This window comes from Paraburkholderia tropica (genome assembly GCF_014171495.1).
Classification (GTDB): Bacteria; Pseudomonadota; Gammaproteobacteria; order Burkholderiales; family Burkholderiaceae; genus Paraburkholderia; species Paraburkholderia tropica.
Map to the genome: position 1 here is coordinate 1,033,231 of NZ_CP049136.1, position 114,269 is coordinate 1,147,499.

Annotated in this window: 104 protein-coding genes and 5 pseudogenes (2 of these 109 only partly in view); 66 read left to right on the forward strand and 43 right to left on the reverse strand. The window is 64.0% G+C overall.

The genetic code is table 11. The annotated features are described in order from the left end of the window. The 12 genes from G5S35_RS28120 to G5S35_RS28175 form a co-directional block, all read left to right on the forward strand. On the forward strand, positions 1-362 hold the 3' portion of the coding sequence (locus G5S35_RS28120; RefSeq protein WP_074986886.1) for a carboxymuconolactone decarboxylase family protein. It extends 169 nt beyond the left edge of the window; 362 of the gene's 531 nt are visible here — the last part of the coding sequence; its start codon lies off the left edge, out of view; its stop codon occupies positions 360-362. Positions 363-459: 97 nt separating this feature from the next. Continuing rightward, on the forward strand, positions 460-1,431 hold the full coding sequence (locus G5S35_RS28125; protein WP_065058880.1) for a LysR substrate-binding domain-containing protein: 972 nt from the start codon (positions 460-462) through the stop codon (positions 1,429-1,431). A gap of 863 nt (positions 1,432-2,294) precedes the next feature. Further along, a complete protein-coding gene (locus tag G5S35_RS28130) occupies positions 2,295-3,266 on the forward strand; it encodes an ABC transporter substrate-binding protein (RefSeq protein WP_065058852.1) in 972 nt (323 codons plus the stop codon). Between the two features lie 71 nt (positions 3,267-3,337). Further along, complete coding sequence (locus tag G5S35_RS28135) at positions 3,338-4,363, forward strand: amidohydrolase family protein (RefSeq protein WP_074986271.1); 1,026 nt, start codon at positions 3,338-3,340, stop codon at positions 4,361-4,363. A 43-nt stretch (positions 4,364-4,406) separates the two neighbouring features. Further along, complete coding sequence (locus tag G5S35_RS28140; RefSeq protein ID WP_065060445.1) at positions 4,407-5,252, forward strand: amidohydrolase family protein; 846 nt, start codon at positions 4,407-4,409, stop codon at positions 5,250-5,252. A 120-nt stretch (positions 5,253-5,372) separates the two neighbouring features. After that, the gene (locus tag G5S35_RS28145; RefSeq protein ID WP_065060446.1) at positions 5,373-6,230 is read left to right on the forward strand and encodes an HpcH/HpaI aldolase family protein; all 858 of its coding nucleotides are present in this window, start codon (positions 5,373-5,375) and stop codon (positions 6,228-6,230) included. Beyond that, positions 6,230-7,780 carry an acetolactate synthase large subunit gene (locus tag G5S35_RS28150; RefSeq protein WP_065060447.1) on the forward strand — a complete coding sequence of 517 codons (1,551 nt, stop codon included), beginning with the start codon at positions 6,230-6,232 and terminating at the stop codon, positions 7,778-7,780. The genes G5S35_RS28145 and G5S35_RS28150 overlap by 1 nt, the downstream gene beginning before the upstream one ends. 45 nt (positions 7,781-7,825) lie before the next feature. After that, the gene (locus tag G5S35_RS28155; protein WP_065060448.1) at positions 7,826-8,719 is read left to right on the forward strand and encodes a type 2 periplasmic-binding domain-containing protein; all 894 of its coding nucleotides are present in this window, start codon (positions 7,826-7,828) and stop codon (positions 8,717-8,719) included. A 129-nt stretch (positions 8,720-8,848) separates the two neighbouring features. Beyond that, a complete protein-coding gene (locus G5S35_RS28160; RefSeq protein ID WP_183040036.1) occupies positions 8,849-10,081 on the forward strand; it encodes an MFS transporter in 1,233 nt (410 codons plus the stop codon). A 103-nt stretch (positions 10,082-10,184) separates the two neighbouring features. Then, positions 10,185-11,435 carry an MFS transporter gene (locus tag G5S35_RS28165; RefSeq protein ID WP_080180373.1) on the forward strand — a complete coding sequence of 417 codons (1,251 nt, stop codon included), beginning with the start codon at positions 10,185-10,187 and terminating at the stop codon, positions 11,433-11,435. A gap of 474 nt (positions 11,436-11,909) precedes the next feature. After that, the gene (locus tag G5S35_RS28170; protein WP_183039553.1) at positions 11,910-13,499 is read left to right on the forward strand and encodes an aldehyde dehydrogenase (NADP(+)); all 1,590 of its coding nucleotides are present in this window, start codon (positions 11,910-11,912) and stop codon (positions 13,497-13,499) included. A gap of 201 nt (positions 13,500-13,700) precedes the next feature. Beyond that, positions 13,701-13,964: a DUF4148 domain-containing protein gene (locus G5S35_RS28175; RefSeq protein ID WP_074986052.1), complete on the forward strand. Its 264-nt coding sequence runs from the start codon at positions 13,701-13,703 to the stop codon at positions 13,962-13,964. Between the two features lie 52 nt (positions 13,965-14,016). Here G5S35_RS28175 and G5S35_RS28180 read toward each other — a convergent pair whose 3' ends face one another. The 9 genes from G5S35_RS28180 to G5S35_RS28220 form a co-directional block, all read right to left on the reverse strand. Further along, complete coding sequence (locus G5S35_RS28180) at positions 14,017-15,042, reverse strand: porin (protein WP_074986053.1); 1,026 nt, start codon at positions 15,040-15,042, stop codon at positions 14,017-14,019. Between the two features lie 196 nt (positions 15,043-15,238). After that, entirely contained in the window at positions 15,239-16,363 is a 1,125-nt protein-coding gene (locus G5S35_RS28185) for a lactonase family protein (protein ID WP_237181542.1), read from the reverse strand. A gap of 263 nt (positions 16,364-16,626) precedes the next feature. Beyond that, the gene (locus tag G5S35_RS28190) at positions 16,627-17,547 is read right to left on the reverse strand and encodes a helix-turn-helix domain-containing protein (RefSeq protein WP_065060454.1); all 921 of its coding nucleotides are present in this window, start codon (positions 17,545-17,547) and stop codon (positions 16,627-16,629) included. Between the two features lie 222 nt (positions 17,548-17,769). After that, a complete protein-coding gene (locus tag G5S35_RS28195) occupies positions 17,770-18,795 on the reverse strand; it encodes a porin (protein ID WP_074986054.1) in 1,026 nt (341 codons plus the stop codon). 166 nt (positions 18,796-18,961) lie between these two features. After that, positions 18,962-19,819 (reverse strand): HpcH/HpaI aldolase family protein, encoded by an 858-nt coding sequence (locus G5S35_RS28200; RefSeq protein WP_074986055.1) that lies wholly within the window; start codon positions 19,817-19,819, stop codon positions 18,962-18,964. 30 nt (positions 19,820-19,849) lie between these two features. Continuing rightward, positions 19,850-20,836, reverse strand: a complete 987-nt coding sequence (locus G5S35_RS28205; protein ID WP_183039554.1) for a DODA-type extradiol aromatic ring-opening family dioxygenase — start codon at positions 20,834-20,836, stop codon at positions 19,850-19,852. Between the two features lie 98 nt (positions 20,837-20,934). After that, on the reverse strand, positions 20,935-22,215 hold the full coding sequence (locus G5S35_RS28210; RefSeq protein ID WP_183039555.1) for an MFS transporter: 1,281 nt from the start codon (positions 22,213-22,215) through the stop codon (positions 20,935-20,937). A gap of 112 nt (positions 22,216-22,327) precedes the next feature. Continuing rightward, positions 22,328-23,200, reverse strand: a complete 873-nt coding sequence (locus G5S35_RS28215; RefSeq protein WP_074986056.1) for an amidohydrolase family protein — start codon at positions 23,198-23,200, stop codon at positions 22,328-22,330. 65 nt (positions 23,201-23,265) lie between these two features. Beyond that, on the reverse strand, positions 23,266-24,249 hold the full coding sequence (locus tag G5S35_RS28220; protein WP_183039556.1) for a PhnD/SsuA/transferrin family substrate-binding protein: 984 nt from the start codon (positions 24,247-24,249) through the stop codon (positions 23,266-23,268). Between the two features lie 275 nt (positions 24,250-24,524). Here G5S35_RS28220 and G5S35_RS28225 point away from each other — a divergent pair, with 275 nt between their 5' ends. After that, entirely contained in the window at positions 24,525-25,448 is a 924-nt protein-coding gene (locus G5S35_RS28225; RefSeq protein WP_065060461.1) for a LysR family transcriptional regulator, read from the forward strand. A gap of 16 nt (positions 25,449-25,464) precedes the next feature. On the opposite strand, the gene G5S35_RS28230 is transcribed toward G5S35_RS28225, so the two are convergent. Beyond that, entirely contained in the window at positions 25,465-26,883 is a 1,419-nt protein-coding gene (locus tag G5S35_RS28230) for an aldehyde dehydrogenase family protein (RefSeq protein ID WP_183039557.1), read from the reverse strand. Positions 26,884-26,982: 99 nt separating this feature from the next. On the opposite strand from G5S35_RS28230, the gene G5S35_RS28235 reads away from it, so the two are divergent. Then, positions 26,983-27,933, forward strand: a complete 951-nt coding sequence (locus G5S35_RS28235; protein ID WP_065060463.1) for a LysR family transcriptional regulator — start codon at positions 26,983-26,985, stop codon at positions 27,931-27,933. Positions 27,934-27,939: 6 nt separating this feature from the next. Here the strand turns inward: G5S35_RS28235 and G5S35_RS28240 are convergent, their stop codons facing one another. Both G5S35_RS28240 and G5S35_RS28245 read right to left on the reverse strand, forming a co-directional pair. Next, positions 27,940-29,247: an MFS transporter gene (locus G5S35_RS28240; RefSeq protein ID WP_183039558.1), complete on the reverse strand. Its 1,308-nt coding sequence runs from the start codon at positions 29,245-29,247 to the stop codon at positions 27,940-27,942. Then, a complete protein-coding gene (locus G5S35_RS28245) occupies positions 29,244-30,434 on the reverse strand; it encodes a M20 aminoacylase family protein (RefSeq protein WP_183039559.1) in 1,191 nt (396 codons plus the stop codon). The genes G5S35_RS28240 and G5S35_RS28245 overlap by 4 nt, the downstream gene beginning before the upstream one ends. A 236-nt stretch (positions 30,435-30,670) precedes the next feature. On the opposite strand from G5S35_RS28245, the gene G5S35_RS28250 reads away from it, so the two are divergent. Beyond that, positions 30,671-31,636: a LysR family transcriptional regulator gene (locus G5S35_RS28250; RefSeq protein ID WP_183039560.1), complete on the forward strand. Its 966-nt coding sequence runs from the start codon at positions 30,671-30,673 to the stop codon at positions 31,634-31,636. Positions 31,637-31,904: 268 nt separating this feature from the next. Here G5S35_RS28250 and G5S35_RS28255 read toward each other — a convergent pair whose 3' ends face one another. From G5S35_RS28255 to G5S35_RS28270, 4 genes are all read right to left on the reverse strand, one after another. Beyond that, positions 31,905-32,504, reverse strand: coding sequence for an outer membrane lipoprotein (locus G5S35_RS28255; protein ID WP_082991950.1), 600 nt, complete (start codon positions 32,502-32,504; stop codon positions 31,905-31,907). A 167-nt stretch (positions 32,505-32,671) separates the two neighbouring features. Next, a complete protein-coding gene (gene fusA / locus G5S35_RS28260; RefSeq protein WP_183039561.1) occupies positions 32,672-34,723 on the reverse strand; it encodes an elongation factor G in 2,052 nt (683 codons plus the stop codon). Positions 34,724-34,936: 213 nt separating this feature from the next. Further along, entirely contained in the window at positions 34,937-35,710 is a 774-nt protein-coding gene (locus G5S35_RS28265; RefSeq protein WP_183039562.1) for a slipin family protein, read from the reverse strand. After that, a complete protein-coding gene (locus G5S35_RS28270) occupies positions 35,707-37,284 on the reverse strand; it encodes an NfeD family protein (RefSeq protein ID WP_420874538.1) in 1,578 nt (525 codons plus the stop codon). The genes G5S35_RS28265 and G5S35_RS28270 overlap by 4 nt, the downstream gene beginning before the upstream one ends. Before the next feature lie 356 nt (positions 37,285-37,640). On the opposite strand from G5S35_RS28270, the gene G5S35_RS28275 reads away from it, so the two are divergent. Beyond that, on the forward strand, positions 37,641-38,165 hold the full coding sequence (locus G5S35_RS28275) for an SRPBCC family protein (protein ID WP_197520333.1): 525 nt from the start codon (positions 37,641-37,643) through the stop codon (positions 38,163-38,165). 80 nt (positions 38,166-38,245) lie between these two features. Further along, entirely contained in the window at positions 38,246-39,367 is a 1,122-nt protein-coding gene (locus G5S35_RS28280; RefSeq protein ID WP_183039564.1) for an NADH:flavin oxidoreductase/NADH oxidase, read from the forward strand. 40 nt (positions 39,368-39,407) lie between these two features. Here the strand turns inward: G5S35_RS28280 and G5S35_RS28285 are convergent, their stop codons facing one another. Then, positions 39,408-40,412 (reverse strand): zinc-binding dehydrogenase, encoded by a 1,005-nt coding sequence (locus G5S35_RS28285; protein ID WP_183039565.1) that lies wholly within the window; start codon positions 40,410-40,412, stop codon positions 39,408-39,410. Then, entirely contained in the window at positions 40,409-40,933 is a 525-nt protein-coding gene (locus tag G5S35_RS28290; RefSeq protein WP_065060470.1) for a lactoylglutathione lyase family protein, read from the reverse strand. The genes G5S35_RS28285 and G5S35_RS28290 overlap by 4 nt, the downstream gene beginning before the upstream one ends. A 105-nt stretch (positions 40,934-41,038) precedes the next feature. On the opposite strand from G5S35_RS28290, the gene G5S35_RS28295 reads away from it, so the two are divergent. Next, a complete protein-coding gene (locus tag G5S35_RS28295) occupies positions 41,039-41,920 on the forward strand; it encodes a LysR family transcriptional regulator (protein ID WP_065060471.1) in 882 nt (293 codons plus the stop codon). Positions 41,921-41,945: 25 nt separating this feature from the next. On the opposite strand, the gene G5S35_RS28300 is transcribed toward G5S35_RS28295, so the two are convergent. Further along, positions 41,946-43,178 carry an acyl-CoA dehydrogenase family protein gene (locus G5S35_RS28300; protein ID WP_237181545.1) on the reverse strand — a complete coding sequence of 411 codons (1,233 nt, stop codon included), beginning with the start codon at positions 43,176-43,178 and terminating at the stop codon, positions 41,946-41,948. Between the two features lie 14 nt (positions 43,179-43,192). Here G5S35_RS28300 and G5S35_RS28305 point away from each other — a divergent pair, with 14 nt between their 5' ends. From G5S35_RS28305 to G5S35_RS28315, 3 genes are all read left to right on the forward strand, one after another. Continuing rightward, positions 43,193-43,414 (forward strand): hypothetical protein, encoded by a 222-nt coding sequence (locus G5S35_RS28305; protein ID WP_082991935.1) that lies wholly within the window; start codon positions 43,193-43,195, stop codon positions 43,412-43,414. A gap of 33 nt (positions 43,415-43,447) precedes the next feature. Further along, positions 43,448-44,701 (forward strand): acyl-CoA dehydrogenase family protein, encoded by a 1,254-nt coding sequence (locus G5S35_RS28310; protein ID WP_080180377.1) that lies wholly within the window; start codon positions 43,448-43,450, stop codon positions 44,699-44,701. A 134-nt stretch (positions 44,702-44,835) separates the two neighbouring features. Continuing rightward, positions 44,836-45,765: a TauD/TfdA dioxygenase family protein gene (locus G5S35_RS28315; protein WP_065060473.1), complete on the forward strand. Its 930-nt coding sequence runs from the start codon at positions 44,836-44,838 to the stop codon at positions 45,763-45,765. A 27-nt stretch (positions 45,766-45,792) separates the two neighbouring features. Here G5S35_RS28315 and G5S35_RS28320 read toward each other — a convergent pair whose 3' ends face one another. Continuing rightward, a complete protein-coding gene (locus tag G5S35_RS28320; protein WP_074986067.1) occupies positions 45,793-46,617 on the reverse strand; it encodes an AraC family transcriptional regulator in 825 nt (274 codons plus the stop codon). Positions 46,618-46,775: 158 nt separating this feature from the next. Here G5S35_RS28320 and G5S35_RS28325 point away from each other — a divergent pair, with 158 nt between their 5' ends. Then, positions 46,776-47,735, forward strand: a complete 960-nt coding sequence (locus G5S35_RS28325; RefSeq protein ID WP_183039567.1) for a quinone oxidoreductase family protein — start codon at positions 46,776-46,778, stop codon at positions 47,733-47,735. Between the two features lie 9 nt (positions 47,736-47,744). Here G5S35_RS28325 and G5S35_RS28330 read toward each other — a convergent pair whose 3' ends face one another. Both G5S35_RS28330 and G5S35_RS28335 read right to left on the reverse strand, forming a co-directional pair. Beyond that, positions 47,745-48,764 (reverse strand): sulfate ABC transporter substrate-binding protein, encoded by a 1,020-nt coding sequence (locus tag G5S35_RS28330; protein ID WP_183039568.1) that lies wholly within the window; start codon positions 48,762-48,764, stop codon positions 47,745-47,747. A gap of 178 nt (positions 48,765-48,942) precedes the next feature. Then, a complete protein-coding gene (locus G5S35_RS28335; RefSeq protein ID WP_183039569.1) occupies positions 48,943-49,782 on the reverse strand; it encodes a phosphate/phosphite/phosphonate ABC transporter substrate-binding protein in 840 nt (279 codons plus the stop codon). A gap of 137 nt (positions 49,783-49,919) precedes the next feature. On the opposite strand from G5S35_RS28335, the gene G5S35_RS28340 reads away from it, so the two are divergent. The 16 genes from G5S35_RS28340 to G5S35_RS28415 all read left to right on the forward strand — a co-directional run bounded on the left by G5S35_RS28340 (position 49,920) and on the right by G5S35_RS28415 (position 67,817). Beyond that, positions 49,920-50,732, forward strand: coding sequence for an ABC transporter substrate-binding protein (locus G5S35_RS28340; RefSeq protein WP_110328691.1), 813 nt, complete (start codon positions 49,920-49,922; stop codon positions 50,730-50,732). Beyond that, the gene (locus G5S35_RS28345) at positions 50,732-51,484 is read left to right on the forward strand and encodes an amino acid ABC transporter permease (protein ID WP_183039570.1); all 753 of its coding nucleotides are present in this window, start codon (positions 50,732-50,734) and stop codon (positions 51,482-51,484) included. The genes G5S35_RS28340 and G5S35_RS28345 overlap by 1 nt, the downstream gene beginning before the upstream one ends. 2 nt (positions 51,485-51,486) lie before the next feature. After that, entirely contained in the window at positions 51,487-52,203 is a 717-nt protein-coding gene (locus G5S35_RS28350; protein WP_420874549.1) for an amino acid ABC transporter permease, read from the forward strand. 96 nt (positions 52,204-52,299) lie between these two features. Then, entirely contained in the window at positions 52,300-52,752 is a 453-nt protein-coding gene (locus tag G5S35_RS28355; protein WP_080180378.1) for a phosphate-starvation-inducible protein PsiE, read from the forward strand. Positions 52,753-53,167: 415 nt separating this feature from the next. Further along, positions 53,168-54,163 (forward strand): succinylglutamate desuccinylase/aspartoacylase family protein, encoded by a 996-nt coding sequence (locus G5S35_RS28360; protein WP_065060480.1) that lies wholly within the window; start codon positions 53,168-53,170, stop codon positions 54,161-54,163. Positions 54,164-54,377: 214 nt separating this feature from the next. Beyond that, positions 54,378-54,929 (forward strand): GNAT family N-acetyltransferase, encoded by a 552-nt coding sequence (locus G5S35_RS28365; RefSeq protein ID WP_183039572.1) that lies wholly within the window; start codon positions 54,378-54,380, stop codon positions 54,927-54,929. 34 nt (positions 54,930-54,963) lie between these two features. Further along, complete coding sequence (locus G5S35_RS28370) at positions 54,964-55,905, forward strand: ABC transporter substrate-binding protein (protein WP_080180391.1); 942 nt, start codon at positions 54,964-54,966, stop codon at positions 55,903-55,905. A gap of 613 nt (positions 55,906-56,518) precedes the next feature. Next, positions 56,519-58,960, forward strand: coding sequence for a TonB-dependent receptor plug domain-containing protein (locus G5S35_RS28375; protein WP_074986083.1), 2,442 nt, complete (start codon positions 56,519-56,521; stop codon positions 58,958-58,960). A gap of 165 nt (positions 58,961-59,125) precedes the next feature. Then, entirely contained in the window at positions 59,126-60,127 is a 1,002-nt protein-coding gene (locus tag G5S35_RS28380; RefSeq protein ID WP_074986084.1) for an LLM class flavin-dependent oxidoreductase, read from the forward strand. 66 nt (positions 60,128-60,193) lie between these two features. Then, positions 60,194-61,513, forward strand: coding sequence for an LLM class flavin-dependent oxidoreductase (locus G5S35_RS28385; protein ID WP_065060599.1), 1,320 nt, complete (start codon positions 60,194-60,196; stop codon positions 61,511-61,513). A 31-nt stretch (positions 61,514-61,544) separates the two neighbouring features. Beyond that, positions 61,545-63,347, forward strand: a complete 1,803-nt coding sequence (locus tag G5S35_RS40055) for an amino acid ABC transporter permease/ATP-binding protein (protein WP_183039573.1) — start codon at positions 61,545-61,547, stop codon at positions 63,345-63,347. Next, positions 63,347-64,324, forward strand: coding sequence for an ABC transporter substrate-binding protein (locus tag G5S35_RS28395; protein WP_373681695.1), 978 nt, complete (start codon positions 63,347-63,349; stop codon positions 64,322-64,324). Before G5S35_RS40055 ends, G5S35_RS28395 begins: the two co-directional genes overlap by 1 nt. 31 nt (positions 64,325-64,355) lie before the next feature. Beyond that, a complete protein-coding gene (locus G5S35_RS28400) occupies positions 64,356-65,435 on the forward strand; it encodes an LLM class flavin-dependent oxidoreductase (RefSeq protein ID WP_183039574.1) in 1,080 nt (359 codons plus the stop codon). Between the two features lie 125 nt (positions 65,436-65,560). After that, a complete protein-coding gene (locus tag G5S35_RS28405; RefSeq protein ID WP_065060485.1) occupies positions 65,561-65,905 on the forward strand; it encodes a DUF3088 domain-containing protein in 345 nt (114 codons plus the stop codon). Positions 65,906-65,949: 44 nt separating this feature from the next. Continuing rightward, positions 65,950-67,209 carry an acetylornithine deacetylase gene (gene argE, locus G5S35_RS28410; RefSeq protein WP_074986278.1) on the forward strand — a complete coding sequence of 420 codons (1,260 nt, stop codon included), beginning with the start codon at positions 65,950-65,952 and terminating at the stop codon, positions 67,207-67,209. 53 nt (positions 67,210-67,262) lie between these two features. Then, positions 67,263-67,817 carry a GNAT family N-acetyltransferase gene (locus G5S35_RS28415; protein WP_183039575.1) on the forward strand — a complete coding sequence of 185 codons (555 nt, stop codon included), beginning with the start codon at positions 67,263-67,265 and terminating at the stop codon, positions 67,815-67,817. A gap of 97 nt (positions 67,818-67,914) precedes the next feature. Here G5S35_RS28415 and G5S35_RS40060 read toward each other — a convergent pair whose 3' ends face one another. Further along, the gene (locus tag G5S35_RS40060; RefSeq protein WP_183039576.1) at positions 67,915-68,187 is read right to left on the reverse strand and encodes a cytochrome b; all 273 of its coding nucleotides are present in this window, start codon (positions 68,185-68,187) and stop codon (positions 67,915-67,917) included. Next, a complete protein-coding gene (locus G5S35_RS40065; RefSeq protein WP_183039577.1) occupies positions 68,175-68,489 on the reverse strand; it encodes a cytochrome b in 315 nt (104 codons plus the stop codon). Before G5S35_RS40065 ends, G5S35_RS40060 begins: the two co-directional genes overlap by 13 nt. A gap of 463 nt (positions 68,490-68,952) precedes the next feature. Between G5S35_RS40065 and G5S35_RS28430 the strand changes: the two genes are divergently transcribed. From G5S35_RS28430 to G5S35_RS40340, 6 genes and pseudogenes are all read left to right on the forward strand, one after another. Next, positions 68,953-69,420 carry a rhodanese-like domain-containing protein gene (locus G5S35_RS28430; RefSeq protein ID WP_065060488.1) on the forward strand — a complete coding sequence of 156 codons (468 nt, stop codon included), beginning with the start codon at positions 68,953-68,955 and terminating at the stop codon, positions 69,418-69,420. Between the two features lie 48 nt (positions 69,421-69,468). After that, positions 69,469-70,407 carry a serine O-acetyltransferase EpsC gene (gene epsC / locus G5S35_RS28435; protein WP_065060489.1) on the forward strand — a complete coding sequence of 313 codons (939 nt, stop codon included), beginning with the start codon at positions 69,469-69,471 and terminating at the stop codon, positions 70,405-70,407. Beyond that, complete coding sequence (locus tag G5S35_RS28440; RefSeq protein WP_065060490.1) at positions 70,404-70,667, forward strand: helix-turn-helix domain-containing protein; 264 nt, start codon at positions 70,404-70,406, stop codon at positions 70,665-70,667. The genes epsC and G5S35_RS28440 overlap by 4 nt, the downstream gene beginning before the upstream one ends. 165 nt (positions 70,668-70,832) lie before the next feature. Continuing rightward, positions 70,833-71,765, forward strand: a complete 933-nt coding sequence (locus G5S35_RS28445; RefSeq protein ID WP_065060491.1) for a family 2A encapsulin nanocompartment shell protein — start codon at positions 70,833-70,835, stop codon at positions 71,763-71,765. After that, a complete protein-coding gene (locus G5S35_RS28450) occupies positions 71,740-73,785 on the forward strand; it encodes a family 2A encapsulin nanocompartment cargo protein cysteine desulfurase (protein WP_183039578.1) in 2,046 nt (681 codons plus the stop codon). Before G5S35_RS28445 ends, G5S35_RS28450 begins: the two co-directional genes overlap by 26 nt. A gap of 401 nt (positions 73,786-74,186) precedes the next feature. Further along, a pseudogene (locus G5S35_RS40340) lies at positions 74,187-74,401 on the forward strand (IS30 family transposase); the annotation flags it as partial. 86 nt (positions 74,402-74,487) lie between these two features. On the opposite strand, the gene G5S35_RS28455 reads toward G5S35_RS40340, so the two are convergent. From G5S35_RS28455 to aptA, 3 genes are read right to left on the reverse strand one after another with little or no spacing between them, the layout of a single operon-like run. Beyond that, positions 74,488-75,258, reverse strand: a complete 771-nt coding sequence (locus G5S35_RS28455; protein ID WP_183039579.1) for an SDR family NAD(P)-dependent oxidoreductase — start codon at positions 75,256-75,258, stop codon at positions 74,488-74,490. A gap of 47 nt (positions 75,259-75,305) precedes the next feature. After that, a complete protein-coding gene (locus G5S35_RS28460) occupies positions 75,306-76,037 on the reverse strand; it encodes a sulfite exporter TauE/SafE family protein (RefSeq protein WP_065060507.1) in 732 nt (243 codons plus the stop codon). Continuing rightward, positions 76,034-77,380 carry an omega-aminotransferase AptA gene (gene aptA, locus G5S35_RS28465; protein ID WP_074986135.1) on the reverse strand — a complete coding sequence of 449 codons (1,347 nt, stop codon included), beginning with the start codon at positions 77,378-77,380 and terminating at the stop codon, positions 76,034-76,036. Before aptA ends, G5S35_RS28460 begins: the two co-directional genes overlap by 4 nt. Before the next feature lie 97 nt (positions 77,381-77,477). On the opposite strand from aptA, the gene pdxR reads away from it, so the two are divergent. From pdxR to G5S35_RS28485, 4 genes and pseudogenes are all read left to right on the forward strand, one after another. After that, complete coding sequence (pdxR, locus tag G5S35_RS28470) at positions 77,478-78,992, forward strand: MocR-like pyridoxine biosynthesis transcription factor PdxR (RefSeq protein ID WP_237181548.1); 1,515 nt, start codon at positions 77,478-77,480, stop codon at positions 78,990-78,992. A gap of 262 nt (positions 78,993-79,254) precedes the next feature. Continuing rightward, a pseudogene (gene tauA / locus G5S35_RS28475) lies at positions 79,255-80,316 on the forward strand (taurine ABC transporter substrate-binding protein). A gap of 26 nt (positions 80,317-80,342) precedes the next feature. After that, a pseudogene (locus tag G5S35_RS28480) lies at positions 80,343-81,126 on the forward strand (taurine ABC transporter ATP-binding protein). Next, positions 81,126-82,004: an ABC transporter permease subunit gene (locus G5S35_RS28485; protein WP_183039580.1), complete on the forward strand. Its 879-nt coding sequence runs from the start codon at positions 81,126-81,128 to the stop codon at positions 82,002-82,004. Before G5S35_RS28480 ends, G5S35_RS28485 begins: the two are co-directional and overlap by 1 nt. Positions 82,005-82,030: 26 nt before the next feature. On the opposite strand, the pseudogene G5S35_RS28490 reads toward G5S35_RS28485, so the two are convergent. From G5S35_RS28490 to speB, 5 genes and pseudogenes are all read right to left on the reverse strand, one after another. Next, positions 82,031-82,851, reverse strand: a pseudogene (locus G5S35_RS28490) (amino acid ABC transporter ATP-binding protein). After that, positions 82,848-83,501: an amino acid ABC transporter permease gene (locus tag G5S35_RS28495; RefSeq protein WP_183039581.1), complete on the reverse strand. Its 654-nt coding sequence runs from the start codon at positions 83,499-83,501 to the stop codon at positions 82,848-82,850. Before G5S35_RS28495 ends, G5S35_RS28490 begins: the two are co-directional and overlap by 4 nt. Before the next feature lie 20 nt (positions 83,502-83,521). After that, positions 83,522-84,184 carry an amino acid ABC transporter permease gene (locus G5S35_RS28500; protein ID WP_183039582.1) on the reverse strand — a complete coding sequence of 221 codons (663 nt, stop codon included), beginning with the start codon at positions 84,182-84,184 and terminating at the stop codon, positions 83,522-83,524. Between the two features lie 19 nt (positions 84,185-84,203). Then, positions 84,204-85,067: a transporter substrate-binding domain-containing protein gene (locus G5S35_RS28505; RefSeq protein WP_110328680.1), complete on the reverse strand. Its 864-nt coding sequence runs from the start codon at positions 85,065-85,067 to the stop codon at positions 84,204-84,206. An 80-nt stretch (positions 85,068-85,147) separates the two neighbouring features. Beyond that, the gene (gene speB / locus G5S35_RS28510; RefSeq protein ID WP_065060517.1) at positions 85,148-86,146 is read right to left on the reverse strand and encodes an agmatinase; all 999 of its coding nucleotides are present in this window, start codon (positions 86,144-86,146) and stop codon (positions 85,148-85,150) included. 222 nt (positions 86,147-86,368) lie between these two features. Here speB and G5S35_RS28515 point away from each other — a divergent pair, with 222 nt between their 5' ends. Together G5S35_RS28515 and G5S35_RS28520 are read left to right on the forward strand one after the other, a co-directional pair. Continuing rightward, positions 86,369-87,274, forward strand: coding sequence for a LysR family transcriptional regulator (locus G5S35_RS28515; protein ID WP_065060518.1), 906 nt, complete (start codon positions 86,369-86,371; stop codon positions 87,272-87,274). 501 nt (positions 87,275-87,775) lie between these two features. After that, complete coding sequence (locus G5S35_RS28520; protein ID WP_183039583.1) at positions 87,776-89,041, forward strand: sensor domain-containing diguanylate cyclase; 1,266 nt, start codon at positions 87,776-87,778, stop codon at positions 89,039-89,041. Between the two features lie 74 nt (positions 89,042-89,115). Here G5S35_RS28520 and G5S35_RS28525 read toward each other — a convergent pair whose 3' ends face one another. The 6 genes from G5S35_RS28525 to G5S35_RS28550 all read right to left on the reverse strand — a co-directional run bounded on the left by G5S35_RS28525 (position 89,116) and on the right by G5S35_RS28550 (position 95,222). Further along, positions 89,116-90,276, reverse strand: a complete 1,161-nt coding sequence (locus G5S35_RS28525) for a porin (protein WP_231957571.1) — start codon at positions 90,274-90,276, stop codon at positions 89,116-89,118. Positions 90,277-90,852: 576 nt separating this feature from the next. Then, on the reverse strand, positions 90,853-92,007 hold the full coding sequence (locus G5S35_RS28530; protein WP_183039584.1) for an NAD(P)/FAD-dependent oxidoreductase: 1,155 nt from the start codon (positions 92,005-92,007) through the stop codon (positions 90,853-90,855). Next, positions 92,007-92,213, reverse strand: a complete 207-nt coding sequence (locus tag G5S35_RS28535) for a ferredoxin (protein WP_074986150.1) — start codon at positions 92,211-92,213, stop codon at positions 92,007-92,009. The genes G5S35_RS28530 and G5S35_RS28535 overlap by 1 nt, the downstream gene beginning before the upstream one ends. Continuing rightward, on the reverse strand, positions 92,210-93,340 hold the full coding sequence (locus G5S35_RS28540) for a cytochrome P450 (protein ID WP_237181550.1): 1,131 nt from the start codon (positions 93,338-93,340) through the stop codon (positions 92,210-92,212). The genes G5S35_RS28535 and G5S35_RS28540 overlap by 4 nt, the downstream gene beginning before the upstream one ends. A gap of 136 nt (positions 93,341-93,476) precedes the next feature. Continuing rightward, on the reverse strand, positions 93,477-94,100 hold the full coding sequence (locus G5S35_RS28545) for a TetR/AcrR family transcriptional regulator (protein WP_074986153.1): 624 nt from the start codon (positions 94,098-94,100) through the stop codon (positions 93,477-93,479). A gap of 480 nt (positions 94,101-94,580) precedes the next feature. Further along, positions 94,581-95,222 carry a response regulator gene (locus tag G5S35_RS28550; RefSeq protein ID WP_183039586.1) on the reverse strand — a complete coding sequence of 214 codons (642 nt, stop codon included), beginning with the start codon at positions 95,220-95,222 and terminating at the stop codon, positions 94,581-94,583. A gap of 216 nt (positions 95,223-95,438) precedes the next feature. Between G5S35_RS28550 and G5S35_RS28555 the strand changes: the two genes are divergently transcribed. Further along, the gene (locus tag G5S35_RS28555) at positions 95,439-95,759 is read left to right on the forward strand and encodes a hypothetical protein (protein WP_074986157.1); all 321 of its coding nucleotides are present in this window, start codon (positions 95,439-95,441) and stop codon (positions 95,757-95,759) included. A gap of 243 nt (positions 95,760-96,002) precedes the next feature. Here the strand turns inward: G5S35_RS28555 and G5S35_RS28560 are convergent, their stop codons facing one another. Further along, the gene (locus tag G5S35_RS28560) at positions 96,003-96,542 is read right to left on the reverse strand and encodes a cytochrome b (RefSeq protein ID WP_183039587.1); all 540 of its coding nucleotides are present in this window, start codon (positions 96,540-96,542) and stop codon (positions 96,003-96,005) included. 284 nt (positions 96,543-96,826) lie between these two features. On the opposite strand from G5S35_RS28560, the gene G5S35_RS28565 reads away from it, so the two are divergent. The 6 genes and pseudogenes from G5S35_RS28565 (at position 96,827) to ppsA (ending at position 105,379) form a co-directional block, all read left to right on the forward strand. After that, entirely contained in the window at positions 96,827-99,118 is a 2,292-nt protein-coding gene (locus G5S35_RS28565) for a heavy metal translocating P-type ATPase (RefSeq protein ID WP_183039588.1), read from the forward strand. A gap of 248 nt (positions 99,119-99,366) precedes the next feature. After that, on the forward strand, positions 99,367-99,825 hold the full coding sequence (locus G5S35_RS28570; protein WP_156773757.1) for a peptidase associated/transthyretin-like domain-containing protein: 459 nt from the start codon (positions 99,367-99,369) through the stop codon (positions 99,823-99,825). A 52-nt stretch (positions 99,826-99,877) separates the two neighbouring features. Continuing rightward, a complete protein-coding gene (locus G5S35_RS28575; protein ID WP_183039589.1) occupies positions 99,878-100,777 on the forward strand; it encodes a universal stress protein in 900 nt (299 codons plus the stop codon). 315 nt (positions 100,778-101,092) lie between these two features. Then, positions 101,093-102,036: pseudogene (locus tag G5S35_RS28580) on the forward strand (1-phosphofructokinase family hexose kinase). 440 nt (positions 102,037-102,476) lie between these two features. Continuing rightward, a complete protein-coding gene (locus G5S35_RS28585) occupies positions 102,477-102,926 on the forward strand; it encodes a universal stress protein (RefSeq protein WP_110328671.1) in 450 nt (149 codons plus the stop codon). Next, complete coding sequence (gene ppsA, locus G5S35_RS28590) at positions 102,875-105,379, forward strand: phosphoenolpyruvate synthase (protein ID WP_183039590.1); 2,505 nt, start codon at positions 102,875-102,877, stop codon at positions 105,377-105,379. The genes G5S35_RS28585 and ppsA overlap by 52 nt, the downstream gene beginning before the upstream one ends. A gap of 124 nt (positions 105,380-105,503) precedes the next feature. On the opposite strand, the gene G5S35_RS28595 is transcribed toward ppsA, so the two are convergent. Further along, positions 105,504-105,734 carry a ChaB family protein gene (locus tag G5S35_RS28595; protein WP_234774610.1) on the reverse strand — a complete coding sequence of 77 codons (231 nt, stop codon included), beginning with the start codon at positions 105,732-105,734 and terminating at the stop codon, positions 105,504-105,506. Between the two features lie 246 nt (positions 105,735-105,980). On the opposite strand from G5S35_RS28595, the gene G5S35_RS28600 reads away from it, so the two are divergent. Continuing rightward, positions 105,981-106,478, forward strand: a complete 498-nt coding sequence (locus G5S35_RS28600) for a hypothetical protein (RefSeq protein ID WP_110328669.1) — start codon at positions 105,981-105,983, stop codon at positions 106,476-106,478. Between the two features lie 42 nt (positions 106,479-106,520). Continuing rightward, positions 106,521-108,461 (forward strand): ATP-dependent zinc metalloprotease FtsH, encoded by a 1,941-nt coding sequence (ftsH, locus tag G5S35_RS28605; RefSeq protein WP_183039591.1) that lies wholly within the window; start codon positions 106,521-106,523, stop codon positions 108,459-108,461. A gap of 32 nt (positions 108,462-108,493) precedes the next feature. On the opposite strand, the gene G5S35_RS28610 is transcribed toward ftsH, so the two are convergent. Beyond that, positions 108,494-108,721, reverse strand: coding sequence for a sigma factor-like helix-turn-helix DNA-binding protein (locus G5S35_RS28610; protein WP_074986177.1), 228 nt, complete (start codon positions 108,719-108,721; stop codon positions 108,494-108,496). On the opposite strand from G5S35_RS28610, the gene G5S35_RS40070 reads away from it, so the two are divergent. The 5 genes from G5S35_RS40070 (at position 108,720) to G5S35_RS28630 (ending at position 111,354) form a co-directional block, all read left to right on the forward strand. Then, entirely contained in the window at positions 108,720-108,854 is a 135-nt protein-coding gene (locus tag G5S35_RS40070; protein WP_272904514.1) for a hypothetical protein, read from the forward strand. The genes G5S35_RS28610 and G5S35_RS40070 overlap by 2 nt on opposite strands. Positions 108,855-109,425: 571 nt before the next feature. Further along, positions 109,426-109,911 (forward strand): hypothetical protein, encoded by a 486-nt coding sequence (locus tag G5S35_RS28615; RefSeq protein WP_183039592.1) that lies wholly within the window; start codon positions 109,426-109,428, stop codon positions 109,909-109,911. Between the two features lie 217 nt (positions 109,912-110,128). After that, positions 110,129-110,341 carry a hypothetical protein gene (locus G5S35_RS28620; protein ID WP_176081564.1) on the forward strand — a complete coding sequence of 71 codons (213 nt, stop codon included), beginning with the start codon at positions 110,129-110,131 and terminating at the stop codon, positions 110,339-110,341. Next, the gene (locus G5S35_RS28625) at positions 110,338-110,796 is read left to right on the forward strand and encodes a CBS domain-containing protein (protein ID WP_065060537.1); all 459 of its coding nucleotides are present in this window, start codon (positions 110,338-110,340) and stop codon (positions 110,794-110,796) included. The genes G5S35_RS28620 and G5S35_RS28625 overlap by 4 nt, the downstream gene beginning before the upstream one ends. A gap of 33 nt (positions 110,797-110,829) precedes the next feature. Beyond that, complete coding sequence (locus G5S35_RS28630; protein WP_176081565.1) at positions 110,830-111,354, forward strand: flavodoxin family protein; 525 nt, start codon at positions 110,830-110,832, stop codon at positions 111,352-111,354. Positions 111,355-111,651: 297 nt separating this feature from the next. Here the strand turns inward: G5S35_RS28630 and G5S35_RS28635 are convergent, their stop codons facing one another. Next, positions 111,652-112,950, reverse strand: coding sequence for a polyhydroxyalkanoate depolymerase (locus G5S35_RS28635; protein ID WP_065060538.1), 1,299 nt, complete (start codon positions 112,948-112,950; stop codon positions 111,652-111,654). A 267-nt stretch (positions 112,951-113,217) separates the two neighbouring features. Next, positions 113,218-113,592: a hypothetical protein gene (locus tag G5S35_RS28640; RefSeq protein WP_183039593.1), complete on the reverse strand. Its 375-nt coding sequence runs from the start codon at positions 113,590-113,592 to the stop codon at positions 113,218-113,220. Here G5S35_RS28640 and G5S35_RS28645 point away from each other — a divergent pair. Next, positions 113,557-114,210: a dienelactone hydrolase family protein gene (locus tag G5S35_RS28645; RefSeq protein WP_110328711.1), complete on the forward strand. Its 654-nt coding sequence runs from the start codon at positions 113,557-113,559 to the stop codon at positions 114,208-114,210. The genes G5S35_RS28640 and G5S35_RS28645 overlap by 36 nt on opposite strands. A gap of 47 nt (positions 114,211-114,257) precedes the next feature. Beyond that, positions 114,258-114,269: the 5' end (the start) of a BCAM0308 family protein gene (locus G5S35_RS28650; RefSeq protein WP_110328663.1), read on the forward strand. The gene runs 504 nt beyond the window's last position; 12 of the gene's 516 nt are visible here — the first part of the coding sequence; the start codon lies at positions 114,258-114,260; the stop codon falls past the right edge of the window.

Below are 114,269 nucleotides of genomic sequence, written 5' to 3' on the forward strand. Positions count from 1 at the left end.
ACCGCTCGCCGGTGTTGAGCGAAGCGGAAAGCGAAGTGGCCATTCTCGCGACGGCGGTCTTCTGGAATTCGCCTTATGTGATTGCGAATCATCGGCGGCATGCGTTGAAATCGGGCGTGCCGGAAGCGGTGGTCAATGCGATCGTGGAGAAACGCCGTCCGAAAGTCGGCGAAGACCGCTTTGGACTCGTCTGCGACGCGGTGAGTGACATTCTTGCAGGCGCACAGATCGACGACGCGCGTTTTGCGCGCTACGACTCAGTGCTGGGCCGTGCCGTAATCGCAGAGCTGCTGGTGACGGTGGGCTATTTCACGTCGATTTCTCTGGGCATGACGCTGCACGCGCTCGAACCCAAGGAATGATTGATACGAAGGCCTGTGCAGCGGCGTGCAGAGATGACTGCGCCGCTGCCTGTGCATATTGCCCGCAAGCGATGGTGAAACCGCGGAGGACCGCTACGTGTCCGCACTCGACTGGTACCTGCAGATCAACCTGAAGGCGCGGCATCTGCGCCTGCTGGTGACGATCGACACTTACCGCAATCTGACTCAGGTGGCTGACGTTACGCACGTGACGGTGCCGGCTGTGTCGAAGTCTCTGGCCGAACTCGAACGCGGCATAGGATTGACGCTCTTCTCGCGCACGGCGCAAGGGCTCGTGCCGACGCAATATGGCGATTGCCTGATTCGCCACGCGCGCGAAATGCTGACGATTCTGCATCAGGCGCGCGATGAATTGAAGGCGCTGAGTTCGGGAACCGAAGGGAAGATTCATATCGGCATGTTGCCGGCTTCGGCCTCGGTGTTATTGCCGCAGGCGCTCATTTTGTTGAAGCAGCGTTCGCCTGGCACGAATGTGATGGTGACGGAGGGCACGACGGCGTCGCTGCTGCCCGAGCTTTGGCAGGGACGGCTCGATCTGGTGGTGGGGCGTTTGCCGCCGCCCGATACGCTTGGCAGTTTCGAAGAGAAGGAACTGATCGAGGAGCCGGTTACGTTGATGACCGGGCGGCATCATCCGCTTGCACGGCGCAAGACGGTGACGTGGGCCGATTTGCGGCCGTTTCCGTGGATATTGCCGCCGCTTGGGTCGATATTGCGGGATCCTTTGGAGCGGGCGCTCGAAGCGCATGATGTGCCGTTGACCAATAACTACATCGAGACGCTTTCAGTGCATGTGGCGCGGGCGCATTTGCAGATTTCCGACTTTATCGCGGTGATGGCCGGGACGCCGGCTGGGGATTCGGCGCAGCCTTTGCATACGTTGCCGTTGAGTTTGCCCAGGTTGTTGCGGCCCGCCGGGGTGTTGTGGAATCGGAATCGGGGGCTTACGCCTAGTGCGATGTTGATGGTGGATTGTTTGGGGGAGGTGGCTGAGAGGCTTAAGGGGGAGGGAATTCGGGTGCTTGCCAAGGCGCATGTGGGTGCCTGATTTTTTTGGTTTTTGGGTGGGTTTTTGGTTGGTCTTTTGGTTGGTCTTTTGGTTGGTTGTTGAATCCTGTTTTCGTGGCGGTCTGCACGCGTTGCCCCTGTGCGGGGCGGCACCTACTTTTCTTTGCAGCGGCAAAGAAAAGTAGGCAAAAGAAAGCCGCTCAAACCGCCAGTGTGACGCCGTTCACCCCGCACCTTCGCAGGTAGTGGTTCCGGAGCATCCGGCACCTCGCACCACTCAACTCAGTGACAAAGCCGTCATTCATCCGGAGGCGCTTCGCGCCCCGTCGGGCATAGAGCAAACCGAAGGTTTGCGAGTGCCCCGCGAAACTCCTTAGAACCTGTGGTTTCCCTCGTATACCCGGCCGTTGCGCGCTTGCGCGCAACGGGATGTGAGAGAGCCTTGTCACTTCGTGTGAGGGCGCGGGGTGACGGATGCTCCTGCACCACTCCGAGGGAGGGCGAGTGAAACACGGCGAAGCATTCGCGGTGTGAGCGGCTTTCTTTTGCCTACTTTTCTTTGCCGCTGCAAAGAAAAGTAGGTGCCGCCCCGCACAGGGGCAACGCGAGCATACCGCCACGAAAACAGGATTCAACGCAAAGCGCAAAAACCCCACCAAGAGCCAGCCCCAAAAAAGCGCCCTATAACCAAACCCTCAACCCACCCAAAAAAACCCAAAAAAGCCCCCCCAAAAACACCAGCCCAGCTGGGCCTTTACCAAACAGTTAACCCCCCCGCAGGTTAATTCAATAGACGTAACCGCCGCATAGCAAGATGATTCCACCAACGCAGGATCGCGCAAAAAGGGCAAGCGAACCAAACCAGCACGCGCAGCCCGACACCTAACTCCAACGGAGACTCAATTGACCAAGAAAGTCCACCTGACGCTCGCCATCGCCGACCACCCGCACACGGCTGCAATCCGCGACGGCTCGATCCCCATCGAAGGCGTCGACGCTGAGTTCATCACCGTCCAGCCGCAGATCGGCGCTTTCCGCCGCATGGTCCGCGACGTGGAATTCGATGTCTGCGAACTGGCACCCACCACCTACATCATCGCGCGCGCCTATGGCGCTCCCTTCGTCGCGCTGCCGATCTTCGTGGTGCGCCGCTTCCATCACGAGGGCCTGCTGGTGCGCCCTGACGCGGGCATCAAGACGCCGAAGGATCTCGAAGGCAAGAAGGTCGGCGTGCGCGCCTACTCGGTGACGACGGGCGTGTGGACGCGCCAGGTGCTGATCGACGAATTCGGCCTCGACACCTCGAAGGTCACCTGGGTCGTCGACGACGAAGAACACGTCACGCAACTGAAGCTGCCCTCGAACGTCATCCACACGCCGGCCGGCACCTCGCTCGCCGAGATGATGGCCAAGGGCGAACTCGTCGCAGGCTTCCACGGCAACGCAGGCATCGGCCGCACCGGCGACCCGACGGGCGGCTGGAAGGAAGTCGAAGCCGATTACCCGGATCTGCTGCCGAACGCCACCGAACTCGAAGCCGAATACTACGCACGCACGGGCGTCTATCCGATGCACGGCACGATCGTCGTGAAGGATTCGGTGCTCGCCGAACATCCGTGGGTCGCCAAGTCGATCTACGACGCTTTCGACAAGGCGAAGAAGGACTGGCTCGCGAAGCTCGACGCGGGTGAACTGAACGACAAGAAGAACAAGAAGTATCTGGAACTGCGCAAGATTGTCGGTCACGACCCGCTGCCGTACGGCATCGAGGAAAACCGCAAGACCATCGAGGCGCTCGAAGCCACGGCGTTCAAGCAGGGCCTCACGCCGCGCCGCATGGCCATGGACGAGCTGTTCGTCGATCCGCGCGTGTAAGCCTCGCGCCTGATGCTAGCTGAGTACGCGCTCCACGCGCGTACGCCCCAGATTTCCGGATGGAACCCAACATGATCATCGATTGCCACGGTCACTTCACGACCGTTCCCGCTTCGTTCCGCGACTGGCGCGCGAAGCAGATCGCCGCCGCCAACGACCCGGCCAACGCGCCGCCGCTTTCGGGCGCGCACGTGAGCGACGACGAAATCCGCGAAGGCGTCGGCAACGGCCAGTTGCGCCTGCAAAAAGAGCGCGGCGGCGACCTCACGCTGTTCTCGCCGATCGCCGGCCTGATGAGCCATCACCTCGGCAACGAGCGCACCAGCCTCGAATGGGCCGAAGTGTCGAACAACCTCGTGCGCCGCGTCTGCGATATCTATCCGGACAACTTCGTGCCGGTCTGCCAGCTGCCGCAATCGCCGCTCGCGCCGCCGAAGAACTCCGTCGCCGAACTGCGCCGCTGCGTCGAGGAAATGGGTTTTGTCGGCTGCAATCTGAATCCGGATCCGAGCGGCGGTTACTGGACCGGCAAGCCGATGACGGACCGCGAATGGTATCCGCTTTACGAAGCGCTCTGCGATCTCGACGTGCCCGCCATGATTCACGTGGCCGCGTCGTGCAACGCCTGCCATCACGGCACCGGCGCGCATTATCTGAACGCCGATACCTCGGTCTTCATGCAACTGCTGCAAGGCAACGTATTCAAGGACTTCCCGACGCTGCGTCTCGTGATTCCGCACGGCGGCGGCGCGGTGCCGTATCACTGGGGCCGTTATCGCGGCATGTCGCTGGAAATGATGGATCGCCCGCTCGAAGGTCTGCTGAACAACATCTTCTTCGACACCTGCGTGTATCACCATCCGGGCGTTGAATTGCTCACCAAGGTCGTGCCGACGAGCAACGTGCTGTTCGGTTCGGAAATGATCGGCGCCGTGCGCGGCCGCGATCCGGATACCGGCGAGTATTTCGACGACACCAAGCGCTACGTCGACGCCTGCGACGCGCTGAGCGATGCCGACCGTCACGCGATTTTCGAAGGCAACGCGCGCCGTGTGTATCCGCGCCTCGATGCGCTTCTCAAGTCCCGCGGCCTGTAATCGCGCCCGCTGTTCGACGTCTAGCACGCACATCACGCACACCATGAACTACATCGATATTCATCCGCACATCATCTCCGACGATGAAAAGCGTTATCCGCCCGCGCCGCTGTTTGGCAAGCGCTCGGACTGGTCGCAGGAGCGTCCCAACACGGTCGAAGCGCTGATTCAGGCGATGGACGAAGCCGGCGTGGCGAAAGCCGCCGTCGTCCACTCGTCGACGACTTATGGCTTCGACAACAGCTATGTGGTCGACGGCTGCAACCAGTACAAGGACCGGCTCGTGGCCGTGGGTTCCGTCGACATGCTGGCCGACGACGTGCCCGCCGTCATCAAGGGTTGGGCCGATAAAGGCCTCGCCGGTCTGCGCATTTTCACGGGCGGCTCGACCAAGGATTTCGATCCGAGCGAACTCGATAATCCCAAGTCGTTCAAGGCGTGGGAAATGCTCGCGGAACTGAATCTGCCGATGTGCATCCAGACGGGCCCGATTGGCTTGCCCCAGGTGCGCATGCTGGCCGAAAAGTTTCCGACCGCGAAGATCATTCTCGACCATCTGGGCCGTCCCGACGTGCTCGACGGCGCACCGTACGCGAAAGCGGCGAGCCTCTTCGCCATCGCCGATCTGCCCAATATCTACATGAAGCTCACGCCGCGTATTTTCGGCGACGTGAAGAAGGAAAAGGCCAGCGCGGAGACGTTCTTCCCGCGCGTGGTCGAAGCGTTCGGCGCGCAGCGCATGGCGTGGGGTTCGAATTTCCCGACCTCGCCGGGCAAGCTCTCGGAGATTCTGGCGGATGCACAAGCCGGTCTCGCCTGCCTGAGCGACGACGATCGCGCCTGGATTTTCGGCAAGACGGCGCAAACGCTGTATCCGTCGCTCGCCTGAGCGCGGATCGCATCGCACCCAGCACGCCGGACCAGTGCAAACGATCAGTACGACAAACTAATGAGCAGTGCGCGCGCCGTAAAAAAAGCGGCGCACGCGCAGCGAGACAGAGAGATTCCCATGTCCACGATTCGCCTGAACAGCATCATTCGCGCGCTCGAGTCGGGCAAGGCCGCGCACGCCGCCTTTTCCAAGCTCGACAAGCAGACCGCCATCGAGATGAGCGACGCGCCCTATGACGGCCTCGTCTTCGAAATGGAGCACAACCCGTACGACGTGAGCGCGCTGGGCGATGCATTCCAGTACCTGCTCAACCGCAAGCAGATTGCCGAGTCGGGCTCGGTGGCCACCAAGGTCACGCCGATCGCGCGCATTCCGGCGAATGGCGTCGAAATGAACCAGAGCTTCGCCAAGCAGGTGCTCGATCGCGGCGCCTATGGCGTGATCTGGCCGCACGTCGCGACCGTCGAGCAAGCTTATAACGCGGTGGCGTCGTGCCGCTATGCGCGTCCGAAGCATGCGCCGCTGTACGAGCCGAAGGGCGTGCGCGGCGACGGTCCGGCCAACGCGGCGCGCTACTGGGGTCTGTCGATGCAGGAATACTACGAGAAGGCCGACGTCTGGCCGCTCGCGCCGCACGGTGAAATTCTCGTCGGTCTGATGTGCGAAAGCACGCAGGCGATCGAGAATCTCGACGACATTCTCGCCAACGTGCCGGGCATCGGTTTCATTCTGATCGGCGAGGGCGATCTGTCCCAGGAGCTGGGCCTGCCGCGTCAGTATGAGCATCCTGAAGTGCTCGACGCGATGCGCCAGATCGTCGAGACCTGCAAGAAGCGCAACGTGATCGTTGGCCATCCGCACGTGACGGCGAAGAACCATCGCCGCCTCGCTGAAGAAGGTTATCGTTTCCTGATGTCCGCGCCGCAACGCACGTATGGCGTGGTCGGTCTCGCACGCGAGATGGCGGGCTACTGATGAACGGAGCCGAAAGTCTCGTCGCGACCCTGGTCGAGCAGGACGTCGACATCTGCTTCGCGAATCCCGGCACCTCGGAGATGCACTTCCTCGCGGCGCTGGGCGGCAACCCCGGCATGCGCAGCGTGCTGTGCCTGTTTGAAGGCGTCGCCACGGGCGCCGCCGACGGCTGGTATCGCATGAAGGACAAGCCGGCGTCGACGCTGCTGCATCTCGGACCGGGCCTCGCGAACGGTCTCGCGAACATTCACAACGCGAAGCGCGCGTCGTCGGGCATGGTCAACGTGGTGGGCGAGCATTCGGCGTCGCATCTGAAATACGATCCGCCGCTGACCTCCGATATCGAAGGTCTCGCGCGCCCGTTGAGCCATTGGGTTCGGCGCGCGGAGTCGGCGGACAGCATCGCGTGGGATACGGCTCAGGCGGTGGCGAAGGCCAGCGAGCATCCGGGCCAGATCGCCACGCTGATTCTGCCCGGCGATACGTCGTGGCAGCGCACCGAAGCCGAACGCGTGTTGCCGACGCCCGTCGTGAGCCGCCGCAAGACGCCGAACGCTGCGCGCGTCGAACACGTGGCGCGCGTGCTGCGCTCGGGCGAGCCGACGCTCATCATCCTCGCGAACAAGGCCACGCGCGGCGTGGCGCTCGAACGCGCGGGCCAGGTGGCCGCCGCGACCGGCGCGCTGCTCGGCTCGCAGTTCTTCACCGCGCGCATCGAACGCGGCGCGGGCCGTGTGCCCATCGCGCGCATTCCGTATGCGGTGCCGCTCGCACAGGCGTTCCTGAAAGACTTCAAGCACATCGTGACGGTGGAGACGAGCGAGCCGGTGGCGTTCTTTGCTTACCCGGACAAGCCGAGTCTCTTGAAAGCCGAAGGCACGCTGGTGCATCCGCTCGTCGAAGAAGACGAGGACAGCGAACTCGCTTTCGACATGCTGTTGCAGGCACTGGGCGCAACAGATACGGCGCCGCGTCTGCAGGCGCGTATCGAAACGCCGGTGCCGACCGGCGCGCTCAATCCGGTCAGCATTGCGCACGCGATGGCGGCAGCGCTGCCCGAGCATTGCATCGTCGTCGACGAGTCGCTCACGACGGGCCGCGAATCGATGAACCTGACGATGGGCGCGCGTCCGCACGACCTCATCAACAACATGGGCGGCTCGATCGGCTACTCGACACCGGTCGCCACGGGCGCGGCGCTCGCGTGCCCGGACCGGCGCGTGTTCTGCATGGTCGGCGACGGCAGCGCGATGTACACGATCCAGTCGCTGTGGACGCAGGCGCGCGAAGGGCTGAACGTCACGACCATCATCTTCGCCAATAACAGCTACGCGATCCTCAAGGCCGAGTACGCGAACATGGGCGCGGGCACGCCGGGCGAGCGCGCGCTGTCGATGATCGACATCGACAATCCGCGCATCGACTGGCTGGCGATGGCAAAGAGCATGGGCGTGCCGGGCGTCGCCGTGGAAACGGCGGAAGACTTCTACAAAGCGATGACCGATTCGACGCGCGAGCCGGGTCCGCGCCTCATCGAAGTCCGGCTGTAAATCGAATCCGGATATCAAGCGATACCAACACCAGGAGAGACATTCATGACAACGACGTTCACGGGCGTGCCGACGCTGCGCACCAATCTGTCCGAATACGCGGTGACGAAAGCGATGCGCGACGGACGCGTGCGCTCCGATCTCGTGACGCTGGATTTTTGCGGCCCCACGCCCGCGCACAACGGCTTCAAGGCGATGGTGCGTGAAAGCAAGTTCGACGCGGGCGAACTCGCCATCGTGACCTTCCTGCAGGCGAAGTCGTACGGCAAGCCGTACGTGCTGCTGCCCGCGCCGATCTCGGGCCGTTTCCAGCATCATTGCGCGGGCTATAACCTCGATTTCGGCCACCTCGATCCGAAAGATATCGAAGGCAAGAAGGTAGGCGTGCGCACCTACACGCAAACCACGGCGCTGTGGATTCGCGGTATTCTGCGTCACGAATATGGCGTCGATCTCGACAAGGTCACGTGGATGACGCTGGGCGACGGCCATCTCGCCGAGTACAGCGATCCGTCGAATTGCGAGCGCCTGCCTGCGGGTTCGTCGATTCCGGAAATGATGCTCAAGGGCGAACTGGCGGCCGCGCTGCTCGGCGAAGACATGCCGAAGGACGAGCGCGTGCGTACGCTGGTGCCGGACGCGCACGCGGCGGCGAAGGACTGGTTCGCACGCACGGGCGTGGTGCCGATCAATCACATGTTCGCGGTGCACACGGATCTGACGAAGGCGCGCCCCGATATCGTGCGCGAGATCTATCGCATGATTGCGGAAAGCCGTTCGCTCGCCGAAGGCGTACCGGCGATCTTCCCGCCGATCGGGCTGGAGGAAAACCGCAAGGGCCTGCAGCTCGCCATCGACTGGGCGCTCGATCAGAAGATCATTCCGCGCCGCCTCTCCGTCGACGAACTGTTCGACGACGTGACGGGCAGCCTGGGCTGAACGCACGCCGCCATGGCGTGACATGGCAAGCCAATAAAAAGCCGGAGACAGAAGGTGGAGATCACACAACGACAGCCATCGCGCGACGCGAACCGCTGGGGCATTCTGGTGCTGCTTGCAATCGGGCTGATGATCTCCTTCGTCGACCGCACGAGCATGTCCGCCGCGCTCGCCGACCGCCACTTCGTGCACGAGTTCGCGCTCACGCACATCGAGCGCGGTTGGCTCGGCTCGGCGATGTTCTGGTCCTATGGGCTCATGCAGATGCCGATGGGCTGGATTGTCGACCGCTATGGCGTGAAGTGGCCGTACAGCGTGTGCTTTCTGCTCTGGTGTCTCGCGGCGGCGGCGACCGGCGTCGTGGGTACGCTCTCGGCGCTGATTCTGGTGCGTTTGCTGATTGGCGTGGCCGAAGCGGTGGTGGTGCCCGCCACTTACCGCTATCTCGCCGATAATTTCGACGAAGCGCACAAAGGCACGGCGCTCGGCATTTATTCGATTGGCGGCAAGATGGGTCCGGCGCTCGGCGCGCCGATTGCGGCCTGGTTGATCGCCGCGAGTTCGTGGAAGACGATGTTCGTCGTGACCGGACTCGCGGGTTTGCTGTGGCTGGTGCCGTGGCAATGGCTGCTCAAAAGCGATTTCCCTTCGCGTGCGGAACTCGCGGCCGCGCGCCAGCGTGCGGCTTCCGTGCCGTTGCGCAATCTGCTGGCGAGCCCGGTGGTGTGGGGCGGGCTCATCACCAACTTCTGCTACAGCTATTTCGTGTTTTATTGCATGACGTGGATGCCCGCTTATCTCGTCGAGCAGCGCGGGCTTTCACTTCGGCAATCGGGCGTTTATACGTTTTTCAGCTTCGCGGGCATTGCCATCGTGGCCGCGTTGGCGGGCTGGGCCGCAGACCGTTTGATCGCGCGCGGTCACGACGCCGTGGTCGTGCGCAAGTCGTTTATCGTCGCAGGATTTATCAGCGGGACAACGGTGTTGATGGGCGCGTATGCACACACGGCGCAAGAAGCGTTGTTCTGGAATATCGCGTCGCTGTCGCTGCTGGGTCTCGTCACCGCGAATAATCTCGCGCTGGTGAAACTCACGCTCATTCCGAAACAGGCCGTGGGTTTGAATACCGGCTTGCAACAGGTGGCGACCAGTCTCGCGGGCGGCGTGTCGGCGAGTCTTTCCGGCTGGCTGCTGCACGTGGGGCGCAGCTATACGTTGCCGATGTCGGCGATCTTCGTGTTTCTGCTGCTCGGCGCGACCAGCACCGTGGTGTTGCTGCGCAGAAAGTGGGCGCCGAAAGTCAACGAGGGCGAACCTGTCGCCGCTGAACGCGATGCGCATTCGTATCGCGCGGGGTCGTAATTGCTGTAATCGCCGCAATTGCGCGGCGTGATTTGAATTTCATCCCAGCCAACATTTCCAACATTCGCATCGTTATTTTCACCACGCAAGGCTGGATGCCGTCATGAGTCGATTAAAAGAACCCGCCGTGGCGGCGCTCGAAACGCGCCCCGGTTTGGCGCCCTTGTTGCGCCACGCGCCGCTCACGCGTTTTCTGAGCGCGCGCGTCGGCTCCATTGCGGCACAGCAGATGCTCATGCTGGCGATCAGCTGGCATATGTACGAGCTGACGTCGAGCGCCTGGTATCTCGGTCTGGTTGGCCTGTTCCAGTTTATTCCCGGGCTCGCCACGACGCTGCCCGCGGGACATTGTGCGGACCGTCTGCATCGCGGCCGGATCGTCGCCGTGTGTCTCGGCGTTCAGGCCGCCATCGCGGCGCTGCTCGCGGCCGCCACCATGACGAACGCGGTTTCGCGGGAGCTGCTGCTGGGCCTTTCGCTGGTGCTCGGCGCGATTCGTCCGTTTCAGATGTCGGGTCAACAGGCGCTGCTGCCGATGCTGGTGCCGCAAAGTCTGCTGGCGCGCTCGATGGCGCTCAGCACGTCCGTTCAGCAGGTGTGCGTGATCGCGGGCCCGGCGCTCGGCGGCTTGCTGTTTGCGACCGGCATCAACGCGCTGTATCTCACGTGCACCGTGTTGTTCTGCGTGAGTGCTGTGTTGTATGCGCTGATTCGCTACGACCACGTGCCGCCGCCGCGCGAACCGGTGACGGCGGAAACGGTGCTGGCCGGTTTGCGCTTTGTCTGGAGCAACCCGCTGTTGCTCGGCGGGATTTCGCTCGATCTGTTCGGCGTGTTGTTTGGCGGCGCGACGGCACTATTGCCTGTTTACGCGAAAGAGATTCTGCACGTCGGTCCCGAAGGGCTGGGGCTGCTGCGTTCGGCGCCCGCCGTCGGCGCGCTGTGCGTGGGATTGTGGTTGTCGCGACACGCGATCCGCAGCGGCGTGGGCAAGAAGCTGCTGATCGCGGTGGCCGTGTATGGCGCGGCGATTGTCGCGTTCGGCGTTTCGCGATCGTTTTTGCTCTCGCTGATGCTATTGGCGATTTCGGGCGGCGCGGACACGATCAGCGTGATCGTGCGCCAGACGCTGGTGCAGATCGAAACGCCGGACCGCATGCGTGGTCGCGTCTCGGCGGTGAATACGCTGTTTATCGGCGCAAGCAATCAACTCGGCGAATTCGAATCGGGCGTGACGGCCGCCGCGATGGGCGCAGTGGGCGCGGTCGTGCTGGGCGGTTTCGCAACGATACTCGTGAGCGCTGCGTGGAGTCAGTTGTTCAAACCGCTGGCACGGCGCGAAACGCTGCATTGATCAGATTCAGGCTTAACGTTCCGGTTAAGGCTGCAGCGTTTAACTTCAATAGACAGCGCGCGCGCGTGGACCGAAGATAAGCGCACCGTTTGCGTTTCCCGATCGGGAATCGCCGGATCGGGGCGTGGGTGTTGGCGCACGAAAGCATGGGCAGTAGAGCTTCATAAAGACGCCAACACGTTCGCGAAGCAGGGAGACGCTTATGAGCGGAGAGCGAAAGTCACTTCGCGCGCTCGTCAACGACTGGCTCGGTCATAGCGGACATTTTCGCGTGACGCGGCCTGGCCGCACGAAAAGGATGCCGTGGCGCGCGGTCAAAGTGGAAGTGGCCCGCGCGGCGGGCACGTTGGAGATTGTCTTCTTTCGTCATGACGACGGCTCGTGGTGCGTGTATCCGCCGCCGCCGTTGTTCGTGCGCCCCGCAGTGAACTGGCTTTGCCATCAGCCATGAACAGGACGTTTCAGGAAACCAATATGACTCTCAGTGGCGACATGCTGATCGGTTTCGCGTCGGTGCGCGGCACCGAAGGCGAGCAGCGCGCATTCAATCCCGCGAGCAATACGGAAATCGCGGAGCCGGTATTCGGCATGGGCGGCGGCGCCGAAGTGGATCGCGCGGCTTCGCTCGCATCCGAAGCCTTCGATGTGTATCGCAACGTATCGCTCGAAAAGCGCGCGGCGTTTCTCGAAGCCATCGCCGAGAATATTCTCGAACTCGGCGATGCATTGATCGAACGCGCGCACGCGGAAACCGGCTTGCCGATTGCGCGTCTGCAAGGCGAGCGCGGGCGCACGGTCGGGCAATTGCGTCTCTTTGCGAAAGTCGTGCGCGACGGTCATTTTCTCGGCGCGACGATCGACCGTGCGCAACCGGAGCGTCAGCCCTTGCCGCGTTCGGATCTGCGTCTCGCGAAAGTCCCCTTGGGACCGGTGGCGGTATTCGGCGCGAGCAATTTCCCGCTCGCCTTTTCGGTTGCCGGCGGCGATACGGCTTCCGCGCTGGCCGCCGGTGCGCCCGTTATCGTGAAGGCACATAGCGCGCATCTGGGCACGTCGGAGCTTGTCGGTCGCGCGATTCAGCAGGCCGTGAAAACGCTGGGCTTGCCCGAGGGCACGTTCTCGCTGCTGTTCGGCGCGGGCCGCAAGCTGGGCGAAGCGCTCGTCTCGCATCCGGTGATCAAGGCCGTGGGCTTCACGGGTTCGCGCCAGGGTGGTCTCGCGCTGGTGCGTCTCGCCAATGCGCGCCCCGAGCCGATTCCCGTCTATGCGGAAATGAGCAGCATTAATCCGGTGTTTCTGTTTCCGGCCGCACTGGCGAGTCGCGCTGAAATCATCGGCAAGGCTTTCGCCGATTCGCTGACGCTCGGCGCCGGTCAATTCTGCACGAATCCGGGGCTTGTGCTCGCTGTCGATGGGCCGGACCTCGAACGCTTCATCGCATCGGCGAGCGAAGCGTTGGCCAGCAAACCCGCGCAAACGATGCTGACGCCCGGCATCTTCGATGCGTATTGCTCGGGCACGCAAAGCGCGGGCGCGGTTCAGGGCGTGCAGAAGGTCGCCGAAGGCGAAGCGGCAGGCGAGCGCGCCAACGCCGCGCAGGCTGCGCTTTACGTGACGGATGCGGCGCGCCTGCTCGACTCGCCGGAACTGGAATCGGAAATGTTCGGTCCCGCTTCGGTGGTCGTGCGCGCGAGAGATTTTAACGAGTTGCTGGAAATCGCCGAGCATGTGGAAGGTCAATTGACCGTCACCTTGCAGATCGACGCCGCTGATTACCCCGCTGCGAAGCGTCTGCTGCCGGTGCTCGAACGCAAGGCGGGCCGCATTCTCGCGAATGGCTTCCCGACCGGTGTCGAGGTCTGTCACGCGATGGTGCACGGCGGTCCGCATCCTTCCACGTCGAACGCGATGTACACCTCGGTGGGCGCGACCGCCATCGATCGCTTCCTGCGTCCGGTTTGTTATCAGGATCTGCCGGAACTGTTGTTGCCGGAGGCGTTGCATGACGCCAATCCGCTGGGCGTGTGGCGTATTGTCGATGGGGAACCGGGCGCTTCGCTTTAAGCGCTGGTGCGAGCAGTTCAGTAAAACGAGGCGAAATTCCTGCGGGATTTTGCCTTGTTCGCATGCGTTGAAATGTCGAGTGTGTCGGTAAACTAAAATAATAATTTAGGTGTTTACCCTGATGTTCTGGTTTGCTAGACTGTGTTTGTTCGGAATGCTGATTAAACGGCAATACTCATAACACACGTAAGGCGGACCAAAATGAACATGCTCAATCGAGTCGTTGTCGCTGCATTGATTCTCGCTGCGCCGGTCGCGTCGTTCGCGCAGCAAAGCCAGCAACCGCTCACGCGCGCAGAAGTCCGCGCCAGTCTCATTCAGGCGGAGAAGGGCGGTTATGGTCCGCTCGACTGGACCGATTATCCGAACGGTGAAATGCAGGCGGCGCAAACGCCTGCGGTCGATACATCGGGTTACGGTACGGTGGCGCGTGGCTCGTCGCAATCGGGCGACGCAAGCCAATAAAATCGCGGCAAGCGTACCGGCTGCGTGATGCAGGCCGATACGCTTCACAGGTTTAGAACTTGTGCGTCAGCCCGATAATGATGCCTCTGGCCGTTGCACCCGGCGTCACCTCGATCCCTGAGTATTCGGTGCCGTTGAGCGTATAGGCTGCCTGATTCCGGTTATCGATCAAACCGGCAGCCATATAGATCAGCGAGGACTTCGAGAGGAAGTACTCGTACGACAGGCCAACTTGCTGCGCGTTGTTGCCGTTGCCGGTGCGGTCGTGCAAATAGCCGTACATCACGGCGATCTCGTTGGCTGGGCTGAAGAGATACGAAGCCGAGACGGAATAAGTCGCTTCATTCTGGCTGTGATCCGACTGCGTTTCCGTGTGGTAGACGAAGTAGAAACGCGCCGCGTCCACCTTGAGTGAAGTCGCCGCCGTAAAGACTTTCTGAACCGACGTGCCGGCCGCATTGTCCTGCTGGTCATAGCCGGCCGCAATATGCCACGGCCCGTGGATGTACTTCACTACGGCGTTATACGACTGCAGGCCATTCGAGGGCTTGGTGGTGGAGTCGCGCATCGACACGAGAATCTGCGCGGTTAATCCGTGCCAGTTTGGCGTGAAGTAAGAGATGGCGTTGCTGGCGCGCACGGACACATCGTCGAAATCGTTGAGCGGCGAGGCAATCGATTTCGCTGCCAGCGGATCGAGTTCGCCGTCGAGATAGAGATATTGCGGCTTCTTCTGGCGTCCAAATCTGAATTCGCCAAAGTCGCCCGACAAGCCGACCCACGCGAGACGATTAAAGGCATCGGCCGAATTCTGCGCCTCGCCATTGACGGCCGAGAAACCCTGCTCCAGCTGGAAATTGACGTGCATGCCGCCGCCAATATCTTCGTGGCCGTAGAGTCCGTAGACCGTGGCGAATAAACCGCCTGACGAAGCGCGAATCACATGATTCGCGCCACCGTTCTGATACTCGATGCCGTTATCGACTATGCCGTAGAGTGTGATGGAAGATTGCGCCTGAGCGGTTTGAACGGCGCACGACGAGATAAGCGCGGACGCTGCGAGAAGGGTCCTTTTCATTTGTCTCCAGATTTTCTGTTAATCGATCCGGGGAACGCGGTATGTAGGTTTTGGAATCGCGTTACCGAATGTTTTGACTGCTATCTGGATAGTAAAAAAATAAAAAGGACGCGTCCTTGTAGTAAATGCGCTTTCTCTGGCATTTTTCGATGCGATTGATGCATCGAGGAAAGGTGCAGAAAGTCAGCGTGCCGCGCTATTTCACAAAAGTAATGCTGGTAGGCGCGGGAATCGGGATCGATTGCTCGCTATCGGCCAGCGTGCCGGTTGTGCGATCGATGTGAAACAGGCTCACGTTGCCACTACGCTGATTCGCCACAAACAGCCATTTGCCCGATGGGTCGATGGCGAATCCCCACGGTTTGTCGCCGCCCGACGGCACGCGTTGCAGTTCGCTCAGCTGGCCGCTGGTGTTATCCACGCGATACACAACGAGGGCATTCTCGCCGCGGTCTTCGACATAAATAAAACGTCCGTCGCGGCTCATGGCCATTTCCGCGCCGCTCTTCACGCCATTGAATCCTGCCTGACTGATGGGCAGCGTTTGCACCGGCGTGAGTTGCGCGGTGGCGGCGTCCCAGCGCAATACCAGCAACTCCGCGCTGAGTTCGGTGAGCACGTAGGCGTACTGTCCGGTCGCCCCGAACACGACGCGGCGCGGTCCGCTTCCCGGCGGCAAGGCGAAGGCGCGCGGCGTGGCGGCGTCGAGTTGTGTCAGCGTGTGCGTGGCTCGATCGAAGCCGTAGATGAAGACGCGGTCGGCGCCCAGATCGGGCACGAGCGCATAGTGCCCCGAAGGATCGATGGTCACGCCATGCGCGTGCGCATCGGTCTGGCGTGGGCTCGGGCCGGAACCTTTCTCCGCAATCGTCGATTCGAGCGTGCCCACGCTGCCGTCGCGATTCACCGCGAGGCTCGATACGGAGCCGCTGTTGTAGTTCGCGCCGAGCAGCGTGGACGACGGCGCGTCGAATTGCAGGAAGGTGGTGCCACGACCGCCGGTGAGTACGTCGTTGATGCGCGTGAGCGATCCGTTGTCCTGGTTCACTGCGTACGCCGTCACGCTGCCTTCCTTGTCGCGGTCGTCGTTCACCGCGTAGAGCACGGGCAATTGCGGATGAGACGCCACCCACGTCGACTTCAATCCTTGTGCGACGGTGCCGACGTCGTTGATGTTGCCGGTGGACGTGTTGAAGTGCAGAGCGTTGATCTGCTGATGCAGCGTGCCCACGTAGACGAATTCCGTATCGGACTCCGCCGCCGCGCTGGCTACGGCGCAGACAGAGAGTGCAGCGAATGCGGTTGCGACGAGTGCGGCCACGGCTGTGCGCCGCATCCGTGTGGCGGGCGTGACGAGTTGCGCCATATTCGGTTGACCTGGTTGAAAAGGGGAGAATTGTTGAAGCGTATTCGCTGAGCAAGGACGGGTCCCTGCACAAAATCCGGATTCGCCAGCACTTTTCAATCGAACCAGGGAAGATACCGGGACGAGCATCGAAACGCCGCGCGCGTAGTCGGTAATGCTTGCGCGCGCACCGTTTCGATCGGTCAGTGCGGGAATCCGCGTGGGCCTTTTGCGTGGCCTTATCGCCGCGCTTCGCTGCGGAACTGGCTCGGCGCCTGGCCGACTTCTCGGCGAAAGAAGCGCGTAAAGTATGCGGCGTCGGCGAAACCCAGCATGAAAGCAATCTGTTCCACCGACATATCGCCGAAGATGAGTTCGCGTTTCGCTTCGGTAATAATGCGCGCGTGAATCATTTTGGTGGGGCTTTTCTCGGCGGCGGATGCGCAGGCGGCACGCAATTGCACGAGCGAGACGGCGAGCATCGACGCATATTGCTGCAACGGAAGATTGTCGCGATAGTGCTCGTCGATCAGTTTGCGAAAGCGCTCCACGAGACGCACGTCATTGCGCGGCACGGCTTCGCTGACGGCTTGATCGAGACGCGCTTCGCGCACCAATGTGAGGAGCAGCATCGTCAGCAGGGCTTCGGTGCCGGCGACCTGTCCCACTGAATCCGATTCCACCTCCTGTTTCAGGCGCTGAATCAGGCTGTAGATTTCGCCGGCGGCTTCGGCGTGATAGGCGAATGGCACCATGCGCGGCGCGGACCACAACGCCACGAATTCGCGCAGCCGCGCATTCACCTGCGTGAGGTAGGACACTTCGATCGTGACGACCCAGCGGTCCACATCGATTTCGTAGTCGAGACCGTGAATGCACTCGGTGGGCACCAGCAGCGCACACGGGCCTTCGAACGGCACGCTGCGTCCTTCGAGATTCATCACGCCGCGGCCGTTGCGCACGAAAATCAGTTGCCCGTAGGCCGGATGCGCGTGCGGCGCGGTGCGCCAGCGTCCGCGCTCGGTCACGTGGCCAACGTGCACGAACCAGTTTTCTTCCTCGGCGGGTTCGACGTAAAGCCGAACTTTGGGAACCGCGCTCAGGCGGTTTGTGCCGACGGGTCGGTTCGTGGGCTTGATGAGGGTTGCGCCGTGGGCCATGAAGTCTCCTGGACGACCGTTCGTGCGGCCGCCATTTCAATGGTGATGCGCCGGAACGCTGTACCGTCTGGGCGGGGTCCGCGTGCGACTTGCTCGATTTGCTCCCTGCAAAAAGGGACCGTGAAACTCGTCCTATTCTTTCACAGGCCGTCCTTGTCGGCCACTTGCGAAATACCCCGAGACCGGCGCCAGGAACTTTCCGGCGCCGGCTCGATTCGTTCGTCAGAACGTGTGGACCATGCCGAGAATGACGCCGCGCGTATTCGAACCCGGCGCCACGGTCGGGCCGGCGTAAGCCGTGCCATTGAGCGTGAAGGCCGCCTGATTGCGGTTATTGATAAACGCGGCCGATGCATAGAGCGTCGTGCGTTTCGACAGATAGTGCTCGTACGTCATGCCGATCTGCTGCGCATTATTGCCCTTGCCGGTGCGATCGTGCAGATAACCGTACATCAGCGCGAGTTGATCGGCGGGGCCGAAACTCCACGAACCCGACCCTTCATAGACGTCGCGCTTGATGCTGTTGTCAGTTTGTTTTTCGGTGTGATACGCGAGATAGAAGCGCGCCGGACCGACGCCCACCGATGCGCCCGCGTTGAACACTTTCAGCGCGGATGTGCCGGTGGCGTTGTCCGCCTGCTCGTAGCCCGCCGCCACGCGGAACGGCCCGTTCTCATAACGCGCAGCGGCGTTGTAAAACTGCAGGCCGTTGCTCGGCTTGGTGGTGGAATCACGCATCGCGACCATGAATTGCGCGCTCAGTCCATAGACCGTTGGCGTGAAGTAGGAGATCGCATTGTTGACGCGAATGGTCAGCGAATTGAAGTTGAGCATCGGCGAGCCCATGCTCATCACGGCGACCGGATCGAGTTCGCGATTCAGGAAAATGTATTGCGGCGTGTTTTGCAGGCCGAATCGCACTTCACCGAACGCGCCCGACAGACCGACCCACGCCTGACGATTGAAGGCTTCCGCAGCATTGGCCGCCGCGCCGGTCATGGCCGAGAAGCCTTGTTCGAGCTGGAAGTTGACGTGCAGTCCGCCGCCAATATCCTCGGTGCCTTTCAGGCCGTAGCGGCTCGCGAACAGACCGCCCGAGGTGGCGCGCACGACCGAACCGTTGCCGCCATTCTGATACTCGATGCCATTGTCGATCACGCCATAAAGCGTGACGGAAGATTGCGCATGGGCCGTCTGAAACAGACAGGCCGACGCCAGGCCGGATGCCACGACTAGCATTCGCTTCATTCTTGTCTCCACGTTGATTTTATTTATTGCGCTGCAGGGCCCGAATGGCCGCTGATGATCTTCTCGATGAATTCCTGTTTCAGTAATTTGGATGACTAATTAATGGCGTTATGAAGGTCGCGCTGAATAGTGCGGCCCTCGACGGAGAACGAGTGGGAAAGGTGCTTCAGTAGCCGGCCATTTCGCGCGCGGCGCCCACGACGCCGTAGGTGCGCGAGGGCGCCGACATCAGGAAGCGATATCCTTCCTGAATGAGTCGCTGATGATTCTTCGCCGTAACGTGCGGGTGCCCGACCACGACGTTGTGCTTTTTGCAGGTCTCGACGATCTGGCGCATTGCGTCGAGCACTTCCGGATGTTCGTATTGACGCGGAAAACCCAGTTCCTGGCTCAAGTCGCCTTCGCCAATCAGAATCAGGCCGATGCCGGGCACGTTCGAGAGGATGTCGTCGAGGTTCTCGATCGCCTGCGTGCTTTCGCACATCAGGCCAACGAGAATTTCACCGTGCGGCGCGAGCGGCCAGACGTCGGCCTTCTCATAGTATTGCGGCATCGACAGGCCCCAATAACGCGAAGCATTGGCCGGTCCGTCGCCGCGCACGCCCTTCGGTTCATAGATCGGCGCATGCTTCGGACGCGCATAGCGGCACGACGCCACCGCGTTATACGCCTGTTCGACCGTGGCCACGTGCGGCCAGATCACGCCGTACGCGCCGCGATCGAGCACCTGCTTGGCGAAGCTCTGGTTCATCTCCGCGCCGTTCGCCGGAATGCGCGCGATGGGCGTCACGCGCGGCGCGACCGAGCCGGATTCGGCAATCTGCTTGCGGCTCAGCATGTATTGCAGCGCGTCGCCGAATGCCGAAACGTCGTACGGGTTGTGCTCCATTTCGAACACGACGCCGTCGTAGGGCGCATCGCTCATCTCGATGGCGCTCTGCTTGTCGAGCTTCGAGAATGCGGCGAACGCGGCCTTGCCGGATTCGAGCGTGCGGATAATGCCGTTGATGCGGGTATCGCTCATCGTGTTGCCTCTTTGCTGGCGAATGATGCGTTATTCTTCGGCTTTCCAATACATGAAGCCCATGCCTTCGCCGGTGCCGGCGGGCGTGCGCCAGCACGGGACGTAATCGACGATCGTCATTTCCGCGCCGGTTTCTTCGAGCGCTTTCATCACGCTCACATAGAGCTTGATTTCCGAGGTGCCGGACTGATACGAGCGATCGTCCACGGCGGCGAGGCCTTCGTAGTCGTAATTCGCCAGCATCTTCATGATGCGATGATCGAACTCTTCGTCGTTGACGAAATGCGAGAGGCCGCCCGAGGCGAAGATGCCCACGCGCACATCGGCGGGCCACGCCGCGATCGCTTCGCGCAACACGCGGCCGAATTCGATGCAACGCGACATCGAGGGCTGCGTCGGCGGATAGAAGCAGTTCATGATGATCGGTACATGCGGCGGCGGATTGTCGTCCATGATCTGGTGATAGACGAAGCTGTACGCGTGCGGCGCAACCGGGTACTCGGGCAACGGCTTCATCCAGACGTTGTCGGGCCACGCGAACAGGTCGGTGAGATCGAAGCCTTCCGCCTGGAAGCGGTTGATCAGATACGTGGCCAGTTCCGGATGGCACGCGTGCGTGACATGCCGGTCGGGCGCGTAGACGGAGCGCTGCGGCGGGCCGTTGTGAACTTCGGCACCGCTATAGATCGCGATGGAAGGGGAGAAGTCGGTGAAGATTTCCTTCTGGTCCTTGCCGAGAATAATCGCCACGTCGATCTTCGCTTCGCGATACGCAGCGGCCATCTTGTCGAGCGCCACGCGGCAGCGCGCCGCGCGCGCGGTGCGTTCTTCCAGCGTGAGGAACGGCGCGAATGCCGCTTCGCGATGGGCTTCCAGTTCGGGATAGGTCCACGTCCGGTTGCGGAACCACAGTTCCGGATTATTGCGGTCGCGCTCGCCGTTCTTGAGCCAGTCTTCCGGCGCCTGGCCAAGCATGCCGCTATGCGGTACGGCCATCCCGAATACGATTTTCGCCATATGAGTTGTTTCCAGTGTTCAATCAGTCGACACGGTCAGGGCCGTGGTCAAAACGTGGGAGGCAGCAAGTGCTGCGGTATTGATTCGGAGTCCGTTGCTTATGCTTCGCGTAATTCGGGTTGCGGCTCGTTCGCTTTCGGCGCCCAGTCGGGGCGATAGAGAATCGCAGTGGCGGCCGCGCCGACGAGCAGGAACACGAAGATCACCATCATCGGCAGGTCGTAGCTCTTGCTGATGTGCAGCAGCCAGCCGGAGAGACTCGCGGCCACGCCGCCCGCGAAACTCGTTGCGACCTGCTGCACGCCGGTCACGAGGCCGACCGTCTGCTTCGGAATCAGCGTGAGACGCGAGAGCACGAGGTTGTTGGCGGTCGTCAAACCGAGCAACGACAGCGAGAGCACGTTCCAGAACAGCGCCGCTTCGAGCGAGTGCGCATAGGCACCGAGCAGCACTGTGCAGCCGCCTACGAAGCCCGCGATGATGAACGCCTTGCGCACCGCGATGGCATTGGCGCCGCGTGCGATGATGCGGTCGGCGGCCCAGCCCGCGATGGCCGCGACGATGGCGATGCCCGCGAAGCTGAAGAAGGTGAAGATGCCCGAGCGTCCAATCGACAGACCGCGTTGCTCGACGAGATACGCGGGCATCCACGTCATGCAGAAGAACGTGAAATAGCCGTAGCAGAAGTTGGTGATCATGCCGCCCCAGACAACCGGGCTCGACAGAATGCTCGCGAGGCTCACCGTGCGCGCGCTGCGGTCGGCCTTGCGCAAGGTTTCGCGCGAGGGCAGGTCGTTGCGCACCATCAGCAGCCAGGGCACGAGCCAGAGCAGGCCGACGAGACCCGTGGCAACGAACATCGCCTTCCACGAGTAGTTGACGATGAACCACGCGGCCACCGGCGCGCCGATCGCGGGGCCGAATTTATTGCCCATTGCGAGAATGCCGACGGCGAGACCGCTCTGGCTTTCGTGGAAGTTATTGCGGATCCAGCGATAGCTTGCCGGGATCACAATCGCTTCGGCGATACCGACGAGCAGGCGCATGACGACGAGGCCGGCCAGCGTGGTCACCGCGCCCATCAATGCGGTGGCGGCGCACCAGAGCGCGAAGCAGACCGCGTACGGCCATTTCACGCCGTAACGGTCGGCGACCCAGCCCATCGGCACCTGAAACAGGCCGTACGACCAGAAGAACGCGGAATTGATCCAGCCGCGGTCGACGTTGCTGAGCGCGAAGTGACGGATAAAGGTGCTGTCCGCCAACACGCTGGAAATACTGGTGCGATCGATAAACGACGTCAATACGCCGATCGCGAGCAGGGCGAGTATGGCCCAGTTGCCCACGATGCCCGATCGTTCGGTTTTGCTCGTCTCCATGTGCTTTCTTCTTGCCTCGGTTATTGCCAGGTTGATGCTGATTTATTGCTCGACGACTGCTCGATTGATGCGATTACTGATGCAACTACTGATGCGATTACGGATGATGCAATTACGCGGCTTTCGCACCGTGGCTGTGTAGCGCCGGATACAGCTTGAGCGCCGTCTTGCCGAAAATCCATGCGCGATCGGCGGCGTTCAGGCACTGCAGTCCGGATTGCGCGGTGGCGAGAATTTCTTGCAACGTGCCGCTCGAGGTCGGGAAATTCGATCCCCATGCCATGCGTTGCGCGCCAAATGCTTCCACCACGCGCGGGAAAAACGTTTCCGCGCTTGCTGCGTCTTTCCTGACGTCGCCGAAAATGCGTGGCGTGAGTTTCAGAAAGATGTTTTCGTATTCCGCGAGTTCAAACAGACTCTGCGATTTCGCGTAGGGCGGGCCGTCCGTGACGTCGGGGCGCGCGAGGTGATCGAGCACGATCGGCACACGCGGAAAACGTTGCGCCAGCGCGCGCACTTGCGGAATGCCGACCGGACCGGTCTGAATGCACATCGGCAGGCCGAGGTCCGCGCACAATTCCCACGCGGGAAACGCGCGTGGATCGTCGAGTTCGCTCGGGTCGAATTCTTTTGTGCTGCCGCCGGTGAAGAGGCGCAAACCTTCGAGACCCTGTTCCACCCATTCCTGAATGCGTTGCGGCGCATCCGGTTGCAGCACGTCGACGGAACCGACGGCGACGAGGCGGCCCGGATATCGCGCGCAACTCTCGGCCACATAGCGATTATCGAAGCCGTATGTCGTGGACGAATGCACCACGGCCGCTTTGCCGACACCTGCCGCATCCATTGCGGCGATCAGCGTTTCGACGGTCGTCGGGCGTTGCTTCGACCAGTCCGAGCGCTTGCCGAACAGCGGCGCGGGCGGATAACGACCTTCGTCATCGGAGATGATGTGCGGGTGAATGTCAACGATTGAGCCGGGCATGAGCGTCCTGGAATGTGTGCGCGTTATCGCTTCTTGTCGCTTCGTTCTTTGTCGCTTCGCTTCGTTCAGTTTCGCGTTGCCTGCGGGTCCACGAAGAGATCGTCCAGTGCAAGCCGGTGCGGCGTGAGGCCTTGCCTGAATGCGGTGGCTTCGAGCGCCTCGATGGTCTTGCGATTCGCTTCGATGCCATAAGGCAGCGGATCGTGACCCACGATCTTTCGGAGTTCCAGGTATTTCTTGTCGCCCGCGCTGGTCGCTTCGCCCGCGTCGAGACGGGCGAGCCATTCGCGCTTGGCTTGCGCGAAGGCGTCGTCGAGCGAACGGGCGATCCACGGATGCTCGGCGAGAATCGCGTCCTTCACGACGATGGTGCCGTGCATCGGATAGACGCCGGTGCGTGCGTAATAGTCCTTTTCGAGCGCGGCGGCATCGGGCAGCAGATCGGGGTAATCGGCTTCGACTTCTTTCCAGCCGCCCGTGGGCGCGCCGGTGCGTCCAATACCGGCCGCCGCTGCGAAGCCGCCGGCGAGTTCGCCGCTTGCCATCATGTCCGCGAGCGAGCTGCCGGCGGGCGCGTGCACGACGTTCGACGGCAGTTTCAGTTGCGTCACGTGCTCTTCGTCGTCGACGACCCAGGTGACTTTGGACGCATCGAGACCGAATTCGTCGATCAATACCTGACGCGTCCACACGCCCGTGGTGACGGAATACGCGCGCACGCCGACCTTGCGGCCTTCGAGGTCTTTCGGATGGCGAATGCCCGCTTCGGGGCGTACGAGCAGGCCGCCGTGGTGGAAACGGCGCGTGACGAAAATCGGCAGGCCGACGAACGGCGCGCCATACGCGCGGGCAATGATATAGGTCGTGGGCGCGAGTTCGCAGACGTCGAATTCGACGTCGCGCACCATGCGCCGGAATGCGCCGATCTGGGGCTGGACTGTGACGAATTCGGCGTCCACGCCTTCGATCGGAATGGAGCCGTTGCGAATGGCCGACGTATGCGGGTGTTCGCCAATTGCAATTTTGAGCCGCACCTTATTAGCCAACATTCGTCTCCTTGAATGGGTGTGCTGTGCTTTGATGGAGAGAGAATATTTGAGCGGCCCGCGCGCGTCCCTATACAAAAGGGAGATTCGATGGCACTTTTTTCATGATGATCGGCTCAGGCGGCCCAATTTGTCGTGGCCATCGCGCGCCCGGCTTGTACGTTCTGCCTGGCGGGCTGTCGTGGCTCGCTGCCCGACTTGCGGTTGACGCGCCACCGCGCCGCAACTCACGTACCATCGCGTTCTTTGCAATGTGACCCTTTTCGATTCGCGCGGCCATGGACAATCTTGGAGATATTCGCCTCTTCGTCGAGGCGGCGGGGCAGGGCAGTCTGTCGGCGGCGGGCCGCAAGCTGGGGCTGTCGCCCGCGGCCGCGAGCGCGCGGCTGGTCAAACTGGAGGGCGCGCTGCATACGCAGTTGTTCGAGCGCTCGACGCGCAAGCTGCGTCTGACCGACGAAGGCCGCCTGTATCTCGCGCACTGCCAGCACGCGCTGCAAACGCTCGACGATGCCCGCGCGGCGCTCCAGGCGGGCCGCGCTTCGGTGAGCGGCGCGCTGCGCGTGTCGGCGACATCGGATTTCGGCCGCACGGTGTTGCGCCGCTGGCTCGACGCGTTCAACGATCAGCATCCGAACGTGACGCTCACGCTGGTGCTCTCCGACTCGCTGTCGCATCTGCTGCAAGACGATATCGATCTCGCGATCCGCTTTGGCGTGCCCACGGACAGCTCGATGGTCGCCAAGCGGCTCGCCGACAACCGGCGCGTGCTCTGCGCGTCGCCCGCGTATCTGGAGGCGCATGGCGCGCCTTCGCATCCCGACGAACTCGGCGAACACGACTTTATTCTGCTGGCGTCGTCGGCGGGCGTGGCCAATAGCTGGCGCTTCTCGCGCGGCGCGGAGACGGCGCTGTTCAGCGCGCCGCTCGACCGTTCGCGGCAGACGAACGACGGCTCGCTCGCTCGCGAGTGGGCTGTGGAAGGGCGCGGCGTGGTGATGAAATCGATCTGGGATATTGGCGCCGATCTGCAGGCGGGCCGCCTGCGCGTGCTGCTGCCCGAGTGGCGCTGTCCGGACGTGCCCGTGCACGCGCTCTTTCAGCGCACGCTCTATATGGCGCCGCGCGTGCGGACTTTGCTCGACTTCCTCGAAGCGGAGTTCGCGCAGGCGGCCGGAACGCTCGCGCCGTATCTGGCATAGCGTCCCGGCACGCGCATTACGCTGCGATCACCGCCTTCGGTTCGAGAAACGCTTCGAGTCCGGCCACGCCATATTCGCGTCCGATGCCCGATTGCTTGAAGCCGCCGAACGGCGCCGCCGGTTCGTGCGCGAGCGTGTTGACGAGCACACGGCCGGCCTCGATGCGCGCGGCGACCGCGTTCGCGCGCGCCGTATCGGCGGAACAGATATAGGCTTGCAGCCCGTACGGCGTGTCGTTGGCAATCTCGATGGCGTGCTCCGTATCGCGGTACGCGATGATCGCCAGCACCGGCCCGAAGATTTCCTCGCGCGCGATCGTCATGGCATTGGTCACGCCGCTGAATACGGTCGGGCGCACGAACCAACCCGTGGCCGCGCCTTCGGGCCGCCCCTCGCCGCCCGCGAGCAGACGCGCGCCTTCGTCGATACCCACGCGGATATAACGTTGCACGCGCTCCCACTGCTTGCGACTGACCATCGGGCCGATGCTCGTGCGCGGGTCGCGCGGATCGCCCGACTGAATCCCGGCGACGGCGTCGACGATCTTCGCCTCGAATTCCGCCAGACGCGCTTGCGGCACCAGAATGCGCGTGCCCGCGATGCAGGCCTGACCGCTGTTCATGAAGCCCGCCTGCAGCGCGAGCGGCACGGCGAGGTCGAAATCGGCGTCGTCGAGCACGATGGTCGGCGACTTGCCGCCGAGTTCGAGCGTCACGCGCTTGAGCGTCTCGGCACCCGTGCGCAGGATCGATTTGCCGACCGCCGTCGAGCCCGTGAACGAGAGCTTGGCGACGTCGGGATGCGCGCTGATCGTCGCGCCCACGGTATCGCCGCGCCCGGTGACGATGTTGAACACGCCCGGCGGCAGACCGGCTTCGTGCAGCGCCTCGGTCACGATGCGCGTTTGCATCGCGCTCATTTCGCTCGGCTTGACGACGGCCGTGCAGCCCGCCGCGAGCGCGGCCGCGAGTTTGCCGCAGATGAAGCCCGCGTTGCTGTTCCAGGGCGTGATGAGCCCGGCCACGCCGAGCGGCTGCATCGTCACCTCGGCCGTGCCGGCGCGACGCGTGAACGCGTACTGTTCGAGCACGTCGGCGGCGTCGCGCAGCACGTTCGAGGCGTGCTGCGCCATCCAGCGCCCGCGCGAAACCGGCGCGCCGTATTCCTCGACGATCGCTTCGAACAGCGCGTCTTCGCGCGTCAGCACGGCCGCGTGCAGACGGCGCAGCATGGCGACGCGTTCGTGCTGCGGCGTGCGCGAAAAGGCCGAAAAGGCGCGCTTCGCGGCGGCGACGGCGGCGCGCGCGTCCTCGGCGTCGGCGAGGCGCACGTGGCCGATCACCTGCCCGGTGGCGGGGTTGAAGAGTTCGAACAGCTCGCTGCCGTGCGGCGTGACGAACGCGCCGTCGATATAGATGGTGTCGATGACCTGCATGGTGGCTCCGGAAAACGTGGCGACCTGCACACGATAGGGCGACGCGATTGATCCGACTAGCCGTACAATCGAGGACGAGTCATTGAGCAATTTAGGATAATGAAGACATCGGGACTGGGCGAACTCGAAGCCGTGCTCGCGGTGGCGCGCCACCGCAGCTTTCGCGCGGCGGCCAACGAACTGGACGTGTCCACCTCGGCGCTGAGCCATGCCGTGGCGGCGCTGGAGGCGCGTATCGGCGTGCGGCTGTTCAATCGCACCACGCGCAGCGTGGCGCTGTCCGAAGCGGGCGCGCAGTTCGTGGACAGCGTCACGCCCGCGCTGTCCACCATCCGCGAGGCGATCGAGCAGGCGGGCAGCTTTCGCGACACGCCGTCGGGCACGCTGCGCATCAATACCTCGCTGGGCGCGGCGAAGCAGGTGATGCCGGTGTTCGTCGAATTTTTGCGGCGCTATCCGGAGATGAAGCTCGACATCGTCACCGAAGGGCGGCTCGTCGACATCGTGGTGGACGGTTTCGACGCGGGCATTCGCCTCGCCGACACCGTGCCGCAGGATATGGTCGCGGTGCCGTTCGGCGATCGTCAGCGTTTTACGGTCGTCGGCAGCCCGGCGTATTTCGCGCGCAACCGCAAGCCGCGCGTGCCGATGGATTTGCGCGCGCATCGCTGCATTCGCGCGCGTATGCCGAGCGGCACGATTTATCAGTGGGAATTCGAGCGGCGCGGAGAAAGCGTGCGGATCGACAGCGAAGGCGCGATCACGCTCGACGACGCCGACCTGATCCTGCGTGCGGCGCGCGCCGGCTTGGGGCTCGCGTATCTGACCGAATGGAATGTGGCCGAGGATCTGGCGCAGGGCACGCTGGTGCGCGTGCTGGAGGGCTGGTTGCCGCCGCTCGACGGTCTGTGTCTGTACTATCCGAGCCGGCGGCATGCGCCCGCGGGATTGCGGGCGCTGGTGGAGACGATCCGCGAGTTTGCGGAGGTGGAGAGGAAAGCGTCGAAAGCAGGGAAAGCGGACGAACGCGCCCGCCAACCCCGCGCTTGATCCACTTTAATCGAGCACCTTGTTACCCGTCTCTTCGAACATCGACACGGCGATCAGCGAAATCGCCACGCAGCCGATCATGTACCACGCGGGCGCCATTTTGCTGCCCGTTTCGCGGATCAGCCAGCTCGCCACGAGTTGCGCCGTGCCGCCGAAGGCCGACACCGCAATCGCATACGCGCTCGACATATATCCGGCGCGCAGATGCTTCGGGAAATTCTCCGGCATCAGCGCATAGGCGGGCGCGCTGCCCATCGTGTAGCAGAGCATCAACACGATCAGCGCGGCGAGCACCACGGGCAGCGACGGATAGTGCGTCATGATCCAGAACGCCGGATAGAGCAGCACGATCAGCGCCACGCGTCCGATGATCGTGAGCGGCTTGCGGCGGCCCATGCGATCGGACCACGCGCCGTAGATCGGGCACATCACGAGCGAGATCGTGCTCGACGCCACGCCCGCGAGCATCGACATCTTGCTCGGCAAGCCAAGGTACTGGATGCAGTAGGTCGGCATGTAATACATCATCACGTACGTCGCCACCGACATGCCCATGATCGAGAAGATCGTGAGGAACCAGTTGCGCACGTAGAGGCCGCGTTTCGGGTCGTCGCGACTCGCCAGCGCTTTGGGCGCGGGCGGTTCTTCGCGAATATGGCGGCGCAGATAGATGCCGACCGGCGCGATCAGCGTGCCGACGAGAAACGGAATGCGCCAGCCCCAGCTATGCATCGTGTCGGCGGAGAGCAGAAAGCCGAGGCTCGCCGCGAGACCCGAGCCGAGCAGCGCCGCCGCGCCCTGGCTCGCGAGCTGCCAGCTCGCGCGAAAGCCACGGCTGGCGTTGCCGCCCATTTCGAGCAGCGTCGCTGTGGCCGCGCCGAATTCGCCGCCTTGCGCGAAGCCCTGCAACAGACGCGCGGCCACGATCAGCACCGGCGCGGCCAGGCCGATCTGCGCGTACGTGGGCGCGAGACCGATCGACGCGGAACCGATCGCCATCAGCAAAATGGTGAGCGTGAGCGCCGGCTTGCGGCCCGCGCGGTCGGCGTAGCGGCCGAGCACGATGCCGCCGAGCGGACGCATCACGAAGCCCACCGCGAACACCGCGAACGCGAGCAGCGACGAGGTGATCGGATCGTCGGCGGGAAAGAACTGATGACCGATGGTGAGCGCGAAATAGCTGTAGACCGTGAAGTCGAAGAATTCGAGCAGATTGCCGATCACCGCCGCGAGCACGATCTTGCGTTGCTGGCCTGACGTCATCGGCGGCGCGTCGGCCTCGTGCGGGGAAAGCGTGGAAGTGCTGGCGGTCATGCTGGGGCCTTGGCGAGGTAGCGTTCGACGAGTCGCGTCCAGAACGCGGCGCCGATCGTGAGGTTGTCGTCGTTGAAGTCGTAGCGCGGGTTGTGCAGCATCGGCTGGCCTTCGCCGTTGCCGAGCCGCACGAAACAGCCGGGGCGCTGTTGCAGGTAGTACGCGAAATCCTCGCTGCCCGCGATGGGCGGGAACGGCGCGATCACGCGTTCCGGACCGACCAGTTCCTCCGCGATTTCGCGCGCGAAAGCGGTTTCGGCTTCGCTGTTCACGAGCACCGGATAGCCGCGGATAAAGTCGATGTCCGCCGTCGCGCCATACGATTGCGCCTGCGCATTCACCACCGCGCGAATGCGCGCTTCGAGCGTTTCGCGCACGGTCGGCGAGAACGAACGCACGCTCATTTCGAGCACGGCGCTTTCGGGAATCACGTTGGCCGCGTGGCCCGAATGAAACGAACCGACCGTGATGACGGCCGCTTCGTTCGGATCGACGTTGCGCGCGACCACCGATTGCAGCGCCATCACGATGCTGCTGCCGACCACCACGGGATCGACCGCGAGCTGCGGGCGCGCCGCGTGGCCGCCGCGTCCGTTCACGCGCACCTTGACCGTATCGCAGGCGGCCATCAGCGCGCCCGAGCGGAAGCCGAACGTGCCGACGGCCACGCCCGGATGATTGTGCAGACCGAAGATCGCATCGCAGGGAAAGCGCTCGAACAGGCCGTCGGCGAGCATGCGCACGGCGCCGCTGTCCGAACCGGCTTCCTCGGCGGGCTGGAAAATCAGGTGCACGGTGCCGTCGAAATTGCGCGTCTTCGCGAGTTGCTGCGCCGCGCCGAGCAGGACCGTGGTGTGGCCGTCGTGGCCGCACGCGTGCATCTTGCCGTCGTGGACGCTGGCGTAGTCGAGGCCGGTCTGTTCGTGGATCGGCAGCGCGTCCATGTCAGCGCGCACGCCCACGGTGCGCGTGCTCGTGCCCGACTTGAGCGCGGCCACCACGCCGTGGCCGCCCACGTTGCGCGTCACCTCGTAGCCCCACGATTGCAGCTTGTCGGCGACAAAGCGCGCCGTATCGGCCTCCTCGTACGACAGCTCGGGATGCTGGTGAATGTGATGACGAATCTCGTCGAGTTGCGCGCGGGCATCGGCCAGGTCTTCGATCTGGCAGTAACGGCTGTCGCTCATGGTGCGGGGCTCCTCCTTGTTGTGCGGGATGCAGGCGGCGTCGATGCGGATGGCGCGTCGCGCGTCGCCTTGCGAAAGGCTTGCTGTAAAGGACAAGCCCGAGTATTGCATCGACGAAAAACTCGACCGATGACTGAAACGCGTCGAAAATGTTGCTTTCAGGTCAACGATTCGCGCGGCGTGGCGGATTAGACGCGCATGCAGCCGGTGTGAAAGTAAAACGAAAGGAGCGCGACATGAGCGCGACGGAGAACGGCGCGGAGCCGCTGGCGGAACGCTGGATCGACGAAATCGGTGAAATCGGCGAGCGCACGCTGCGGTATCTGGCCGAAATCGCCGCGAGCGGCGGCGTGCGCATGGCCGCCGAAACGCTCGGCGTGAACCCGTCGGTCATCAGCCGGCAGGTGGCAGCGCTGGAGCGGCGGCTGCGTTTCCCGCTGATCGAGCGGCGCGGCCGCAACGTGGTGGTGACGGAGATCGGTCAGGTGCTGATCGACCACTACCGCGACAGCCAGCGGCGTCAGCGCGACCTCGCGGCGCGGCTGGAGGAGTACCGGCAATTGCGGCGCGGACGCGTGGCGCTCGGCGTGGGCGAGGGGTTCGTCGGCAATCTGATTGCGCGCGCGTTGCAGCGTTTTTCGATGACGTATCCGGACATTCTTGTCGAGATCCGTTCGGGGCCGACGCCTGTGGTGCTCTCGCTGGTGCGCGACGATGTGGTCGATATCGGCCTGTGCACCCGCACCGCGGACGATCCCGCGCTGCGCATTCACACCTTTGCGTCGAAGCCGCTGTGCGCCGTGGTCGCGCCCACGCACCGTTTTGCGAGCATGGCGAAGGTGGCGCCCGAAGCGCTCGCCGAAGAGCGGCTGATTTTCATGCGCGAGGCGTTTGGCGTGCAGCAGATCGTGCAGTCGCTATTCGACGAGGTCCGGCTCAATGTGATTCCGGCCTATCGCGTGGATCTGTTCCATACGGCGCAGACGCTCGCGGCGGGCGGACTCGGCGTGGCGTTCATGTCGTCGATTACCGCGCGGCGCGGCATCGAACTGGGCGAACTGGTGGCGGTGCCGATCGATCATCCTATCGCGGCGGGCTTCGGCAGCCAGATGATGGCGCGCGTGGGGCGGCGGTTGTCGCCCGCGGCCGATCATCTGTGGAAGCAACTGGCGCGCAGTTTCGTGCAGACGACGGGGAAATAGCGGGAAAGCGTTGCAGCTGGAAATGCTACTAACGGTCAGTCGCTCCTTCAGCCCTGGAACGGAATTTTCGCTCGCCGCACGATTTTCGACTCACGCGCTCGTTCGCTAATGACGAGCAAGTGAGCGGCGCGAAAAATAGCACGATTTTTTCTATCGGTGCTATTTGATTCGACATCCGAATGAACGGAAAAAGGCGGCGCGAGTCATGCGCCGCCTTTTCATTCGGTTATTCAAATATCGCTGCAATCAGGCAATCAATTCCGCGCAATCAATATCGCGAAAGCTGGCTGCCATTCATCTGCACATGATCGCCGGGGCGCAGATCGCCGGGCGTCGGCACATTGAACGAGCGCATCGAACCGTCGCTGACCTGCACGTCGATTTGATACGACGTGGGCTGTGCCCCCATCTGCTGACCGATCTGATTGCCCGCCACCGCACCGCCCAGTGCGCCGATGACGGTGGCCGCATCGCGGCCATGACCGCGCCCGAACTGATTGCCGATCACGCCGCCGAGCACCGCGCCCACCACGGTGCCTGCAACACCGGAAACCGGCGACGCGCTGCTGACCGGACGCACATTCGTGATCGTGCCGTATTGATTGCCGTATTGGTTGCCTCCGTTGCCATACTGGCCGCCGTTCTGCGTGTCATAAGCCGGTGCGGGCGGCGGCGGCGGTGCGTAAACCGGCTGCTGCACGGTCGCCGGTTGCGCATAGACGGGTTGTGCGTACGCGGGTTGCTGCGCGTACTGCCCCGAATAAGTCGAGCCATAACCCGGACCATATCCGGGCGCCACGCAGGCGGTCAGGGAGAGCGTCGTGACGGCGGCAATCGTCGCAAGAAAGACGGATTTCGTAGTGAGCATCGGCATGGTGTGATTCCCGCATCGGCTTGCGAAATGCGCCGATGTCAATGTGAAGAGCGAATGCGCCGGAGTATAAGGAATGCGCGTTCGCCCGTCCGATGCCGCCGGGTAACAACGTGTAAAGTCTGTTGCCGGGTCAGCGGGGGAAATCACAAATGGGACGCCGTTTATTCGTCGTTGCCGCCGCGGCTCTTGTGTTGCGCGGCGAGTTTGTCCTGCTGCGCGGGCGGCACCGGATCGTAGTGACTCAATTGGATGCTGTAATTGCCGTTGCCGCCGGTCAGCGAATTCAGGCGCGACTGATAGTCGTTGAGTTCGGCGAGCGGCACTTTGCCCGCGATCACCATTGCATTGCCGCCCACGGTGCGCGTGCCGTGCAATTGCCCGCGACGCGACGAAAGATCGCCGATGATGTCGCCCATCGACGTCTCCGGCGTCATCACTTCGATATCGACAATAGGTTCGAGCACGATCGGCTGCGCTTTCAATATGGCGTCGATAAACGCTTTGCGTCCTGCCGTCACGAACGCCACTTCTTTTGAATCGACCGGATGGCTCTTGCCGTCGTAAACGGTCACGCGCAGGTCCTGCATCGGAAAGCCCGCGAGCGGGCCGCTCTCCATCACCTGCTGAATGCCTTTTTCCACGGCCGGAATGTATTGCGTGGGAATGGCGCCGCCTTTCACGGCATCGACGAATTCAAAACCCGCGCCGCGCGGCAGCGGCTCCACGCGCAGCATCACTTCGCCGAATTGCCCCGCGCCGCCCGTCTGTTTCTTGTGACGGCAATGGCCTTCCGCCTTGCCGCCGATGGTCTCGCGCCACGCAATCGTGGGCGGGCGCGTGATGACTTCGAGCTTGTGCTGTTCCGTGAGCCGTTCGAGCATGTAGCGCAGATGCAGTTCGCCGAGCCCGCGTACGACGGTTTCGTTCGTGCCGGCAGGGTGGCTGATCGACAGGCAGGGATCTTCGGCGGCGAGCTTTTGCAGCACTTCCCAAAGGCGCTGTTCGTTGCCGCGCCGCGCCGGTTCGATCGCGAGTCCGTAAATCGGATTCGGAAATTCGAGCGGCACGAGATGCACGTTGCCGTCTTCGGGCGCGTCGTGCAACACGGTGTCGAAGTCGATGCCGTCGGCCTTCGCCACCGCGCAAATATCGCCGGGACCGGCGCGCGGCACGTCGGTATGGTCCTTGCCTTGCAGCCGCCACAAATGCGCGACCTTGAACGGCTGGCGGCCATTACCGACATACAACTGGCTGTCACGCGCGACCGTGCCCTGATGAATGCGAAACACGGCCATTTTGCCGATATACGGATCCATCACGATCTTGAACACATGCGCGAGCACATGCCGCGTCGCGTCGGGTTCGGGCTGCACGATCTCGGTCTTGCCGTTATGGGTCTCACGATAATAGAGCGGCGGATTGCCTTCGGTCACATTCGGCAGCAGGCGCACGAATACGTCGAGCAATTGCTCGATGCCGGCGCCCGTGGCCGCCGACGCAAAACACACCGGCACGAGATGGCCTTCGCGCAGCGCGCGTTCGAAGGGTGCGTGCAATTGTTCGGGCGTGATGGCCTCACCCTGTTCGAGATACAGCTCCATCAGTTCGGGATCGAGTTCGATCACCTGATCGACGAGTGCATTGTGCGCCGTCTCCACGGCATAAAAATCGGCCTCGCCGGCCGGATTGAAAAAGCAGTCCACCACTTCACTGCCGCCTTTTGCAGGCAGATTGATCGGCAAACAGTTTTTGCCGAAACGCTCCTGAATATCGGCGAGCAGACCGGGCAGATCGACTTTCTCGCCGTCGATGCCATTCACGACGATCATGCGGCAGAGCTTGCGCCGCTGCGCGTAATCCATCATGCGGGCCGTGGTCATTTCAATGCCGTTGCGCGCATTGATGACGATGGCCGCCGTTTCGACGGCGGGCAACGCGCCGATGGACAGTCCCGCGAAATCCGGATAACCCGGCGTATCGACGAGATAGACGCGCGTGTCCTGATGATGAAAGTGCGCGACCGTGGAATTGAGCGAGTGATGATATTTGCGTTCGAGTGCGTCGTAATCGCAGAGCGCCGTGCCGCGACTCACGCTGCCTGGCGAGTGCAATGCGCCGCCGCGATGCAGGAGCGCTTCGGCAAGCGAAGTCTTGCCGCATCCGGCGTGGCCGACCAGTGCGATCGTGCGGATGGCTTCGGGACTGTAATCCATGATCGCCATCGTCCTGTAGAGGCGTGTTGGGGCATTATTGGCGAAATTTCTCGCGCTTGCCAGCGTTAGCGAAACGCGTGCACGCGCGCGCCCGGTTCGTTGCAGTGCAGTATTTCAGCGCCTTTTTTCAGGGGTTTTTCGTGCAAAACGCTCGCGCATGCGTTCACCGCTCGTGCGTGTGCGATGCAATAAAGTTAGCCACGCGCAATATGTCTAGCGCTCGCGCGGCGGCCCCATCCGATCGAGTATCGCGGTCAGCAGATCGACAGGCAACGGAAATACGATGGTCGAATTTTTGTCGGCGGCAATCGTGGTGAGCGTTTGCAGATAGCGCAACTGCATGGCTTGCGGCTGCTGCGCGAGCCGTTGCGCGGCCTGCAGCAATTTCTCCGAAGCCTGTAATTCGCCTTCGGCGTGAATGACTTTCGCGCGGCGCTCGCGCTCGGCTTCGGCCTGACGCGCAATCGCGCGAATCATCGTTTCGTTGAGGTCGACGTGCTTGATTTCGACTGTCGACACCTTGATGCCCCACGCGTCCGTTTGCGAGTCGAGCGTCTTCTGGATATCGGCGTTCAGTTGCTCGCGCTCGGCCAGCAGCGCGTCGAGATCATGCTTGCCGAGCACCGCGCGCAATGTGGTTTGCGCCAGTTGACTCGTCGCTTCGACATAGCGCGCGACCTGTATCACGGCCTTTTCCGGATCGACGACGCGGAAATACACCACGGCATTCACTTTTACCGAGACGTTGTCGCGCGTAATCACGTCCTGCGAGGGCACGTCGAAGACCACGGTCCGCAGGTCGATGCGCACGGCCTGCTGCACCACGGGAATGATCAGCACGAGACCCGGCCCTTTGACCTTCCAGAAGCGCCCGAGCATGAACACCACGCCGCGCTCGTACTCGCGAAAAATGCGGATCGACGAGACGGCCAGCAAGACGACGAGCACAGCGAGCAGGCTCGAAAATCCAAACGTGTAGCCGATCATGTCGATTCTCCTCGCGATGGCGGCGGCCCGTTCGCGTCGTGTAGCGGCACGACGCTCAGCGTCAGGCCGCTGCGCGCGGTCACGCGGACCGGCGTGCCCGCCGCAAGCGGAAGCGCGCACGTCACGCGCCAGCGTTCGCCGTGCACGCGCGCCCAGCCGTCGGCCGTTGCGTGCGGGGTGGGGGATCGGTTGGCGGCGTCGACGTTCAGGCCGTCGTCGAGAATTTCACCGAGGCTGCCAACCAGCGCTTCCGCGCCCGTCACCACGGGCCGTTTGCGCGCGCGCAGCGCGACGCTCGACATGAGCGCGACCAGCGCCGCGCCGCCGAGTGCGAGACCGGCGATGAGCGGCAAGGGCACGCCGTAGCCGGGCACGTCGGTGTCGATCAGCATGAGCGCGCCGATCGCGAACGCCACGATGCCGCCGAAGCCGAGCACGCCGAAGGTCGGCAGGAACGCCTCGGCGACGAGACACGCGAGGCCGAACAGGACGAGGCCCAGGCCGGCGTAGTTCACGGGCAGCATCTGCATGGCGAACAGCCCCACGAGCAGGCAGATGGCGCCTGCGACGCCGGGCAGCACGAAACCGGGATTCGCGAATTCGAAGAAGAGGCCGTAGACGCCGATTGTCAGCAGAATCAGCGCGACGTTGGGATCGGCAATGATCGAGAGGAAACGGTTGCGCCAGTCGGGCGCATAGTTGACGAGCGGTGCGTGCGCGGTCGCGATGCGCACCATGCCGGCGGCGGTCGCGACCACGCGTCCATCGGCTTCGCGCGCGAGATCGGCGGCGCTGGGCGCGATCAGGTCGATCACGTGTTGCGCGAGCGCCTCGCTGGCCGAGAGGCTCACGGCTTCGCGCACGGCGCGTTCGGCCCATTCGGCGTTGCGGCCGCGCAGTTGCGCGAGGCCGCGAATGTAGGCGGCGGCGTCCTGGGTGGCCTTGCGGGTTTCGGTGGAGGCCGTATCGGTGGGCAGCGCGCCTGCGTTGCCCGATGCCGGGCTGGCCGCGCCGGGCAATGCGGGCGCGCCTGCCGGACCCGGCGCGCCGCCGCCGATCTGCACCGGCGACGCCGCGCCGAGATTGGTGCCCGGCGCCATCGCCGCGAGGTGGCTCGCGTAGACGATATAGGTGCCCGCGCTGGCCGCGCGTGCGCCGCCAGGCGCGACATACGCGGCGACCGGTACGGGCGAGGCGAGGATCGCCTTGATGATCTGGCGCATCGAGGTGTCGAGGCCGCCGGGCGTGTCGAGTTGCAGGATCGCGAGCGGGGCGCGCTGGCGCGCGGCGCGTTCGAGCGTGCGCACGACGAAATCGGCGCTCGCGGGCCCGATCGCGCCATTCACCACGATCACGACGACAGCCGCTTGCGGGCGCGCGGGCGTTTGCGCGATGGCGACGGCGGCGGCGCACAGCGTCATCAGCGCGAATAGCAGCGCGAGAAACGAGGGTACGAGTGGAAATAGCGGCGATGCGCGCCGCCCGCTCCGCCGCGCAGGCGGACGATGCTGGTGAAACGCGCGAGACCGCCACGCGATACGCGCGACGTACTGCGCTGGACGATGAACACGCATCGGCTCGGCCGGGCAGCGTGGATCGCGCGCTGCCGGCTCGCAGGAAGGGCTTGGCCCGATTCATCAAGCTTACGCCTTTGGCGCGCAGCGTGGGGGCGGATCGAATTGTTTCGATATCCTGATCGAATTGCGCGGCGGACTTTCGTGCAGATTCGACGTGCCTTTTCGTCGGATGGATGGCGTGCGGCGAGCGTGTCATCCGTCCGGGTGCCAGCTTGAGATATCAGACTAGATGATGACTGAAATACGAAATCGGAATTGGATTTATTTCAGCGCAACGCCGATCATGACGTCCATGCAGCGCGAACGACTTCCCGTCCGCGCGTTGTCATCCCGCATCGAATGGAGCACACACCATGGCCGAACGTATGAACGCCATCATCTGGCCCGAAGGTTATCTGCCGGGCACCACCGAGAACTTCGCCTCGAATGAAATGATCGTCGCCGGCATTTCGGCGGCCGACGTCTGGCCGCTGCTCGCCGTTGCGCCGCGCTGGCCCGAGTATTACGCGAACTCGTCGGATATCCGCTTCTACGATGGCAAAGGTCCGGAACTCGAAACCGGCGTGCGCTTTTTCTTCCGCACGTTTGGCTTTCCGGTCGAGGGCGAGGTCACGGAATATGTGCCGCCCGCGCACGGCGAACCGGGCCGCGTGGCGTGGCACGGCTGGGCGGGCGAGGGCGATACGCGTCTCGACGTGCATCACGCGTGGCTCGTCGAGGATCTCTCGGGCGGCCGCGTGCGCATCCTCACGCAGGAGACGCAGAAGGGCAAGCCCGCCGTCGAGCTGGCGAACGCGCGTCCCAATCCGATGATCAACGGTCATCAGGAATGGCTCGACGGTCTCGTGAGCGCCGCACGCAAGGCGAAGCAAGGTTGAGCATGCCCGCGCTGCCGCGCGCAAATTTCGCCTACTGTTGAACGCGAGTTGAACGCGATTTCCTTTTCCGGAGGCGTCGTATGTCTGCACTGTTCACCCCGTTCAAACTGAAGGACGTGACGCTACGCAACCGCATTTCGGTGCCGCCGATGTGCCAGTACAGCGCGATCGACGGCGTCACCAACGACTGGCACTGGACGCACTATCCGACGCTCGCGCGCGGCGGCGCGGGACTCGTGATCGTGGAGGCCACGGCGGTGTTGCCGGAAGGGCGCATCACGCCGGGCTGCACGGGCTTGTGGAACGACGCGCAGGCCGAAGGCATGGCGCGCATCGCCGCGTCGATCAAGGCGGCGGGCGCGGCGCCCGGCATCCAGATCGCGCATGCGGGCCGCAAGGCGAGCGCGAATCGTCCGTGGGAAGGCGACGACCACATTCCCGCCGACGACCCGCGCGCGTGGCAGCCCATCGCGCCCTCGGCGATTGCGTTCGGCGCGAATCTGCCGCGCGTGCCGCGCGCCATGACGCTCGACGACATCGCGCGCGTGAAGCAGGCCTTCGTCGATGCGGCGCGGCGCGCGCGCGCCGCCGGTTTCGAATGGCTCGAACTGCATTTCGCACACGGTTATCTCGCGCAAAGTTTCTTTTCGATTCACTCGAACCAGCGCACCGACGCCTACGGCGGCAGCCTCGAAGGGCGCAGCCGATTTCTCGTCGAAACGCTCGCGGCGGTTCGCCAGGTCTGGCCCGAGAATCTGCCGCTGACCGCGCGTTTCGGCGTGATCGAATACGACGGACGCGACGAGGAAACGCTCGCCGAGTCGATCGAACTCACGCGCAAATTGCGCGGCGAAGGGCTCGATCTGCTTAACGTGAGCGTGGGTTTTTCGATTCCGGGCGCGAAGATTCCGTGGGGTCCGGCATTTCTCGCGCCGATCTCCGCGCGCGTGCGCCGCGAGGCGGGCGTGCCGGTGGCGTCGTCGTGGGGCGTGGATATTCCGCGCGTGGCGGAACGCGTGATCGCCGAGGAACAGATGGATCTCGCAATGATCGGCCGCGCGCATCTTGCCGATCCGCACTATCCGTACCGCGCAGCGCAGCACCTGAAGCTCGACCGGCCTTCGTGGGTGCTGCCCGCGCAATACGCGTACTGGCTCGAACGCTATCAGCCCGATCCGCAGGCGCGCGATTGCGGCGATTGAGCCGCGCCGCGCGAATCAGAGCAGGGGCGCGCGCATCGGCTTACTCCACCGCGACGAGCGCCTTGCCCGAGAACGCGCGATGACGCAGGGCGTCGAGATGCTCCGCGAGCGCGTCGAATGGCGCGATGTGCTGCGCTTCGGCCTGCAAGGCGCCGGTCGCGATGGCCGCGAGCATCGACTCGCCCGCTTGCGTGAGACGTTGCCAGGCGGCGTCATCGCCATAGACGTGCAGCGCGCCGAGCGCGACTTCGTGCACGGACAGCGTGCGCCCGAACGGCGGACACGGCGCGGTGTCGAGCCGTCCCTGAATGCAGACCAGATGGCCGTTCGCTTCCAGCACCGGTGAGATGCGCGCGGCGTGCGGCGCGTCCACGCTGTCGATCGCCGCGTAGAAGCGGCCCGCGTTGTCGTCGGCCCAAGTGTTGCCGTCGGCAAGCGGCCCCGGCACGCAGGCGTGCGCGCCCAGGCCCGCGAGGCGTTCGGCGTGACGCGGATGACACATCGCCGTCACCTCGAAGCCACGCTGCGCCGCCAGCTGAACGAGATACTGGCCGACCGCGCCGCCCGCGCCGGAAATCAGCACGCGTGCACCCGCGCGCAGCGGCAGCTTCTCGATCGCCAGCCACGCGGTGAGCGCCGGACACGGAAAGCTCGCCGCGGTGGCGAAGTCGAGCGCGTCGGGCACGCGCAGCAGCGCGCGCGCCGCGAGCGGCGTGAAGTGCGCGAAGCTGCCCGGCTTGTGCAGGCTCTGGTGATACGCCACGCGGCGCCCGAGCCATTCCGGCGCGACGCCTTCGCCCAGCGCCACGACCGTACCCGCGCCATCGACGCCCGGCACCTTGCCGCGCTGCCAGTTCACGAGGTCGCCGCCCAGCACTTTCCAGTCGACCGGATTCAGCCCGATCACCGCATTGCGCACCAGCACGTCGCCGGGCGCGAGCGCCTCGCGCGGCACGCTGCCCAGCGCGAGGCCGAGCGCATCGGGCGAGCCGCGCCACGTCCACGCGGGCCAGGTCGGCGGCACGGGCGTCGTCACGTCGCTCATGCCTTGTTGCCCGGCGTGTTGCCTTGATAAGCGCCCGCCGAGTAGGTCAGCTCATAGCTGTGGCTGTAGATTTCGAGGATGTTGCCGAACGGGTCCTCCATGTAGACCATGCGATACGGCTTTTCGCCGGGGAAATACTCGCGCACCGGCATGCGCTGCTTGCCGCCCGCCGCGACGATCTTCGCCGCGAGACCTTCGACGTCCGGATCCTGCACGCAGAAGTGGAACACGCCGGTCTTCCAGTATTCGAAATTGTTTTCGGGCTTCTGTGCGTTGCGGAATTCGAAAATCTCCACGCCGATGCGGTCGCCGGTCGACAGATGCGCGATGCGGAACGAGCCCCAGCCCGCGCCGAACACGTCCGTGCACATCACGCCGATGGCGCTCTCATCCTCCTCGATGGTGGTGGGCGGCATGATCAGATACCAGCCCATGACCTCCGTGTAGAACTTCACGGCGGCGTCGAGATCGGTCACCGAAAGACCGATGTGGGAAAAACTGCGCGGATAAACGATGCTCATGCTGATTCCTCGAAAAACGCCCGGCTGGCGGGCACCCTTCGAATCTTAGGCAGCGTGGCTATAATCGCAACGACGCTATTCTTATCATTTCGATAAATCTTCCTTATGCTGAATCCGCAATGGCTGCGCACCTTCGAGATGCTGGCCGACGTCGGCAACTTCACGCGCGCCGCCGAACGGCTCGGCATCACGCAGGCGGCCGTGAGTCAGCATCTGCGCCACCTCGAAGACCGGCTCGGGCTGCTGGTGTTCCGCCGTCCGCGCGGCATCGAGATCACGCCCGCCGGGCGCGCGCTGCTCGACTATTGCGCCGAACTCGAAGTGTCCGACCGCAAGTTGCGCGACCGCCTGGCCGCGCCCGACGCCGATGCGGGCGAGATCGCGCTGATCAGTCCGGGCAGCATCGGTCTGGCGCTGTATCCGCTGCTGCTCGACTTGCAGGCGGCGCATCCGGGGCTGTCGATCCGGCACCGTTTCGCGCCCGATTCCGAGGTGCTGGCGGCCGTGCTCGCCAATCAGTACGAACTGGGCCTGCTCACGCTCAAGCCCGACGACGAGCGCCTGAAAGCCACGCGTTTCGCGGAGGAGCCGCTCGAAATGGTGATTCCCGCCGGAGAAACGGTGCGGACGTGGGAGGATCTGGAGCGCATCGGTTTTGTCGATCACCCCGACGGCCTCGCGATGGCCAACCGTCTGCTGAGCCGCCGCTTTCCGGGCAACACGGGCGCGCGCGCGTTGCCGCGCCGCGGCTTCAGCAATCAGATCGGCCTGATTCTCGAACCCGTCGCGCGCGGTTTCGGCTTCACGGTGCTGCCGCGCTATGCGCGCCGCGCGTTCGCGCGTCAGGAGGCGATCGAAGTCGTGGAATGCGATGTCGCCGTGGTCGATACGCTCTGGCTGATTCATCGCGCCGAATGGCCGCTGCCGCGCCGCGCGCAGCGCGTCGTCGAATTTCTTTGTGCGCAGATGGCGGCCGCGGGCGGCTGAGTTTTACCGCCTGCTTTAACGCCGCTTATTTCAATGCCGCATTGAGCGCCGCGCGGCCCGCGCTGGTGCGCAGCAGGCTGTTCGACGGCGCGTGAATGCGCGCGCACAGCACGTTGCGATGATGCCGCTCCAGCGGATTGCGCCGCGTGATGCCGTGATTGCCCGCGAGTTCGAGCGCGGTCTGCACGGCCTCGATCGCGTTGTCCACCACGTTGTGCTTGACGAGCGCCGAGAGCGTGGCGGGCGCGTTGTCCGCGTCGATGGCGTCGGCGTGCGAGCGCAGCAGCCAGTCGCTGGTGGCGAGCCGCATTTCGATGCGGCCCACGCTCTCCTGCACCGTCGCGAGACTCGCGAGCGGCGCGCCGCCGAGCGAGCCGGGCGTGCGCGTGTTGATGAAGTCGAGCAGCCAGTCGCGCGCGGCGCGCGCCGCCGCGTCGTAAATCGTGGCGACGAGGCTGAAGTACCACGCCGTCGCGTGCGGATCGCGCTGCACGCCTAGGCTCGCGGGTTTCAGGCCCACGGCGTCGTCGAGCGGGATCGCCACGTCCTTGAACAGCACGTCGTGACTCACGGTGGCGCGCATGCCGACCGGGTCCCAGTTTTCGTCGATACGCACGCCGGGCGCGTCGCGCGGCACCAGAAAATGGCCGAGGCGCGGCTCGGCTTCGTCGGTGCGCGCGAGCACGCTGATCCACGCGAGCAGCGGCGCGCCGGTCACGTAGCGCTTGTGCCCCGTGATGCGCCAGTGCGCGCCGTCGCGCCGCGCGATCGTATCGGGCAGGCCGCCGTGCGAGGGCGAACCGAGCGCGGGCTCGACCTGCGCCGCGTTGATGAGCGCGCGGCCGTCGAGCGACGCGCGCGTGAGCCGCTGCGCAAGCGCGGGCGGCCAGTCGCGCACGCCGCCGCGCGCCGCCACGCGTGCGTCGTGCACGATCATCGCGTGATGGCTGTAGTGCATCGCAAGGATCAGCGCAACCGATGGATCGCCATAGGCGATTTCGCCGAGGATCGCGCGCGTGACGGCGAGGCCCGCGCCGTATCCGCCGTCCGCGCGCGCGATGTTCGCGCGCAGCAGGCCCGCTTCGCGCAGCGCCTGGAATTGCTCCTGGGGCGGCGCGCCGCTGCGGTCGTAGTCGTCGGCGAGATTGGCGAACACGCGGCCGAGCAGCGCCGCGCGCTCGATCAGCGCGGCGTGGGTGGCGCGTGCGGCGTCGTCGGCGGCGGAATCGAGCGCGGCGGCCGGAGTGGGGGCGTTCATATGCTTAGCCATCCTTGGTGATGCTGAAGCGAACGATTATCGGCAGCGGCCGCGCGCACGGTCAAAGAACGATTCGTGCGAACGGTGCGTGGCGCGCGCTGATTTGCTTTTTCAGTTTTTTCTTTTCTTATTACGCCGATGTCGCCGCAGCACGCAAATCGGCGCACAAAGCAGAGATGCGCATAACAAAAGTCCAATTACGTGGTTCGTCGCGCGCGCCGCGCTTCTTATACTGATTCGCCCGATACCGCGCATCACAAGGAAGGCCGATGTCCGCACTTCAGTCGATTTCCCCCGAGTTTCCGCCGGAATTCGTTTCCGGCCATCACGATGCGCTCACGCTCGATGCAGCGCTGGCCGCGTTGCCCGAGCTTGCCGAGGCGATTGGCGTCGACGCCGCCGCGCGCGAGGCGCGTCGCGAATTGCCGTTCGCGGGCTTCGAGCAGTTCCGGCGTTCGGCGCTCGGACGGCTGCGCCTGCCGGTCGAATGGGGCGGCCTGGGCGGCACGCTGGTCGACGAATTCGACGTGATTGCCACGCTCGCCGCCGCGGACAGCCATCTCGCGCACGCGCTGCGTCTGCATTACGACCAGACCGAGGTGCTGCTGCTGTCGCCACGCACGCCGTTCAACGACGTGCAGATTCGCCGCGTGATCGACGGCGCGATTTTCGGCGGTGCATCGACGGAAGCCACGACCTCGCGTCCCGGCGAAATTCAGACCGCGCTGCGCCGCGAAGGCGAGCATTACCGGCTCGACGGCCGCAAGTATTATTCGACGGGCACGGCTTTCGCGGATTACGCGCGCCTGAATGTGCAGGACGACGAGGGCCGCGCCGTGATCGCCGTCGTGCCCGTGAAGCGCGACGGCTTCAGCGTGCTCGACGACTGGGACGGCATGGGCCAGCGCATGACCGCGAGCGGCAGCCTCGTATTCGACGACCTGATCGTCTACGCCGACGAAGTGGCCGCGCGCGATCTCACCACGCTGGTCGGGCGTCACACGGGCGCGCTGCGCCAGCTGCATCTGGTGGCGGTGGCTGCGGGCATCGTGCGCAACGTGGTGAGCGATGCGCGCCGCTATGTGCGCGATCACGGCCGCCCTGCGCTGCACAGCCCCGCGCCGAGTGCGCGCGAGGACGCGTTTATCCAGCAGATCGTCGGCACCTTGTCGGCGCACAGCCATGCGATCGACGCGCTTGTGCGCGAAAACGCGCGCGTGCTGGAGCGCTCGTCTCAAGCAATCCGGAATGGCGATGCCGACGCCGAATCGCTCGTGCTCGAAGGCGCGCTCGCGACCGCGCGCACGCAACTGGTGGTGAGCAAGCTCGCGCTCGAAGCGGGCGAGCGGATGTTCGAGGCGGGCGGTGCGTCGGCGACGTCGCGCGCGCACAACTTCGACCGCCACTGGCGCAATCTGCGCACGATCTTCAGCCACAATCCGCTGCTGCACAAGGCGCGCGTGCTCGGCGACTACGTGCTCAACGACGTCACCACGCATCTCACCGAAGGCCGCGTGTTCTGAATCCGCGCGCATATCTGTACGAGCGGCGCCTTAATGACTCGAACGGATATGCGTATGGGAATTGCTTGGTTGCCGCGCGGCGCGTGCGCACGTAGATTGGTCTTCTCGATTCCAGACAGGCTTTACGCGTGACCATGACCGCTGCTTCGACTCCTGCTTCGACTACCGCTTCGACTCCTGCTTCGTTCGCCGCCCAGCCGCCCGTCGCGGCGCAACGCTTCGAGATTCGCGCCTTCGATGCGCCGCTGGGCGCGGAAATCATCGGCCTCGATCTCGGCGCGCCGCTCGCCGACGACGACTTCGCGCGCATTCACCGCGCGCATCTCGATCATCATGTGCTGGTGTTTCGCGATCAGCGCATCACGCCCGCGCAACATGTGGGGTTCAGCCGCCGCTTCGGGCCGCTTCAGCAACACGTGCTGCATCAGTTCGCGCTGGCTGAACATCCGGACGTGCTGATCGTGTCGAATGTCGTCGAAAACGGCAAGCCGATCGGGCTCGGCGACGCCGGCCATTTCTGGCATTCCGATCTCTCGTACAAGGAGAAGCCGAGTCTCGGCTCGCTGTTGCATGCGCAGGAATTGCCGTCCGAAGGCGGCGACACGCTGTTCGCCAACATGCATCTCGCGTGGGACAGCTTGCCCGCGCATTTGCGTACGGCCGTCGAAGGTCTGCGCGCGGAGCATACCTATCTCGCGCGCTATGCCGAGCTGCAGGCGCGCAGCCCGTGGCGGCCGAATCTTTCGGCGGAGCAGATCGCGCAGGTGAAGCCGGTCGTGCATCCGGTCGTGCGCACGCATCCGGAAACGGGCCGCAAGGCGCTGTTCGTGAGCGAGCACTTCACCACCCGCATCGTCGATCTCCCCGACGACGAAAGCCGCGCGCTGCTCGACGAATTGTTCGAGCATAGCGTGCGCGCCGAGCATGTGTATCGCCATGTGTGGCGCGAGCACGATCTGGTGTTCTGGGACAACCGCTCGCTCATGCATCTCGCGGCCGGCACGCCCGATCATCTGCGCCGCAAGCTTTATCGGACCACCATCGAGGGCGATGCGCCGTTCTGAGCAGGCGTTTTCACATTCGTTTCCGCATTACGCGTTTTCGCGCGTTTCCAGATAGCGCCCCGGCGTGGTGCCGGTGGCGCGCTGAAACATTTCGATGAACGCGCTCACATTGCCATAGCCCAGTTCCAGCGCCGTGGCCGTCACGCTGCGGCCTTCCGCGATGCGTTCGAGCGCGCGCAGCAGTCGCGCCTGGCGACGCCATTGCGCGAACGTCCAGCCGGTTTCGGCGACAAAACGTCGGCTCAGCGTGCGCGGCGCGAGCGCGCCCCAGGCGGCCCATTCTTCGAGGCTGCGTTCGTTTCCGGGATCGGCGGCGAGCGCATCGGTAATGCGCGCGAGCCGCGCGTCGACGGGACGCGGCAAGGCGAGCGGCTCGGCCGGCGCGGCGGCGATTTCATCGAGAATCATCTCGGCGATCCGCGTGCGCGCGGCGTCGAACGCAGCGTCGTCCCACGTCGCGGCGCGGCGCACGGCTTCGCGCAGCAGCGGCGTGGCGCGGATCGCGCGCGGCGCGTCGGGCAATCCGGCGCAGCGCGCTTCCGCCACGAACACGCTCCAGCCCGAAAACGGCCCGTGCGAACGCACCGAATGCAGATGATGCGGCGGAATCCAGATCGCATGCACGGCGGGCACGACCCATTGCGCCCCATCGATACCCACTGACACGAGCCCGTTCAGCGCGCCCATCAACTGGCCGCGCGCGTGATGATGCGGCGCACGCGTGCGCGCCGTGCGCTGCGTGAGTTCGCCCGCAGCAAGAAAGGGACCGTGCGTCGCCAGCACGCGGTCGGGCCGGACGATGGGCTCGTGGTTCAGTTGCTGTATGAGTCGCCGTTCGGCGGGTTGGCGCATGCTGTTTCTCCGCGGCGATGGCCGGAATTCCGTATCGATTGGCTGTTATACCGGAGACGGGCCGAATCCGCACGACTAGACTGCCTGTAAGCGATCGACAACGCGCGTGATGACGCAAGCGCCGATCCCTTTTCTCCAGCTATGTTCAAGGAATTCAGATGAAAGCAGCCGTCATTCGCGGTGCGGGCACGCTGCCTGATTACGCCGATTTCGACGCGCCCGCCGCGCTGGCGGGCCATCGCGTGATCGACGTGCGCGCCTGCGCGTTGAGCCGCGTCGCCTATGCGAAGGCTTCGGGCCAGCATTATTCTTCGACGCAGCGCTTTCCGTTCGTGGCGGGCCTCGACGGAGCGGGCCGTCTCGACGATGGCCAGCGCGTCTACTTCTGCATGCCGCGCGCGCCGTACGGCGCGTTGGCGCAGCAATGCCTCGTGGCGGAATCGCTCTACACGCCGATCCCCGATACGCTCGACGACGTCGCCGCCGCCGCGCTCGCCATTCCCGGCATGTCGTCGTGGGCCGCGCTGATCGAACGCGCGCGTTTCGTCGCCGGCGAGACGGTGCTCGTGAATGGCGCGACCGGCGTGTCCGGGCGGCTCGCGGTGCGTATCGCGAAGCATCTGGGCGCGGGCAAGATCATCGTGACGGGCCGCAATCCAGCGATGCTCGACGCGCTCTGCGAAGCGGGCGCCGATGTCGCGATTGCGTTGAGTGGCGAGCCGGATGCACTCGCCGCGCAGATCGCGCCGCATTTCGCAGCGGGCGTGGATGTAGTGCTCGATTATCTGTGGGGAGCGAGCGCGCAGGCGCTGCTGGTGACGGCTGCGCGAACCGCGCCGGAAGGGCGCGCGTTGCGCTTCGTGCAGATCGGGTCGGCGAGCGGTGGGGAGATTGCGTTGCCCGGCGCGGCGTTGCGCGCGGCGCCGATCACGTTGCTCGGCAGCGGCATCGGCAGTGTGACGATGCCGCGTTTGCTGGAGTGCGTGCGCGCCGTGTTCGGCGCGGCGCAAGCGGCGGCACTGGCGGTCGAAACGCAGGCCGTGCCGCTCGCGCAGATCGCCCAACATTGGCGCGAGCCTGGCAGCGGCCCGCGCACGGTGTTCACGATCGAGGCCTGAAAAACAGGCTTATTTGCGATCCGCGAACAGCTGGTCGAAGGTGCCGCCATCGGCGAAATGCGTGGCCTGCGCCTTCTGCCAGCTACCGAACACCTGCTCGACCGTGAAGGTCTTGATCGGCTTGAACTCGTCGGCGTGTTTGGCGAGCACGGCCTTGTCGCGCGGACGCAGATGATGTTGCGCGATGATTTCCTGCGCGGCGGGCGAGTACAGATACTCCAGATACGCCGTCGCTTCCTTGCGCGTGCCGCGCTTGTCCACGACCTTGTCGACCACCGTCACGGGCGGTTCGGCCAGCAGACTCACCGACGGATAGACCGCCTCGAAATCCTTCGCGCCCACGCCCGTATCGATCAGCGAAACTTCATTTTCGAAGGTCACGAGCACGTCGCCGATACCGCGCTGCGTGAACGTGGTCGTCGCGCCGCGACCGCCTGCGTCGAGCACCGGCACGTTCTTGAGCAGCGCGCGTTCGAAGTCGAGCGCCTGCGCGTCGCTCGCGCCTTGCAGCTTGCGATAACCCCACGCGGCCAGATACGCATAGCGGCCATTGCCCGAGGTCTTCGGATTCGCGATCACGACCTGCACGCCGGGCTTCACGAGATCGTCCCAATCCTTGATGTGCTTCGGATTGCCCTTGCGCACGAGAAACACCATCGTCGTGGTGTACGGCGCGCTGGCATCGGGCAGACGCGTGCGCCAGTTCTTCGGCACGATCTGGCCGCGTTCGGCGAGCAGGTCGATGTCGTTGGGCTGATTCATCGTCACGACGTCGGCCTGCAGGCCTTGCAGCACGGAAAGCGCCTGCGCGCTCGATGCGCCGTGCGACTGCTTGATCGTGATGGTTTCGCCGGTCTTCTGCTTGTAGTCGGCGATAAAGCTCGCGTTGATGTCCTTGTAGAGTTCGCGCGTGACGTCGTACGAGACGTTGAGCAGCGACGTGTCTGCGTAGGCGAGCGTGGCGGCGAATGCCGTACTGGCGACGATGCCCGCGCCGAGCCAGCGCGCGGCGCGTTGGAGTGATGCCATGCGAATCCCCGAATGATTGTGATTGGGCGCGACGCCGGAAGCGATTCGTGTGCGAATGCCGCGTGAGCGCCGGGTGGCCAGCGTTCCATTCTATCGGCAGCTTGTAAGGTGCTTATATCGATCCGTGCTTTGCTTTGCAGTGAAACTGCTAAAGCGCTTTTCAGTACGATTCGCGCGTTTAAACGAGTTCGGCGTAACCGTTTGCGCGTGCTTCGTCGGCGAACTGCTCGATGACGGCGTAATCGGCGGGCGCGAGACGAGAAAAGCCCTGCAAACGCAGGGTTTTTGCACGCAGCGCATCGAGCGTGCAGGCGTGGTCGAGCGCATCGCGTAGCAAGGCGGCGTGCGCGACGGGCAGCGTGCGCGAGGCGATGAACGGCAGGCCAGGCGCTGCCGCCGTCATACCGATCTCGCGTACTGATTCGAGCATCTCGGGCCGTGCATCGCGCACGTAAGCGAGCGTGACGCAGTCGATGGACGCGACGTCCGCTTCGTCGGCGGCGAGCGCCCGCAGCGCATTCCAATGCGAGCCGACGAACGACACCGAGGCAAAGAAACGCTCGCTGCGCACGGACTTTGGAATGGTGGTCGCCACTGCATGACGGAACGCGTTCATGCCGCTGTGCGAGTCGGCGCTATTACAGGCCGCGCGCAAACCGCGGCACGCGGCGAGCGACGTCGCGCCATTCGCATACGCTTGCGCCGACACGAGCAGCACACTGCGATACCACGCGCCTTCGCAACCGGGCGCGTTGAACACCGGCGTCGCGAGCAAATGCACCTGCCGATCGAGCCCGAGCAGGCGATACGGAAAGCCGCAGGTTTGCGACATCAGCAGGTCGGGGCTGCGCCATAGCGCGAACAGGTCGCCGAGCGGTTCATCGAGCAAGGCGATGCGCTCGCGCACGCCGGCGCGGCGCGCGAATTCGCCGAGCGCGTCGCGCAGGAAGGCGCGCCATAGCATGCCGTGCTGCGGCGTGACGTTGTACATCGGCAGGGCGGCGATCCCGTGCGTCATCGTGTCAATCCTGCGTCAATTCTGCAAATGCCACGAGCATATAACGATTCGCGAATCCGTTATTGGAACGCGGCGCGCGCGCTTTTTATACTCGCCTTTCATTCTGTATTCGCACCACACCACACGGGAAAAAAACAATGAAGAAGAAATGGCTCGCCGCTGGACTCGTCGCATTCACGGCTCTGACTTCCGGTCTCGCACACGCAGATCGTCTCGACGACATCAAGAAGGCCGGCGTCCTGCGCGTGGCCACCTTCGACAGCAATCCGCCGTTCGGTTTCGTCGATCCGGCCACGAATCATATTGTGGGTCTCGACGTGGATTATGCGCGCGCCATCGCCGACAAACTGGGCGTCAAACTCGAATTGCAGCCGACCAATCCCGCCAATCGCGTGCCGTTCCTCGTTTCGCACAAGGTCGATCTCGTGCTCGCGAACTTCACCATTACCGACGAGCGCGCGAAGCAGGTCGATTTCAGCATTCCGTACTTCTCGTCGGGCCAGCAGTTTCTCGCGAAGAAGGGCGTGCTGAAATCGCCGGATCAGATTTCGAGCCTGCGCATTGGCGTGGACAAGGGCACGACGAATGAAATCACGGTGCGCGAGAAGTATCCGCAAGCCACGCTCGTCGCGTATGACGATACGCCGTTCGCGTTTGCCGCGCTGCGTACCGGCAACGTGCAAGCTATCACGCAGGATGGCCCGAAGCTCGTCGGTCTGCTCGCCAACGTGCCCGATAAACAGAATTACGAAATCCCGCCGTTCACGATCTCGAACGACTATATGGGCGTGGGCATTCCGAAGGGCGAGCCGCGTCTGACGTCGTTCGTGAACGACACGCTGCGCGGTCTCGAAGCCAACGGCACGGCGCTGACGATTTATAACCGCTGGTTCGGCCCGACGACGAAAACGCCGCTCGCGCGCACCTTCAAGATCGGCGACAAGGTCTGATGGATTCGTATCTGGCTGCATTGCAGGCCGATCTCCCGCTCGCGCCGAAGTATCTGCTGTGGCTCTGGCAGGGCTTTGGCGTGACGCTGGGCGTGACGTTGTGCGCCGCGTTCGCATCGACCGCGCTCGGTGTGCTGATCGCGCTCGCGCGGCAGGCACGGCTCGCGGTGTTGCGTCGCGCGGGTCATGCTTATGTGACGGCCTTCCGCAATTCGCCGCTGCTCGTGCAATTGCTGTTCTGGTATTTCGGCGCGGCCACGTTGCTGCCGGATGCGTGGATGCAATGGCTCAATACGCCGCACGTATTGGCGACGCCGCTGGTCGCGCTGCGCTGGCCGTCGTTCGAATTCGTGGCGGCGTGGCTCGGGCTCACGTGCTATACGGCCGCGTTCATTGCGGGCGAAGTGGAGGCGGGCATTGCGGGCGTGGCGGTCGCGCAGCGTCAGGCTGCAGCGGCGCTCGGCTTGACGCCGTGGCAATCGTTTCGTTATGTCGTGCTGCCCCAGGCGATTCGCATCGCGTTGCCGCCGCTTTTCGGGCAATACATGAATCTGGTGAAGAATTCCTCGCTGGCGATGGCGATTGGTCTCGCTGAATTGTCGTACGCGTCGCGCCAGGTGGAAACGGAAACGTTTCAAACCTTCGCGGCATTCGGCATTGCGACGCTGCTTTATATTGGCGCGATCGCGCTGCTCGAAGCGGTGTTGCATTGGCGGCGATATGCGCGCCCGGCCACGCGGGGAGCACGCTGATGATGCCGTGGCACGTTTTTACGGCGAATCTGCCGTACTTGCTCGTTGGCGCCTTTCCCGACGGCCCGCTCGGCGGCGCGGCGCTCACGCTCGTGCTGGCGATTACGTCCGCGCTGGCCTCGGCGTTGCTCGGCCTCGCGCTCGGCATTGCGCTGGCGCTCGCATCCGGCCCGCTGCGCGCGCTGCTGCTGCTCGTGATCGGCTTCTTCCGCGCGATTCCCGTGCTGATGCTGATTTTCTGGACGTTTTTCCTGCTGCCGGTGATTTTTCACGTCGACGTGCCGGGTCTCGCGGCCGTGGTCTGCGCGCTCTCGCTGATCGGCGGCGCGTATCTCGCGCATTCGGTGCATGCGGGCATCGTCGCGGTGGGCGACGCGCAATGGCAGGCGGGTCTGTCGCTCGGATTTTCGCGTTTCACGGCGCTGCGTTACGTGGTGCTGCCCCAGGCTTTGCGCATCATGGCGCCTTCGTTCGTGAATCAATGGGTGTCGCTCGTAAAAGACACGTCGCTTGCCTATATCGTGGGCGTGGGCGAATTGTCGTTCGTCGCCACCCAGATAAATAATCGACTGATGATTTATCCGATTCCGATTTTCCTGTTTGTCGCCGCGTTGTATCTCGTGATGTGCACGGCGCTCGACCGCGCGGCGATGTCCTTGCTCGTCCGCACGCGGCGTGTGAAAGCACGTGCGTTCGAAACGGCGGCCGCCGCGCCCTGAGCGGCGTGGTTTGAAAATCTCTCTCGCCGATTTTTAAAATCCCGACATATCGCGCTACTATCCTTCAACCGTGTTTATTTTGGAGGATCGGTAAAAGTGAAGTACGAAAACGCCTTGCAGAGTGCGATTAAAGGGCGGCTTGAGCGCGCGATGGAACTGGCCGAGCTGTTCGGCCTGTTCATTATCGGCATTGGCACCGTGGCCGCCATGGTGCATCTGATCTGGCGGATGGTGAATTCCGATGGCGTCACCCTCACCGATCTGCTGCTGATGTTCCTGTACCTCGAGGTATTCGCGATGGTCGGGCAATATCTGAAGGCGGGGCAATTGCCGGTGCGTTTCCCGCTGTATATCGCCATGGTGTCGATTGCGCGAGACCTGATTCTGCGTGCGGGCGCGAATTCGGAAATCCATTTGCTGGCTTCCTCGGGCGCGATCGTGCTGATCGCCGTGGGGGTCTTGCTGATTCGCTTTGGTCAGGCGAAATACCCGAGCAGCACCGACGACAACAGCAAGAAGCACGAGTCGAAGAAAATCGAAAGCGCTTGATGCACTTTTATCGGTAGTGATGCGCCGGGCCGCAATCGCCCGGTGCGGCAATTTGGCGCGGTTCGGCGCCCGCGTAAAAGCAGTTTCCGAACGAATTTCGGGTTGCGGAGCACGCCTTCGAGCGAAGCTTCTTCAAGTCATTCACTCACTCCAGATGAGTCGTGCGAGCAATTCTCTGCTCCAGCTTTCCGGGTCGGATAGTAGCTGAAAGCCAGATTCTCACCGCGCTACTATCTCGTTTCCATCCGTTGTTCGCTTGGCTCCCGGCTTGGTGAGTCGCCAGGACCGTGCCACCGCGCACGCGTTTCGCATATCGCCGGCGACGCTTTCCTTCGCGCAATCCGTTCGTAGACCACGCCTGGGTGCGGTCCTATGATCCTCGCGGATGTCGTTCCGCCGCACCTCACGAGGCTCCATGGTCAATCCGATCCGCAGTGAAATCGATTTCGATGCTGAGGGACGCCACGTCGGCTACCTGCGTCTGCCGCATTCGGTGCATCGCTCCGCATATGGCTGGATTCCCATTCCCGCCGGATCGATCCGCCATGGTGACGGTCCGACCGTCGTGCTGATGGCGGGCAATCACGGCGACGAATACGAAGGCCAGATTCTGGTTTCGCAATTGCTGCGCGAAATCGAACCGCAATGGGTGAGCGGTCAATTGATCTTTCTGCCGATGGCGAATTTCCCCGCTGCGCAGGCCGGCTCGCGCACGTCGCCGCTCGATGGCGGTAATCTGAATCGCAGCTTTCCGGGCGATCCGCAAGGTTCACCGACGGCCATCATTGCCGACTATATCGAGCACACGCTGTTGGCGCGTGCGCAATATCTGATCGACTTTCACTCAGGTGGCAGTTCGCTGCTCTACGACGGCGCGAACATGCTCGCCATACAGCCCGACGACGCCGGGCAGACAACACGTTTGCGCGCATTACTCGGTGCATTCGGCTTGCCGCGTGCGTTCTTGCATGCGCCCAATCCGCTGCATTCGGCCACCGCAGCGTGGCGGCAAGGCGCGATCTCGATCGTGACAGAACTGGGTGGCGCGGGCACGGTGCAAAGCCGCTTGTTGCGCGAGGCGCGTCAGGGCGTGCTGCATCTGCTGGGGCACATTGGCGCGCTTGCCGGACCGCTGGTGCCGAAGGCCGCGCCCCACGAGACACGCTTCTATCGCGTGTCCGGCGCGTCTCACTATGTCTATGCCTATGAACACGGCGTTTTCGAGCCGCTCGTCGAACTCGGGCAGCGCGTGGAAGCGGGGCAGCCCGCCGCGCGAATTCATTTTCCTGAAACACCGTTGCGCGAGCCGGTGACGGTCGCGTTCGACGCCGCGGGCGAAGTCGTGTGTCAACGCGCGATGGCGGCGGTGCAGCGAGGCGATTGTCTGTTCCACCTTGCCGAGCCGGCGTGACGCGCTCGCGGGCTGTTTGCTGCGATGGCGGCAGCGGCCGCCGTTATTGCAGCGAATCGCTCATCTCGATCGGTTTCAAGTTTCAATTCGATAAATAGTTATCCATAACGTTATTCGAATTGCTTGGTTAATGGCTGCGCAGTCAACGGATAACCTTGTCTGCGTCAGACCGAACTCGAATAGAACAGCGGCGTCATTCCCCGGACGATCCTTTATGAGCTACCGAATCATCGACACCACACCGCTCGACGCGCTGGCCAAGCCGTTGCTCGATGGTTTGCAACACGAGTACGCGACGCGATACCGCGAATTTCGCAGCGACAGCGAGGCATCGGCGGCGCAGGAACTGGCGCGCTGTCCGGCCGCGTTGTTCGCGCCGCCGGATGGCGCGTTCATTCTCGTCGAACACGAGGGAGAAATTGTCGGCGGCGGCGCGTTCAAGCGCTATGACGCGCATACGGCCGAACTCAAACGCATCTGGACACACGAAAGCCAGCGGCGAAAAGGCATTGCGCGCCGGGTCGTCGAAGAACTGGAAGCGCGCGCGGTACATCTCGGTTATCGCCGCATTTATTTGACGACGGGTTTCAGACAACCCGAAGCCTGGGGACTCTACTTCGACACACACTACGTGCCGCTTTTCGATCGCGCGATCGCGCCGGAGATTCATGTGCGGTTGCCGTTCGGCAAGGATTTGCGCAGACCGGGCGATGTCGATTCGCTCGACGATCTGCGCGCTCGCGAACCGCTTGGCGCACGCCAGTAAGCGGTCCATCGTCCACTTTATTCTTCCTTCGAACATGACATTCAAAAAGAAGCTTGCGCTGCTGGGCGGCGCGCTCACGCTCGGTCTCGGTGCGGTACTCGCGACCAGTACGTGGGCTGCCGAACAATTCGATCTGAGCCCCGAGCAGCACGGACGTCCTCGCGCCAGCGCCGACGCCGCAGCCATCAAGGCGGTGCCGCCGGGTTTTGCGTTCGCGGAGAAGGACACGCTCACGATCGGCATCGTACCCGCGCTGCCGCCGATCAGCGCCTATGCCACCGACGCACGCACCGTGGTCGGCTTCGATCCGGATCTTTCGCAGGTGGTCGCCGACGGTCTTGGACGCAAACTGCGGCTCGTGACGCTTGCGTGGCCCGATTGGCCGCTTGCGTTGCAGTCTGGAAAAGTCGATGCGGTGGTGTCGAACGTGACCGTGACGGAGGAGCGCAAGGAGAAGTTCGACTTCTCGACGTATCGCCGCGACGAACTGGGCTTTTATGTGCGCACCGGCAGCCCGATCAAGACGATTCGCGAGCCGAAGGATGTGGCGGGGTTGCGTGTGATTACCGATGCGGGCACGAATCAGGAAAAGGTCCTGCTCGAATGGAACAAGGAAAATATTGCACATGGTTTGAAGCCGCTCACCGTGCAGTATTACGACGACGATGCGGTGCGCACTGTCGCGCTGCAAGCCGGGCGCGCCGATGCGATATTCAGTGTGAACGCCGTGCTGGCGTGGCAGTCCGCGGTACAGGGGAAAACGCGGCTGGTGGGCACGGTTAGCGGCGGCTGGCCGCGCACGGCCGAGGTGGCCATCACCACACGCAAAGGAAGTGGTCTCGCTGTACCGCTCACGCAGGTGCTGAACGACCTGATCCAGAGTGGCAAGTATGGACAGGTGCTTACGCGCTGGAATTTGCAGTCGGAAGGGATTGCTCATTCGGCGACAAATCCGCCAGGATTGCCGAAAACGTGAGTGAGCGTTTGCGCGCATGGCACAGGTGATTTAAGCCGCGCGCATCCTGAAGACTTCGCAGTAACGAACGGCGTGCCGTCATAGGCGCGCCGTTTGCTTTTTCAACGCCCTGATTCGCGCCCGAGCGGCGAACCGGGCATCGCACTTGAATTAACGATTATGAATAGCGCTTACGCGGAATAACCATGCGTAAAATGATTGTTTAATTGATGTGCAGCATGACTGTTATCTTTTTCACGCACTGAAACAAACCGGCACGGACACATAGAATGCTGGCGTAATCTTAACGTAAGATTGATGAGTCATGCAGATCAAAATGAAAATAATGCGTCTTTTCAGGGAAGTCACGGTGTCGCGCACACTGCACGTCAATACGCATCTCCATTTCGTTTCAAGCACATAAGCCGATCGCCGTCACGGTATTCGCGCGCTTCAATCAATTTGATTAGTCATCCTTTTCTAATCGGACTCGTCCGGTCGAAGGCGAGGGTGCGCGCATGCCCGCCGGACTCCCGTAACCGTAACCCAACGCTCTTTGCCAACTGGATTACCGATGCATGCACTGACAAAAAGACAGGCCGCCCGATTCGGGACGGCTGCGCCCGGCTTGCGCATGAAGACCGTGGCTCTTGCCGCTTTTGCGCTGGCGTGCCACGGCACGGCATGGGCGCAAACCACGCCGGCCACGCCCGAGGGTGATACCGGCATCACGCAACCGGCGCAATCCACGCGGTCGGCTTCGCCTGCGCAGACGACCGCACGCGGCGGCGATACCGTGCAGCAAGACACCGTTGTCGTGACGGGCACGCGTACGGACACCAAGGCGAGCAAGAGCCTGACGCCCGTGGACGTGATTAGTGGCGCGCGTCTTCAGCAGACCGGTCAGAGCAATCTGCGCGACGCGCTGGTTCAACTCTCGCCCGCCATCGTGCGCGAGACCTACGCGGGCGACGCCGCCGTGCTCACCGACGCGCTGTCGCTGCACGGGCTGAGCCCCGATCACGTGCTGGTGCTCGTGAACGGAAAACGTCGGCACAGCACTGCGAATATCGCGCTGGACGGTGGCTTGAACGAAGGCTCGACCGGCGTCGATATCGACATGATTCCGGTAGCGCTGATCGATCACATCGAGATTCTGCGCGACGGGGCCGCCGCTCAATATGGTTCCGACGCTATCGCGGGCGTCATCAATATCATTCTTAAACGCAAGTCGCAGGGCGGCGAGGTGCAGAGCACGACCGGTCAGACCTATGCGGGCGATGGGTTGAAAAACACCGAGTCGGCGAATCTCGGCTTCAATCTCGGCGATCGAGGTTTCCTGGATCTCGCCGCCGAATACGCGCGCCAGAATCACACGGTGCGGACTGGTCCCGACGACTATTTCGGCACCTTCGCACCGGGGCACGGTTACTACAATCCCATCGAAGGCGATCCGTCGAGTACGCGTCAGTCGGTGGGTTTCAACGCGGGCTATTCGCTCAGCGACGATGTCGAACTCTATGGATTCGGTACCTATGCGCATCGCAACGCCAGCGCCTACCAGAACTATCGCCCGCCTTCGGTGCTGCCCGAAATTTATCCGAACGGCTTCACGCCGCAAGAGACAATCAGCGAGAACGATTTTTCGGTCACGGCAGGCGTGAAGGGCGAGAATCTGTTCGGCTGGTCGTGGGATCTGAGCACGACTTACGGCGGCGATCACGCGAACATCGGCATGGTCGATTCGGCCAATACCGGGCTCTACGACGCGATTGGCTACACGCCCACGAATTTCCATCTATCGACGGTGAGCAATACGCAGCTCACCAACAACATCGACTTTTCGCGGGCATTCCAGTTGCCGCTGCTGCCCGCGCCGGTGCAGGTGTCGTTCGGCTTCGAGCAGCGCCGCGAGACGTATTCGGTCGGGGCAGGCGATCCGTATTCCTACGCGTACGGTGGCTCACAGGCTCTGCCGGGTCTTTCGCCGGTCAGCGCGGCCGACGTGTCGCGCAACGTGATCGGCACGTATATCGACTTGTCGACGCATATCACGCCGAAGTGGCAGATCGATCTCGCGGGCCGCTACGAGCACTATAACGACGTGGGTGACACCACCAACGGCAAGATCTCCACGCGCTACGACTTCACGCCGCGCTTCGCGATTCGCGGCAGCGTCAGCTCGGGTTTCCGCGCGCCGTCGCTCGCCGAGGAGTATTACACCAATATCAATGAGTCGCCGGCGTCCGCGAGCGGTTTGCTCGCGGCGAATTCGGCGGCGGCGAAGCTTATTGGCGCGCAGCAGCTCAAGTCCGAACAGTCGACGAACTACAACGTCGGCTTCGTGCTCACACCCGTGGACAATCTGCATCTGACGCTCGATGCGTATCAGGTGGATATCCGCAATCGCATCGTGTTGGGTGGAACGGCGTCGGGCGCCGACGCAATTGCGGCGATGGAAGCGGCCGGATTGTCGGTGCCTTCTTCGGTGCCGGTGTCGGCGGTGTCGGCGAGCTATTTCACCAATGGCGCGAGCACGCGTACGCGCGGTATCGACCTCATGGGCGCGTGGCACACGGCATTCGGCCGCTGGGGGCAGGTGGACTGGGATCTCGGCGTCAATCTGAATACGACGTCGATCACGCACATGGCGACCAACGCGAACGGCGGCCCGGTGCTCAATGCGCAGCAGGTCGGATGGCTCACGACGTCGACGCCGAAGAACAAGATCATTATCGGCGGCACATGGCATCGCGACAAATGGGCTGTGTCGATTCACGAAACGCGCTTTGGCACGACCTCGGGTGAAGAGACTTATATCGTCGGACCGAATGCATTTTCCACCACGCAGTTCATTCACTTCGAAAACGCGGCGCGTTACGTGACCGACGTGGAAGTGCGCTACGACGTGACGAAGAAATTCCAGATCGCGGTGGGCGCGAACAATCTCTTCGATGTCTATCCGTCGAAGCTGCCCTATGAAGCGCAACTAGAAGGCGCGCAGTACGACGCGTTCGCCTCCACGATCGGCGTGAATGGCGGTTTTTATTATCTGCGAGCGCGCTACCAGTTTTAAGCAATACGAAAATTATGCGCAATCCACGCACAGGCCGTTTCTGCAATGCATAGCAGAAATCAGTCGTACGCCTGATGACTCGCGGTGGACATAATGTCCGGCGGGGTGTGAGTGCGTTTCCGCAATCTTTCATCCGCGTGCATGAGCGCGCGGGAAGGGAGTGACATGTCCTGGTCCCTTTCGATACTCGACAAGAGTCCGATCGCCGAAGGCGCGAATGCGCACGAGGCGCTGCAGTTCACGATTCGTCTTGCGCAACGCGCCGAAGCGCTGGGTTATCGGCGCTACTGGATCGCCGAACATCACGGCGCGCCGGGTCTTGCGAGTTCCGCGCCGGAAATCGTGGTCTCGCATCTGCTTGCGCATACTTCGCGGCTGCGTGTGGGCTCGGGCGGCGTGATGTTGCAGCATTACAGTCCTTTCAAAGTCGCTGAAACGTTTCGCGTGCTGGCCGCGCTCGCGCCGGGCCGCGTCGATCTCGGCGTGGGCAAGGCGCCGGGCGGTCTGCCGCTTACCACGCGCGCCTTGCAGTGGTTTCACGACAAGGCGAAAAAGCCCGACTTCCCGCATCAACTCGCCGAACTCGACGCGTTCCTGAATTGGGGCGTGGCCGAGGATCATCCGCTCGCGGGCGCGGTGGCCTTGCCCGTGCCGCCCGAACCGCCGCAGCGCATTTTGCTGGGTGGCAGCGTCGAAAGCGCGCGTCTGGCCGCCGAGCACGATTGGGCCTTCTGCTACGCGGGTCATTTCAACGGCGACGAAGCCAACATCGAACGTTCCATCGACGCTTACCGCGAAGCCACCGGCCGCGCGCCGCTGCTTGCGCTCTACGCGTTTGCTGCTGAAACAGCGAAACAGGCGCGCGAACAGGTGGGGGCGTTGCGCATCTTCAAGCTGCAACTCGCAACCGGCCAGAGCGTGAATTTGCCGAGTCCCGAGGCCGCCGCCGAATTCGCGCGGCAAACCGGCGTGTCCGAATATCGGCTCGACGAATTGCATCCGCATGTGGTTGCCGGAACCGCCGAGGACGTGCGAGACGATCTCGACGCATTGCATGCGCGCTTCGGTATCGAGGAATTCGTGATCGACACGCCCGTTGCGGACTATGCGTTGCGGCTCGCGTCATATGAACTGCTGGGCCACGCCGCGCTCGCCGCGCGCGTTTGAATTTGAGCGCGCAACAGGCGTCGATCGGATCTTCACTTCACATACTGTCGCTGGACGGAACTGAACATGACACAACGAAACCTCACATTCGGCATCATGCTGCACGGCGCGGGCGGTCACATGAACGCGTGGAAACACCCCGGCGGCCCGGCGGACGCCAGCGTCAATCTCGACTTCGTCACGGGCATCGCGCAAAAGGCGGAAGCCAATGGCGTGGCCTTCGCCTTCGTCGCGGACGGACTGTATATCAACGAAAAATCAATCCCGCATTTTCTCAACCGTTTCGAGCCGATTTCGATTCTCTCCGCGCTCGCGACGGCGACCACGAAAATCGGCTTGGCGGGCACGTTGTCGACGTCGTACAGCCATCCGTTCACGGTCGCGCGCCAGTTCGCTTCGCTCGATCTGATCAGCGGCGGCCGCGCGGGATGGAATGTGGTGACGTCGCCACTCGAAGGATCGGCGAAGAACTATGGCGGCGAACATCCCGATCACGAACTGCGCTACGAGATCGCCGATGAATATCTCGACGTCGTGCAAGGTCTGTGGGATAGCTGGGACGACGACGCGTTCGTGCGCAATCGCGCGAGCGGGCAATTCTTCGATCGCGACAAACTGCACACGCTCAATCACAAAGGCCGCTTCTTCGAAGTGGCGGGGCCGCTCAATATCCAGCGCTCGCCTCAAGGGCAGCCGGTGATCTTTCAGGCGGGCTCGTCGGAGTCGGGCATTGCGCTGGCCGGCAAATACGCCGATGCCGTATTCACGCATTCGCCCTCGCTCGAAGAGACGCGCGAGTTCGCCGAGCGCGTGCGTGCAAGCGCGGTCGAGCATGGACGCGATGCCGCCGACGTGAAGATTTTCCCGGGCATCGGTCCGATTGTGGGCACGACGCTCGAAGAAGCCGAAGCGAAGTACGCCGCGATTCGCGATCTGCTCGATATCGACGACGCGCTCGCCTATCTGGGCCGCTTCTTCGAGCACCACGACTTTTCGCAGTATCCGCTCGATGCGCCGTTCCCCGAACTGGGCGAGCTCGGCACCAACAGTTTCCGTTCGACCACCGATCGCATCAAGGCCGACGCGCGCCGCAGCGGCGCGACGCTGCGCGAAGTGGCGCTCGAAGTGGCCACGCCGAAAACGCAGTTTCTCGGCACGGGCGAGCAGATTGCCGACGAGTTGATCCGCTGGCTCGACGCGGGCGCTGCCGATGGTTTCATCCTCGGCTTTCCTGTGCAGGCCGAAGGGCTCGACGACTTCGTCAAGCACGTGATCCCCGTGCTGGAAGCGCGTGGCCGCTACGACCGCCGTCTCAAGGGCGAGACGCTGCGCGATCACCTGGGCTTGCCGCGCCGCGAAAGCCGCTACGCCGCCGCCGCGGTGTGATGACCGACTCCACGAGCAGGAACCGCAAACCATGAGCGATACCACTCATCTGGACGCCTCCGCGAACGCGGCCGGCACGCCCGACTATGCGCGCTATCGCGTCGTGCCGGCTCGCCATCGCGCGCGCACGGCGGGGACGGTGCTGGCCGTCGTGCTGATCGGCGTCGTGTTGCAATCGGTGCTCGGCAATCCGCGCTGGGAATGGTCGGTATTCGCGCAGTGGTTCTTCGCCGGACCGGTGCTCGAAGGACTTGGCCGCACGCTCGTGCTCACGGCGTTGGGCGCGGCGTTCGGCTTTGCGCTCGCGGTGCCGATCGCGCTCGCGCGGCTCTCCCGCTCGCCGTTGCTAGCGGCGCTCGCGTGGGCGTTCGTCTGGCTGTTCCGCTCGATTCCGCCGATCGTGCTGCTGCTTTTGCTCAACAACCTCGGCTATCTGTACGAGACCGTGTGGATCGGCGTGCCGTTCACGCATCTCACGCTGCTGCAAGCGCCCACGGCGGATCTGATCGGCCCGTTCTTCGCGGCCGTGCTCGGGCTCACGCTCAATCACGCTGCGTTCGCCGCCGAAGCGATTCGCGGCGGCATTCTCTCGGTCGATCAGGGGCAGCGCGAAGCGGCGGCCGCGCTCGGTCTGCCGCATGCGCGCCAGGCATGGCGTATCGTGCTGCCGCAAGCGATGCGCGCCGTGTTGCCGACCGCCTTCAACGACGTGATCGGACTCGCGAAAGGCACCTCGGTTGTCTATATTCTCGCGATGCCGGATCTGTTCTACACGGTACAGATCATCTATCACCGCAATCTTGAAGTGATCCCGCTGCTGATGGTCGCGACGATCTGGTATCTCGTGATACTCACCGTGCTCTCGGCGATTCAGGTGCATATCGAGCGTCACTATGCGCGAGGCGCGACGCGCGAGCAGCCCGCGCGGTCGCGATTCAACCGTTGGCTCGCCGTTGGCGTGGCATCTGTGGCGCGTACCGTTGGTGCAGCGCTTGGCAAGTTCCGTGGCGACACGCAGGAAGCGGCGCATGCGCTTGCGGCAGCGGGCGCGGAGTCCGGCTGGGCTCAGCAACGCGTGGGCGGGCGGGTCGGCATTCATAACGTGTCGCGGAGTTTTGGCGCGCTGAAAGTGCTCGACAACATCTCGCTCACGGTGCCGTCCGGCAGCGTGACGGTGATTCTCGGTCAGTCGGGCTCGGGCAAGTCGACGCTGCTGCGCACGATCAACCACCTCGAAAGCGTGGACGACGGCTTCATCGACATCGATGGCGAACTCGTCGGTTATCGACGCGAAGGCCGCACGCTTTACGAATTGAAGGAAGCGGAAATCCTCAAGCGCCGCGCCGAAGTCGGCATGGTGTTCCAGAGCTTCAATCTGTTTCCGCATCTGAGCGTGCTCGACAACGTGATCGAAGCGCCGCTCGCGGCGGGCGTGCCGCGCGAGATCGCGACCGCACAGGCGCGTGCGCTGCTCGCGCGGGTTGGCCTCGCGGACAAGGCCGATGCGTGGCCGCGCCAGCTTTCCGGCGGCCAGCAGCAACGTGTGGCGATTGCGCGCGCGCTCGCGCTCAAGCCGAAGGTGCTGTTGTTCGACGAACCGACGTCCGCGCTCGATCCCGAACTCGTGAACGAAGTGCTCGACGTGATTCGTCAGTTGGCGCGCTCGGGAACGACGCTCGTGATCGTCACGCACGAGATCGGCTTCGCGCGCGAAGTGGCGGACACGGTCGTGTTCATGGATGGCGGTCGCGTGGTGGAATCGGGGCCGCCCGCGCAGGTGCTGAGTAATCCGTCGCATACGCGCACGCGCGAATTTCTCTCGAAGGTGCTGTGATGACGGATGGACGCACGCGCGTCGCGATGCGGCCGGGGCGACGCCGTTTCGTCACGGCATTGGCTGCGCTGGGCGCGTCGCCGTTCGCGGCGGCGGCGTCGTCCGGGGGCGATGCCTCAAGCGCCACGCGCTTCGACTTCAGTCCGCAACAGCGCGGCCGCCCGCGCGCCGCGAAAGACGCGCAGGCCGTCCAGGCGCTCGGCGGATATGCGCTCGCGAAGGCGGGCACGCTGACCGTGGCGGTCGCGCCATTCGCGCCGCCGATCGCCACTTACGCGACCGACGCGCGCACGATCGTGGGCGCGGACCCGGACTACGCGCAATTGCTCGCCGACGCGCTCGGCCTGTCGCTCGCGCTCGTCACGGTGGCGTGGCCGGACTGGCCGCTCGGCCTTGCGTCCGGCAAGTACGACGCGGTGATCTCGAACGTCGGCGTCACGGAAGCGCGCAAGCGCAAGTTCGACTTCACGAGTTACCGCCAGGGACTGCACGCGTTCTACGTGCGCCAGGACAGCGCCATTCGTGCGATCGGCGCGCCGGCCGACATCGCGGGCCTGCGCATCGTCACGGATTCGGGGACGATCCAGGAGCGCATCCTGATCGAATGGAACCGGCAGAACGCGGCGCGCGGCGTCAAGACGGCGTCGCTGCTGTATTTCGACGACCGCGCTTCCGCGCGGCTTGCGTTGCTGTCCGGACGCGCCGACGCGATCTTCGACCCCGATGCGCCGCTTGCTTTCGAAGCGGCCACGCAAGGCGGCATTCGCAAGGTCGGCGAGATCAACGCGGGCTGGCCCGCGCGTGCGGACGTGGGCGTGGCGACGCGCAAGGACAGCGGCCTGGCGCCGGTTCTCACGCTCGCCACCAATGGCGTGATCCGCGCGGGGCAGTACCGCAGCTCGCTTGCGCGCTGGGGGCTGCTGCCCGAGGCGCTGACGCAATCGCAAACCAATCCGCCCGGACTGCGCGATGCCTGAGCGCGCCGTTCGCGGCTTTCATGGAGACGGTATGGCCGCCATTCGCATCGACCATCTGGCTTTTCTCACGCCGGGCAACTATCGCGACGAATCGCCGTTCGAAGGCATCGAGCAATCGCTCGATCTGTTCGCCGTGGGCGAGACGCTCGGTTACGACAGCGCCTGGGTGCGCCAGCGGCATCTCGAACGCGCGGTGTCGTCGGCGGCGACGTTTCTCGCGGCGGCAAGCCAGCGCACCGCGCGCATCGGGCTTGGCGCGGCGGTGATCCAAATGGGCTACGAGAATCCGTTCAGGCTCGCCGAAGATCTCGCGAGCGTCGATGTGCTGTCGCGCGGGCGATTGAATGTGGGCTTGAGCGCCGGTGCGCCTGGACATGGCGCGTTGCTCGGCGAGCGTTTGTTCGATGCCGATCCGCAGCAGATCGACTTCTCGTATGCGCGCATCGCGCGGCTGCGCCAGAACCTCGCGGGCGATTGGCTCGGCGATGCCGACACCTTCGTCGAGTCGGCGGCGGGCCGGGTGCGTCCGCGCGTGACGCCGTATGCGGCCGGGCTCACCGAGCGTCTCTGGTACGGCGGCGGCTCGCTGCGCTCGGTGGAGTGGGCGGCGCGCAACGGCTTCAATCTGCTGATCGGCAACATCACGGCGGGCGAGGGCACCGACCATTTTCGCGAGGCGCAATTGCGGCAGATTGCGGCGTACCGCGCGAACTGGCACGAGGCGCGGCCGCCGCGCATCGCGCTGGGGCGCGTGATCGTGCCGCTCGACAGCGCGAGCACCGCGACACGCGAGTTCTATCGCGCGTATGCAGCGGGCCGTCATGCGCGCACGCTGACGCCGCACGGCGAACGCCGCACGCTGTTCGCGCCCGATCTGGTCGGCAGCGCGGAGGAGATCGTCGCTGCGCTTCAGGCCGATCCCGTGTTAGCCGAGGTGAGCGAGCTGCGCCTCGAATTGCCGTACGACCTGCCATTCGAGCACTATCGGCAAATTCTGGAGGACGTGGCTACGCGCGTTGCGCCACGGCTTGGATGGCGGGCGCGGGATGCACTAGCGGCGGCGAATGTTGCTATGCCGGATGTGGCGCGTGATCGGCGCGAAGTCGCTTGATCGCTCGCTCAATCGCTTAGTCACGGCGGGCATATCGTTCTCGCGAATGGCTGGTTGCGATACCCGTGCGCAAACATCAAAATCATTCATTATCCTGATCAATATAACGAGGAATTCAATTCGGTATGAGCCGTGACCTTCTAATTCTGCTCCAGCCCGGTTTCTCCGATCCGGCTCATCCCGGCGAACGTTTCATCTGCCCGCACGGTGCGCCAATCGAAGGGCTGCTCGCGAGCGATCCCGCGCGCGTGGCGCGACTCGACGTGAAGCGCGTGCCGTTCGCGCGACCGCGTGCCGCCGTCGTTGCGGTGCTCGACGAAGCACATCAAGGTCTGCCCGTGCTGGTATTCGGCGACGAACAGCCGCCGCCCGCCGACGCCCAAACGCTCGGTGAGCGGCGCTTCGTCAACGACCCGCAGCGCATTCTCGCGCTGCTTGCCGAGCGCCACGGCTTTCCCAAAGTGCATTGAGTCTGCGCACGCATTCGCCCGCAGTCCGTCATCAGGAAATCGCGATGTCCAATTTCGTATCGTCCGGCGAGGCACTCGCTGCCGCGCCGAATGAACCTTCGCCCGCGGCGCTCGACTGGGTGCGTCGCCTCGTTTCAATCGACACCACGAGCCATCTGCCGAATCTCGGCCTGATCGAGATCGTGCGCGACGAACTCGCGCGCCACGGCATCGAAGCGACGCTGGTGCACGACCGGCGCGAGGGTTGGGCCAATCTCTTCGCGACGGTGCCCGCGCATGACGGCGCGCGCGATGGCGGCATCGTGCTCTCGGGACACACCGATGTTGTTCCGGTGGCGGGGCAGCAATGGGACAGCGATCCCTTCGCGCCCGAAGTGCGTGACGGGCGTCTGTTCGGTCGCGGCACCTGCGATATGAAGGGGTTTATCGGCACGGCGCTTGCGTTGCTGCCGCACATTCGCGAGACGCGCCTCGCGCAGCCGCTGCACTTCGCGCTCTCGTACGATGAAGAAATCGGATGCGTGGGCGCGCCGCATCTGATCGCCGATCTCAAGCGGCGCGGCGTGCGGCCCGCCGGTTGCATCGTCGGCGAGCCGACTGGCATGCGCACGGTGATCGCGCACAAGGGCATTCACACGTATCGCTGTTGCGTACGTGGCCACGCGGCGCATTCCTCGCTCACGCCGAAGGGGCTGAACGCGATCGAATATGCGGCGCGCCTGATTTGCCATATCCGCGATATTGCTGATCAGTTTCGCGAACAGGGACCCTTCGACGACCTCTTCGACGTGCCGTTTACGACCGCGCAAACGAGCCTGATCGAAGGCGGCAATGCGATCAACACGGTGCCCGCCGAATGTCGCTTCTCGTTCGAGTTCCGCAATCTGCCGAATGTGGCGCCGGAGACAGTGATCGGGCGCATCGAAGCGTGGGCGCGCGAAACGCTGTTGCCGCGGATGCGCGCCGAGCATCCGGCGGCGGCCATCGAGTTCGAGCGGCTTTCGTCGTCGCCGGGACTCGATGCGGCCGAGGAGGCGGCGATCACGCAACTCGTGCGCGCGTTGACCGGCGAGCGCGAGCGGCGCAAGGTCGCCTACGGCACTGAAGCGGGACTGTTTGCGCAGGCCGGTATCCCGACCGTGGTGTGCGGACCCGGCCATATCGAACAGGCGCATCGTGCCAACGAATACGTGTCGCTCGATCAGCTGGCGAGCGGCGAGCGTTTCCTGCGCCGCGTGATTCGCAGCCTCGAAGCGGACGATGGACTGGCCGCCGAGGCGGAACGCGCGGCGCTAGTCGTTTGAATGCGAGTGTCAGTGTGACGAGCATCCCAACAACATCCGGAGACGACGCCATCATGGGCAATCGCGAACGCATCGAGACATTCGCAGACATCGCTATTTCATCCGCGCTGGATGAGCGTTTCGAGCGCGTGTCGGTGCGTGATCCGCGCGCACGGCCGCTATTCGAAGAACTGGAATACGAATATCGCAGCCGCTACGAGGATGTGATTTCGACGCAGGAACTGCGCAACGAAATGACGCGCTACGCCGATGATCTGTTTGCACCGCCCAAGGGCGCTTTCGTGCTGCTGATTCGCGGCGAGACGGCGGTGGCGGGCGGCGCGTTCATGCCGCACGCCGATGCGGGCACGGCCGAGTTCAAACGCATCTGGGCGAGCCGCGCGCTGCGCCGCCAGGGGCTTGCGCGGCGCGTGCTCGGCGAGCTGGAAAACGAAGCCGCGCGCCTCGGCTATACGCGCGTGTTTCTCGGCACGGGACCGCGTCAGCCGGAAGCCATTTCGCTCTATACGCATAGCGGTTATACGCTGCTCTCCGCGCACGATTTCGGCGAGGATGCGCCACCTGGATATCACTTCGAAAAGCTGCTCGCGCGCGGTGCAGGTACATGAATCATTGCGCCGAATTTCCGGAGCGCGAACGCGTGGCGCAAGTGCATCGCTTCGATGGCGGCCCGAAGACGTCAAGCTTGTTTACCTCGTTTTTCGATCACAACGGATCGCGCCGTCCCGTCATGCGTCCGAGAATATCGATGTGCTGGACGAGCTGATGATAGAGCACGGCTAGCACATGGCCTGCTATCAGCAGATAGGACAGGTAGGCCAGCCAGTAATGGATCGTCGCCCCCAGATGCACCAGCAGCTTGTCCTGCGGAATGACGGAGGGAAGCGTGAAGAGCCAGAACCAGTTGACCAGATGACCGCCGCCATACGAAGTGAGATAGCCGCTGACCGGCATGGCGAAGAGGATCAGATACAGCACCCGTGACCGAGGCTCGCGAGCCGTTGCTCGAACGCGGGAATACGTTTGGGCAGCGGCGGCGCGGATCCTGACAAACGCGCAACGACGCGAATGAGCGTGAGCAGCAAGATGGTCAGGCCAATCGATTTGTGCAGATTGACCCAGCCGCCATGTGAGGGATCGTGACGGTCCATCGTCGTCATATACCAGGCAATGGGAATGACCACGAACATGCAGAGTGCCGTCAGCCAGTGAAGGACGCGCAGCGCGGTGCTGTAGACGAGGACGGTCGTGGGGCGCGTCGAGGGCGAAGTGCGGGACATGGCGGGAATTTTTCTAATGAGTGTGACGCAAGCCTGCCACAAAACATCGTGCGCGGACGCATCGCGTTCGACGGGGTTTTATTATCCGGCGTTACACGGCACGCGGCTGATAGCCAATCGTCAGGTTGGCGGGTGACGCTTCGATGATGATCGCGAGCGCGCGCGCAGCCCGGCTTCCCCGGCCACTGACGCGCCACCTGCGATGTGACCGTCCGTTCGCGACGATCGTGCGCGATATATGCAAAGACGAATAAGTCACTTCAATTGCAATGTGTCGGATTCCATACTGACTCTCGCGTATGCGCGGCGGGTGGCGAGATGCCGGATTCGCCGCCGCGTATTTGAATAGCAGCTTTTCTTGGTTGGAGGCGATGCAGTTTCCTCGCATAGTGGAATCCAGACGTCTATAGACGGCAGCGGCCGGGATGGCCGGCACGTTGCCGCTGTTCTCATGGAGGCACACATGACGGTGGAATTGCACGAAAAGCCGCTGCACGCGGATCTCGAAGCGGCGCGCGAAGCCGCGCAAACGGCGGGTTTGAGCTACGCGGGCAGCGTGACGCCGCAACAGGCGTGGGCGCTGCATCAAGCGGGTGACGCGGTGCTCGTCGACGTGCGCACGGCGGAAGAGCGCGCATTCGTCGGACAAGTGCCCGACACGCTGCATGTGCCCTGGGCGACGGGCACGAGCCTCACGCGCAATCCGCGCTTCGTGCGCGAGCTTGAGGCGAAAACGGGCAAATCCGCCGCGATCGTGCTGTTGTGCCGCAGCGGCAATCGCTCGGCGCAGGCGGCCGAGGCGGCGGCGAAAGCGGGCTTTGCACAGGTGTTTAATGTAAGCGAGGGCTTCGAGGGCGATCTCGACGAGACGCGCCGCCGAGGTCGGCAAAATGGCTGGCGTTTCCACGGCTTGCCGTGGGTGCAGGACTGACTCGATCCCGTACGCCGCATCCAGAACCACCACAACGAGGGACCCGGCGTGACCGCTTTTCATGTGACTGAAATCGTTGACGCGCTGCAGGCCGTCCGGCAGCAGTGGCGCGAGCGCCAGCGGCGCGCGCTCGAACCGGGCGGGCGCGATCTGCCTGCACGCGAGGCGCTCGCGCAGGTCGTCGAAACGCTCAAGGGCGTGCTGTTCCCGATGCGGCTCGGGCCGCCCGATCTGCGTCAGGAAAGCGAAAACTTCTACGTGGGCCATGCGCTCGACGCGGCGCTGCACGGCTTGCTCGCGCAGGCGCGTCTTGAGTTGCGCTACAAGGCGCGGCGTGCCGACGCGGATTCCGGTTCGGACATCGATGCGCGCGCGGCGGCGGCAGTGCAGGCATTCGCGCGTCGGCTGCCGGAGATCCGCGCGCTGCTCGACAGCGACGTGCTCGCGGCCTACACGGGCGATCCGGCGGCGGGCAGCGTGGACGAGGTGCTGCTCTGCTATCCGGGCGTGCTCGCGATCATCCATCACCGCTTCGCGCACGAGTTGTACCGGCTCGGGCTGCCGCTGCTCGCGCGCATCATTTCGGAACTCGCGCACGCGGCGACCGGCATCGATATTCATCCTGGTGCGCAGATCGGCAGCGCGTTCTTCATCGACCACGGCACCGGCGTGGTGATCGGCGAAACGGCCGTGATCGGCGAGCGCGTGCGCGTGTATCAGGCGGTCACGCTCGGCGCGAAGCGCTTTCCGCGCGACGCGGCGGGCAACCTCGAAAAGGGCCTCGCGCGTCATCCGATCGTCGAGGACGACGTCGTGATCTACGCGGGCGCGACCATCCTCGGCCGCGTCACGCTTGGGCGCGGCGCGGTGATCGGCGGCAACGTCTGGCTCACCGAGAGCGTGCCGCCGTTCTCGCACATCACGCAGGCGATCACGCGTCACGAAACGCGCGCATCGGCGGCGCTCAGCGCGGGCGTGCCGTCATGAACGGCATCGTCCACGACTTCGGCGCGACGGTGCGGCGTTTGCGCGAGGCGCATGCGTGGTCGCAGGAGCGCCTCGCCGAACATGCGGGCCTGAACCGCACCTACATCGGCGAAATCGAGCGCGGGACCGCGATTGCGTCGATCGTCACCGTCGAGAAGCTCGCGTTCGCGTTCGGCGTGGGCGTGGCCGAACTGCTGGCCGGTTCGGCGCTGATCGTGTCGGGCGAACGCGCGCGCGCAGCAGGCGGCCTGCGCCCCTGAGCCGCTTCTTTTCTTCCACCTGCGTTTGATGCAACGCGTGCACCGCCGCGTGCGCGCTGCGTGTTGACGCCTATAGCCGGTTGAAGTGCGCACAGTGGCTTTTCATAATCGCCACTCGTCATAAGCAATGTGTTTTTTGTTCTAAGCAACCGGAGCCCCTTGTCCATGTCCACGACTTTGAGCAGTCAGACGGCGCTTGGCGATAATGCCGCGCGTCAGTTGGCGAACGCCACCAAGACCGTCCCGCAGCTTTCCACGATCACGCCGCGCTGGCTGACGCACCTGCTGCAATGGGTGCCGGTCGAAGCGGGTATTTATCGCCTGAATCGCGTCAAGGATCCCGAAGCCGTGCGCGCGGCCTGCACCGCGCGCGAAGACGAAGGCACCTTGCCGCGCACGTTCGTGCCGTACGAAGAGCAGCCGCGCGAATATTTCCTGAACGCGGTAAGCACGGTGCTCGACGTGCATACGCGTATTTCCGATCTCTATAGCAGCCCGCACGATCAGATCAAGGAGCAACTGCGCCTCACGATCGAGACCATCAAGGAGCTGCAGGAGAGCCAGCTGATCAACAATCCCGATTACGGTCTGCTGGCCAACGTCGAGGAAGATCAGCGCATTTTTCCGCTCACGGGCGCGCCCACGCCCGACGATCTCGACGAACTGCTCACCAAAGTGTGGAAGGAGCCTGCGTTCTTTCTCACGCATCCGCTCGCGATCGCCGCGTTCGGACGCGAATGCACGCGCCGTGGCGTACCGCCGCCGACGGTCAGCCTGTTCGGCTCGCAGTTCCTCACGTGGCGCGGCATTCCGCTGATTCCCTCGGACAAGGTGCCGGTCGCCGACGGCAAGACCAAGATCCTGCTGCTGCGCGTGGGCGACAAGCGTCAGGGCGTGGTCGGTCTCTATCAGCCGGGTGTGGCGGGCGAGCAGGGGCCGGGGCTGTCGGTCCGCTTCATGGGCATCAACAACCAGGCGATCGCTTCGTATCTGATCTCGTTGTACTGCTCGCTCGCGGTGCATTCTCCGGATGCGCTGGCCGTCCTCGATGAAGTGGAGATCGCCAAGTACCATGACTATCCCGACACCTACCGTTAATCCCGCGGCCGTCGAGCATCCGCCGTTGCCGGGCGGCTTGCCGGACCCCGCGACGCTGGCGAGTCTCGCGAACGCGTTCTTCAGCGCGCTGCCGGGCGGTAAGAGCGGTGTGTCAGCGCCCGTTGTCGCGAGTCCCGATGTATCCGCGGGCAGCGGCGCGACGGGCGGCTTGCCGTCGGCGCTGCCGGCTGCGGCGCCGATCCTCGCGTCGGTCAGCAATCCCGCGCCGGCCGGTTCGCCGCTGGCGGGACCGGGCGGCACGGGCACGGGCGTGCCCGGCTTCGCGCCGCCGCAAGGCAAGGCGCCGGGGCTGAATCTCGCGCCGTCCGCGCCCACGCACGTGCTCTCGCTCGGCAATCGCGCACCCGCGCTCGCGCCGCATGCGGCCGCTGCAAACGGGCTGCCGGATTCCGCCGTGTCGATTGCGCCGGCGCTCGAACCGCGTGCGGGCGGAGCGCTGCTCGGCGTGCCGCCGGTTCAGGAGGCGGCAAGCCCGACGCACGCACCGCCCGCTACGCCTGCCGCCACGGGACCGTCGCCGTTCTATTTTCTGCACGGCGCGCAGAACGGCTGGCACGGGCGGGCGCAGGACATCGACGTGCCCGTTCATGGTCACGGCCAAGGACAGGCTTCGCCGCAAGCGTTCGGTCTGCCCGGCGGCGACGTGTTGCGCGATCTCGTCGTGTTCGAACCGCGCAGTGTGGGCGTACCCAATGTGAGCGGAGTAAGCGGCGAAAGCGCGCGCTATTTCGTCGACGAGCGCGAGGCGGCCGTGCCGCACGGTCTGAAGTCGTCCGCGCATCCGCCGTTCGATGTGAACGCCGTGCGCCGCGATTTCCCGATCTTGCAGGAGCGCGTGAACGGCAAGCCGCTGATCTGGTTCGATAACGCGGCGACGACGCACAAGCCGCAAGCCGTGATCGACCGGCTCGCCTATTTCTACGCGCACGAGAACTCGAACATCCATCGCGCCGCGCATGCCCTCGCGGCACGCGCAACCGATGCCTACGAGCATGCGCGCAAGACCGTGCAGCGCTTCATCAACGCGTCGTCGCCGGATGAGATTGTGTTCGTGCGCGGCACCACCGAGGCGATCAACCTCGTGGCGAAAAGCTGGGGCGCGCAGAACGTGGGCGAGGGCGACGAGATCATCGTCTCGCACCTGGAGCATCACGCGAACATCGTGCCGTGGCAGCAACTGGCCGCGCAGAAGGGCGCGCGTCTGCGCGTGATTCCCGTCGACGATTCCGGCCAGGTGCTGCTCGACGACTACCGCAAGCTGCTCAGCGATCGTACGAAAATCGTGTCGGTCACGCAGGTGTCGAATGCGTTGGGGACGGTGGTGCCGGTGCGCGAGATCGTCGAGCTGGCGCATCGCGCGGGCGCGAAGGCGCTCGTGGACGGCGCCCAGTCGATCTCGCACATGCGCGTGGACGTGCAGGCGCTCGACGCGGACTTCTTCGTGTTCTCGGGCCACAAGATCTACGGTCCGACCGGCATCGGCGTGGTGTACGGCAAGCGCGAGGTGCTCGAAGCGATGCCGCCGTGGCAGGGCGGCGGCAACATGATCGAGGACGTGACCTTCGAGCGCACGGTGTTTCATGGGCCGCCCGCGCGCTTCGAGGCGGGCACCGGCAATATCGCCGATGCGGTGGGGCTGGGCGCGGCGCTCGACTACGTGAGCCGTATCGGCATCGAGAATATCGCGCGCTACGAGCACGATCTGCTCGGCTACGCGACGAGCGTGCTCGCGCCCGTTGCCGGCGTGCGACTCGTAGGCACCGCGCGCGACAAGGCCAGTGTGCTGTCGTTCGTGCTGAAGGGCTACACGACGGCGGAAGTGGGGCAGGCGCTCAGCGAAGAAGGTATCGCGGTGCGCGCGGGCCATCATTGCGCGCAGCCGATCCTGCGGCGCTTCGGTCTCGAAGCGAGCGTGCGTCCGTCGCTCGCGTTCTACAACACCTGCGATGAAGTTGATGCGCTGGTGGCGGTCGTGAGGCGGCTCGCGTCGCGCCGTTAGAGATCGGGGGGCCGGTGTTGATTCGGCGCCGGCCCGCTGTTTTACCGATCCCGCGAATGGTGACGCCACGCTTGTGGCCGCTTTTTCGCCGATAACGATCAAACCCGCTTCGGGCTCGGCCGGCAATCAATATTTGCAGCGCTGTTAGCTACCAAAGGCATTGTCAGAATATCGGATGAGGTTTCAATTTCGAGCCATCCGTGATCCGGCTATAACGGAATGGACTCAAATCGATAGGAGGAGGATTGCCGAGTACCAGCGCAGCTATCGCATTTCCCGCGCCTGGACCGACGCCAAACCCGTGACCACTGAATCCGGATGCGACGACCAGCCCCGGCACGGAGTCAGCGATCTCGCGAGAGGCGGTTTCGATAGCTCGCGAGGATCAGGCGGCAAAGCGCTTGCAACGATTGCGAACCCTGCGTCGGTCCCGTCTCGCACCCTGAAAACGGAGGGTCGTACGGACATCCGCGACGTCGTGTCGATCAGTGAACGACTCGCGACAGCGGAGTGTCGCGCAATGCCGGTGCACTGGAAAAGTGATTTGCTTGATGGCAACGCAACGAGCCGGATTGCGACGCGCGTCGGAGGTCAAAGTCGGTTCGCGATGCGGGTAACGTCGCCATAAAAAACCGCCGCCATACCATGACTTCTTCGGATAGCCGCCGCAACCGCGGCGCTATCTGATGTCTGAAGGGTTCGCTATGCCGCTGAGTCTTGCTCGGCCGGCTTTCGTACCACCTGAAAATTCCCTGATGCCTGCGATGTCGGCATCATCTCGATCGCATTGATATTGACGTTGGGCGGCAATGAAAGCAACCAGGAGATCGTGCTGGCGATATCGTCCGCGGTAAGCGGCGAGGTGTCGTCATAGAGCGCTTTTGCGCGGTCGCGGTCGCCTTGAAAGCGGGTGATCGAGAATTCGGTGCCGCCGCACAGCCCCGGCTCGATTGTCGTGACGCGCACGTTCTTGCCCGCCAGATCGGCTCTCAGGTTCAGGCTGAACTGATGGACGAACGCCTTCGTCGCGCCGTACACGTTGCTGCCCGGATACGGGTAGGTGCCGGCAATCGACCCGAGGTTGAAGATCCAGCCGCGATCGCGTTCGACCATGCCGGGGAGGGCCGCGTGGGTGCAATACATGAGACCCTTCACGTTCGTATCGACCATGGCTTCCCAGTTTTCCAGCGACGCGCAATACGCCGGTTCAATGCCGAGCGCCAGGCCGGCATTGTTGACGAGTACGTCGATGCCACCATATTGACGCTCGATATCGGCGAAGAACTGCTTGACTGCTGTGGCGTCGCGCACGTCGAGTGTGCTGGCGACGAGCCGTTCGCCGCAGCGCCGGGCGAGGGCCTCAAGCCGGTCTGCGCGCCGCGCGGTTGCGAAGACACGATGACCTTCGTTGCACAGGCGGGCACTGATCGCCTCGCCAAAACCGGCGCTCGCGCCCGTTACGACAATATTCATAGTGGAGACAATTCTCGATGACGATGAGGGAAACTGGACGCCCGCCGTCAGCTGACGAGCGCAAGGCATCCCGAGAGCAGCAACAAGCCGCTGACGATTCGATCGAACGCGACGCGCGACATGCGCGCTCCGCTGCGCTCGCCCAGCAGCACGCCGAGGGCGAACGCCGGCGCGAGGCCGACGCCGGTGATTGCGTGAGACACGGTGATGCGATGGCTGATCGCGAACAGCAGCGCCGTGCCGCAGAACAGCGCTGCAAAATAGCCGAGCAGGTTGGCGCGCAGCGCCGGTCCCTGATCGATGCCCGCGAAGTAGTAGACCGCGGGCGGGCCACCGAGCCCGGCGAGCGCGGTGAGCATGCCGCTCACGACGCCGGCTGCGACGAGCGGCATGCCGCTGCCGTGGTGCCGCCAGCGCCAGCCGCGCATATGGAGCACGGTGATCGCGAGTACGGCGATCGCGGTCGCGTGCCTCAACCTGCGCGCATCGGCGCCCGCCATCCAGTGCGACGCGAGCGCCGCGCTGACGAGCGCGACGGCCGCGAGCGGGAGTATCGAGCGCCAGCGTGCGACGCGGCCCCATTGCCGGATGCCCTGCAACGACGTCACGCAGTGGACGAACACGATCATGGCGGCCGTGTCCGCCGGGCCGAGCAGCAGGCCGAACAGCGGCGCCATCACGAGCGCGCCGCCGAACCCCGTCAAGCCTTTTGCGACACCGGCGAGCAGGCTGATCGACGCGAGCCAGGCGAGCGTGGCCGGTGTGCCGGCCAGCGTCACGCGCCGAACGACAGCAGGGTGTTGCGCAGGACGTCGACAGTCTGGTCGATGTGTTCGCGATCGAAAACGAACTGGGGCGCGACGATCGCGCAGTCGCCGGTTGTCTTCAGGTGCAGGCCCGCGTCGTAGAGCTTGCGTTGCAGCAGATGGCCGCGTCGTCCGGGCTTGCCGTCCGACTGCACGTCGATTCCCGCGAGCATCCCGTAGCCGCGTATATCGGTGACGATGGGCAGTTCGGCCAGCGTTGCGATCTGTTCGAGGAAATAGCCGGAAAGCGATTGCGCGCGTTCGAACAGGCGCTCGTCGCGATAAATGTCGAGCGCGGCGAGTGCGGCGGCGCTCGCGACCGGATGCGCGGACCAGGTATAGCCGTGGAAGAACTCGATCGCGCCGTCCGGGGCGCTGTTCACAATCGCGTCGTGGACGTGATCCGCCACAGCGACGGCCGCCATCGGCACGGCGCCGTTGGTGATCGCCTTGGCCATGGTGATGAGATCGGGCGTCACGCCGAAACTTTGCGACGCGAACGCTTCGCCGGTGCGCCCGAAGCCGCAGATCACCTCGTCGAATACCAGCAGAATGCCGTGCGCCGTGCAGATTTCGCGCAGCCGTTCGAGATAGCCTTTGGGCGGAACCAGCACGCCGGTCGATCCCGCAATCGGTTCGACGACACAGGCTGCGATGTTTTCCGCGCCGTGGAGAAGGATGAGGCGCAGCAGGTCGTCCGCGAGTTCGCGGCCGTGTTCGGGCTGGCCCGTGACGTAACGGTTTTCCTCGAGCCAGGTATCGCGCATGTGCACGACGCCGTGCACGATATTGCTGAAGGCCCGGCGGTTGTTGACCATGCCGGACAGTGCGACACCGCCGAAATTCACGCCGTGATAGGCGCGCTCGCGCGACACAAACATCGTGCGGCCGGCCGCACCGACTGCGCGTTGATAAGCGAGGCAGATTTTCATCGCGGTATCGACCGCCTCGGAACCCGAACTGACGAAGAACAGCTTCCCGATGCCCTGCGGCAGCAGTTGCGCAATGCGAGTCGAGAGTTCGAACGACTTTGGATGGGCGCGCAGGAAGCTCGGCGAAAAGTCGAGCGACAGCAATTGCGCATGCACGGCTTCGGCGATTTCGGCGCGGCAATGTCCGGCGGGCGTCGTGAACAGGCCCGACCCGGCGTCGAGAACCGGCCGCCCGTCCAGGTCGTAGAAGTATTGATCCTTCGCGCTCCCGAACATCTGCGGGGCGGATTTGAATTCGCGGTTCGGCGTGAACGGCAGCCATTGGTGCTGCAAGGAGGCCGATCCGGTGGTGAGCGGGGAAAGTGGGGCGTGCGGGGCGTTCATGATGACGGCTCCTGATGAGATGGTGCCATGATCAATTCTTTTTTGTCGTCCGCATAATGCCAGCGAAGGGTTTCGATGGTGCCAGCCGGGAGGGCGGATGCAGTGTGACGAACATGAACTGATGTGGCGGCAACTGCTGTCGAGCCCGGCGCAGGGCGGCACGCTGCTTCAGGCGCGGCTGCGCACCGCGCTCGTCGGTGCGATCCTCGACGGGCGCCTTCCGCCTGGCTTGAAGCTGCCGTCGGGGCGCGATCTGGCCGTTCTTGCCGGCGTGTCGCGCAACACGGTCGTGCTCGTCTACGAGCGCCTCGTGTCGGATGGCTATCTCGAAGCGCGTGCGCGCGATGGGTTCTATGTGTGTAGCGCGATCGATCGCGCGGACGTCGCGCACGTCGGTGGTGCCCAGGCCAGCGGCCGACCGGACTGGCAGGCGCGTACCGCCCGCCTGCAGGAATCGTTCCGCTGGCTCGACCGTCCGTCGGGTTGGGAGAAGTTCCGCTATCCGTTCGTCTATGGCCAGTTCGACCCGAGCCTTTTCCCGCTCGCGCACTGGCGCGAATGCAGCCGGCGCGCGCTTGAAGTCGCCGCGGTCGAACACTGGGCGCAGGACAGCACGGGCGGCGACGCGGCGGCACTCGTCGACCAGTTGATCCGCCGCGTACTGCCCCGGCGCGGCATTGCCGCGACGCCGGACCAGATCCTGCTCACGCTCGGCACGCAGCATGGGCTGTATCTGCTGGCCGATCTGTTCGCGCGAGAGGGCACGAGGATCGGCGTCGAGGACCCCGGCTACATGGACGCGCGCAATATCTTCGCGCATCGGCGGGCGCAGATCGTGCCGCTGCCCGTGGACGCGCAGGGCGTGGCATGCACGCCGGCGCTCGCCGAATGCGATTATGTCTACTGCACGCCGAGTCATCAATGCCCGACCGGCGTGACGATGAGCACCGAGCGGCGGCTCGCGCTGCTCGATCACGCGACGCGTCACGACCAGATCATCATCGAGGACGACTACGATCCCGAGACGCAGTACCTCGGCCAGCCGCTGCCGGCGCTGAAGGCCATCGACAAGAGCGATCGCGTGATCTATCTGAGCAGCCTGTCGAAGCTGCTGTCGCCGGGATTGCGGATCGGTTACATCGTTGCTCCCGCATCCGTCATTGAGCGTCTGCGCGTGATTCGCCGGCTCATGGTGCGTCAGGTGCCGGGCAACAACCAGATCGCCGCGGCGCTCTTTATCGAGCACGGCCATTACGACCGACTGCTGACGCAGACGCGCCAGACGCTCGGCGCGCGCGCCGGGGCGGTCGGCGACGCGTTGCGCCGCCATCTTCCCGATGCGTGCTTCGAACCGCCGCGCGGCGGCTCCGCACTGTGGCTGCGCCTGCCGGGACACCCCGACCTGGCCGCGCTGCGCGCCGCCTCCATCGCGGAAAAGCTGATCTACGATCCCGGCGAGCCGTTCTTTCATGGCGCGATGACGCAGCCGCATCTGCGACTCGGATTTTCGTCGATCCCGCTTGAGCGCATCGAGCCCGGTGTTCAGACGCTGGCGCGGCTTGTCCGCCAGTGCATGCGTCGCGCCGGTGCGCGCGCCACGATGCAGACGTGAGCGTCGACCCGGCATCGTGCCACGCGCACAACGAACGCACGGCCGCTGCACCAGAACGGTACTTGCACGAGACGGCGCGCGCGCTACCTTGCCGATGATGCGGCGCTCACGCCGCGCGCCGCACGAGCGATAACACGGCTGGCCCTGTTGAAAGTCGTCGCTGGCACCATCCATTGGCCTGGATTCTGCGTCGCTGGATGGGGCGCGATATGCACGTGAAGCATGTCGCCGATCGACATCCCATCAATCAAAGGACGACTGCATGAAGACGCTTGCCCGACGTTTTGGTTCGACCCGCACGCAGGTTTCCCGCATCGCGCGTACGCTCCTCGTGCTCTGCGCGGCAGGGGCGGCCTGCACGGCAACCCGCGCGTTCGCCGCCGACAAGGAAGTCACGATCGCCTATCAGGACATGATGGTGCCGTGGCGCTACGCGCAACAACTCGACGAAGCCGGCAAGGCAACCGGATACAAGGTCAGCTATCGCAAGTTCGGCGGCGGCGGCGATGTGATTCGCGCCATGGCGTCGGGCAACGTGCAGCTCGGCGAGGCGGGATCGAGCCCGGTTGCCGCCGGCCTGAGTCAGGGATTGCCGATCCAGCTCTTCTGGATTCTCGACAATATCAACAACGCGGAAGCGCTCGTCGCGCGCAAAGGCAGCGGCGTGACCACGATCGCGCAACTCAAGGGCAAACGTCTGGGCGTGCCGTCGTCTCGACGAGCCATTTCCATGCGCTGCTTGCGCTCAAGCGGGCCGGGCTCCAGCCGGGCGACGTGAAGGTGCTGAACATGAGGCCGGCGGAAATCGCGGCCGCCTGGGAGCGCGGCGACATCGACGCGGCCTACGTCTGGAACCCGGTGCTCGGCAAGATCGAACAGAACGGAACGGTCGTCACGACGTCGGGGAAGATCGCGGCGGAAACGGGCCTCGCGACCTTCGACGGCTTCGTGGTGAACCGCGACTGGGCGAAAGCCAATCAGCCCTTCATGCCGCGTTCGTGCAGATTCTCGCGAAGGGCGATGCGGACTATCGCGCGCATCCCGACCAATGGACCGGCGCGACGCCGAAGGGCCGGGCGGTGGCGGCGGTGTCGGGCGGCGCGCCTGACGAAGTGCAGGCGGCGCTCGCGCTCTACGCGTTCCCCACGCCGCAGGAGCAGGCATCGGACAAGTGGCTCGGCGGCGGCAGTGCGTCCGGCGCGGCGAAATCGCTGGCGGCGACGGCGGCCTTCCTCAAGGAGCAGAAGACCTTGCAGAGCACGCTGCCGGACTATTCGTGGGCGTCACCGACGAATACGTGAAAGCGGCCGCTGGCATCAAGTGACGCGCACGTAGCGCAAGGAGAGCGATATGCTCGAAATCAGGGATCTTTCGATCGAATATCCGGTTCCCAAAGGGCAGCCGAATCTCGCGCTCGACAAGTGTCGATGGCGATCGAGGCGGGGGAATTCGTGGTCGCGCTCGGCGCGTCCGGATGCGGCAAGACCACGCTGCTCAACGCGATCGCCGGTTTCATCGCGCCGACGCGCGGCGATATTCTGCTCGACGGGGCGTCGGTCGACGGACCGGGCTCGGAACGCGGCGTCGTCTTCCAGAAACATGCGCTGATGCCGTGGATGAACGTCGTCGAAAATGTCGAGTTCGGTCTTCGCCTGCGCCGCATGCCGCTGCACGAGCGACGCCGTATCGGCATGGAATGCTTGCGCCGCGTCGGGCTGTCCGAGGTCGCGCACCGGCCGGTTTACGAGCTGTCGGGCGGCATGCAGCAACGCGTGGGCGTCGCGCGGGCCATTGCGTCGTCGCCGCGGGTGATGTTGCTGGACGAGCCGCTCGGCGCACTCGACGCGTTCACCCGCGAATCGATCCAGACGTTGCTGCTCGACCTCTGGCACGACGCGAACGGCGTGTTCTTTTTCATCACGCACGATGTCGAGGAAGCGCTCTTTCTCGCCACGCGCCTCATCATCATGGCGCCGAAGCCGGGGCGCATCGTGCGCGAGATGAAGCTGCCGTTCGCACGGCAATACCTCGAACGGGCGACGCCCGCGCAGTGAAGTCGAGCGCGGCGTTCATCGAGATGCGCGAACAGGTGCTCTCGCTCGTTCATGCCGCCACCTCAGGAGGGCTCAACTGATGACGGGTACGACGCCGATCAAACTGGCCGAGCACGCGAACCCGGCCGTCCCGCCTGCCGTGCCACGACAGGCGCGCCGCCGTTGTGCGAGCCGCTATGGCGCGCCGGGGCAAGGCAATACGGGGATGATCAGCGCGGCGACGACCGTCGCGTTGATCGTCCTGTGGTGGGCCGCGACGCATTTTGGCTGGATCAAACCCCTGTTCCTGCCGTCGCCGGGTGCGACGTTCGACGCCTTCATCGGGGCGATCAAGGGCGATACGCAAGGCGGCACGCCGCTCGTCGAGCACGTCTCGATCAGTGTCGTGCGCGTGATCAGCGCGTTCGCGCTCGCGGTCGTCACGGCGGTTCCCGTAGGCATCGCGATGGGCACGTCGCGGATCGCTCGCGGGATCTTCGATCCGGTGATCGAGTTCTATCGTCCGTTGCCGCCGCTGGCCTATCTGCCGTTGATCGTGATCTGGCTCGGCATCGACGAAACCGCCAAGATCACACTGATCTACCTCGCCTGTTTCGCGCCGCTCGCGATGGCATCGAAAGCGGGCGTGCGCTCGGTCGCGATCGAGCAGATCAATGCGGCGCGCTCCCTCGGCGCGACGCGGTGGCAGGTGATCCGGCTCGTCGTGCTGCCCGCCGCCATGCCGGAGATTCTGACCGGCATGCGTATCGCCATCGGCTTTGGCTGGACGACGCTGGTCGCGGCGGAGATGGTGGCGGCCACCGCGGGCCTGGGCCAGATGGTGCTCAATGCGTCGAACTTTCTGCGCACCGACGTCGTCATCATGGGGATCGTGCTGATCGGCGTACTGGCCTATTGCTTCGATCTGCTGATGCGTCAGGTCGAACGGGCGCTGACGCCGTGGAAGGGCCGCATGTGACGGGCGCCTGACGGCGCGAGCGGGCATCATGTCCCGCTTGCGCTGGCCGCGTTGACGGCCGCCAGCGGCAGGCTGCGGTCGAGCCACGGTTTCAGGAATTGTTGCAGGCGCGGCGTGCGCGTATTGCCGAACAATTGCGCCGGCGGTCCGGCCTCGATAATTCGCCCCGCTTCCATGAATACACCTTGTCGGAGATCTTGGCCGCGAAGCTCATTTCGTGCGTCACCATCACCATCGTGATGCCGTCCTGCGCGAGTGAACGGATCACGCTCAGCACTTCCTCGACGAGTTCCGGGTCGAGCGCGGAAGTCGGTTCGTCGAGCAGCATCACTTCGGGCTCGATGGCCAGCGCCCGCGCGATGCCCACGCGTTGCTGCTGGCCGCCGCTCAAGCTGGCGGGGTGAGCGTCCGCCTTGTGCGCGAGGCCGACCCGGTCGAGCGCGGCGAGCGCCTGGCGCCGCGCCTGCTGCTTGTCGATCTTCTTGGCGAGGACGAGCGGCGCGGCGACGTTGGCGAGCACGGACAGATGCGGCCACAGATTGAATTGCTGGAACACCATGGCGAGCGGGCGGCGCACTTCGGCGATGCTCGACTCGCTGTCACGATCGCGCGGCGTGCGGCCGGTCGACTGGTAGCCGAGCAGTTGTCCCTTGATCCACACTTCGCCTTCGTCGTAAGCCTCGAGGAAATTCATGCAGCGCAGCGCCGTGGTCTTGCCCGAACCGGACGGCCCGATCAGCGTGACGATTTCGCCGCGCATCACGTCGAGATCGATGCCCTTGAGCACGCGGTTGGCGCCATAGGACTTGCCGACGGCGCGTAGCTGGACGATGGGCAAGGCAGTCATGAGGTCTTCCTGGAAAGGGCAAACAGCCGGGCCGCGCGTTGCGCGAGCGCGGCGACGGACTGGGTCAGCAGCCAGTAGCACAGAATCAGGAGCGCATACGGGCCGATGTAGGTGTAGGTCGATGCAACGATGTCGCTGGTGGTCATGGTCAATTCGGGCACGGTGATGATCGACGCCACCGCGCTTTCCTTGATGACGAGAATCACCTGATTGGTGAGCAGCGGAAGGGCGAAGGCCATGGCCTGCGGCAACTCGATCGTGCGGAACGCGGCCCAGCGCCCGATGCCGAACGCGCGTACGGCTTCGAGCTGGCCGCGCGCGATGCTCGCCCAGCCCGCGCGGAAAATCTCCGCAAAATAGGCGGCCGAATAGAGCGCCAGCGAGACGACCGTCGCCTGCACGGCGGTCATCGTGACGCCGAGCGCGGGCAGGCCGAAATAGAGGATGAGCAGTTGCGACAGATACGGCGTGCCGCGCACGAGCCAGACATAGAGGCGATACGGCCAGGCCAGCGTGCGCGCAAAGCGCAGCCGCAGCGCATTGAGCAGAAAGCCGCCGGCCATGCCGAATAGCGCACCCGTCAAGCTGACTTCGAGCGTGACGAGCATCGCGGCTGCAAAGCGCGGGATGAGCGGGATAAATGTGTTCATGTGTCGAGCGCCATGACCTGTTACGCAGGCCGTTGCCGATGCCGTTCATGGCAACGGGCGGCGACAGCGAGCAGCGAGGTCATCGCCAGATAGAAACACGCTGCGAACGTATAGACTTCGAGCGGCCGGTAACTGGACGACGAAAGCTGTTGCGCCGCACGCATCAGATCGGTGACGGCGATCACCGACACGACCGCCGACGCCTTGACGATGTCGATCATCTCCGAGACCAGCGCGGGCAGCGTCATGGCGACTACCTGAGGCACTTCGATATGCCACAGGGTCTGCCGGCGCGAGAGATTGAAGGTGCTGGCGGCCTCGATTTGTCCGCGAGGAATCGCCCGGAATCCGGTGCCGAGGATCTGCGATTGATACGCGGCCGTGTTCAGCGCCAGACCGGCTGCCGCCGCGGCGGTCCCCGGGATATCGAGGCCGAGCGCGGAGGGCAGGTAGTAGAGCACCAGCAGTTGCGTGAGCACCGGCGTGCCGCGGATTGCGCTCACGTACACGCGGGCCGCGCGGCGCAGCAACGCGCTCCGGTCAATGGACATCATATGGAGGGCGACGCCTCCGACGAATCCGCCGAGCGTCGCCACCACGGACAAGCCAAGCGTGGTGAGCGCGCCATCCATCAATTGCGGCAGGTAGGTCGAGAGGCGGCCGAACAGGGCGGGGACGGACATGTTTTCGCGGTGAAGGCGCTTACATCGACGGAACGGGCAGCGCGTCGGCCGGAACGTCCATGGTCGTGCCGAACCATTTCAATTGCAGCTTCTTCATGGTGCCGTCGCGGTTCGCCTCGGCGATGCCGTCGCTGATCACACGCAGTAGCGCGCCGCTGTCGCTGTCCTTGCGCATGACCCACGCAAAGTAGCTCTTGGGCCCGATGGTCTGCGGCATCACGGCAAACACGCCCGGACGCGATTTCATCAACGGTCCGATGTTTGCCAGCGATTGCGCAACCACATCGATCCGTCCGGCAGCCAGATCGCCATAGGCTTCGTCGTAGGACACGTATTGCTTGATCTGCTTGAGCCCTTCGCCGCCCGAGGATTTCAGCGTTTTATCGAGGGCGGTCAGCGCCTGGGTTTGTACCGACCCGATCTGCGCGCCGGCGATTTTCCCGTTGAGATCGCTGGTCGATTTAACCGAACCGGCTTCGTTCGCACGGAGCAGCACGCCAATCGTGGCGTCGGCAACCGGCAGCGTGAATGCGAAGTGGTCGGCGCGATCCTTGTTGACCGTCACCGCCGCGAGAATCATGTCGAACCGGCGGGCGTCGAGTCCCGGCAGCAGGCCCTGGAAGGGCAGATCGCTCACCTTGAGTTTCACGCCCGGCAGCGCCTTGCCGAGAACGTGGTTCATGAGGTCGATGTCGTAGCCGACGATCTTGCCGGCGTCGACATATTCGAAAGGCGCATAGCGGGCTTCAGTCGCGACCGTCAGCTGTTTTGCGTCCTTGATTCGAGCGAGGAGATCGCCTTGCTGGGCCCACGAGCAGGCTGGGGCCAGCAGCGCGACGGAGGCGACGATGGGAATGATCGACCGCGAAAGGAAGGTGTACATAGAGGTTCCGTCGAATGCGTGGTGGTGATGGGAAAGGCGGAGCGAAGCGCAGCCGGCCCCCGACGAATCGGGCGCCGGTATCAAGCCGACACGAGGGCGCGTGTCGCGTCGCGCTTGCGTTTGGCGATGCTTTGCGCGAGGACGCAAAGGATTTCGTACAGCAGGGTTGCGCCGACGAACGCGGTATTGCCGGTTTGATCGAACGGCGGCGAGACCTCGACGAGATCGCCGCCGACGAGATTCAGGCCGCACAATCCGCGAACGAGCTGTTGTGCTTCGTAAGTCGTCAGGCCGCCGATCTCCGGCGTGCCGGTCCCGGGCGCATAGACGGGATCGAGTGCGTCCACATCGAACGACACATACGTGGGCAGGTCGCCGACCACCCGGCGCGCTTCGGCCAGCACACCCGGCACGCCCAGCGCGTGGAACTCGTCGATATCGATCACGCGGATACCTTGGCGCTCGCCCCAATCGTTCTCGCTGTCGTTGTATTGCGCCCCGCGAATGCCGATCTGTACGATGCGTTTGGGATCGAGCAGGTTCTCCTCGATCGCTCGCCGGAAAGGGGTGCCGTGCGTATAGAGACTGTCGCCGAAATAGCGGTCCCAGGTGTCCGTATGCGCGTCGAAATGCACCATGCCGATCGGACCGTTTTTCGCGAGCGCGCGCAGGACAGGCAACGAGACGAGGTGGTCGCCGCCGACCGACAAGGGCGCAATGCCGGCGTCATGAAGCGTCGTGTAGAAGTCCGTGATCAGCGCGAGTGTCGCCATCAGGTCGACCGGATTGACCGGCGTATCGCCGAGATCGGCACAGTTGCACAGTGCAAACGGATTGATGCCCGACGCGCGGTTCACGTTGCGCGTCATGGTCGAGGCGTCGCGCACGTGTCGGGGACCGTGCCGCGCACCGGCACGGTTCGTGGTCCCGCCGTCCCAGGGAATGCCGACCAGCCCGATATCGACCTCGGCATGAAGCGGGTCTTGCGGCGTGACGTAGGGTAGACGCATGAACGTGGCAATGCCTGCAAAACGCGGAAGCACGGTCGCGGTGACCGGGCTGAAACGATTTTTTTCCATCTGTTCTCCTGCTTACAATCGATGAGGTGGTTCGCACCGGTGAAGCGGATCTTTTCATGACAAATTGAAACGATGAACAGCAATGTCCAAAACCTTACTTTCGAAAATCAGGAGGTATGACGCGTGCGCCGCTGGGGCTAAGACGGGTGACGCGCGGTGCGTGCGGGCGCGCTGCGGGGGCGGATTTTCGTTTCGGGTGTTTGACTGCGCATGTGCTGCGCCATGCTGAAAATCTCGGATTTTGATCTTCGCCAACTGCGCGTGTTCAAGGCCGTCGCCGATTGCGGAGGGTTCTCCGCAGCGGAAGCGTCGTTAAACATGACGCTCTCGGCGATCAGCCTTCAGATGGCCGAATTAGAGGGCCGGGTTGGCCTGAGGTTGTGCGAGCGTGGCCGAGGCGGATTCCGGCTGACTGACGCTGGCCGCAGACTCTATGATTCCGTCGAGAAGCTCATCGCTTCGGTGGAGGATTTCCATGTGGATATCGGCGCCATTCACGGCCGGATTAGCGGCCGGCTGTCGATCGGCACAGTCGATAACACGATCAGCAATCCCGGTGGCCGGCTGGCTGCGGCACTTCGCGCAGTCAGAGAGCGTGACAGCGACCTCAGTATTACGCTGGAGATCGGGTCGGCAAGTCAGATCGAGGATGCCGTGCAAAGCGGGCGGCTGGATGTCGGGATCGGACCGTTTAGAGGCGCTGTGGCGAGCTTGTCGTATGAGCACCTCTACACGGAATCGCTCCAGTTGTATTGCGGCCGGGGCCATGCGTTCTTCGATGGCCCACCGTCCACGTTCGATCCCTCCGCAGTGACGGGAATCGACTATGTCACGCGCGGCTACTTTCGCGAACTGAAGGAGCTGCCCGAGCTGGAGAACTTTCGGCTAGCTGCTGTCGCCAACAACATGGAGGGCGTCGCGATGCTGGTGCTCTCCGGCAAGCTGGTTGGCTTTCTGCCGCGGCACTACGCGGCTTACTGGATCGAGCGTGATTTGATGCGGGTGTTGTTCGAGCAGTCACTGGAACACCGCGTTGAATTCAACGTGATCAGCCGACGCGACCAGAAAGTGACTGAGCGCCTGCGGCTGTTTCTGCGTGCTTTGCGTGAACCTGGCGCGCGGAACTGACACTCGTACTGTTGGCAAAGGGTAGCGCCCTTGCGGGACGAGGGCGAGATTCGTGCGCTCACGGCAACCCTGACGCCCACGCTATTCACCGCGTCGCCCATCAAGCCGTGGCAGGATAGTACGGATGTAGCGGGCGTGGATCCGGAGAATGGACTCACACTCGCCGCGCATATCGACCGTTGGCTCGGCCGGCACCGCTCATGCTCCCGGCAGAATCGAGCCGATTTTGTAATCAACGGTAATAGTCAGTGGGAGACGAAGCCTCTCGCGAGAACTCAGTTCCTTGACGCTCGGGGCACGCTTCACGTAGGGTGAAAGACGAATTTCACTTCGCGCATCGGTCGAAGTTACCGTTCAAAGTTTCAGCTTCGAAACGCCGATAACCCGGTAAACGCCCGGAACTCGCCGATGGCCCCTTCGCAATCAATCAGCATGCGCGCCGATCAAGCATCTTTGTAAGGTGAAATCTTGTCTGACCGTTTCAAAGAACAGCACCCAGCCATGGACACCCATGCCCCATGCGTCGCCCTGATCGGACTCGACGACAGCAGGCATCTCGTCGTCACCGCGTGCAATGACCGGTTCTTCGAGCTGTTGGGCGAAACGGCAGTCGATACGCAAATTTTTCCGATCCGTTTTGACGCACTGGTTGCGGATTCCACACAGCGCGAGTTGCGCGAGAAATTGCTCGCATGTTTCTCAGCCGGCTCGCCTGCTCGGCCCGAGCACATCCACGACGTTCGCAACGGCGGCTCATGGTGGCGCCTTTCACTCAAACCGATCAAACGTCAAAACGGCGACGCATGCGCAGATGAGGTGCTCGTGACCGGGTTCGACATGGTCGCGCAAAGCCAGCCGGCTCAAGCGCCGGAAGCCGATGCATCGCGTTATCGCGCGCTGGTCGACCTCGCCTATGACGCGATCGTGACCATGGACGAGCAGCACAACATCACATTGTTCAATCGCGCAGCGGAGAATCTCTTTGGTTATTCGTCGGCCGAGATACTCGGCCAGCCCATCGTGACCCTGTTGCCCGAGCGATTCCGCGCCGGCCATCCGCACAAGGTGAAGCAGTTCGCGGACGCCTATCAGCCGACGCTTCGGCAGGCAACTCCGCCGCGTATGGACGAAACCAACAGTGTGTACGGACAGCATCGCGACGGCTCGATCGTGCCGGTTGAAATTGCGGTCTCCAAGATCAGCTTTAATGGCGGCGTCGAATTCATGGCGGTCGTTCGCGACATTACCGATCGCGCGAGACTAATGGAACTGCTCAAGAAGCAGGCCGTCACCGATGCGCTCACAGGTTTGCCGAATCGCCGGGCGTTTCTGGAGTTCGTACAGAAATTGTTCGGGACCGCCGATCTGTTTTCGGTGTTCATCCTCGACATTGACTTCTTCAAGAAGATCAATGACCAGTATGGCCACGACGTTGGCGATGAAGTGTTGCGCGCGCTCGCGAAGATCGGCGAATCGATCACGACACGGCCGTGCCTGTTTGCTCGCTGGGGCGGTGAGGAGTTCGTCGCTGCGCTGCCGGGCGCCGATGTCGGTCTTGCGCAGAGCATCGCGAACACACTGCGGCAGCGCATCGAACGGCGGGACTTCGAGCACGTGTGGCGCGTAAAGCCGGTTGCATTCACCGTGAGTATCGGTGTGGTCACGCGTGAAGCCGACGAGATCGATGTCGACACGTTGATGAGGCGCGCAGACCAGGCGCTTTATCGGGCCAAGAAGTCTGGCCGCAATCGTGTCGAGACTGGATAGGTTTTCCGTTTGACGAGACAGCAGCGCGTGTCGATCCGATATCGTGCGCTGCCGCGTGATGTGCAACGGATCGATCAGAAACGGTGCCGCAATCCCAGCGCGGTGACGAGCTGGTTTGCGCCGGATGCGCGCGAGAAGTTTGAAATCTGCGCACCCTGAATACCCGTTCCTGCCAATTGATTGGCGCGCTGATAAATGGCTTCCGCGTAAACGTCCGTGCGGGGCGTCAGGAAGTAGGTGTTGACGATGCCGACCTGATGCCACTTCGGATAACGCACGCCCGTCGCCGTAGCGAAACGGCCAAGCGTAAACGTATAGCCTGCCGAAATGTCCCACCGCGGATTCACCGCGTAGCGCACGTTGATTTCGACGTTGTCGAAGCGCACGTCTTCGCCGGGTAGTTTGATGGCGGTATCGGCCACGTTGTTGATCGACGTAGCCTTGTCGAGGCGCGTCTCACTGAATATGAGTCCGACGGCGGTCTGATTGACGTGATAAAGGCCGCCTGCGGCCCAGGTGCGCTGCCGCTGCGCATTGAACGGCGCGCCGGCCGGCTCGGCGCCATTCGTGTTGGCCGTCGCGAGATTCGATGCGTTATTGAACTGGAGGTAGCCAGCCCCGAGGTCCAGGTTGTTGGACTGATAGCCCGCGCCGAAACTGTATGCGCGGTTATCCGCAAAGCCGCCTGCCTCATTCGAAAAACCATATAGCGCGCCGAGCTTCACGCCGCCCAGCAGCACAGGGCTTGTGTATTTCACGGAGTTATTCGTGCGCGTGTAGTTGTCGAGGTTGTCGTTGTCGAAAACGTGGGCGAAGGCTGTTCCGCCGTATCGTGTTCCTCCTAGCGCAAACGGTTCGACAAACTGAACGACCTCGTCGAACTGACGACCGAAGGTGAGCGTGCCTGTCGACTGCGAAGCAAGTCCCATCCACGACTGAAAACCAAACAGTCGGCCCTGCTGCGCGGCCGAGCCGTTCATGACGCTGAACCCGTTAGTCAGCGTAAAGATCGCGCTGAGATCGTTGCTGATCTGTTCATTGCCGGAGAGCGCCCAGCGGCTGATGTTGATGTCCCCGTTCTTTGCCTGCCACGCGCTTTGATGACCATTGGCATTGCCTGCGTCGCTGACGTAGGCAATGCCCGCGTCCACCGATCCCGACAGATGCACCGAGCTTTGCGCATGCAACACCGGGCTGACAAAAGCAAGCAGAACGCTGGTCGCCCGGATGTCCATCCTGATCTTTCTTCTATTCATAGAATCATATTTGTATTTGCGAGTTGTCTCTGTGTATTCCGATATAACTTTCGGGAATTTATTAATATGATTATCCATTTTATGGATCTGCCTTCCTCTTTTAAAAGGCTCTTGCGGGCTGGCGTTTGAACTGGCTGCGGGTGTGGCTGCCGTCGTGGACTGGTATGAGAATTGAACCCGTCTCGGCTCGCGGCGCGACGGGTGATCGATATAATCGATGCAGGAACCGAAGCCGATAAAGTCGGCTTTCAGGAACAGACTGTTATGAATTGCTCAACATTGAGTTGAGTGCCGAACGCAGGACAGCGCCCGAGTCATTGGATGAATCGGCATGTCCAAATGCGTTTTTATTGGTTGATTTTTCTGTTCGGCGAGGTGCATGCGCGCGAATGAATCGACCCGAGGCGGAACTTCGCGAGATAAGGCGGGATCTCGATGACGTTTCCATCACGCAATCTGAATCCAGCTCTATGCGAGCGCGTCAATCTCCGTGAGGCATCCCGGCAGATCGTAAATGGGTTCGACCAGACCGGCGGCACCGGTAATCTCGCTCCGTTACGCGCCGAGCGTCGTCAGTCGGCGTAGTTTGGGAATCGGGATGCGATAGTCGAGCGCAACGGCGGTCCACGGGCCATTCGAGTGTCGCCAGCGAAACACGCCCTGTTCTGCCGTCCCTTCCGCGATCTCCGGCTCGCCCGCGACCGGCGTCGGCCCGATGGCCTTGAGGGAGACACCGAACGCCTCCGTCCAGAAGTACTGCTGGAAGGCCAGTTCCGGCGCATCCGGTCTGAGCAGCGCGGCGGCGGCCACCTTTGCCTGATCGATGGCGCTTGTCCACAGCGGCACACGCGCGACGCGCCCCGCGTGCGGAAACGCGGCGACATCGCCCGCGGCCGCGATATTCGGACGAACGAGGCCGCGCGTGTCCACTACGAGCGCGCCGCCGGTGAGCAGTCCGCTCGTGGTCAGCCATTCGACATTCGGAACGTCGCCGATGGCCGAAACAATCACCTCCGCCTCGATGACTGTGCCGTCGCCGAGGGTGACGACGGACGACCCGTCACGCGTCACGACTTCCGCGCAGCCCGTCGTCATGATGGCGAGGCCCTGCGCGAGCGCCGCATGATGGAGCCGCGCGGCGAGCCACGCGCCGAGCTGGGAAGCGAGCGGCATGCCTTGCGAAACGAGTGTGGTCGCGCATCCCGCCGCCACCGCGCCGGATGCGATCTCCATGCCGAGCGGACCACCGCCCACGACCACGACCGAAGGTCTCGACGCGAGCCGCGCACGCAGCGCCAGCGCGTCGGCGAGCGTGCGAACGGTGTATTCCTCGCCGGGATCGCTACGATTGCCGCGAACGAGGCGTCTGGCGCGCGTGCCGGTGGCGATCACCAGCGCGTCATACGGCACCGCGTCGCCATCCGCGAGCCGCACGCATTGCCTGGCCACATCGACACCGACGGCAGCCATGCCGCGCCGCTCGGTCGCGCCGTGGGTCGCCTCCGGCAGCAGGTGCGAGGTGAGGTCATCGCCGTCGCGCAACAAGGCCTTGGACAAGGCAGGGCGGCTGTAAGGCGCGACCGGTTCGTCCCCGATGATCGTGATGGAGCCGTCGAATCCTTCGGCGCGCAGCGTGTCGCACGCGGTCAAACCCGCGATGCCGTTGCCCACCACCACGATGCGTCGCGGGGTATCCGAAAGCGTGTTCATCAGGGCGCCTCGTCCTCGATGAGCCTGAGCGCGGCCACCGGGCAGACACGCGCCGCGGCTTGCGCCGCCGCGAGGTTCGCCGCGCTGATCTCGTTCACGTCGATGGCGGCATAGCCCTCATCGTCGATATGAAGCAGTTGCGCGGCCACTTCCTCGCACAGGCCATGACCTTCGCAACGCGGGCGATCCAGTATCAGTTTGATCATGCGACCTCCAGCCCGATGACAGGAACGGTGTCGAAGGACACGGTGACATTGCTCGGCGCGCGGGCCACCTCGCCGATGCGGAACGACTTGATCTGCGTAGCGAGCGCCTCGATGATCGCCGCGCCTTCCATGCGCGCAAGACCCTGACCGGCGCAACCGTGCGGGCCATAGCCGAAGGAGAGATGGTCGATCGGGTTGCGCGTCACGTCGAAGATGTCGGGGTTCGCGTAATGACGCGGATCGCGGTTGCCGGCGCCCAGCATGACCGCAATGCGCGAGCCGCCCGGGATCGTCGCGCCGCCGACTTCCACGTCCTGCGCCGTCACGCGGCTCCAGACATGGACGGGCGAGTAGTAGCGCAGCACTTCGTTGAACGCCGACGGAACGAGCGAGAGATCGGCTCGCACCTTGGCGAACGCTTCGGGAAAACGCCCGAACAGCGCGACGGTGTTGCCGATCGCGGCAAGCGTCGTGTCGAGCCCGGCGCCGAGATACTGGTGGATGATGTGACGCGCGGCGCCGGCGGGAATCATCCCGTTGTTCTCCGCCTCGAAGACGCCCCAGCCGACCGAGCCAGGGGTGAGGGCGTCCTGGGTGATCTGCGAGCAGTAGCCGTAAAGCTCGCCCGCGATGGGGAAGTTCTCCACCGTGCGCTGGTTCATCGGCCCGATGACTTCCATCGCGGCCTGTCCCCAGCGCAGCATGTTCGCCCTGGCCTCGCCCTGAAAGCCGACGAGGTCGGCGACAACGCCGATCGGAAAGCGCCGGGCGATTTCGTCGATCGCGTCGAAGGACGGCTGCTTGACGAGGCGGGCCACCAGCGCCTGCGCATTCGCCTTGATCTGCTCGCCCAGTCCGCGCAGAGCCCGCGGCGTGAGGTTTTCGGAAAGCGCGGCGCGCAATTGGGTATGGGTCGGCGGGTCGGAGGCCAGCGACGTGCCCTGCAAGGCCTGGTTCACACCGTCGTTAAAGCCGACGCCCTGAGCGGACGAGAATCGCGCCGGGTCCGCAAGCGCGTCCTTGATGACATCGTAGCCAGTCAAGGCGTAGAGATTCGAGTGCGTGAGATAGACGACGTCGCCGAGTTCGCGCAATGCGCGGTATGTCGGGTAAGGATCGACGAGCACATCGGCGGCCCAAAGGTCGATACCGGATGAACGGGGTGTCACAGGCCAGCTCCTCATTGTGGATGGATGGCCTGTATTCTTAGTTTCGCTTTACATCATGTAAACCCAATGGATACCATGACAGGGTAATCCCGGATCAGGTCGCGCCCAGCATCTTCCACCACAGTTCGGCCAGGACATCGAGCGCCGGTTCGGACGTCAGATCCAGCTCGCCGCGCATCCATGAGAGCGCGGTCTGCTCCAACGCGACATAGGCCAGTTCACCGCGAAAATGTCGCGTGCCCGGCTCGTAGCGGTTGGCGGCATCAAGGCCTTCCCGGATGTCTGCCACCACTTCCTCGATCCAGCCGCGCATCAGTGCGCGCATTTCGGCATCGACCGCCGCGGCCTCGGTGACGGCCAGAAGATAAGGCTTGATCAACGGCCAGCGCGCGGCCTGCGCGCGCAGCCAGTCGTCCAGCTTTTCGTGCGAGCCTTCGCGCACGGCCGCGACCAGCGAACTGGCGGTGGAACTGCGGCCTGGTTCGTCGCGCCGCTCAAGGATGGTGTCGAGCTCGTGAATCACCGCGCGCATCAATTCGCGGCGCGACTCGAAGTGAGAGTAGAACGTGACACGCGTGGTGTTCGCGGCGGCGGCAATGTCGTCGACGGTGGTCGCCACGTAGCCGCGCGAAACAAACAATTCGAGCGCGCTTGAAAGGATGCGCTGTCGAGTCGCTTCCTTCTGAATTTGCCGCTGGTTTTTGGGTTGTGTGGTCATGGCGGCCACGATAACACTATCATCGGCGCCATCGGGCTTCTTCCGGAATTGTGCGCGTCAGCAGCGCGGCGTCCCGAGGGCGGTTAGCGCTGCGGCCTGCTACGGCGGCGACCATAGGGTCGTTCTCGGCTGCAACCCTGGCGAATGGCGCCCCCGCCGGGCAGTTGCAGGGGCGCCCTGCGATTCGCGCGATGTCGGCGAGATTGACCCTGACCCCTGCGTGCTGCTGAGCACGGCTTCGAGCGCTCGCGCCTCCATCGACGAACGCTGGACTCGCGCGTGCTGCGTGTGTTGCGCGATTCCGGAGCCTCCGACGATCGTATCGCCCCGACGGCAACAGCACGCCGGTCATCCCTTGCGTAATGCTCAGGGAACCTGAATATTGTGGGCGGAAGATAAAGGCGAAGAACCCGATTGAAGCGAATCAGTTTGTCGCGCGGGACTGGTCATGTGCTGCGCTCAGCCAGAGCAGCGTCACCCTCATGGATCGTCGTCGGGCACGAGCTTGTAGGCAATCGCATAACGGATAACATCGATATCGTTGCGAAGTTCCATCTTCCTGATGATGTTTGCGCGATGAGTGCTGACGGTTTTCTGACTGATATCCATGCTGGTCGCTATTTCGACTCCGGATTGCCCGCACGCAATGCGTTGAAAAATGCGCATTTCAGTCGCTGTTAGCCTCTCGTGGGGAAGTCCACGCGATGTTGCGGCATCGACTTGCGTTTCAATACGACCTGAAAGGTTGATATATACCCCACCGCCAGCAATTTTCCGCAGCGCCGCGATCAGTTCATGTGCCGGACTGTTCTTCGTCACGAAACCTGAAGCCCCCGCTGCGAGGCATTCGCGGGCAACACCAGGGTCTGAGTATTTCGTCACCACCAGGACTTTCGGAGATTGGACTGAGCGTCGAATTTCGCGGATCAGATGTTCGCCGCGCAAGCCGCTCATTGCTAGACCAAGAGTCAGTATGTCTGGAGAGGCGTGTGTGACCAGACGAAGCGTCCCGTCGCCGTCCGATGCCTCGCCGACAATGTCGAAACCGCCTGCCAATTCCAGCGCGCTTCGGATTCCTACGCGGATGATCGCGTGTTCGTCAGCTATGCCAACCCTGATCATGACGCGCTCCATGGTTCCGCGACTATGCGGGTAGATTCAGACTGTATCGCCAGAAGATGGGCGAGGCAACCAGGTCCGATACAGAGGGGATTCTGTATACTTTTTGGCCGGCGTGCATTTCGTGAAACAGTTGTTGCGCTATGCAATTGAAAGGCACAGACTCGGGCAAACCCTTCCAGTCGAAGGTGAATAGTATGGGGGGATATGGGACTCGGAATGGATGTGGCCTGCGTCGGCTTTGAGAAAACGCGGGAAATCGAATCTGCGGCAGCGCAGGCCCTTTTAAAACTGCTCCACTTCGCTAATGAAGTCACGCATTGCAGTCTCACGATAACGCGCTCGGAGTCAATCTATCTCACGACGCTCGAGGTCTTCGCGAGCAAAAGGCAGCGGGTTTTTACCCAGAAGTACAGTGGCGATACTCTGCTGCCTTTGATCGAGCAGGTTTTCACTGAAACCGAAGCTCGGCTGTCCGCTTTTATTTTTCGCCAGGCAACAACCTGTTCATCGGCAGCGGACCTCGCCCGGGGCACCTGAATACGCCAAACAAGGCAAGCAGCACCACCACAAACAGGATTGACCGTGTCGCCACGGCGCATCTCTCAGCGGACAGGCCTCTCGTTTTTTATTCTGATTTTCCGCCGCGGCGCCACGCGTGACGCATGTCAAACTGCCGAGGCAATAGCGAGGATCGATTAAAGGCACTAAATGAAAAACGGCTCGTTCCTTTTGCAGGAAACGAGCCATTGGCAAACTGTTGACGCGATGACCGGATGGCGATTACCCGGTTATCCGTTGTAGCACCTTATCCTTCAGCACGAAACGGTGGAACAGTGCTGCGCCGACATGCACGCCGATCAGCACCAGCAGCGCCCAGGCGAGCGCGCCATGGATGTCTCCCATCGCATGTCCGGCGGTTGATCCGGTGGGCACGAGCGCTGGCAACGGTAGTGCGCCGAAGACCGTCTCTTTCCACCCTCGCGACGATGCGTTGGCCCAGCCAAGCAGCGGAACCGCAATCAGCGCGGCATAAAGCAGGAAGTGCGTGGAGCGAGAAACGGTGGCCAGCAGCGGCGGCAGTGTGCCCGGAGGTGGCCTGTGCGTGACGCGCCAGACGACCCGTACAGCCATGGCCGCAATGAGTGCCGTACCAATCGCAAGGTGCCACGCAATGAGTCCGACCGGTTGCGTATCGCGGTGCACGTCGGGCATCGTCCAGGCCACGACGAATTGAGCAGCAACCAGGACGACAATCGACCAGTGAAGAAGTCGGGCAACGAGTCCGTAGGTCTCGTCGCCGTTTTGCTTGATGGCAGACATCGTCACTCCTTGAAGAGTTTGGAACGTGTGTAGCGTGTATCTTGCACGAGAAGCCTTATCCAACGCTTAAGAGACCGCCCGCTGCGCGAACCTCGCAGGGTTTCGTCGCAAGGACGCCTGTTTGCAAACGAGTCTGGATTCAGATCGGAGTCGTCGGCGTCCCGCCTGGTTTGACGCCAGTCAAGAGGTGCTAAGAACCGGTTAATACACTGTGTCAGGCACACCTTACAGTCGTCCGGAAATTCGTACCGCAATCTGCCTCGAGAGAACCTGGTGGTTTCGCCATGCGACGTCTATTGCGTTCCATCGACTTCGTCCTTCTGCTCATCACGGCCCTGGGTCTGATAGGCGGCCTCATGCTGACGGCATTCGGCCGAGGCGTGATCGCCCACGCGGTATGGACCGTCGGGGCAGCGCCGGTCCTGCTGGCGTTGTCGATTTCCATTTTCCAGGCGTTGCGGCGCCGCGAAGCAGGCATCGATGTCCTCGCGCTGCTCGCCATAGGCTTTGCGCTGGCACTCGGCGAATTCCTTACCGCCGCGGTGATCGCGCTCATGCTGGCGAGTGGACGCGCGCTCGAACACTATGCACACGAGCGGGCGCGACGAGAAATGACGGCGCTGCTCGCGCACGCGCCGCACTACGCCAATCGCTTCGAAGGCGGCGAGTGGCTTCGCGTGGAGTTGGACGCCGTTGTTCCGGGCGATCGGTTACTGGTGCGAAGCGGCGAGTTTGTACCGGTCGATGGCACGCTCGCTGGCCACGCGCAGCTGGACGAATCCGCACTCACGGGCGAGTCCGTGCTCCAGTCGCGCCCGCCCGGGGAGGCCGTGCCCAGCGGCGTAGTCAACGCGGGAGCGCCGTTCGAAATGGTGGCCGCAGCGGCAGCCAGCGATAGCACGTTTGCCGGGATCGTCCGCATGGTGCAGTCAGCGCAGCAAGGCCGCAGTCCCGCGGCGCGCCTCGCCGACCGCTATGCACTGCTTTTTATCCCCGTCGCCCTGTTGCTTGCCGGAGCGAGCTGGCTTGTCACCGGCAACGTCGAGCGGGCGCTGGCGGTTCTCGTCGTTGCAACCCCATGCCCGCTGATCCTCGCGGTGCCCGTGGCAGTCGTCTCAGGCATGTCGCGTTGCGCAAAGCGCGGCGTACTCGTCAAAAGCGGCGGCGCGCTGGAGCGTCTCGCTCAGGCAGGCATCCTGTTTTTCGACAAGACCGGCACGCTGACGGGCGGCCATGCTCGTCTGGTCGCGGTCGTCACGGATCCCGGGACAACGGCGGACAGCGTGTTGCGGTTTGCCGCTTCGCTTGCTCAAGCGTCGGGGCATGTGATTTCCCAGGGGGTAACCACGGCCGCACGCGAACGCAAGCTCTCGCTTGCCGTGCCAGCCCGTGTTGTCGAACAGCCCGGCGCGGGACTGACGGGGGAGATCGACGGTCAGGTGGTTGCGATCGGCTCGTTTGCCTATGTATCGACGGTCGCGACGCCGGCGCCCTGGAGCAAGGCCTTCCTTCAGCGCGTTGCCAGCGAAGGCGCCTCGGCCGTGTTCGTGGGCGTCGACGGTGTCATGGCGGGCGCCATTCAGATGGCGGACCAGATCCGCCTGGAGACGCCACGAGCGCTGAGGTTGCTGCGTCAGGAAGGTATCCGGCGGCTCATCATGCTCACCGGCGACAGACGCGACGTGGCCGAAACCATCGGTGCAATGCTCGGCGTCACCGAAGTGTGCGCAGAGCAAACGCCCGCGGACAAGCTCGCCGCTATCCACGCCGCTCGAGCGCAAGGCACGGTCATCATGGTCGGCGACGGCATCAACGACGCTCCTGCACTCGCGGCCGCCGACGTCGGGATCGCGATGGGCGCGCGCGGGGCCGCTGCGTCATCGGAGGCCGCAGACATCGTGCTGCTCGTAGACCGCCTGGATCGCCTCGTGGAGGCATTGAGAGTGGCTCGCCGTACCCGACGGATCGCGATGCAGAGCGTGGTGACCGGCATGGTGCTTTCGATTGCGGCCATGGTGGTTGCGGCCCTCGGCTATTTGCAGCCCCTGGCGGGCGCGATGGTTCAGGAGCTTATCGACGTGGGTGTCATCGCGAATGCACTGCGGGCGCTGCGGATACGCGCCACGGCGACGACCGGTAGTCTCGCGCGGGACGATGCGGACCGTCTGAAAGCCGGTCACGTCGAACTCGGGCCGGTGATCGAACAGATCCGGAAGCTGGCGGACGAGTTACCGCGACTGCCGCGAACGACGATTGCAAGCGCGCTCGAGAGCGTGAACGCGTCGCTGTCCCGAGAGCTGGTTCCGCACGAACAGCGCGACGATGCGCAGGTGTATCCGGATCTCGCGCGCCTGCTCGGTGGAGAAGATCCGATGGCGGCAATGAGCGGCACGCATCGGGAAATATTTCGCCTTGCCCGTCTGCTTGGACAGATGACGGCGGAGATACCGAGCGAGGGCCCCGACGCGGACAGCATTCAGGAATTCCAGCGACTACTGTACGGACTGGACGCGATTGTGCGCTTGCACTGTACGCAGGAGGATGAACTGTTCCACGCGCTCGATGAGGGCGCCTAGAAACGCAACGGGTGTCCATACAAACAACCGGTCGGTTCTTCAAGCGTGCCGATGGATCACGCCCCGGCCACGTTCGGCCACGGAGCGACGGGGCGAGCGGAGGAGGCGCGCTGTTCGAGTTTGTGACAGGAACGGCAGCGCCAATTGATGCATATCAATTGCCGTTCGAGCGACATTTCTATTCTTGCTTCATCGATGCCACGCCGAGCACCGGGTCGTGGCGCAGTTCAAGCGAATGGAGCCCGTTCATGTTCACGCTTTTCCGCTTTTACGCCTTCCTCCTCTTTGCCGGACTGGTCGTTTTTTCCGGAAGCGTGGACGCAATGCCGGCGTCTGCACCCGTCCGGCACAACGGCATCAGCTACATCACAGGGGGCATTGGCCAAACCGAAGTCGAAGCGTTCAGAGCGCAGGCTCAACAGTACAACCTGCGCATGACCTTCACGACGAAGTCGGGTGCGTTCCTGTCCGATGTCGACGTGAGCATCTGGAATATGTCGCGTCATCGTGTTCTGCGAGTGCGCACGGAAGGGCCGTTCCTGTTTGTCCGCCTGCCCGCGGGCCGCTACCAGATCGAAATTCATCTTGGCCCGCAGAGTGCGACGAAGGCGGTGCAGGTTCCTGCGCGCGGAGGATCAGAGGCGATTTTCCGTCTTGACGATCCCGACACCTGCGGTGTGATTCTCCTGTGCAAACAGGCGCGATAGTCCGCGTAAAACCGCACGAGTCCGTCGGGCGGACATCTCAAGGACTTGACGCATGTCGCTGAGAATATGCATCGCCATCGATTCGTCAGAAGCTTCCCGCGAGGCGCTGAGGTTCGTTCGCGACATCGCGCCGATTGGGAGCATCGTCCGCCTCGTTAGCGTGGTGGTGGGCGAAGCGTCGATTCTGCCGCCCGGAGGCGCCACGATTCCGGTTCTGGATTCCTTGCAGGAAGAACGGGTTCGCGAGGCGAAGCGCGTGCTCGCGAACGCGACGGACTATCTCGCGCGCGCCGGCATTCGAGCGGAGACTCAGACGATCGAACTGCCCGGACGCGACACCGATATCGGCCGCGCAATCGTGACGTCGGCGGCTTCGTGGCAGGCCGATCTGCTTGTCGTCGGCGCGCGGCAGCATCGGCAATGGTTGCGATGGCTTGAAGGAAGCGTCTCCGGGGCATTGACGCGTTTGCACCGGTGTCCGCTATTGATCGTCCCCCTTTCCGGGGCGCAAGCCGAACACGATCGGCCGACACGCATCCTCTTTGCGGTTGATTCCGCTGAGGACGCACGACATTGCATGGCCTATGGACTGCGCCTCGCGACGCGAGCCTCGCATCTGCGCGCAGTGAACGTTGCTGCACCGGCTCCCGTTTGGCCAGTGGCGCACGATGCACCGGACGTCGGGCGCGCAGCGAAAGCGCTGGTCGCGGCAAAACAGTGTCTCCAGCGGGCTTCGGACAACGTGACGACGGCCACCATCGGCGCGGCGGAAACGAGCGACGACATTGCGCGCGTGCTGGTGCGGGAGGCGGTGGAATGGGCCGCTGATCTGCTGGTGATGGGGATGCACAGCAGCGGGGGGCTGACTCATCTGGTGGTCGGCAGTGTCGCCAAAGAGGTCGCGCGTCTCACGCGGACGCCACTGCTGCTGGTTGACGCTCCGGCTCCTTGAATCCCCGTGTTTGATTGATCCACTTTGGTCGTACCGCAAACGATGCGGCCGTGAAGGCCGGCGTTCATGGATTCGCGATGTCGCGTTTAGCGCGCATTGCGGGCAGGGTTTCGACGTTGTCGTCCGCCGCTTGCGCAGGTATGTCGACGGCGGTTATGTCGAAGCGCCTTGCATTCGATAGAAGCGGCCCGTTTGCGTGGCACGTCTTCAGTACGTCGCGCAGCGGGGCGCGTTCCAATGAGGCGCTGCTGACACTGCCGCAAGCATTTTCTGGACACCGCAGGCAAACGCCTGCACAAGGGAAGGGGGGCGCAGGTGATCGAGATCGTGACACTGACACTGAATCCTGCCGTCGATCTCTCGACGGCAGTGGAGCGGGTCGTCGATACGCACAAGCTGCGCTGCGACGCCGCGTGCCGATACCCGGGCGGCGGCGGCATCAATGTCGCCCGCGTGATCCAGCGGCTCGACGGAAGGGAGGCGAACTGCCTCGCTCTCTATCTGGCGGGCGGCTCATCCGGGAGCCAGCTCGAACAGATGCTGACGGCGGAGCGCGTCAGCAGCCGGCGGCTGCGCATTGCGGGTGAAACGCGCGAGAACTTCTCCGTGAGCGAGCGCGCCACGGGCCGCGAGTTTCGCTTCGTTCTGCCCGGCCCGCAGATCAACGCCGATGAGTGGGCGGCCCTGTTCGCGGTGCTCGATGCGTTAATGCCCGCGCCGCGCTATCTCGTGCTGAGCGGGAGTCTGCCGCCCGGATTGCCGGCCAGGGCCTATGCCGATCTGACCCGCTATGCCCATCTGCGTGGCACGCGCGTGGTGCTCGATACATCGGGGCCGGCGCTCGCGCTCGCACTCGAAGCGGGTGTCTACCTCGTGAAGCCCAGCCTCGGCGAACTGGCCGCACTGGCAGGAAAGCCGCTTGCCGACGAAACCGATTGGCTGTCGGCCGCCCGTCGTCTGGTCGAGGAGCAGCGCGCGCAGATCGTTGCGTTGACCTTGGGGAACGCGGCGCGCTGCTTGTCTCGTCCGAGGAAACCCTGCGCGTGCAAGCGCTGCCTTTGGCCGTATTGAGTGCAACCGGCGCCGGTGACAGTTTTCTGGCCGGCCTGCTGGTGGCGCTGCGTCGCGGCGACAGCTTGCGGGATGCCGCGCGTCTCGCTCAGGCTGCGGCCTCTGCCACGCTGCTCAAGAGCGGCACGGCGCTGTGCGACGCGGATGAAGTGAAGCGGCTGCACGCCGCCATCCGGGATGCGGCCTGACGCCTTGCCGCGCCTGTTCAGACGGCGCCTGACCGGCGAAGCCACAGCGGCACGACCACGGTCGCCTATTTGAGCAGCGCGCAACGCCGTGGAGCCTTTGTCCTTCCACGCCGGACGACGACAGGCGTCCGTCACGGCGAAATCGCGGGAGCTCGACGCCACCCCCGAGAGCAGGCTGTCGCCGGCGGCTCCGTCCGTATCGCTGATTGCTTCCACAAAACTGATGTTGACCCGATGGCGGGCCGGCAAGATGCCGGCTCGCCTGCCTACGCTGCGGACTCTCGCCAGGTTCATCAAACGCCCGTCCGGATGCGCACGGCCACGCGCTCCGTTCGGCCCCGTTTGTCTCTTGACGCAAGTCAATGCCGCGGCGCGGCCCAACCCGATGATGAAAAGCACGCAAGACCACACGGGCGTGACATCCCGATTCAGGAGCCGACATGTATGACAGGATTCTGGTGGCGTTCGACGGCAGCGAGACGTCGAGACACGCGCTCGCCGAGGCGCTGCGCGTCGCTCGCCTGACAGGCGCGCAACTCTACGTCGCGCATGTGATCGACATTCTGGCGCCCTTCGGCATGGGGCTGACCTACGTGCCGGCGGACCTGATCGCCGCCTACCGCGAAGGCGCGCGCAGGGTGCTTGAAGTGGCGCGCGCCGAAGCAAAGGGCGCGGGCGTGAGATGCGAGACGGAGCTGCTGGAACTGCAAAGCGTCACCGACAGCGTGGCGGACTGCCTGAACCGCTGCGCCACGCGCGTGGGCGCGCAACTCGTCGTGCTCGGCACGCATGGCCGTCGCGGCGTGCGACGCGCCGTTCTCGGCAGTATCGCCGAGGAATGTGTGCGCGTGACCGACTGCCCGGTGCTGCTCGTGCGGGGTGCCTTGTGAGCGCCGGCGCCTCTTCCGCCGTGGTCTGGCTCGCGGAAGTCACGCGCGCCGATCTCGGGTGTGTCGGCGGCAAGAACGCGTCGCTCGGCGAACTGATTGCGCGGCTCACGCCACAGGGCATTAAGGTGCCGCCCGGTTTCGCGACCACGGCGCAGGCGTATCGTGACTTTGTCGCGGCAAACCGGCTCGATGAAGTGATCGCCGCCGCGCTCGACGATCTGGAGACCGGGCGCCGCACGCTCGCGGAAACGGGTACACGCATCCGCGCGGCGGTCTTGCGAGGAGAATGGCCGGCGGCGATCGCGGACGCTATCGCCGCTGCCTATACGGAGTTGAGCCGCCAGAGCGGCCAGGACGTGCTGAGCGTTGCCGTGCGCTCCAGCGCAACCGCCGAGGATCTGCCCGAGGCGAGCTTCGCGGGGCAGTTCGAGACCTTCCTGAACGTGTCCGGCGCCGCCGCCGTGCTCGACGCATGCCGGCGCTGCTACGCCTCGCTCTACACCGACCGGGCGATCAGCTACCGTCAGGCCAGGGGTTTCAACACGCTCAAGGTCGCGGTGTCGGTGGGCGTGCAGCAGATGGTGCGCGCCGACCTCGGCGGCGCGGGCGTCATGTTCTCGATCGATACCGAGACCGGCTTCGATCGCGTCGTCCTGATCGATGCGGCCTGGGGCCTCGGTGAGAACGTGGTGCAGGGCGCGGTGGATCCGGACGAATACGAGGTATTCAAGCCGCTGCTGAAAGACCCTGCGTTGGCGCCCATCGTCGGCAAGAAGTGCGGCGCCAAGGCGATCAAGATGATCTGCACACCCAGCCGCATGCAGCCGACCAAGAGCGTGCGGACCTCGCTGGCCGAGCGCCGCGCCTGGGTGCTCAACGACGATGAAATCCTGAAGCTGGCGCGCTGGGCCTGTCTGATCGAGACGCACTATGGCTGTGCGATGGACATGGAGTGGGCGCGGGACGGCGCGACGGGCGAGCTCTTCATCGTGCAGGCGCGTCCGGAAACCGTGCAGTCGCGCCGCGATGCCGCAAGCATCAAGACCTGGCATCTCGACAGGAGCGGGCCGAAGCTGCTTTCGGGCGTCAGCGTCGGCGAGGCGATAGGCGCGGGCGAAGTCTGCGTGATCGAGCAGCCTCGCGACATGGCGCGCTTCGTGGACGGCGCGGTGCTGGTCGCGCAGACCACCGACCCCGACTGGGTGCCGATCATGCGGCGCGCGTCGGCGATTGTCACCGACCATGGCGGACGCACCTCGCACGCGGCGATCGTGAGCCGCGAACTGGGCTTGCCGGCGATCGTCGGGAGCGGCAATGCCACGCGCGTGCTGCGCAACCGCCAGAAGGTCACCGTGAGTTGCGCACAGGGCGAGGAAGGTGAGGTCTATGAGGGCATCGCCGACTTTCACGCGGACGAGATCGACTTCTCGAGCTTGCCGCCCACGCGTACCGGCATCATGCTCAACTTCGCGAATCCGATGGCGGCGTTTCGCTGGTGGCGCCTGCCCGCCGATGGGGTGGGACTCGCGCGCATGGAGTTCGTGATCGGCAACCAGATTCGCGTTCATCCCATGGCGCTGGTTCACTATGACCAGTTGAAGGACGAACAGGCAAAGCGCACGATTCGCAACCTCAGCGCGGGCTACGCGGACAAGACGGCCTATTTCGTGGACCACCTTTCGCGGGCGCTTGGGCGCATCGCGGCCGCGCAGTTTCCGCGTCCCGTGATCGTGCGCATGAGCGACTTCAAGACCAACGAGTACGCGAACCTCGTGGGCGGCGCCCAGTTCGAGCCGCGCGAAGCCAATCCGATGCTTGGTTTTCGCGGCGCCTCGCGCTATTACTCGCCGCTGTACCGTGAAGGATTCGCACTCGAATGTCGTGCGATCCGGCGCCTGCGCGAAACCATGGGCTTCACCAACGTCATCGTGATGATCCCGTTCTGCCGTACGCCCGAGGAGGCCGACCGTGTGCTGGAGGTCATGAAGGGGAACGGGCTGGAGCGCGGGCGCGATGGCCTGGAGATTTATGTGATGTGCGAGATTCCGTCCAACGTGGTGCTCGCCCGGGAGTTCGCGAAGCGCTTCGACGGCTTCTCGATCGGCAGCAACGACCTCACGCAGCTCACGCTCGGCGTGGACCGCGACTCGGCGCAACTGGCGGGCCTTTTCGACGAGCAGAACGACGCGCTCAAGTGGATGGTGCGCACCGTGATCGAAGAAGCCCATCGATGCGGGGCGAAGGTCGGGTTGTGCGGCGAGGCGCCCGCGCATCATCCCGAGTTTGCCGCGTTCCTGGTCGAATGCGGGATCGATTCGATTTCGGTGAGCCCCGACAGCTTCGTGGCGATCAAGCGTGCCGTCGCGGCCCGCGAGGCGGCGCACGATGCGGACCTTGTCGTGCCGGCAGGCGAGGCGTCGCGCCGCGCCCATGGGGTCGAAATCACGCCTTAGCCGTCTTTTCAATTGGGGCGGCTCATGCACGGCCCGGTTGCCCCCGATACTCGCTGAAAAGAGCGGCGGCGCAGGGGTGGCAATCGCCTCACGCCGCTTTCATGCCCCGGACAGGGCCGACCCTTCAGCGCGGCACCCACCAGGTATCCGATGTACCCGTCCGGACATAGAGGCGCTTGACGGCGGCCCAGGCGATCCGGCGCGCCGCTTCTTCCTGGCGTGGGTCCGATGCGTGGGCGGCCCACGCATGGTTGAAGGCGGCACGAAAAATATCCTGTGCGTGCGACGGCAAATGATTGCGGACGCTCGCGGGCAAATCGTCGTTCGTTGCGTAAGGCATGGCGAAGGTGCGCATCGCGCGGGAAGTCAATCGGGCAATCAGAAGACTGGCGCGCGCCGCGAGGGCGGCCTCTGATGCAGATCAAGCAAGGCAGCGCACGCGGGATCGCCATCGTGGCTATTTCGGATGCTGATCTCGGCTGATGCAGGTCAATTTTGCGGAGGACCGGTTCGCTAGATTGAACAAGGATGGGATTCGACGAACGGATCAGGGCCTGGTGCGTCGTGAATCCGGCACGCTTTGATTGATCAGGAGAATGACATGAGCCCTATTGCTCCAGACACGCCGCTTCAACCCGTTTTCCTGTCGGACATGGGCGCGCGCATGGTGCAGATCGGTTTCGATCAACTCGCGTCCGCGCTGGCGTTCCAGGCGAAGTGCCTCGATCGCGACCGCACTGCCGCGCAGCACCTGTGCGAGGTATGGATGCAGGCGCGCACCCACGATACGGGGGCCGTCGCGCAGGCGTGGCAAACGATGACGCGCGAGTATCTTGCGGCGTGCGTGGCCTTGTGGGGGCAAGGGATGGTGGCCGCCGCGAAAACCCAGGCGTCTTATGGCGCGATGCTTCGCGACACGGTGCTCGGCGCCCGGAAGGTGTGGTTGACGGGTGCGCCGGGCCTGGCGACAACGCCGGCCGGAACCGGCGCGCAGTCGGCGGACTGGATGGCATATCTCGCGTCGTTGACAGCCACGTACCCGGACGGCGAGGCGCGCCCCGCCACGTCGCTGCACCACGCGAGATCGGCAGGGGCGTGATCGCCGAACGCCTGCCCCTGCGCAACGAGGGGAGAGCTCAGTATGGAGAAGAAGTTCGATTACGGCAGCATCGCTTTCTTTGTCGGGCTGCTGTTGATGGTGGCGCTGCAATTGTTCTGGTCCACGCCTTCCGTGCCCCAGATGGCGTACAGCGACTTCGTGCGCCTGCTCGACGCGCATCAGGTCGACAATCTCGTGATCAGCCCGACGCGCATCACCGGCGAACTGCGCTCGGAACACGCCAGGGCGACCCTGCCTGCGTCGGAGGCCGCGAGCTTTGGAGACGGGCCGGCGCCTTATCCTTTTGCGACGGTCCGTGTCGCCGACGACGCGCTGTCGGGCCGCCTCGGCGCCGCCGGCGTGCGCTATAGCGGCGCAGTCGACAGCAACTGGGGCAGCGCGCTGCTCGGCTGGCTCGCGCCGCTCGTGCTCTTCGTGATCGTGTGGCAGGTCATGTCGCGGCGGGGCGGCGGCGCGCGCGATTTCATGGGCATTGGCAGAAGCGGCGCGCAGGTCTATGTCCAGCGCGACACGGGCGCGACCTTCAACGACATCGCGGGCATCGACGAAGCGAAAAAAGAGCTGCAACAGATCGTGTCGTTCCTGTGCCATCCGGAGCGCTATCGCCGGCTCGGCGGCAAGATACCGAAAGGCATCCTGATCGTCGGCGCGCCCGGCACCGGCAAGACGCTGCTCGCCAAGGCGCTCGCGGGCGAGGCGGGCGTGCCGTTCTTTTCCATCAGCGGTTCGTCGTTCGTGGAAATGTTCGTCGGCGTCGGGGCGGCGCGGGTACGCGACCTGTTCGAGCAGGCGCAGCGGCAGGCGCCGTGCATCGTGTTCATCGACGAACTCGATGCGCTCGGCAAGGTGCGCGGGGCGAACCTCATGTCGGGCAACGACGAACGCGAACAGACGCTCAACCAGTTGCTCGTCGAAATGGACGGCTTCGAGGCCAATGCCGGTGTCATCCTGCTGGCGGCGACCAACCGGCCCGAAACACTCGATCCCGCGCTGCTGCGCCCGGGGCGTTTCGATCGCCATATCGCCATTGACCGTCCGGACCTGACCGGACGCCGACAGATCCTGGCTGTGCATACGCGCAAGGTGCCGCTGGCACCGGATGTCGATCTGGATGAGCTGGCGGCGCGCACGCCCGGCTGCGTGGGCGCCGACCTCGCCAACATCGTGAACGAGGCCGCGCTGCACGCCGCCGAAGCCGACCGCGCGACGGTCGCCATGGCGGACTTCGACGAGGCCATCGATCGCGCGCTCGCGGGTTCCGAACGCAAGAGCCGCGTCATGAACGCGCAGGAAAAGCAGACGATCGCATGGCACGAGGCGGGACACGCGCTCGTGGCGCAAAGCCGCGCCCATTGCGATCCGGTCAAGAAGGTGTCGATCATTCCGCGCGGGGTGGCCGCGCTCGGCTATACGCAGCAGGTGCCGACCGAGGACCGCTACGTGCTCAGGCGCAGCGAACTGCTCGACCGGCTCGACGCCCTGCTGGGCGGGCGGGTTGCGGAGGAGCTGGTGTTCGGCGACGTGTCCACCGGCGCGCAAAACGATCTGGAGCGCGCGACCGCCATGGCGTGGCACATGGTGGCGCGCTACGGCATGAGCGAGCGCATCGGCCTCGCGAATTGCGCCGACCAGCCCGGGACGGCACATGCGCTCGGCGCCACGGACGGCCCGCGCTGCGGCGAGCATACGGCGCAGCGCGTCGACGACGAAGTACGCAGGCTTCTGAACGAGGCGCACGAACGGGTGGTGCAGACGCTCGCCGAACGGCGCGAGGCGCTCGACCGGATTGCGTTGCGTCTGCTCGAACGGGAAATGCTGGATCACGACGAACTGCTCGCGCTGATCGCCAACGAGCCTGAGCCGGCCGGCTGCGCGCGGCAGGGCGCGCCCGAAAGTGCGCCGGAAAGTGTGCCGGAAAGTGCGAGGTCCAAAGAAGTGGGCAACGTCGAACGCGCGGCATGAGGTGGCGCGCGAGTGCCGTTCAGGCGTTGCGTTTACGGCTCCGGATCGAGATAGTCGTGCGCGGCGCGCACGCGTTCCGACGTCCGCAACGCCTCCAGTGCCCGCTGTTCGGTGCGGCGAACCTGCTCACGCGAGATACCGGTGCGGCACGCGATTTCATCGTAGGTTTGGGGCTCGACGCCAATCCCGAAGCGCCGGCGCACGATATCCGCCTGCACGGCAGACATGTCGTCGAGCCGTGCCTGCACGAATTCGCCCATGCGCGCGCTGGCCGAGCGTATCCAGCGGCGTGGCGGTCGCAGGGTCGGGAATCAGGTCGATCAGTTCCGTTTCGCCGTCGGGCAACACGATGTCGAGCGACGACGACTCGGCGCGCACGCCGCCAAGGTCTGAGCGTTGCAGGCGTTTGTCGGTCTTCATGTCGTTCACGCAATACACCGTGAGGCTAATGGCGAGGCGTACTGACTTCCTCGTGACGGCAGCCGCCGGTTCACAAACACGAATTCGCCGCGGGCTGCCTGATGCCGTGAATCATTGTGCGTTTGCGCGCGGTTGAATAAGGGAACACCGCAGTGTGTGCCACTCGCCGCATCGGTCGATCGGATCGCGCGGCAACATCCGGGGCCAGTGAACAAGCGCGTGCGAGGCTGCACGCAAAATGACCGCTGCGGCGCATGCCCGGTGCGGCTGTCGCAGCCATGTGATTCGGATTGGGCGGCCGATTGATTTGAGTCAAGCCGACAGCCGCGGTAGCGGACACGATGGTTTCATCCGCATGGAATTGCAATTGCCATCGCGCGATGAGCGTGTACTTTCTCGCCGGACATGCAGCCGGCGACAGGATGAACTGGCGCGGTTTCGCATCGGCGAAGGCATCGTCGATATACGGTCTGCCGTATGGTCCGCAGGGACGACGGCGGGTGTGCTTCGGCTAACGCGAAATTGACACGGCACGGAGGCGCGTATGAACTGGCTGGCAGAGTACTTTTCACGCAGGACGCCCGTACTCGATGTCGCGATGTGGATCTATCCCCCGCCTGCACTCGGCCCGGAAGGGCCGGTCGTTCAGGCGCCGCATTGCTTGCCGTACCCCGGTGTCGAGCTGGCCTTCACCGCAGGCGAAGAAGTCAGGCGCGGCACACGCAGCGACGAGATACCGGCGCGCTATGCGTGGTGCGCTGAAGTCCATCAACCCGACATGTCGCGGGTGAGGGAAATGGCAAGGGGCGTGGAAAATCACGGATTCTTCCGGTCGATCGAAATTTATCCGCCTTCGCGTTACAACAACGATTGCCTCATTCGGGTCAACGATGCTTTCGCGTTCGTGCCCGTTTTCTCCGCTGATGGCGCGCCGTGCTTTTCCGGCAGTTGCATGGCGCAGCCCGGCGAGCCGTCCTCGTCGTCCAGCGTGCGTTTGCCGTGGCTTTTCCGCGGCTATATCAGCATCTAGCCGAGCAATGGGTCGACCTCAAGCTCGATGTGAAAGCGGGGCCGGCGGACGATCTCGCATGTGCGCCGGGTCACAGGTGTGATCGACGAGGTTCGGAGGCGCGGCGAGATCCGGCCGAGGCAGTCGAGAACGGCGGCGTGTGGTCCGCGCGAAAAGCGTGGCGTTCGCTGTGTGCATCATCATGGATATTCTGTACACCGAATGAGGTAAAGCTGTCATGTATCGCATCTTTCGTAAGCTGGAACGGTGGGTATTCGGCATCGTGACGGCGTCGGCTGTGGCATGTGCGGGTTTCATCGTGGTCGAGCGGTGCGGCGCGTCCTTCGCGAGTGCCGCCCATGCAGCGCTCGGCAGCGTGTTCGCCTGCGAGCCGGTCAGCCAGCCGGCCGAATGCGACGCCTTGCTGGCCGAGTGGAGAGAAGTCAAATGAATGCTTGTTCACTGTGTACCCGCGAGGTGGCCACCTGCGGTCCGCAAACGTCCATTGTCGAAGCGGCGGCCCGCATGCGCGCCCTTCATGCGGGCGATCTGGTGGTGGTGAGCGAGGAGGCGGGCGCGCGCCAGCCGGTTGGCGTGCTCACCGATCGCGACATCGTGCTGGCGGTGGTGAGTCCGGATGCCTCGCCGACGACGCTCTATGCCGGCGACGTGATGTCGGCGCCCGCCGTGCTCGCCCACGGCACCGACGACTTATGGATGCTCGCGCGGCGCATGCATCTGCACGGCGTACGCCGTCTGCCCGTGGTGGGCGCGGACGGCTCGCTGGTCGGCATCGTTACGCTGGACGACCTGCTGCATGCGGCCGCGAACCTGCTCGATGAATTGCGCCTCATCGCCGCTCGCCAGCAGCATTTCGAAGCGAAGCGCCGCGGTGACAGGGCTTAGCCCGCGCATCGGCAAGATTCCATGGATTCGGTCATGAATACCCCAACGCGCATCCTCGTCGTCTTTTACTCGCGCAGCGAGACCACCGCCGAGTTGGGCGGGCGGCTCGCCGCCGAGCTTGAAGGCGATTACGAACGGTTGCATGAGGTCGAATTCCGGCGGCGTGCCGGGCCTTTCGGCTTCCTGCGCTCGATTGTCGATGTGGTTCGCCAGCGCACGGCGCATCTTCAGCCGATGGCCCACGTGCTTGCGAACTACGACGTCGTGCTGATCGGCACGCCGGTGTGGGCCGCTCGCGCTTCCACGCCCGTGGCGACCTGGCTGGCCGAACACTGGCACGAAGTGCGCGCCACCGCATTCTTTTGCACCATGGGCTCACGCGGCAGCGAACAAACGTTCGCGCAGTTGCAGCAGCTCGCGCACCGCGCACCGCTCGCGACTTGTGCGATTTCCGCGCGCGACATGAAAGAGGATATAGCGGTGGAGAAGGTGGCCCGCTTCGTCCTTGCTATCAAGGACGCGCTCGCGGCGCGCGAGGACGAGGCGGCGGCCCGCTAAACGGGGCGTCGACGCAGTCAGCTCGTTTGTGAGCCGTCGTTTCCCGCGTCATCGTGGTCCGTACAGGTTCGCGCCTGTCGTTGGCCGAAAGTGCTGCGTTTAGCGCTCGCCTGCGCTTCGGCCCCTGTGGCCGCCATCGTCGACATCGGTCACCCCTGGTCGCCCTGTTGCGTGGCTGATCAAACCGTCAAGGTCGTGACGGCACGCGCTTCGCTCGCGACCGCGATGCGTTGTCAGACTCGCGACGAGCAAGGCCGCAGGGTCGAGGCCGGCAGGCCGTACCGTCTCCACGCCGGACTAGCGCAGCGCCGGGCGCGTCGTCTTCCGGGCGCGCTGGGACAAGCGCCAGGCGGCCTCGGCATTCGCGAAGGTCGCCTGTAACACGGGGTGCACATCGGCAAGCCAGCGCTCGCCTGTAAACAGCCCGTAGTGATCGCAGCCTTCCACGTCGAAGCGACGATGTGCATCCGGCGCAATGGCAGGGCACATCGCATGCGCCGCGTGCGTTTGCCCGGCTCCGGTGACGGCATCGCGCGTGCCTTCGACGGTCAGCAGCACCACGTCCCGCAACGCCGACGGCTCGACGAGCGTGCCGTCGGCACCGTTTGCTCCGGATGCGACGCGCCACGTGCCGTTCGCGAGCATCGCACGCTGGAACACGATGTCCACGGTGTCGAGGATGTACTCGGCGGCCATGTCGATCAGCGCGGTGTATTCGCTCAATGCGCGCCGTGCATCGGCGAGTGCGCGGACGTCGCCCCGCGAACTCGCATCGGCGTAAAGCTCGATCAGCGAAACGTACCGATGCGGATAGAGGATTGCGATCTCGGCTTGTTGCAGATAGGCCGGAAAAACCCGTCGGCCGCGTCCCGCAAACTGCGCAGGCACCACATCGATCAGATGACGCTCGCACCAGTCCAACGAATGCGATGTGGCGGCGAAACCGAGCGTGCCCGGGTTGAGGCGCGCATCGAGCGGGCCGCCGATCAGCGTGATGCTGGCGGGTGGGGACAAGGCACGCTGCGCGCGCAGCGACAGCGCCCCGAGTGCGGGAAACGTCGACTGGCAGACTGCAAGGACGTGCAACGGCCGCGTGTCGTTCGCGAACTGGCCGATAAAGTCGTCCAGCATCGCCACGTATTCGTCGAGGCCGAAGCGTCCCGCTGCGAGCGGCACGTCCCGAGCGTTTTTCCAGTCCGTGATGTAGACATCGCCATCGGCGAGCAGCGTCTCGACCGTCTCGCGCATCATGACGGCTGCATGGCCGGCCAGCGGCGCGCATAGCAGCAGCGCGCGCCGGGGCCCGGCGTCCGCGCCGCGGCATGCGAAGTAGCGCAGGTCGCAGAACGGCGTGCGCGCGACGATGCCGCATTCAACCGCGGTGCGGCGACCTTCGAGCGTGACGGTGTCGATGACGAAGGGCGGTGGCGTGTCGGTGAAGCCGGGCAGGGAATCGTAGAGGCCGGCATAGCAGGAGGAGACCGCGTGAGCGAGCGCGGGCGCCGGCCACCCATCGCACACATGCTCGGCATATTCCGACGCCGCGCGCCACGCACGCAGCCATCGGCGCTGCTGTTCGATCAGGGCATACCACATGATCGAGCCCGATGGTCCGGCCTGCCGCGTGTGGTCCGATGCGGCGCGAGCGCTTCCAGCGCTAATTCGCCGCCGATGGGTGGGACTGTTTTCAGGTCGGCGATCTCGCGGAGCAACCCGGCGATCTCGGTACTGGGGATAAGCATGGTCTCGGCTCGTCGGGTAACCGGGCGGTGCAGGGTTGCAGCGCAATGTCGTGCGGCGGCATGACCGCCTCCTCACTCGATCACAGCATGGACGGCCGTGTCGCAGGCGCGTTGATGCAGGTCAGTTCTCCCGTAGGGCCGGAGTCAGGGCGCGCGATTGATCAACTTCAACTTGAAGGAGCCGGCGAAAGACGGCGACAGGTGGATCGGAGGAAATCCGTGAGAGGGATTCAGCGTTGCAGACATTGAGCGGGACTGCCGGCTTGCGCTGCACGACGTTTTGCAGGCAACGGTGCTCAGAAGGCTTCGCTGCTATCCGGATGAGCATGGCTTTGCCGGAGGCAGCCCTTTCTCCTTGCCACGAGCAATTGATCGAAGTCAATCGGCCGGCTAACGCGGCGATGATGATGAACACGAGCGCGGTGCAAACCGCATACGTCTGCCGTGCCTGGAGATGCAGATGGAAATGCAGGATGTGCAGATTCCTGTCGATCATGTGGCGCTGGGCGGGTTACTGGAAATACCCAGCCACGCCCGCGGCGTCGTGGTATTCGCGCACGGCAGCGGCAGCAGTCGATTCAGCCCGCGCAACCGGCAGGTGGCGGCTGACTTGCATGGCGCGGGCTTCGCCACGTTGCTGTTCGATCTGCTCAGCGCCGAGGAGCAATTGCACGACGGCGATGGCACCTATCGCTTCAATATCTCGCTGCTCGCGCGGCGGCTCGCCGCGACCCTCGTCTGGTTGCGGGAATCGCCCGACTTCGCATCCTTGCCACTGGGTCTTTTCGGCGCCAGCACGGGCGCGGCCGCCGCGCTCGTTGCGGCCGCGCAGACCGGCTGGGTAAAGGCCATCGTCTGTCGAGGCGGCCGCCCGGATCTCGCGGGAACGGCACTGGCCTCGGTTAAGGCGCCTACGCTGCTGATCGTGGGCGGCCTCGACGAGGACGTCCTGCGCCTGAACCGCAAGGCCGCCAAGCAAATGACCGGCGAGCACCGAATCGAGATCGTTCGCGGCGCGACGCATCTGTTCGAGGAGCCGGGCGCGCTCGAGGAAGTCACCTGCCTCGCAAACGAATGGTTCGAGCGCTGGCTCGGTGCGTGCGAGCCGAATTGAACGCGCCGTTCGTTTGCCATCCAATTTTCCGACGTGAGTGAACCGATATGAACCCGATT

Coding starts and splice junctions, on each gene's coding strand:
- G5S35_RS28135 (WP_074986271.1), top strand. CDS start 3,338: ATGATCATCGATTGCCACGGTCACTTCACGACCGTTCCCGCTTCGTTC.
- G5S35_RS28140 (WP_065060445.1), top strand. CDS start 4,407: ATGAACTACATCGATATTCATCCGCACATCATCTCCGACGATGAAAAG.
- G5S35_RS28145 (WP_065060446.1), top strand. CDS start 5,373: ATGTCCACGATTCGCCTGAACAGCATCATTCGCGCGCTCGAGTCGGGC.
- G5S35_RS28150 (WP_065060447.1), top strand. CDS start 6,230: ATGAACGGAGCCGAAAGTCTCGTCGCGACCCTGGTCGAGCAGGACGTC.
- G5S35_RS28155 (WP_065060448.1), top strand. CDS start 7,826: ATGACAACGACGTTCACGGGCGTGCCGACGCTGCGCACCAATCTGTCC.
- G5S35_RS28160 (WP_183040036.1), top strand. CDS start 8,849: ATGATCTCCTTCGTCGACCGCACGAGCATGTCCGCCGCGCTCGCCGAC.
- G5S35_RS28165 (WP_080180373.1), top strand. CDS start 10,185: ATGAGTCGATTAAAAGAACCCGCCGTGGCGGCGCTCGAAACGCGCCCC.
- G5S35_RS28170 (WP_183039553.1), top strand. CDS start 11,910: ATGACTCTCAGTGGCGACATGCTGATCGGTTTCGCGTCGGTGCGCGGC.
- G5S35_RS28175 (WP_074986052.1), top strand. CDS start 13,701: ATGAACATGCTCAATCGAGTCGTTGTCGCTGCATTGATTCTCGCTGCG.
- G5S35_RS28180 (WP_074986053.1), bottom strand. CDS start 15,042: ATGAAAAGGACCCTTCTCGCAGCGTCCGCGCTTATCTCGTCGTGCGCC.
- G5S35_RS28190 (WP_065060454.1), bottom strand. CDS start 17,547: ATGGCCCACGGCGCAACCCTCATCAAGCCCACGAACCGACCCGTCGGC.
- G5S35_RS28195 (WP_074986054.1), bottom strand. CDS start 18,795: ATGAAGCGAATGCTAGTCGTGGCATCCGGCCTGGCGTCGGCCTGTCTG.
- G5S35_RS28200 (WP_074986055.1), bottom strand. CDS start 19,819: ATGAGCGATACCCGCATCAACGGCATTATCCGCACGCTCGAATCCGGC.
- G5S35_RS28205 (WP_183039554.1), bottom strand. CDS start 20,836: ATGGCGAAAATCGTATTCGGGATGGCCGTACCGCATAGCGGCATGCTT.
- G5S35_RS28210 (WP_183039555.1), bottom strand. CDS start 22,215: ATGGAGACGAGCAAAACCGAACGATCGGGCATCGTGGGCAACTGGGCC.
- G5S35_RS28215 (WP_074986056.1), bottom strand. CDS start 23,200: ATGCCCGGCTCAATCGTTGACATTCACCCGCACATCATCTCCGATGAC.
- G5S35_RS28220 (WP_183039556.1), bottom strand. CDS start 24,249: ATGTTGGCTAATAAGGTGCGGCTCAAAATTGCAATTGGCGAACACCCG.
- G5S35_RS28225 (WP_065060461.1), top strand. CDS start 24,525: ATGGACAATCTTGGAGATATTCGCCTCTTCGTCGAGGCGGCGGGGCAG.
- G5S35_RS28230 (WP_183039557.1), bottom strand. CDS start 26,883: ATGCAGGTCATCGACACCATCTATATCGACGGCGCGTTCGTCACGCCG.
- G5S35_RS28235 (WP_065060463.1), top strand. CDS start 26,983: ATGAAGACATCGGGACTGGGCGAACTCGAAGCCGTGCTCGCGGTGGCG.
- G5S35_RS28240 (WP_183039558.1), bottom strand. CDS start 29,247: ATGACCGCCAGCACTTCCACGCTTTCCCCGCACGAGGCCGACGCGCCG.
- G5S35_RS28245 (WP_183039559.1), bottom strand. CDS start 30,434: ATGAGCGACAGCCGTTACTGCCAGATCGAAGACCTGGCCGATGCCCGC.
- G5S35_RS28250 (WP_183039560.1), top strand. CDS start 30,671: ATGAGCGCGACGGAGAACGGCGCGGAGCCGCTGGCGGAACGCTGGATC.
- G5S35_RS28255 (WP_082991950.1), bottom strand. CDS start 32,504: ATGCTCACTACGAAATCCGTCTTTCTTGCGACGATTGCCGCCGTCACG.
- fusA (WP_183039561.1), bottom strand. CDS start 34,723: ATGGATTACAGTCCCGAAGCCATCCGCACGATCGCACTGGTCGGCCAC.
- G5S35_RS28265 (WP_183039562.1), bottom strand. CDS start 35,710: ATGATCGGCTACACGTTTGGATTTTCGAGCCTGCTCGCTGTGCTCGTC.
- G5S35_RS28270 (WP_420874538.1), bottom strand. CDS start 37,284: ATGCGTGTTCATCGTCCAGCGCAGTACGTCGCGCGTATCGCGTGGCGG.
- G5S35_RS28275 (WP_197520333.1), top strand. CDS start 37,641: ATGGCCGAACGTATGAACGCCATCATCTGGCCCGAAGGTTATCTGCCG.
- G5S35_RS28280 (WP_183039564.1), top strand. CDS start 38,246: ATGTCTGCACTGTTCACCCCGTTCAAACTGAAGGACGTGACGCTACGC.
- G5S35_RS28285 (WP_183039565.1), bottom strand. CDS start 40,412: ATGAGCGACGTGACGACGCCCGTGCCGCCGACCTGGCCCGCGTGGACG.
- G5S35_RS28290 (WP_065060470.1), bottom strand. CDS start 40,933: ATGAGCATCGTTTATCCGCGCAGTTTTTCCCACATCGGTCTTTCGGTG.
- G5S35_RS28295 (WP_065060471.1), top strand. CDS start 41,039: ATGCTGAATCCGCAATGGCTGCGCACCTTCGAGATGCTGGCCGACGTC.
- G5S35_RS28300 (WP_237181545.1), bottom strand. CDS start 43,178: ATGAACGCCCCCACTCCGGCCGCCGCGCTCGATTCCGCCGCCGACGAC.
- G5S35_RS28310 (WP_080180377.1), top strand. CDS start 43,448: ATGTCCGCACTTCAGTCGATTTCCCCCGAGTTTCCGCCGGAATTCGTT.
- G5S35_RS28315 (WP_065060473.1), top strand. CDS start 44,836: ATGACCGCTGCTTCGACTCCTGCTTCGACTACCGCTTCGACTCCTGCT.
- G5S35_RS28320 (WP_074986067.1), bottom strand. CDS start 46,617: ATGCGCCAACCCGCCGAACGGCGACTCATACAGCAACTGAACCACGAG.
- G5S35_RS28325 (WP_183039567.1), top strand. CDS start 46,776: ATGAAAGCAGCCGTCATTCGCGGTGCGGGCACGCTGCCTGATTACGCC.
- G5S35_RS28330 (WP_183039568.1), bottom strand. CDS start 48,764: ATGGCATCACTCCAACGCGCCGCGCGCTGGCTCGGCGCGGGCATCGTC.
- G5S35_RS28335 (WP_183039569.1), bottom strand. CDS start 49,782: ATGACGCACGGGATCGCCGCCCTGCCGATGTACAACGTCACGCCGCAG.
- G5S35_RS28340 (WP_110328691.1), top strand. CDS start 49,920: ATGAAGAAGAAATGGCTCGCCGCTGGACTCGTCGCATTCACGGCTCTG.
- G5S35_RS28345 (WP_183039570.1), top strand. CDS start 50,732: ATGGATTCGTATCTGGCTGCATTGCAGGCCGATCTCCCGCTCGCGCCG.
- G5S35_RS28350 (WP_420874549.1), top strand. CDS start 51,487: ATGCCGTGGCACGTTTTTACGGCGAATCTGCCGTACTTGCTCGTTGGC.
- G5S35_RS28360 (WP_065060480.1), top strand. CDS start 53,168: ATGGTCAATCCGATCCGCAGTGAAATCGATTTCGATGCTGAGGGACGC.
- G5S35_RS28365 (WP_183039572.1), top strand. CDS start 54,378: ATGAGCTACCGAATCATCGACACCACACCGCTCGACGCGCTGGCCAAG.
- G5S35_RS28370 (WP_080180391.1), top strand. CDS start 54,964: ATGACATTCAAAAAGAAGCTTGCGCTGCTGGGCGGCGCGCTCACGCTC.
- G5S35_RS28375 (WP_074986083.1), top strand. CDS start 56,519: ATGAAGACCGTGGCTCTTGCCGCTTTTGCGCTGGCGTGCCACGGCACG.
- G5S35_RS28380 (WP_074986084.1), top strand. CDS start 59,126: ATGTCCTGGTCCCTTTCGATACTCGACAAGAGTCCGATCGCCGAAGGC.
- G5S35_RS28385 (WP_065060599.1), top strand. CDS start 60,194: ATGACACAACGAAACCTCACATTCGGCATCATGCTGCACGGCGCGGGC.
- G5S35_RS40055 (WP_183039573.1), top strand. CDS start 61,545: ATGAGCGATACCACTCATCTGGACGCCTCCGCGAACGCGGCCGGCACG.
- G5S35_RS28395 (WP_373681695.1), top strand. CDS start 63,347: ATGACGGATGGACGCACGCGCGTCGCGATGCGGCCGGGGCGACGCCGT.
- G5S35_RS28400 (WP_183039574.1), top strand. CDS start 64,356: ATGGCCGCCATTCGCATCGACCATCTGGCTTTTCTCACGCCGGGCAAC.
- G5S35_RS28405 (WP_065060485.1), top strand. CDS start 65,561: ATGAGCCGTGACCTTCTAATTCTGCTCCAGCCCGGTTTCTCCGATCCG.
- argE (WP_074986278.1), top strand. CDS start 65,950: ATGTCCAATTTCGTATCGTCCGGCGAGGCACTCGCTGCCGCGCCGAAT.
- G5S35_RS28415 (WP_183039575.1), top strand. CDS start 67,263: ATGGGCAATCGCGAACGCATCGAGACATTCGCAGACATCGCTATTTCA.
- G5S35_RS40065 (WP_183039577.1), bottom strand. CDS start 68,489: ATGTCCCGCACTTCGCCCTCGACGCGCCCCACGACCGTCCTCGTCTAC.
- G5S35_RS28430 (WP_065060488.1), top strand. CDS start 68,953: ATGACGGTGGAATTGCACGAAAAGCCGCTGCACGCGGATCTCGAAGCG.
- G5S35_RS28440 (WP_065060490.1), top strand. CDS start 70,404: ATGAACGGCATCGTCCACGACTTCGGCGCGACGGTGCGGCGTTTGCGC.
- G5S35_RS28445 (WP_065060491.1), top strand. CDS start 70,833: ATGTCCACGACTTTGAGCAGTCAGACGGCGCTTGGCGATAATGCCGCG.
- G5S35_RS28450 (WP_183039578.1), top strand. CDS start 71,740: ATGACTATCCCGACACCTACCGTTAATCCCGCGGCCGTCGAGCATCCG.
- G5S35_RS28455 (WP_183039579.1), bottom strand. CDS start 75,258: ATGAATATTGTCGTAACGGGCGCGAGCGCCGGTTTTGGCGAGGCGATC.
- aptA (WP_074986135.1), bottom strand. CDS start 77,380: ATGAACGCCCCGCACGCCCCACTTTCCCCGCTCACCACCGGATCGGCC.
- pdxR (WP_237181548.1), top strand. CDS start 77,478: ATGCAGTGTGACGAACATGAACTGATGTGGCGGCAACTGCTGTCGAGC.
- G5S35_RS28485 (WP_183039580.1), top strand. CDS start 81,126: ATGACGGGTACGACGCCGATCAAACTGGCCGAGCACGCGAACCCGGCC.
- G5S35_RS28495 (WP_183039581.1), bottom strand. CDS start 83,501: ATGAACACATTTATCCCGCTCATCCCGCGCTTTGCAGCCGCGATGCTC.
- G5S35_RS28500 (WP_183039582.1), bottom strand. CDS start 84,184: ATGTCCGTCCCCGCCCTGTTCGGCCGCCTCTCGACCTACCTGCCGCAA.
- G5S35_RS28505 (WP_110328680.1), bottom strand. CDS start 85,067: ATGTACACCTTCCTTTCGCGGTCGATCATTCCCATCGTCGCCTCCGTC.
- speB (WP_065060517.1), bottom strand. CDS start 86,146: ATGGAAAAAAATCGTTTCAGCCCGGTCACCGCGACCGTGCTTCCGCGT.
- G5S35_RS28515 (WP_065060518.1), top strand. CDS start 86,369: ATGCTGAAAATCTCGGATTTTGATCTTCGCCAACTGCGCGTGTTCAAG.
- G5S35_RS28520 (WP_183039583.1), top strand. CDS start 87,776: ATGGACACCCATGCCCCATGCGTCGCCCTGATCGGACTCGACGACAGC.
- G5S35_RS28525 (WP_231957571.1), bottom strand. CDS start 90,276: ATGGACATCCGGGCGACCAGCGTTCTGCTTGCTTTTGTCAGCCCGGTG.
- G5S35_RS28530 (WP_183039584.1), bottom strand. CDS start 92,007: ATGAACACGCTTTCGGATACCCCGCGACGCATCGTGGTGGTGGGCAAC.
- G5S35_RS28535 (WP_074986150.1), bottom strand. CDS start 92,213: ATGATCAAACTGATACTGGATCGCCCGCGTTGCGAAGGTCATGGCCTG.
- G5S35_RS28545 (WP_074986153.1), bottom strand. CDS start 94,100: ATGACCACACAACCCAAAAACCAGCGGCAAATTCAGAAGGAAGCGACT.
- G5S35_RS28550 (WP_183039586.1), bottom strand. CDS start 95,222: ATGATCAGGGTTGGCATAGCTGACGAACACGCGATCATCCGCGTAGGA.
- G5S35_RS28555 (WP_074986157.1), top strand. CDS start 95,439: ATGGATGTGGCCTGCGTCGGCTTTGAGAAAACGCGGGAAATCGAATCT.
- G5S35_RS28560 (WP_183039587.1), bottom strand. CDS start 96,542: ATGTCTGCCATCAAGCAAAACGGCGACGAGACCTACGGACTCGTTGCC.
- G5S35_RS28565 (WP_183039588.1), top strand. CDS start 96,827: ATGCGACGTCTATTGCGTTCCATCGACTTCGTCCTTCTGCTCATCACG.
- G5S35_RS28570 (WP_156773757.1), top strand. CDS start 99,367: ATGTTCACGCTTTTCCGCTTTTACGCCTTCCTCCTCTTTGCCGGACTG.
- G5S35_RS28575 (WP_183039589.1), top strand. CDS start 99,878: ATGTCGCTGAGAATATGCATCGCCATCGATTCGTCAGAAGCTTCCCGC.
- G5S35_RS28585 (WP_110328671.1), top strand. CDS start 102,477: ATGTATGACAGGATTCTGGTGGCGTTCGACGGCAGCGAGACGTCGAGA.
- ppsA (WP_183039590.1), top strand. CDS start 102,875: ATGTGTGCGCGTGACCGACTGCCCGGTGCTGCTCGTGCGGGGTGCCTT.
- G5S35_RS28595 (WP_234774610.1), bottom strand. CDS start 105,734: ATGCGCACCTTCGCCATGCCTTACGCAACGAACGACGATTTGCCCGCG.
- G5S35_RS28600 (WP_110328669.1), top strand. CDS start 105,981: ATGAGCCCTATTGCTCCAGACACGCCGCTTCAACCCGTTTTCCTGTCG.
- ftsH (WP_183039591.1), top strand. CDS start 106,521: ATGGAGAAGAAGTTCGATTACGGCAGCATCGCTTTCTTTGTCGGGCTG.
- G5S35_RS40070 (WP_272904514.1), top strand. CDS start 108,720: ATGCGCGCGCTGGCCGAGCGTATCCAGCGGCGTGGCGGTCGCAGGGTC.
- G5S35_RS28610 (WP_074986177.1), bottom strand. CDS start 108,721: ATGGGCGAATTCGTGCAGGCACGGCTCGACGACATGTCTGCCGTGCAG.
- G5S35_RS28615 (WP_183039592.1), top strand. CDS start 109,426: ATGAACTGGCTGGCAGAGTACTTTTCACGCAGGACGCCCGTACTCGAT.
- G5S35_RS28620 (WP_176081564.1), top strand. CDS start 110,129: ATGTATCGCATCTTTCGTAAGCTGGAACGGTGGGTATTCGGCATCGTG.
- G5S35_RS28625 (WP_065060537.1), top strand. CDS start 110,338: ATGAATGCTTGTTCACTGTGTACCCGCGAGGTGGCCACCTGCGGTCCG.
- G5S35_RS28630 (WP_176081565.1), top strand. CDS start 110,830: ATGAATACCCCAACGCGCATCCTCGTCGTCTTTTACTCGCGCAGCGAG.
- G5S35_RS28635 (WP_065060538.1), bottom strand. CDS start 112,950: ATGTGGTATGCCCTGATCGAACAGCAGCGCCGATGGCTGCGTGCGTGG.
- G5S35_RS28645 (WP_110328711.1), top strand. CDS start 113,557: ATGGAAATGCAGGATGTGCAGATTCCTGTCGATCATGTGGCGCTGGGC.
- G5S35_RS28640 (WP_183039593.1), bottom strand. CDS start 113,592: ATGATCGACAGGAATCTGCACATCCTGCATTTCCATCTGCATCTCCAG.